This window comes from Pedobacter sp. T50_32, from assembly GCF_057652195.1.
In genome coordinates this window covers 980416-1095758 of sequence record NZ_JBYFBY010000002.1, presented here as the reverse complement: position 1 = coordinate 1095758, position 115343 = coordinate 980416, and the positions used below count along the sequence as shown (strand labels likewise).

The following is a 115343-nucleotide window of genomic DNA, read 5'->3' as shown; positions in this document are numbered from 1 at the left end:
ATATAGGTTTATCTCCCTACCACCGAAAAACATTTAATGTCCGAGATCCGCAACTAATTTTAGAATTTGAAACGTGAGAGTGTTACTGTTAAGCCATAGAGTTCCTTTTCCGCCAAACAGCGGGTATCCCATCGTAGTTTACAATACGATTAAGGGCTTACAGAAACTTGGTGCAGAAATTACGCTCTTTAGCCTCAACAATTCTAAAGAATACGTAGACGTTGATGATATTTACGATCCTGTTTTTGAAAAAATAGATTTCCATTCGTTTACGATAGATATTGAGGTAAATGTTTGGGATGCTTTTGTGAACGTATTCTCTAATCAATCTTACAATGTTTCTCGTTTCTTCGACAGTGATGCTGAAAAGGTGCTCGAAAATGTGCTAAGAGAAAAGGAGTTTGATTTAGTGCAATTTGAAGGGCTTTTTGTAGTGCCTTATTTAGATACGGTAAAACAATACAGCAAAGCAAGGCTGGTTTACAGAGCGCATCATATTGAGCATGATGTTTGGGAACGCTTAGCACAAAGAGAACGTTTTACGCCTCGAAGAACTTACTTAGATTTTCTAGCAAGAAGGTTAAAGGCTTACGAAATGGAGCAGATTAACCGTTTTCATCAGGTTTTTGCCATAAGCAATCCGGATAGGCAGAAATTATTATTAATGGGCTGCGAAACTAGATTGGATGTTTTTCCGGTGGCTTTAGATTTTGAGAAATACAATATCGATACTTCCAAAACCAGTTTTCCAACTTTATTTCACTTGGGTGCTATGGATTGGCGGCCAAATAAAGAAGGTTTGGAGTGGTTTTTAGATGAAATTTGGCCAGACATTGAAGAACTGAGTGGGGAATTGAGGTTCTACATTGCAGGTAAAAATATGCAGCAACAATTCTTCGACTACGATTCGGACAACTTGATTGTAGAAGGGGAGGTTTTTGATGCGGTAGATTTTATCAATAGTAAGGCAATCATGATTGTGCCTTTGCTTTCGGGCAGTGGTATGCGTGTAAAGATTATCGAAGGAATGGTAATGCAGAAGTGTATTATTGCTACCACCATGGCAGCAGATGGGATAGACTGCAAACACGGTAGAGATATCTTAATTGCAGATACTCCCGATGAATTTTACCGTGCCATTTTGAAATGTGTTACCCACCCAAATAAGTGGCAAGAAATAGGGAAGAACGCCCGTAAAACAGCTGAAAAGCATCACGAAGTTAATGCCAACGCAAAGCGGATGTTTGATATTTATGGGGAGTTGGTTGCAGTTAAAGACGATCCATCGGTAAGCTAATTTTCACGGGCGAAGAGAACTTTAGGTCTATCCAATTGTACTTTTTAGAGTGTTATCAATACTATACTTGTAAATCTTTACTGTACTCAATAAAAAGCAAGCTGCGGCTCCTGTCCAAACTGAATAATCAAAAGGTGCTTTAAAGCCAACGCTTATTGACATGGATACAGCAAAAGTTAATAGTAATATCCCTGAAGCAATAGCTGATGTTCTGGTTTTAAAACCAACTAATAACAGTAATGCAAAAATTACTTCTAAAGCTGTTGCTATTATTGCAGCAATTTCTCCTAATTGAGGCGATAAATAAAAATTTAATGAGTTAGAATAACTTACAAAGTTTTGCCAGTTGCCCCAACTTACACCAGCGTTTCCAGGATTGCCCCAAAAACCAAAGCGGTCTGCAACAGCAGATAAAAAGGATAGCGCAATTGCCAAACGCAAAAATAGCTGGGTAATATTTGTAGATTTTGTTTCCATAGCTTAAATTTCAATAACAAGATAAACTTACGAAGTTTCCAAAGCTTCGTAAGTTTTATGACAATATGTATTTCTAGTATTTTTGAAAAACTAAAATGGTTTTAAACTCTTGGAACTTCTAAATTCGTACTAATTGCAATTCTATTCCACCCGTTAATGGCAACACAAGCCATAATAATTTGCGCTACATAATTTTCTCCGAACGCAGTAATTGCTTGTGTATATAAATCATCGCTAACGCCGCCATTGCTAATTAAAGTGATTTGTTCAGTTAAGCCTAAAATGATTTTCTCTTCTGCAGAAAACAAATCTGTTTCACGCCATGCGTTTAATAAGAAAATACGTTGCGGAGTTTCGCCAAGTTTGATGGCATCTTTCGTATGCATATCTAAACAAAACGCACAGCCATTAATCTGTGAAGCTCTAATTTTAATTAACTCTTTATGTGATTTTTTTAAGTCTGTTGTTAGTAGATAGTTTTCAATTCCAAACATTGCTTTGTAGGCATTTGGTTCTAGCTTCGATACATCTATTCTTTTCATCTTTAAATTATTTAATTGTGATTTGATGAAACAAAGTTATGCTGTAGGTTCTTAAGAAAACTTAAACCAGTTTAAGAAAGAGATTTTTCTGAAAATTTAAACACATAGGCACATAGTTGCGATTGTTGTTCTATGTGTCTTTATTGTTTGCCAAGATGTTTCTTTTTGATCTCGCTCAGATATTCAGGTGTGAAACCTAAATAGGAAGCCAACATGTATTGTGGTACACGCTGCAAAAATGCCGGTTGGACTTTTGAGAAATAAAGATACATCTCCTCTCTAGAGTAGTCATTAATGTATTTAATTCTTAATTGAGAAGCAGCAAACGACTTTTCATAAACCTTCCTAAAATACCTTTCCATCTGAGGGAATTGGTTCAGCATCTGTTCCTGTGCTTCGTAGCTGATGGCTAACACTTCAGATTTTTCAATCGCCTGTATCGCGAAAGAGCTAACTCTCTGTTCTAGAAAGGCAAGGTTATCGGTCATCCACCAACTTTCAATAGCAAATTGAGTGGTTTGTTCAACACCTGTTTCTCTCACAAAGAATAAACGTAAACATCCTTTTAGAACAAAAAAATGATTCCTACAATGCTGACCTTCACTTAGCAACATTTGCTTTTTGCTCACAGAAAGCATTTCGAAAAAAGTGAGAATTTCGGCAAATTCAGTTTCGCTAACATTCGCAAACTTTTTAATGTGTTGGAAAAGTAAATCAGACATGGTTGGCTAAAGATAACTTTTTCTAGCTTGGTTTGTGTTTTCGGAACGTTTCGGTGTGTTAAATCTATGTAAAAATGAAGTGGCTAATAGTGCTTTGGGCTAAATTTTTCGCAAATTGCAAACACTTTAACTATGAACGGCTAAGGATATGGGTAAAAAGATTTTAGTTTGGTTTAGAAATGACCTTCGCCTGCATGATAACGAAATGCTGGTTGAAGCTATTGCTAAGGCTGACGAAATTTTGCCTGTTTACGTATTCGATCCTCGCCATTTCGAGAAAACCCAATATCATACTTACAAAACTGGTGCTACAAGAACCAAATTCTTAATAGAAAGTGTGGCTTCTTTGCAGCAATCTTTACAGGCCATGGGTGGTAATTTATTGGTGTTGCAAGGAAATCCAGAGGAAGTGTTGCCAGCTTTAGTGGTTAAACACGATATTGCAGAGGTTTACCATCACAGAGAAGTTGCAAGCGAAGAAACAGCCGTAAGTTTAAAGTTAGAAGATGCCCTTTGGAAACAGAAAATAAATCTGAAACATTTTATTGGGCACACGCTTTACAACAAGGAAGATTTACCTTTTCCAATTAAGGATATTCCTGACGTTTTTACGCAGTTTAAGAAAAAAACAGAGCGTGATGCTGTTGTAAAACCTTGCTTTCCTACACCAACTGCTATAAATTTTGCCAATGTTGACCAGTGGGGTGCAATTCCAGAAATAAGCGAGTTGTTGCAAGATGAAGCTGCTGCAATGCTTAAAATCCAATCTGAGTTTATAGGTGGAGAAAAAGAAGCGTTAGCTCACCTACACGAGTATTTGCACGCTGGCGAAGGAATGGTATTAGCCAATGCCACGTTAAAGAAACACGAAATTGTATCTAAGCTTTCTGCTTGGATGGCATTGGGCTGCTTATCGCCAAGAGAAGTGTATTGGAAAATGAAAGAGGCTGAAGCAACTCACGGTGTTAGACCTTATTTCCATCAAATTGTGTTGGGCTTGCTGTGGAGAGATTATTATCGCTTCATGTTCAAGAAATACGGTAATACTTTCTTTAAGCCTCAAGGATTTAAGAAAGACGGTATGCTTTTGCAATTGGAAAACACATCAGCTTTGCAAAACTGGAAAGACGGACAAACAGGACAGCCGTTGGTTGATGCTTGTATGCAAGAGCTGAATACTACTGGCTACATTAATCAAGCTGCGAGGCAATTGGTTGCTACCTATTTGGTTAAAGAACTTGAAATAAATTGGGTGCTTGGCGCTGCTTATTTCGAAGAGCAATTGTTAGACTATGCACCTGCAAGTAATTGGGGTAATTGGGCAGCAGTTGCAGGTGTTGGTAACGACCAAAAATTGTCAAATAGTTTCGATTTTGTGAAGCTATTGAAAATTTTAGATCCAAAAGGTGCATTCGCACAGGTCGTTCGAGCTTAAAAAAGCGTCTATATTTTAGTTACACTTTTTTAATTTATTTAAATGTGATTTTATTGCCTTTTCTAAAGGTAAAATCCTAATTTTGCAATACTTATCGTAATAGTTATATATATAAATGGATAACCTATCTTACCTTAGCGGCGACAACGCCGAATACGTTGATTCCCTATACCAGAGTTACAAAGAAGACCCTAGTTCTGTAGAGTTTGGATGGCAAAAGTTTTTTGAAGGTTTTGATTTCGGAAGAGGCGCAGATGCTCCTGCTGTAAGCGGTGGCGATGCTCCAGAGCACTTTTTGAAAGAAATTAGTGTACTAAACTTGATTAATGGCTACCGTCAACGTGGACACTTGTTTACCAAAACAAACCCAGTTAGAGAAAGACGTAAGCACTTGCCAACTCTAAATATCGAGAATTTTGGTTTAGCTACAGCTGATTTAGAAACTGTTTTTAATTCTAGTGTTGAGCTGGGTATTGGCGCAGCAAAGCTGAAAGATATTGTTGCCTTTTTAGAACAGACTTATTGTGGTTCTATTGGTGTTGAGTATAAATATTTGCGTACGCCAGAAGTACTTTCTTGGTTAGAAGGTAAAATGGAGGGCGAGCGTAACACACCAAAGTTATCTAACGATGAGAAAATGAGAGTGGTTAAAAAGTTGAACGAAGCTGTTGTTTTCGAGAACTTTTTAGGTACAAAATTCTTAGGCCAGAAGCGTTTCTCTTTAGAAGGTGCTGAGGCTTTAATTCCAGCATTAGATTCTGTAATTGAAAAAGGTGCTGATTTAGGTATTGAAGAATTTGTGGTTGGCATGGCGCACCGCGGTCGTTTGAACGTGTTGGCTAATATCATGCAAAAAAGCTATAAAGATATTTTTACAGAGTTTGAAGGAAGAAGTTACAACGAAGAGACTCCTTTTGGTGGCGATGTGAAATATCACCTAGGTTACTCTACAGATGTAACTACGAACAAAGGCAAAAGCGTTCACTTAAGCTTGTGTCCAAATCCATCGCACTTAGAAACTGTTGATGGTATTGTGGAAGGAATGAGCCGTTCGAAAATCGATTTCAAATATGCTGGAGACGATGGTCGTTTAGCACCGATCTTGATTCACGGTGATGCTTCTGTAGCTGGTCAAGGTATTGTTTACGAGGTAATACAGATGGCTGGTTTAGATGGTTACAAGACTGGTGGCACCATCCACTTGGTAATCAACAACCAAATCGGTTTTACTACCAACTACAAAGATGCTCGTTCTAGTACATACTGTACAGATATCGCTAAAGTAACTTTATCTCCAGTTTTCCACGTAAATGGTGATGATGCTGAGGCTTTAGTATATGCGATTAATTTAGCGATGGAATACCGTCAGAAATACAGAAATGATGTGTTTATCGATATTCTTTGCTACCGCAGATTTGGCCACAACGAATCGGATGAGCCTAAATTTACGCAACCTTTATTGTACAAAGCAATTGAGAAACACGATAATCCTTTAAAGATTTATGTGGCTGAATTGATTAAAGAAGGTAAGCTTGATGCAAATGGAGCTAAGGAAATGGAGAAAGAGTTTAAGGCTCATTTACAAACTTCATTAAACGAGGCAAAAGAATATAATGCAGCATTGGCTGATGTTAAATTTGGTGGTGCTTGGGCTGATATGCGTTTAGCAACTGCTAAAGATTTTGATACTTCTCCAAACACTTCTGTTAAAAAGGAAACTTTATTAGAAGTTGCGAAGAGAATTACAACATTGCCAAAAGAGAAGAAGTTCTTCAAAAAAATTGAGAAATTATTTGATGAGCGCTTGAAAATGGCAACGGATACCCATGTTTTCGATTGGGCTTTGGGCGAGCAATTAGCTTACGGTACTTTATTGGCGGAAGGTAAAAGAGTTCGTTTAAGCGGTCAAGACGTAAAACGTGGTACTTTCTCTCATCGTCATGCGGTATTAACGCTAGAAGACTCGGAAGAAGAATACACACCATTATTGAATATTTCGGAGCAACAAGCAAAATTTGATATCTATAACTCTCACTTGTCTGAGTATGGTGTTTTAGGTTTCGAATATGGTTATGCGATGGCTAACCCTAATGCGTTAACGATTTGGGAAGCACAATTCGGTGATTTCTTTAACGGAGCACAAATTGTAATTGACCAATATATCGCAAGTGCGGAAACTAAATGGCAAAGAGGAAACGGTTTGGTAATGTTATTGCCTCACGGTTACGAAGGTCAAGGTCCAGAACATTCATCTGGTCGTATTGAGCGTTTCCTAGAGTTATGTGCAGAGTACAATATGCAAATCACTAATTGTACTACGCCTGCTAACTTCTTCCACTCGTTACGTCGTCAGTTTAAACGCGATTTCCGTAAACCTTTGGTTAACTTTAGCCCTAAGAGTTTGCTACGTCATCCACTTTGTGTAAGCCCGCTAGCAGATTTTACTACTGGAGGTTTTAAAGAAGTAATTGATGACACTAACGTAAAAGTTGCTGATGTGAAGAGAGTTGTTTTCTGTTCTGGTAAAATCTATTACGATTTATTGGAAGCACAAAAAGAAAACAAAAATGTTGCTGTTGTACGTTTAGAGCAATTGTATCCAACTCCAGTTGATCAAATGGAAGCAATTGTAGCTAAATACAAAAATGCTGAAGATGTACTTTGGGTACAAGAAGAACCAGAAAACCAAGGTGCTTGGCCATATTTGTTGCGTAGATTGAGAAAAACATCTTTAAATACTATTGATGTAATTTCTAGAAAAGAAAGCAGCAGTCCGGCAACTGGTTACATGAAACAACACACTAACCAACAGGCTTACATTGTTGCTAAAACTTTCGAAACTTCGGTTGCAGAAGTAGCTAAAAAGCCACTTAAAGAAACTGCAAAAAACGCGGTTAAAGATAAAGTAGATTAAATAGATTTGAGAAACGAGATGTGAGATTTGAGACTTTGTTCATCTGCAACGTTTCAACTTTACAACATTTCAACCTTATAACATACATAAAAATATGAGTTTAGAAATCAAAGTTCCGCCAGTAGGCGAGTCGATTACCGAGGTAGTATTATCTCGTTGGGTTAAAAACGATGGCGAATTTGTGGAGATGGACGAAATTATTGCGGAGTTAGAATCAGACAAAGCAACTTTCGAACTTACTGCAGAGAAAGCAGGAACTTTAAAAATTGTTGCTAGCGAAGGTGATACGCTAGAAATTGGCGCAGTTGTTTGCTCTATCGAAGAAGGTGGTGCTGCTCCGGCTGCTGCTAAAGAAGAAGCTCCAAAGGCTGATGCGCCTGCGGCAGATAAAGCTGCGGCTCCAGTTGCAGAGAAAGAATCTAAAGATAGCTACGCTTCTGGAACTCCATCTCCGGCTGCTGGTAAAATTTTGGCAGAAAAAGGTATTGATGCAGGTAGTGTAAAAGGTACTGGCGTTGATGGTAGAATTACCAAAGAAGATGCAAACAATGCACAAGCTGGTAAACCTGCTGCTAAGGCAGAAGCTCCTAAAGCTGCTGCTCCAGCTCCAGTTGCTGGTTCAAGAAATGAGCGTGCTGAGAAAATGTCGCCATTACGTAAAACAGTTGCTAAACGTTTAGTGGCGGTTAAAAATGAAACAGCGATGTTAACTACTTTTAACGAGGTTAACATGAAGCCAATTATGGATTTACGTGCTAAATACAAAGATCAATTTAAAGAGAAACACGGTGTTGGCTTAGGCTTCATGAGTTTCTTCACTAAAGCGGTTTGCGAAGCAGCTAAAGATTTCCCTGCAGTAAATGCTCGTATTGATGGTGAGCAAATCATTTATAACGATTTCGTTGATGTATCTATCGCGGTATCTGCTCCTAAAGGTTTGGTTGTGCCAATCATTAGAAACGCAGAGAGTATGAGCTTAGCGCAAATCGAGAAAACTGTAATTGAATTAGCTACTAAAGCTAGAGATAGCAAATTGACTATCGAAGAAATGACAGGTGGAACTTTCACCATCACTAATGGTGGTGTTTTTGGTTCAATGATGTCTACACCGATTATCAATGCTCCTCAATCTGCAATTTTAGGTATGCACAACATTATCGAGCGTCCAATTGCTGAAAACAAAGAAGTGGTAATCCGTCCGATGATGTACATTGCTTTATCTTACGATCACAGAATTATCGATGGACGTGAGTCTGTAGGTTTCTTGGTAAGAGTTAAACAATTATTGGAAGATCCAGCTAGATTGTTGTTAGGAGTTTAATCTTCAACATTAAGAAATGAAATATAAAGCCTTGTTCATGAAAATGAGCAAGGCTTTTTTTGTATTTCAGTAAGCCATTCGTCATTGCGAGGAACGAAGCAATCTTAAAGCGATATATAGTTGTCTAGCGATAGTTGTAAGATTGCTTCGTTCCTCGCAATGACGGCAAGAATAAAGTTCTTTGTCTACTTTCTGTTACGTTTCATGGTTTCTAATCTGATTTTAATATTTTCGCTAAACACACGAGATTAAAACCAGATGAGAAAAATTGTATTAGTCGCTTTTTTAAGCTTATTCGCTTCTTCACTTTATGCACAAACTGTTAATCAAAATACAGGTTGGTTCATGTTTTTGAATAGTACCAAGTTCAACGATAAATGGGGGATGCACTTTGATTTGCAAGTTCGTTCCGATAATAATTGGGATAGAGTGAGAAACCTACTTGTAAGACCAGGAGTGACTTATTACATTAATAAAAACTCAAATGCAACTGTTGGTTACTTATTTACACAGACTTATTTGCCAGATGTTGGAGTTCTCAGTATTAATGGATTTGATGCTTTTTGGCCGAAAACGACACTAACCGAGCATCGCATTTGGCAACAATACATCTACAACCATCAACCTTGGAAAGGAGCTGCGTTGAGTCACAGGTTTAGATTAGAACAACGTTTTATAGAGCGCCAAACAGATGATTTGTTTTCTCAACGTTTACGTTATTTCTTCAGGTTGGTTCAGCCGTTGAAAAAACAAAAGGGTGCATTTACCAAAGGGGTGTTTGCAGCTTTGCAGAACGAACTTTTCTTCAATCTCCAAAATAAAGAGCAATTGAATGGTAGTTTGTTTGACCAAAACCGAGCTTATTTAGCAGTTGGCTATCGAGTTTCTAAAAGCTTCGATATTGAAGCTGGATATTTAAACCAAGCTATTAAAGGAGCTAATGCTAATACAGTAAACAATGTAGCACAGCTAGCTTTGTACACAAGATTTTAATAATTGATTGTCATTGCTGAGAGAAGGACAGCAATTAATACAAAAAAGGTCGCCTCGAAATTCGAAGCGACCTTTTTCAGTTTTTATATGTTAGTCTAACTTTTTAATGCCACCAGAACCCAGAAATTTCTTCTCAGAAACATCTGCGTTGCCAGTGTAATATACTTTTCCAGAACCACTAATTAATGCACTAATCTCGCCATTAGTGTGTACGTACGCACTGCCAGAACCACTAATTTTTGCAGAAAGTGAACCTACTTTCAAAGCACCTTTCTTTGCTAAAATACCAGAACCGCTAATGGTTGCGCTGGCTTCATCTGCTTCGCCAGAAATATTTAATTTGCCAGAACCGCTTACTACGCCTGTTAATTCGCCAACATTTACAGTTGCTGTAATAGAGCCAGAACCGCTTAGTGTGGTTACCAACGAATTTTCCGAAATGGTGCCCTTAACAGTGATGGAGCCGTCGCCGCTCATGGTTAAGCTTTTAATGGTTTTTGCACTTACATGAGCAATAATTTTCTTGTCTTTGTATTTGTGAGCCCAGCTTGTCCAGCTCATTTTTGGTCTAATAATTAAAGCGCTGCCTTTTACTTCCGTAACTAGGGTAGAAATTGCTTCTTCATCACCCTCAAACCTAATGCCTTCGGTATTACCTAACGTAACTATTACTTTTAAAGGTCCTCCAGCAGCAACACTATTGAAATTTTTAACTTCTGTATCTTTAACTTTATTTTTAGCTTTAGAAATACTAATGTTTACAGGTAATTCTGATTGTGCAGGGGTTGCTACAGCTACCGTAACAGCTAGCATTAAACCAATAGAAATATATTTTTTATTCATTTTAGGTTAGTTTTATAATCTAATAGACGTAGTCTGTTTTAAAAACGTTGCATCAATTAAAAACTTATTCTGCTTTTTTAGTATTTACATAGAAATTTCGTTCTACAGAAAAATTTCCATCATTAACAGATGCATCAATTTTTATAGTTTGCCATTCGTTAGTGGGCTTAATTAACGCATATTCACCAGTTTTTAAAGAAACTTTTACAGGCATATCGAAGCCAACAACGTCCGTTAGCCATCTGTATTTTAGTTCTCCTTTTTCAATTTTGTATGCTAAAGTTGGAATTTTAGCATAGCGTAAATATTGGTCGAAAACCTTGTCTAGCTTCAGCCCACTTTGTTTAGCAATGTAAGCTTCTACTTCGGCTGATGTAGTAGTAGAATGGTAAAAAGTTTTGTTCAAACCCCTTAAAATCTGTCTAAACTTTTCATCATCATTTATTAACTGGCGGATGGTGTGAATCAAGTTAGCTCCTTTGTAGTACATATCGCCATCGCCTTCTGTATTGGTATTGTAAACTCCAATGATAGGACCTTTGTTCCCTATGTTTTGTCTAATGCCAATAACATAGTCTTCGCCAGCAGTTTTGCCTTGAGTACTCTCTGTAAATAGCGCTTCCGAATAAGAGGTGAAACCTTCATGCACCCACATATCGGCAATGTCTTTGGTGGTAATATTGTTGCCGAACCATTCGTGCCCAGTTTCGTGAATGGTAATGAAATCCCATTTTAAACCATGGCCTGTGCTAGATAGGTCTTTACCCAAATATCCTTTTAGGAACTGATTGCCATAAGCCACGGCACTTTGATGCTCCATACCCAAATGTGGTGCTTGTACCAGTTTATAACCGTCTTTATACCAAGGGTAGGGCCCAAACCAATACTCAAAAGATTTTAACATGGGTTTTACATCAGCATCCCAATGCGGACGAGCTTTGGCACTGTCTTCTTTCAAAGCGTAAAAATCTAAGCTCAATTTACCGTCTTCGCCATCGTAGGTGTCTGTCCAATGCGCATATTTGCCAATGTAGAACGCGATGCTGTAATTGTTGATAGGATTTGCCACAAACCAGTTGTGTTTGGTATAGCCATCTTTTCCATCGATTTTACTGCGAAAACGACCGTTGGCAATGCAATCTAAATCTTTCGGTGCGCTGATGCTAACTAACATACTGTCAACTTCATCACTTTGGTGATCTTTATTAGGCCACCAAACACTTGCGCCCAAACCCTGGCAGGCAACAGAAACAAATGGATTGCCAGATTTGTCCTTTTTGAAAATGAAGCCACCATCCCAAGGAGCATTTTTTGCAACTCTCGGATTGCCACTATAAAAAACGGTAAAACGATCTTTACTACCTTTTTTAATCTTTGGGAATTTTACAAAAACTGCAGCAAATTCTCTCGTAAATGGTAACTCTTTTCCTTTGTAGATTACTTTTTCAACCTTTAGGTTTTCAAATAGATCGAACTGCAAATTTTCAAAATCTTTAGTTGCTGTAAAAGCGAATTCGTTACTGCCGCTTACAGATCTATTATCGATATCAATCTTCACATCTAAGTGGTAATAATTGATATCGTAGCAGGTTCTCAAATCTGTTAAAGCTCCACGTAACGATTTGGCTCGCTCGTTATTTTCATTGCTACCGAGCATATTTTGAGCAAAAGTTGTTGCTGAAGATACTAGAAAGGCAAGGGCAATTATTAATTTTTTCATATTTTGATTTTTACCACATAGACACATAGTTTTTATGTCGTTACTATGTGTCTATTCCGATAAATCGGAGCAAGTAATGTTTTTTATGGTTTAAGTACTGGTAAAGATAAGAAAGAACCATCAGCATTGCCATGGTAAATTCTGTGTGTAGCTTTTTGGAAATCGCTTGGTTCTGCTTCGTAAATGTTCATAAATTTCTGAGGATTTCTATCTGCCAATGGAAACCAAGAATGTTGGATTTGCACCATAATTCTGTGTCCTTTTTTAAAGGTGTGGCCAACATCTGGCAACGCATATTTAACTTTAGTTGCTTCGTTCGGCACAAAAGCTTCTGGTTTTTCGAAGCTGTTTCTGTATTTGCCTCTTAAAATTTCGCCACGCACCAACATTTGGTAGCCCGCCATCATTTTATTTTTATCTGCAGGAGAAATCTCTTGCGTATCTTCTGGGTAAACGTCGATTAGTTTTACCACATAATCTGCATCGGTGCCCGAAGTACTTACCAATAAATTAGCTAAAACAGGTCCTGTAAGGGTAATATCTTCTGTTAAAACATCGGTTTGATAAGTTTTTACATCTGGTCTTCTAGCTGCAAAACGCTGGTCGTCTACCATGTATTCTCTGGTACGATTAGCTTGCACACCATCTTGGTAAGGAACTGGCGCATTCGGGTCGCTCACATATTCATCGAAACTATTGTTGGTACTTGGTTTTGTGAAGGATAATTTCCCATTAGAGTGGAAGTACAAAGCTTTCAACTCTACATCTTGCGGAGGCCAAGTATCAAACTTTTTCCATTGGTTGCTTCCTGTTAAAAAGATGTTTGCTTCAGCAGCGTCGAAATTGCCCTCGCCTTTCAGATAATATTTGAAGAAAGGAAGTTCTAAGTTTTCTTGGTAGTAAGTACTGGTCGGAGTTCCGAAGTTGATGTCGCCAAAGCTATCGCCTTTGCCACGTACCCAACCGCCGTGGTACCAAGGGCCAGCTACTAAAATATTGTTTGCTTTAGGGTTTTGTTTCTCGATGGCTTTGTAAGTTTCGAAAGCACCATAAGCATCTTCTGCATCGAAGAAACCGCCGACAGTCATTACCGCAGGTTTTACGTCTTTTAAGTGTTTCACAATTTGGCGGGCTTGCCAGAAAGTATCTAGATTTGGATGTTTAAACAGGTTATTCCAAAACTTGATGCTATCGCCCATGTATTTTTCTTTCAGGTTTTTCACTGAACCAGCTTCCAAATAGAAACGATAATTGTCTTTTATTGGGAATTGAAAAGGTTTAGGCCCTTTGTCTGGCGTAATTGGCTGTGGACGAGGAACGCCGAAAGAAGTCATAAATTTAAAGGCATCCATTAAAAATAAAGCACCGCCATGATGAAAATCATCGCCAATAAACCAATCGGTTACTGGTGCTTGCGGCGAAACTGCTTTTAATGCCGTGTGAGATTTAACCAACGAAGCGGTAGAGTAGAAACCTGGATAGGAAATGCCATACAAGCCTGCTTTTCCGTTATTGTTCTTGATGTTTTTGAGCAACCAATCGATGGTGTCGTAAGTGTCTGTACTTTCATCAATGTCTTTTTTGCCTTTGCCAAGGTTGGTAGGTCTAATGTCTTCAAAGTTTCCTTCACTCATCCAACGGCCACGCACATCTTGATAAACGAAGATAAAGCCATCACGCATTACCGCTGGATAGCCACCTAAACTGGTTTTATATTCTTTTTCGCCGTAAGGTCTTACTGTATATGGAGTTCTGTTAATTAGAAATGGATATTTTTTGCTCGCAGCGATATCTTTAGGAATATAAATAGCAGTGAAAAGCTTGGTGCCGTCACGCATTGGAATTAGGCGTTCTATTTTAGTGTAGTGGCTACGGACATAAGCAGAGTCTGTTTCTTGTGCAAAAGCAAATTCTGCAAAAAAGCACGAAACTAATAGCAAGGTTAGTAAAATACGTTTCATTGTGGTTAGGTTGGTTAGTTAAGGATAGTAGGAAAAAGAAAAGCTTCCTTTTGAGAAGCTTTCTTAAATCTTAGTGGCCACCGTCGGCAGTGTCAATCGGTTTACGAAATGCAAAACCTAAAACGAAATAAATTAGGGCGATAATATACCATACTGTAGGACAATCGTTTTTAAAAACTAATAATCCGAAAAGTAATGCAGATACGCCAACTGCAAAAAATGGAATGTTTCTTAAGCTTATCATATTCAAATATAGGAATAGGGTTTTTATAGATGAAAATTAAATGAAAGTTTTGACGGCTTTATTTTCTCTCAAATAGTAGCTCTGGTAAAATAATTTTTATTTCCTGTTCCGTATCTTCTTTTTTCCAGTAAACTATAAAGTTTACTTTGGCACTTTTCAATTCATATTTTTTTGCCTTCATTCTCTCAATTTGTTCAATAAACAGCCTAGAAAATTTTAAAACGGATTTTCCATTACTGTCCAAACATTCGTCAGCATCTATAGTTAACGGTTGTCCGCTGGTAAGTTGATTAATTGGATTTTGTCTGTTTATGAAATAGTCTAACCAGACATCTTTTAAAGATAAATGCATTGCCAATTCATTAGGCTGTGAGTGAATTTCTTTATTTTCTATCTGCTCTAAATTATCTGCTGTTATGTTGTCAAGTAAGTTTGAGTTAAGGTGAATTGTTAGATTTCTTTTTGCTCTTGTCATTGCAACATATAATTGCCGTTTAGCTTCATCTATTGTAGCATTAAAGTTTTCTAACATTAGAAACACATTGTCGAACTCTCTTCCTTTAGCTTTATGAATGGTTGAAATAAAAATAGTTTCTCCATTGTCGTTGTAGAAATCTTCAAGTTTTGATTCTCTTATAAAAACTTCTAAATCAGACTTGTATTTCCGTTTTGGGTTTGATGATTCAAATTCTTTAATGATGTTTCCTAAAATCTCCAATTTCGTGCTTTGGCGATATCTGCGGAACACTTCTCGTTTTGCATTTATCCAAGCTTCATCTGTGATGAGATAAATGTCGTTGCGTAAATTTAAATGATGTAGAAAATCCCTTACCTCCGCCAGATTATACAAGTTGAAACCATCATTGCTTTGTATTAGTTTTGCTTGAACGTTGTTTTTTAAAAGTAGTCCGGCAATTTGTAGGGCATCTTCATTTACTTTTGTCAACACACAAGTAGTTCCGGATAGGCCTGTCTCCAGAATGTCTTGTACCAATGGATTAATAAGGTTTTCACTTTTGTAGAGTACAATCTTGAGTTTTCCATTATCGTTTTGATTTGCGATAATTGGTGTGTGTTTTAGTCTGTGAGAAATTCTCTTTACAAATTGGTTTGTAAAATCTACCAAATTGTTCTTGCTTCTGTAGTTCTCTATTAACTCATGTTTAACTGCATTATTTACATTAATGAATTGTTCAAGGTATTTTGAGCTAGCACCTCTAAACTCATAAATGTTTTGATCGTCATCACCTACGGCAATAACTCTCATCTCCTCATTCTGTTCCATCAAGATACTTATTAACTCAAACTCGTCCTTGTCCATATCTTGAGCTTCGTCAATGACCAAAACAGTTTTTGTTATTCTACTTGCTTCAACTTCATTGTTTTTGATTTTCTGAATAGTGTTTTTTACGATTTCACTAGATTTCTCTAAGCTCCCAACTTTGCCAAGCAAATCAAAGCAATATGAGTGGAAAGTTTTTATCTCAATATAGTTTGCAGCATTTCCAATTAATTTAAGCAGACGTTTTTTAAACTCTGTTGCAGCTGCTCTAGAAAATGTAATCATTAACAATTGCTCGTGTTTCACATCTTCCATTAAAAGTAATGAAGCCAATTTGTGAACTAAAACTCGTGTTTTTCCACTACCTGGGCCAGCAGCAACAGCAACATGTTTGGTCTCGTTATCGTTAATGATTTTTAATTGCGTAGGCGAGAGTTCTCCAAAAAGTTGTTTAAATTTTGAAGGTGTGATATTTCGTTTAATTTCATTTTGGCGGCTACCTTTGAAATACTTGTTGAGGAATGAAGAGTAGTTGAGTTGAAAGTAATCTTCTACAAATTGCAAAGCATTTTTGTAATCATCAATCATTTTAGTGGCATACTCGCCAACGATATGAATTTGTTGAATTTTGCTTTCGTAAAACTGATGCAATTTTTGGTAATCGTCTTTGGTATAGCGCTTTTTGTTATCTTGTTCTGTACGCTCAATAGTTAAGCGATTATACACAACTAAAAAGCCACCTTCAATTTTTATGGCTTCAATTCGAGATAAATAAAATAGCGTGTCTTCAATATCATCAAGATTTATATCTACTTTAAATAAGGTAGAAGTATTATCGTAAGCATTTTTTATTTCTTGAACTGAGAATTCAACTAACACCTCATCTTTGCCTAAGTCATCTTTAGATGCGTTGATGTTACTTTTTTCATAAAGTAGCTCAACAATAAATTTAGCCAAGGTATGTCGCTTTTCTAATTTAGCCTTTAAAATATTGTTTGGGTGTAACGCAGCAGCAGCAATGTGATTTTTCGAATCTAAGTTTTTCCGCTTAAGCCAATTTTTAATCGCCCAGAAGTTAATAATGGTTTTAATTTTATTGGTACTGATATCATTTAAGCCTTTTTCTTCTGCTTTTTCGTTCAGTTCTTTAATATGGAATACTTTTTCTTCCTCTCCGAAAAAAGGAAGCAAAAAGGTTTCAATTTTACTAAAAGTCTCAACAATGTTTAAGGAACGATTCTTGTTTTCTCCCTTTTTAATGAATGCTGTTAAGTCTTTAGCATCTGCCAAAATCTTTTCTTCACGCAAGAGATTGATGATGGTAATGACTTCTTCTTTGACAATGCCTAAGTGATCACTGATATAATCAATTCTTGATTCTGCACTTTCATCATTTGAATGTTTTCTGCTTTTACTCGAAAAAAGTTTCTTAATAATTCTAATAGCTTTTGCTTTTTGGCTCTCTAGCAGTTTTTCCGAAGCGTTAATTTTATCAATTGCTTCTTGAGCATTTTTTGAAAGAATACTATTTGCAAAGACTTTAGGCATATTCTGCCCTCTCTTTAAATACCCTGCATCTTCTAGTGCAGCAATAGCTGTGGTTACACGTGTTTGTATGTCCGCAACACTATCGTCCCATCCTGCCATCCTTGCAATTTCTAGAGCAGAATTTGACACTTGCGTACGGAATTTGGTTATTTCTTTAACGGCTTTCCAAATCTGTTGAATTTCTTTGATGGATAGTTTCGTTTGGTTAAGTAGAATAAAATGCTTGCTTAAATCTTCTTCATTAAAAAGTACGAAACATTCGGCAGTAATATTTTCATCTCGTCCCGCTCTACCTGCTTCTTGAACGTAGTTTTCCAGCGAATCTGAAATTTCAAAATGGATAACCATTCCGACATCTTTCTTATCAACACCCATACCAAAAGCAGATGTTGCCACCATTATTTGGGTTTCCCCACTTATAAAAGAATTTTGATTCTCAGACTTTTCAGCCTTATCCATTTTTCCATGGTAGGCTTTTACACTAAAACCATCTTTGAATAATCTTTCAGCAAGTAGAAATGCTTTTCGGGTTCTTGAAACATAAATGATGGTTGGGCAATTTTTTAGCTCAATCAGATCACGAACGGTTTGATATTTATCTTCTTCGTCTCCCTTAGCATAAACTTTATACTGTAGATTTGTTCGTGCGGCTTTTGACGTGAATAATTCAAGATTTAATGAAAGTTTGTCTTTGAAATAGGCTTGGATATCTTCTATTACCTTTTGTTTTGCAGTGGCTGTAAAACAAGAAACCGGAATACCGTCTTCCAAGTTTTTCTTTTCCTGAATGGATTTGATGAAATCTCCGATGTACAAATAATCAACTCTGAAATCTTGCCCCCATGAAGAAAAACAGTGAGCCTCATCGATGACGAAGCGTGCAATTTTTCTTCCCAAAACTAAACGCTCAATAGTTTTTGAGCGTAATGATTCTGGTGATATGTAAAGAAGGGAAGCTGAACCGTTTTCAACTCTCTCAAAAGATTTTGCTCTTTCAATTGGGTCAAGTAAACCATTTATTGTAACCGCATCTGTAATTCCATTTTTTTCAAGATTGTCAACTTGGTCTTTCATCAACGATTGTAAAGGCGAAATTACAATGGTTAAGGCCTTTGAGTTTTCGCCGCTCATTAATGCAGGAACTTGAAACGTAATCGATTTTCCGCCCCCTGTAGGAAAAATGGTAAGAATAGATTTATTGTCAATGGCAGCTTTAACGGCTTTCTCTTGCAATGGTTCATCACCGTATTTTCGGTAAGTGTCAAAACCAAAAAATCTTTTAAGCCCTTTGCTTGCATCTAAAACCTCATTGCAATAATCGCAGCCACTTACACACGGTTTGCTTCGTAAACGAAACATTATTCTTTCAACTTCAGGGTAATTTTTAAAACCCAAGGAGGTGTTATGGAATGTGTTTTTTTATATTTAATGAAAGAGTTTATTAATGATAAACAGTAAGCAAGTTCAATTGGATTTTCTGAAATTTCTTTATCTAAAGAAACCTGCTCGCAAATCTCATTTTTGAATTTTTGATGAATTAGTTTTTCAAGTTCTGCAGTAAAAGTTGTGTATTTAATATAGTTAAAAAACGCACGAAATTCCCTTTGAGTGTTTAAAAGCAGATAAAAAATCTGTTTGAGCGCATGGTCAGTTTGCTCGAAAGTTGCTACTTCATCATAAAATAAATCCTTTGCTTTTATTGAATCATTTAGCGGGTTGTTGGTGTCTTCCGATTGTAATTTGTCGTCTTTGAGCAGTGAGTGATACGGATTTGTAGGGAAAAGCAGGGGCGAAAGAAACAACGTGTCGATAATGTTTGCAGACTGTATTTGTGCATCTTGAAGTGCTTTTCCAATGTACTTGATGTCGTGCCTGAAAATGTTGTGTCCACAGATGAAATGTGCTCCATCTAGAAACTTTATAAATTCAACTAGCGAAGTTTGGTGGAAACGAGCTCCATTATCCCTGATACTTCCAATATCAAGAATTTTACCACTTTTGGCGTCAATCTCCGTATCAATAAATGCAATTGTCTTCAATCAAATATCAATATGTAATTGTTAAATATACTTTTTTTATGATTGTTGTCGTTGATTTTCAATTAAAATGAAATTGTTATTTAGTTAGGGTAGGCCAGTTTTTTCTCTTTGCACACATTTCGTTAACTAAACGGGATTGCAGCGGAAATACTTTTTGTTCTTGTTGGAAGAATCTGTCACGTATTGCAAATCAGAAATAGATTCCTCGTTCCTCGGAATGACAGGGAGGCTAAAAACAAAAAGATTGTAGCGGAAAGCCCGACTTTCCGGAGCGATGAAATACAGGTGCTGCTTTTCAAAGAAACATAAAGGATATTGTCAAAATTTGGATGAATTGCAACATTTAAACAATTAACATTCAATTTTTAAGGTAGTAATTGTACATTTGCCAGAACAAAAATTCTTAAAAGATCATGCAATACGATGTAGTTGTTATTGGCTCGGGTCCGGGCGGTTATGTAGGTGCCATCCGTTGTGCACAATTAGGTTTAAAAACGGCGGTAGTAGAAAAATATAAAACTTATGGCGGTACTTGCTTAAATGTAGGTTGTATCCCGTCTAAGGCATTGTTAGATTCTTCGGAGCACTTCCACAACGCGGCTCATACTTTCACTACTCACGGTATCAATATCAAAGATTTGAAGGTTGATATGAAGCAAATGATTGCTCGTAAGGATGATGTAGTGGCGCAAAACACTGCTGGTATTACTTATCTTTTCAAGAAAAATAAAATCGATGCTTTTGAAGGTGTGGCTTCTTTTGAAGATAAAAACACCATTTTGGTAACTAAGGCTGATGGTAGCACTGAAAAATTAACGGCTAAAAACGTAATCATTGCTACAGGTTCTAAACCTACGGCTTTGCCTTTCTTACCAATCGATAAAAAACGTATCATCACTTCTACTGAGGCTTTAACTTTGAAAGAAGTACCTAAAACCATGGTAGTAATTGGTGGTGGAGTAATTGGTTTAGAGTTAGGTTCGGTTTATGCTCGTTTGGGTACTAAAGTGACTGTAGTTGAGTTTGCTCCATCTATCATAGGTACCATGGATGCTGGTTTAGGTAAAGAATTGCAACGTGTGTTAAAGAAATCTTTAGGCATGGAATTCTTAACTAGCCACAAGGTAACTGGTGCATCGGTTAAAGGTAAAGTGGTTACGGTTACTGCCGATAACGCTAAAGGCGAAGCGGTTTCTGTGGAAGCTGATTACTGTATCGTTGCGGTAGGCAGAACGGCTTACACTGCTGGTTTAGGTTTAGAGAAAATTGGTATCACTACAGAAGAAAGAGGTAACAAAATTCCGGTTAACGATCACTTAGAAACTGCTGTAAAAGGCGTGTATGCTATCGGTGATGTAGTTAAAGGTGCCATGTTGGCTCACAAAGCTGAAGATGAAGGTATCTACGTTGCCGAAACTATTGCTGGTCAAAAACCACATATCAATTATAACTTAATCCCTGGTGTGGTTTACACTTGGCCAGAGGTTGCTTCTGTTGGTCAAACAGAAGAGCAATTGAAAGCTGCTGGAGTGAAATACAAAGCTGGTTCTTTCCCTTTCAAAGCGAGTGGACGTGCGAAGGCTAGTATGGATACGGATGGTTTCGTGAAAGTATTGGCTGATGAAAAAACTGATGAGATTTTAGGTGTTCACATGATTGGTCCACGTGCTGCTGATATGATTGCAGAGGCTGTGGTAGCTATGGAATTCCGTGCTTCGGCAGAGGATATTGCTAGAATTTGCCATGCACACCCAACTTATACTGAAGCGTTAAAAGAGGCTGCTTTGGCTGCTACTGAAAATAGAGCGATACATATTTAATTTAAGTGGTCAGGTATCAGTTAACAGTGGTCAGTTGATTACGACTTTATAGAAATCCTGCGGTTATTGCCGTGGGATTTTTTGTTTTGTAGGTTTTTCTTCTGCAGATTTACGCTGATTTGTTCCGCAGATTTTTGGAGATTTGGTTTTTGCGCTGTCGTTTAATTTTTTCTTAAATCTGCGGTTTCGTCTGTGTAAATCAGCGGGATATTTAATTTATTGTTAAGTTTTTCTCATTTCAACCTTAATTTTCTTCATTCCTTAATGGTTTCAATTTTTTAAAGGCGACAAATATCTTTCTGACTATACCGCAGATATACGCTGATTTGTTACGCAGATTTTGGAGATTTAGTATTTGCGCTGTGATTTAATTTCTTCTTAAATCTGCGGTTTAATCTGTGAATATCAGTGGGACATCTTTTTAACGTAAATATTTTACCACAAAACACATCCTTAACATCACTTTTGTATTTTAGCAATGATGAAAAACACCTTTTTATTAATTGCTATTTTACTTTTCCTTGCTGCTTGTGCGCCATTTAGAGCAGTTAGGTATTTAATTCCTGATTTGGGTGATAGTGCTAAGTTTGAAAACGTAACTATCCAGAAATCTGCAACGCCATTTCATTTCAAAAACAACTTGGCGAATAAAGCATACGATTCTCTGAAAGTACGTTTGGATACTTCGTTAGTAGGCTCGAAAACTAATGTCTTTTTAGTGATTAAGAACGATAGTATCATTTATCAGTATTTATCTGAAGGAAATAGTTTAGCGGCAAGGCAGCCAAGTTTTTCGATGGCTAAATCTTTTGTAGGTACTTTGATTGGAATGTCTGTAGATAGAGGTGAAATTAAATCGACAAATGAATTGGTGATTAGCTATTTACCAGAATTAACCAAAAACGATGAAAGGTTTAAGCGACTGACCATTCAACAAGTGTTGGATATGCGAAGTGGATTTGATTTTAAGGAAAGATCTTTTAGCCCATTTTCGCAGATAACCAGAAGTTATTACGGTGCTAATTTGAAAAGGATAGTTGGCAAACTGAAGATGAAGAACGAACCTGGAAAAGTGTTCGAATATCAGAGTATCAATACCCAGGTGCTAGCTTTTATTTTGGAGAAAGCAACAGGAAAAGGTTTGCAAGAACTAATGCAAGAGCGTTTGTGGAAACCATTAGGTGCTGAGAGTGATGCCTTGTGGAGTACCGACAATGCTGAAAACATCAAGGCTTTTTGTTGTATCAGCGCTACGGCTTTAGATTTTGCTAAAATTGGCCGACTGTACTTAAATGGTGGTAATTGGGAAGGCAAACAATTGATTTCTAAAAAGTGGGTAGACATCACAACAAATCCTGATACTTTAACCAAATTGAGATATAAAAACCAGTTTTGGGCCACTAGAGATTTCTCATTCTTTAAGGACTCTGTAACTGCTGTGAGTTCTCTTGGAAAAGAAGGGTTAGATTATCCAGTAGAGAGAAATCCCGATGGTAGATATTTTTATGCAAAGAAAGTTTACGATTATAAAGCACAGGGTATGTTCGGACAATCGGTTTATGCTAATCCGAGAAATAATGTAATTGTTGTGCGTTTAGGAGATAGGCAGAAGAAATTGAACTTTCATAGGTTTGTGCAAGAAGTTGGACGTAGTGTTAGGTAATTCCTACTTTCAGCTTTATGCTTTTCGCTTTGAGCTTTATACAAAGTAATCTCAATGTTAAAAATAGAAAGAGTAGGAGTGGTATAACTACATTGTCTAGGCTTTTGCAGACCTTTGCAGAAATTTTAATCCCCGCCGTTCTTTCATGTCAACAATTGCAGATAGTACCGATTTATCCGTTAAAGAAACTTCTAAATATAGTAGAAAAACCATCCGTTTAGCGGTATCGCTTTTTTACTTTGGTCAAGGGTTGGTGTTTGCCAGTTGGGCAAGCCGTATTCCAGATTTAAAGGCTGCTTTAAGTCTTTCGGATGCTGCTTTAGGTAGTATTTTATTAGCCTTGCCAATTGGTCAGCTAATTACCATGCCTCTTTCTGGGCGTTTGGTAGCTATTTATGGCAGCAAGAGAATTCTTACTTTGGCAACGCCACTATATGCACTTTGCTTAACTAACTTAGCTTTAGCCACACATGGTTGGCATTTAGCATTCTTTTTATTGTTGTTTGGTATTTCGGGAAACCTTTGTAACATCGCTTTAAATACGCAGGCTGTTACTGCCGAAGGTCATTACGGGAAACCAATCATGTCTTCGTTTCACGGCTCGTGGAGTTTAGGACTTTTTACGGGTGCTTTAGTTGGTTTGTTGATGATGAATTTACATTTGACTACCAGCACTCACTTTTGGATTATCGCTCCTATAGCTTGGGTTCATATTTTTATTAACCACCGTTTCTTGTTGATTGGCAAAGCTGCACAAAAAGCGAAACCTAAGTTTTTACAAAAGCCACAAGGTGTTTTGGTACAATTGGGCATCATCGCTTTTTGTAGTATGGCTGCCGAAGGTGCAATGATGGATTGGAGTGGAGTTTACTTTAAAGAAATTGTGCATGCTCCAGCTAAATGGGTGATTTTAGGTTATGCTTCCTATTCGGCAATGATGACCATTGGTCGTTTTATTGGTGATAAATTTATTGCTACTTATGGAAGAAAAACAATGCTGCAATTTTGCGGTGTGTTGGTTTCCGTAGGGATGTTCCTTTCCGTTGCATTTCCACATTTGGCCGTTGCTACTATTGGCTTTATGATGGTGGGTATTGGCGTTTCTGTAATTATCCCGATGATTTACACCATTGCTGGTAATAACGATAAAATGCCTTCTAGTCTGGCTATCGCGATGGTTTCTAGTATCGGTTATTTTGGTTTCTTGATGGGGCCACCGTTAATTGGTTACATTTCTGAATTGTTTAATCTGCGTTATTCTTTTGCGGTAGTAGGTTGCTTTGGTATTTTGATTAGCTTGTTGGTGCGGAAGATTAGTGTGATTAAATGAGGGATAGGTATCAGGGATTAGGTTTTAAGAATTAGTTTGGATGCTTAGCTTTCTATGCTCCACGTCATTGCCAGCTCGACTGGCAATCGTAATGCGATAAAAGGTTAAAGTATATATCTATCGCTTTAAGTTTCCCGCCTTCACGGGGATGACGAAGTGTAACCATTGCGATTAAATTTCTAAGCTATGTTATAACACGTTGGCGGGGACGCCAACCTATGAGTTCTTTTGTTGGCGTCCTCGGCAACAATTATTTTCGCTTATTAAGCAAGACTTAATGAAAAGCACTCTTAAACTCTGTTAATACCAATTCCAACCTGTTTATCCTTTTAGTCCAAATGCGATAAAGAAACCCTAGTTGTACACTAAAAATCATCAAAATAGCGGCTAAAGCCCAAAATTTGCTTATCGAAAAATTAATGTCGTAGGTAAAGAAAGCTACAAGTCCAATAGCAAAAAGCGTTCTTGCCAACATCACTTCCATTCTGTAAGATTTTAACTTGATGGCGAAACTTTCTAAATCGTTGTTAAGGTTTGTGCTGCTTCTAAAACTGCTTTGCATTAAATAACCTTTATAACCGTAAAACAGTTGAAGTAGGATTGCGGTAACAATAATTAAATTAGCTGCCAAAGGTTTGTCTGAACCATCGAACATGGTGAAATAGCAAAATAGGAACGCTGTAAAACCTATTGCTTCGATAATAATCTGTTTTTTAATTGCTACTAAAATAGGATGGCTATTTTTCTTCAACATCAAGTTTAATTCTTCTTCGTTTTTTTGAGGAGTTGATATTTCCTGCCAAACTGATTTAAAATTATCTATTTCCATGGCTTAAAATTTTATGGAGTTTAGTTTTAATACGGTTAATTTTTACGCCCACGTTGTTTTCGCTGATACCAATAATGTCTGCAATTTCTTGATAGCTTAATTCTTCTAAATACAGAGCGATAATTGCTCGTTCGCCTTCGTTTAGTTGTTTAATAGCCCAAAGCAATTGCTGCTGTTGCTCATTTTGTTCCGCAGGTTGATGGGTGTTGTTATCTGGTAGTATGGGTACTAAATCAATTTGTGGGCGTTTTTTCCTAAAGGAACTGATGGCTGTGTTTAAAGCAATGCGATACAGCCAAGTACTAAATTTTGCGTCGCCTCTAAAAGACTGATAACCTTTCCAGGCATGATAAGTGATTTCTTGAAACAAATCTTCATAGTCTTCCCGTTGGTTGCAATAGATGCTGCAAACCTTGCCAATAATGCCCTGATTTTGGGAAAGAAGTTGAAGGAATTCTATTTCGCTCATTATTTAGATTGGCCCGAGTTTATCGCTTTCACTTTTTCGTTCAACAATTGTAAGCTATCTAAAATAACTATTTGCTTTTGCTCTAGTGCATCTATTCTTTGAGAAAGTTCTTTGTCTCTTAATTGTGCTCTGCCATCGGGCGATGAGTTTTTTCTGCAACCTGCTAGGGCAATGATAGCGATTAATAATAGTGCTGTTCTTTTCATATTTAATGTTCTTTTTTATATAAGTAGCGAGTTTGCATAAATACTTACACTTGCTAGGAAGAAAACTTTGATATAGAAAATAGGTTTGGGTTAACTAAACCTGATAGGAGTGGATCCCGATTTTTTATCGGGAGCAACGAATAGCAGGACTGAAATATCCGAAGAACTGCTATTTTTGCTTTTCGAAAATATGATACTAAATCTCTGAAAATCTACCGATTTAAGGCATTTGAAAAAATATTTTAAAAGGCTTGCAACCTTTGGGTACGATTGCGCATCTACCCTAATACAAGCAAACAAATGAAGGTGGCAAAAACATATACGTTAGATGAGCTGATGGATGGCTGTAAGGCCGGCAACAGGCAGATGCAAGAATTGCTGTATAGGCAAACGGCATCGAAAATGTTGGCGGTTTGTATGCGATATGCCAAAGATAGGATGGAGGCCGAAGATGTATTGCAGATGGGTTATGTGAAGATTTTTCAGAAGGTGAAGGAGTTTAAGGGCGAGGGTTCTTTTGAAGGTTGGATGAGACGCATTATGGTAAATACTGCTATTGAAAGCTATAGGAAAAATCTGCGTACTTTAAATGTGGTGCCAATTGAGGATGCTTACGAGCAACCATCGACAGGTTTTGATTTTAGCAGTTTGGGTATGCAGGATTTGATGAGGGTGATACAGAAATTGGCCGACGGCTATAGAATGGTGTTCAATATGTACGCCATTGAGGGATATTCGCACAAGGAAATTGCGGAGACATTGGGTATTTCGGAAGGGGCGAGCAAATCGCAACTTTCTAGAGCGAGAGCTATTTTACAACAAGAAATTTTAAAATTGGAGGGCTTTGGTTATGCAACACATGCCGGATAAAGATTTTGATAAGCTGTTTAAAGACAGTTTTATGGATGCAGAAATTGAACCGTCTGCAAATTTATGGGGAAACATTGCCGAGCAATTGGAACCGAAGAAAAAACGTTCGTTCCCTATTTTATGGGTGGCGGCTGCTAGTGTAGCGGTGGTGGCATCGGTATTACTTTTTACGCAGGGTGGAGATAAGGTTTACTTGCAAGGTACTGCGGTAGAAACTGCTGCGGTTAAACCTGTGGAAGAAATGCAAGTTGTACCTGCTGCGGCAACAGAAGAAGTCACCGCTGGTGTTTTGCCAGAGCGTGAGGTTCCTATGTCTACTCGTAGCTTCTTGAAGAAAGAGGTGGTTAAGTCGGCTATAGCGCCAATTGAGGAGGCGCAAAAAAATAATTTCGTAGCGATGCAACCGACTGAAAACAATGAGCGTCTAGATGTTAAGAGAGCAGCAGCGAAGCCTTTGGATGTGACCCCAGTTGAAGAAATATTTGCTGATAACAACAATACAGAAACGGTTTATGCCAACAATGGTACTAAACAAGCTTTTGATTACGGTGACGATGACGACGAGAACACCAACAAAAAAGGCATACGTAATGTAGGAGATTTGGTTAACTACGTGGTTGATAAAGTGGATAAAAGAGATAAAAAGTTAATTAAGTTCAATACAGATGATGACGATAATTCATCGATAATAGGATTGAACATTGGGTTCTTGAAATTGAATAAGAAAAATAAATAGGAGCAGGATTTTAGGATTTGCAGGATTGACGAGATAACATTCCAACTTTCTAGCCTTGCGACAATAGAACAGAATTTTAGGATAGGTGGGATAACTTTCCAACATTTCAACCTTCCAGCTTTACAACAATATTAAACACACACACAAATGAAACATCTAATTTTAAAAGCAGTATTGGTAAGTGGACTTACTTTTCTGGCAGCAGGAAGCTTAAAAGCGCAAAGTGATAGCGTTAAAGTGAAAATTGATTATGGAAAAGGTATTAGCATTGATAGCAATAAGAAAGCAAGAAAGGTTACTATTTCTATTGGTGGAGGAAATTTAGTACAAATAAATGGAGACAGCAGTGCTAATAAGAAAGGTCGTTTTATAGGAGGCGTTACTTTTACCCGTTTAGATATTGGTTTCACCAAATTGGTAGATAACGGTAGCTTTTCATTATCCCCAGTTAACGATTTCTTAGACTACAAACCTTGGAAAACTAGTACTGTATCTTTTGATGTTTTGCAAATTGGCTATAGATTTAACAACAACTTTAAGGTTTATTTAGCTGGTGGTTTCGATTGGACTTTGATACGTTTAGATAGAAATATCACTATTAAAAAAGATGCACCAATTTTAGATTATGATGTAACTACAGATGCTACTTTCAGTAAAAACCGTTTCTCGGCTAGTTATGTTCACTTCCCTTTAAACTTCGAGTTTAGAACTAAAGAGAACGATAAAGGCAAACGTTTCAGATTTATCATTGGTCCAGAAGTAGCTTTCTTATTGGATGGAAAAGTGAAACAAATCAGTCCAGAAAAGGGCAAAGTTAAAGTTAACGATGATTACCACTTTACTCCATTCCGTTACGGAGCTACAGCTAGAATTGGCTACGGAGGTTTAGGTTTATTCGCTAAGTACAGTGCTAGCGATTTGTTCGACACTGATGCTCAAAAAGGATTAAAAACAATGTCGTTTGGATTAACATTCGGTCTTAATTAAACATTAAGAAGTTAAGTTATTTAAGAACTTAATTATTCTTAATTCCTTAATGGTAAAATATTGCACACACAAATAAAACCAATCCTGTTTCTGTAAAAAGAGGCAGGATTTTTTTTTGCCCCTCTCTGCCTTCGGCATCTTTCCCCAAAAGGAAGAGAATAGCGATTTGTAAGTGTTGTGATTGAGGTATTGTTTTTTTGCAATTGCAACAGAACCTTTTACCTTACACCTTCACACCCTAAGCCTTTTTCCCTATCTTTACATCCGTGAGTGAACAAATCTTAAGTATCCAGAATTTAACCAAGCAGCACGTAGCTGAGCAATTATCAGGTATTTCTAATATTAATTTCAATATCAATAAAGGTGAAATTGTAGCCATTATTGGCGAAAGCGGTAGCGGAAAATCAACCCTGTTAAAATCTATTTACGGATTGTTAAAGGTTGATGAAGGTGAAATCATTTTTAACGGCAAGCGAGTAAAAGGACCGGATGAACAACTCATTCCTGGTCATGCCGAGATGAAGATGGTAACGCAAGATTTTTCACTGAACATCTATGCAAAGGTTTACGATAACATCGCTTCGCAGCTTTCTAATACCAATGTGGCTTTAAAACAGCAGAAAACCATGGAAGTGATGGAACACCTGCGAATTACGCCATTAAAAGATAAAAAAATCATTGCTTTGAGTGGTGGTGAACAACAACGTGTGGCTATTGCAAAAGCCTTGGTCAGTGATACTAAAGTGTTGTTGTTAGATGAACCTTTTTCTCAAGTAGATGCCATTTTAAAAAACCAACTGCGTGCAGACATTAAACGATTAGCAAAGGAAACTGGCTTAACCATCATCATGGTTTCTCACGATGCCACAGATGGTTTGTTTATGGCAGATCGTTTAGTGATCTTGAAGGAAGGTCAATTGCTGCAAGAAGGTAAACCTAGAGAAGTTTACAATTATCCAAGTAGTACCTACACGGCTAAAATGTTGGGTAATGCCGTGGTGCTTTCTAAAAAAGAAGCACAGCAATTAGAGCTAAAAGTGAGTGGAGAGCAAGTTTGTTTTTATCCAGAATGGGTAGAATTGAAAGCAAGCTGGTCGGCAAAGAAATTTAACGTACGTGATATTTACTACAAAGGTTTTTACGATGAACTACTGTTAGAAAGAAATGGTGTACACATCAGGGCTTTGCAATTAAACAGCGGAGAGCACAAAAAAAACGACCAAGTGTATGTAAACATTAGTCGTTTTTTGGAGTTTTGAGGTTTTTTACGTTACGTTTTCTGCAGCTATCAAAACGACCTTAACACGAATTGTCGTAGTCGGACGGTAAGGACAACTAATTGAAATTCCACCAATGTGAGCTTCGTAATCAAAATCTCCGTATGGCAATTGATAGTACCTTGTGAAATTTGGAGTAGCCGTGTATACTAACACACCTTCGTCGTAAAAATTGATATCGTCAAGTTCTGGAATATTTAAATCTAAGAAGTACTCACCATTACTTAACACCCATTGGTTTGGCGCCATATCAAATACGATTGTTCTATTGGGTGTTGTTTGATTAATAATAGTGTCTTTCTGGCATGATACCAAACCTAGTGTGGTAATGCAAAGTAGGAGTAGGGTTAGTCTTTTCATCTTGTGTGTTTGTTAAATGGTTTGCGAAACTCCTTTTGTGTGCTTAAGGATATTTCAAATTCAGGTTTCATTTGTGTGTTGTTAAGCATATATCAAAACCGTTGCCAAAAACACATAAAAGTTATTCGATGAATGAAAAAATGTTAAACAAAATTTGAAATGCTTTGTTGTTAGCTTTTTAAGGCTGTTTTTTAACCGTTTGTAACAAAAATATACATCAATATTTTTTTTGATGTTAGCACTTTTAGGTTTGAAAATGAATAGTTTTTTGGAGAACTCATTTGCTGCAAAATAAAATAGGAGACAATTTCTTGCCTCCTATCTACATAGTATATAATTATGGAAAAGTTTCCTTTTGTCTGCCACAGATGCACAGATATTTTTCTATCTAAACTTCTGTTAGTCTGAGCTTGTCGAAGACTATTTGTAAAGATGTTTCGACAAGCTCAACATGACAGACTAAAGTTAAATCTGTGCATCTGTGGCTAATTTTTAAACCAAATACTCAAACAAAGTTGCGTCTTGGTTCAGTTCAATCACATCAAACTTGAAATCTTTCATGCGCTGTAAAATACCAGCGTAATCTTCTTTCTTCATCAACTCAATACCCACCAAAGCAGGACCGTTTTCTTTATTGGTTTTCTTGATAAACTCAAAACGGGTAATATCATCATGTGGACCTAAAACTTCGTTCACAAAAAGTTTCAAAGCTCCTGGTCGCTGCGGGAAACGCACAATAAAATAATGCTTCAATCCTTCGAAAAGCAGGGACTTTTCTTTGATTTCCTGCATACGTTCGATGTCGTTGTTGCCACCGCTAACCACACAAACCACGGTTTTACCCACAATTTGGTCTTTCACTTGCTCCAGCGCCGCTACCGATAAAGCGCCCGCAGGCTCTACTACAATAGCATCTTCGTTGTACAATTTTAAGATAGTTGTACAAATCTGTCCCTCCGGAATTAAATACGTAGAACTCAATAAATCGCTGCAATATTTGTAGGTAATCCAACCCATTCTTTTCACAGCTGCGCCATCTACAAAACGCTCAATATTTTCAACCGTTACCGGACTGCCATGTTTTAACGCCTCCGTTAAAGATGGCGCTCCCATAGGTTCAACACCAAAAACTTTAACATCAGGTTTTACCGTTTGCAAGTAAGCAGTAACACCAGATGCCAAACCACCGCCGCCAATAGGCACCACAATGGCATCTAAATCAGGTAAATCCTGATAAATCTCCATCATTACCGTAGCTTGGCCTTCAATTACTTTTTCATCATCAAAAGGAGGGATGAAAGTAGCCGACTTCTCTTCGCTGTAGGCCAATGCTTCTTTCAAACAATCGTCGAAAGTATCGCCCACTAAAATCACCTCTACGTTATCGCCACCAAACATATTTACCTGTTTGATTTTTTGCTTAGGTGTAATTTCAGGCATGAAAATCACACCTTTAATGTCTAATTTCTTACACGAAAAAGCAACACCTTGCGCATGGTTTCCCGCACTTGCGCAAACCACACCATTTTTAAGTTGGTCAGCACTTAAACCGCTAATTTTGTTATAAGCACCACGCAATTTATAAGAACGTACAATTTGTAAATCCTCTCTCTTCAAATAAATATTGGCATTGTATTTCAAAGAAAGTCCTGCATTAAACTCCAGTGGAGTTCTTTTTACCACCCCTTGCAAGGTCGCAAATGCCTGTTCAAAATCAAATGTGTAATCTGTTGTTGTTTCCATACCCCTAATCCCATACGTACTGGGACTTTTTTATCTTTTATAATTTATTTTTTGAAAAGCAATTTCAGCTTTTCATTGGTTGCGGTAGTCCTGCTATTCGTTACAAGTTTTTTTCAACTCTGTCATCCTGAGCCTGTCGAAGGATTTTTATAGCTTACAGATGCTTCGATAAACTCAGCATGACACTAAACGGTTGGTTCTGCTCACAAAAAACTTTCCACTGCTATCAGGTTTAGTTAACTTAATGCAGTGCAGTAAATCCTCCCCCTTCAATTCCCCCTCCAAAGGGGGACACATGGCGTTTAAGCAATTCGCATATCCCCCTCTTTGAGGGGGCAGGGGGAGGAATAAATTCCGTTACCTTTCTGCAGTTTTTGCTTTTTGCCGATTTAAGTTTCTCGCCTAAGTGGGAATGACGAAGAAAAAAAACTAACTTAACTTCGGTGCTAAATGAACTACTACTAATTCATTCAAATCATCATCGTTGATACCTTGTTTCTTATCTGCTAAATCTAAAAATGCAGTGTAAACCACAGCCAATTGTTCCTTATCCACATTGTGCCCTAATCTATCTAAGTGATGCTTCAAAGCATGTCTTCCGCTTCTTGCAGTTAAAACAATCGTTGCATCAGGGAAACCAACATCAGAAGGTTTAATGATTTCATAATTCTCACGGTTTTTTAAGAAACCATCTTGATGAATACCCGAACTGTGTGCAAATGCGTTAGCGCCAACAATCGCTTTGTTTGGCTGCACTGGCATGTTCATTTGGTTACGCACCTGGTGACTGATTTCGTAAATACCCTGCGTGTTGATGTTGGTGTGGAGACCCAATATTTTGTGCGTTTTCAAAATCATCACTACTTCTTCCATCGAAGTATTACCAGCGCGTTCGCCAATACCGTTAATGGTACATTCTACCTGACGGGCACCATTCTGTAAGCCAGCGATAGAGTTAGCCGTAGCCAAGCCTAAATCGTTATGGCAATGGCAAGAGATAATCGCTTTATCAATGTTTTTTACGTTCTCTTTTAGGTAAAGAATTTTCGAACCGTATTGGTCTGGTAGGCAGTAACCGTTGGTATCTGGAATGTTTACCACGGTAGCACCAGCCGCAATTACAGCCTCAATCATTTTTGCCAAATATTCGATATCAGCTCTGCCGGCATCTTCTGCGTAAAACTCAACATCCTCTACATATTTCTTAGCATATTTTACCGCTTCAACTGCACGCTCTAAGATTTCTTCTCTCGTACTGTTAAATTTAGTTTTGATGTGCATATCCGAAGCACCGATACCCGTGTGGATGCGAGGTCTTTTCGCATAGCGCAAAGCATCAGCAGCTACATCAATATCGTTTTTATTTGCTCTGGTTAGTGCACAAATAATTGGGTCATTAACTGCTTTAGAAAGCTCAATTACGCTATTAAAATCGCCAGGGCTAGAAACAGGGAAACCTGCCTCAATAACATCTACACCTAGTAGTTCCAACGATTTTGCAATTTCAATTTTTTGAGGTGTGCTCAATTGGCACCCTGGCACCTGCTCGCCATCACGCAAAGTGGTGTCAAAAATGTGTACTCTATTTGGGTCGTGTAACATAAGTTTGGGTTAGGTTATTGTGCTAAATAGGTTAATACTAATTGTCCCATTTCTTGGGTGCCCAATACTTTAGCGGTATCGGTATTTTGGTCGGCGATATCGCCAGTTCTGTAGCCGTCTTTTAATGCTTTGTCAACTGCATTAACTAACACTTTTGCTTCTTCTGTAAGTCCGAAACTGATTTCTAACATTAGCGCAGCCGATAGAATAGAAGCCAGTGGATTTGCCAAGTTCTTACCAGCAATGTCGTGTGCCGAACCGTGGATAGGTTCGTAGAAACCTACGCCATCACCAACAGAGGCCGAAGCTAACATGCCCATAGAACCTGCAATTTGCGAAGCTTCGTCAGTAAGGATATCTCCAAAAAGGTTAGCGGTTAATACCACATCAAATTTCTTCGGATTTTTAATCAACTGCATTGCTGCATTGTCGATAAACATGTGTTCTGTTTCTACATCAGGATATTGTTTAGCGATTTCTTGAACGGTTTCACGCCATAAACGTGAGCTTTCCAATACGTTCGCTTTATCTACTGAACATAGTCTTTTGCTACGTTGTTGTGCTGCTTGGTAAGCTTTATGTGCAATTCGTTCTACTTCGTATCTGTGGTAAATCATCAAATCTGAAGCAGTATTTCTGTCCTCAGAACGAGATTTTTCTCCGAAGTAAACATCGCCTGTTAATTCTCTGAAGAACAAAATATCAGTCCCTTGTAAGATGTGCGCTTTGATACTTGAAGCTTCTAACAATTCATCGAATAACAAAATAGGACGTAGGTTAGCATACAGACCTAGTTCCTTTCTAATTTTTAATAAACCTTGCTCTGGTCTAACTTTTAACGAAGGGTCATTATCGTACATGGCATGACCAATTGCGCCGAATAAAATCGCATCGCTTTGACGTGCTTTTTCTAGCGTTTCATCGGGTAGTGGATTGCCAGTAACTTCAATGGCAGCGTGGCCCATTAAAGCTTCATCAAAAGTAAATTCGTGACCAAAGTTTTTCGCGATTTGTTCTAAAGCAGCTTTTCCCCACTGGGTAACTTCTTGTCCAATGCCATCGCCAGGTATTACTAAAATGTGTTTTTTCATTATTCTTATATTTTTTTAACGGCATTCAAGAGGGCTGCGCCGTTTTTCATTATTTGTATGTTTTTGAGCGTATTGTTATTACTATTTCGTCATTTCGACCTTAGGGAGAAATCTAGCATCAAGAAATTAGCCGTGAGATTTCTCCTCGTTCCTCGTTCGAAATGACGGTTTATTTACGGACTGTGCTATACGCTTTCTAATTCTTCTTTGTACGTTCTCTGTTTATAAATATCATTATATATTACCTCGCCTTTGCTTAGTAATAATTGATGCGTTAAATTTTTTGGTAATTGGTCATCGCTGTGCGATACATAAATTAAAGTTCTGTTGGTGCTACATAAACCATCAATTAAGGTGTTAAATTGAAGGGTTTGGAGCGCATCTAGACCTTGGCAAGGTTCATCTAACACTAACAACTCTGGATTTTTAATCACTGTTCTTGCCAGTAAAACCAAACGTTGTTTACCTAATGGCAAGTGCGCTAACAAATCGTTTTTATTGGCGGTTAAGCCGAAGTACTCAATCAATTCGTCAACCTGCGTACGCTTGTGCCAGCCAATTTCTTTGTACAAACCAATGCTGTCAAAAAAGCCAGAGGCGATACTTTGCCAAACTGTAGCATTGAAATCGAAGTACCAATGTAATTCAGGTGAAATTAAACCGATGTGTTGTTTGATATCCCAAATGCTTTCGCCTGAACCACGTTTGTTGCCAAAAAGGTAAATCTCATTTGCATAAGCCTGTGGATGGTCGCCGTTAACCAGACTTAACAAAGTTGATTTTCCTGAACCATTATGACCTTGCAATAGCCATTTTTCGCCTGCCTTAATTTCCCAGTTTACGTTCTTAAGTACTTGCTTTTCGCCATAACTGATGTTCACATCAACCATTTTAATCAGCACTTCGCTACTTGATGGTGGTGCTTCGTGCAAAAACTCAGGAATACTTCTTTCTTCAATGACGATTGCATTTCTAGTGCAGAAAGTAAAATGCTCTACTAACTGTCCATCTACGATTTCTCCAAACCTGTTGATACAAGCCGGAATTTCAGTTTCGTTGCTAACCAAGATGATTTGTGTACCATCGTTGGTGACTTCATCCAATAAGTTATTAAGATTTTGACGGGATTGAATATCTAAACCAGTATAAGGTTGGTCTAGCAATAACAGTTGTGGTTTCGACCATAATGCCTTAACCAATTGCAACTTTTTATGTTCGCCGCTTGATAGCTCTATCAATTGAGCATTTTTAAGAGAGGCAAAGCCTAATGCCTGTAAAATCGGCTCTGCTTTGACTAAATCTAGATTATTTTCTTTGGCGTAATGCGCTAATTCGGCATTAACAGTTAAAGTGTCTTGTACTTGTTGTACGTTGTAGCGCTGTTGGTAATAGAAATTTGCTACGCCTTCTTTGTTTTTAAATTGATACCATTGAGCAATATATTGGCAGACGGGTTTGGTATCGCTCTGCTTATTAAAGCTGACGACAATTTCATCCGTACTTTTTTCTATACCAGCGATAGCTTTCAATAAAGTAGTTTTTCCACTTCCACTAGCGCCAGATAAAAGCCAATTTTCTCCGTCTTGGATAGTCCATTCCAAATCCGTTAACACGGTTTTATTGCCGTATTTTAAATTGAAGTTGGTTATTTGGACTATTGGGTTGTTCATTGTTTTCTTGTGTTCATCGCAATGATGAAATGCCTATTAATAAAATTTAATGACCTTATTTTTCTCAAACTCTTCAATCTCGGCTGTATGGCTGCGAACGAAATCGATATCATCGAAACCGTTAATCAAACAAGACTTCTTGTAAGGGTTGATTTCAAATGTCTCTTTAGCACCAGTCGCATCAATAGTAACTGTTTGTGCTTCTAAATCTACCGTCAGTGTAGAATTAGCATCTTTTGCAACTTGCGCAAAAATTGCCGCTAAAAACTCTTCACTTGCTTGGATAGGTAGTAAACCATTGTTTAAAGCATTTCCTTTAAAGATATCTGCAAAGAAACTGCTGATTACCACATCAAAACCTGCATCTTGAATAGCCCAAGCAGCGTGTTCACGGCTACTGCCACAACCAAAATTTTTACCTGCAACCAATATCTTGCCGCTATAAGTCGGGTCGTTCAGCACGAAATCTGCTTTAGGCGTATTATCACCATTGTAACGCCAATCGCGGAACAAGTTTTCACCAAAGCCTTCACGGGTAGTGGCTTTTAAAAACCTCGCTGGAATGATTTGGTCAGTATCTATATTCTCAATCGATAATGGCACGACCGATGAGCTTAATGTTTCAAATTTTTTCATTTACTTACTAGTAATTAGTATTAAGTAGTTAGTATTTAGACTTGTTGAAAGTCCTTATTCTATTGTCTTTAGTCTTTCAGCGTTCCACCTTTTACCTTTTTAAGGCTTTTATCCTCAATCTTCTGTAATCTGCAGTCCATTCGCCATTTTTATAATGAGTTGGCTTTAGGATACTTACAGCTAGTTCTGTTACTGCTTTAGCTTCTTTTTCGTTTAAGTTTACGAAAGCATGTTGTGCAAATTGATTAATCCAGTTCAACATACCATCGTCACCAATTAACTTGGTTGGTCTGTCGAAAAGCCAAAGTTGCTCTGCTTCGAAACCACTTGCTTCTAAAAGGTTCGAATAATGTGCAATTGAAGGAAAGAACCAAAAGTTAGAAATCACTCTGTGTTCAAATCCTAATTCTTTTGCAGCTTGGTCAATCGCATCAACAATCGACTTTACATCTCCCTTACCACCAAATTCAGCTACCAGACGACCACCATGTTTCAAACTTTTGTAGATGCCACGCAACAATCCTCTTTGGTTTTCAATCCAATGAAAAGTAGCGTTGCTAAATACAGCATCAAACTCACGATTGTAATCTAAGGCAGCTGCATCTTTTTGTTCAAATTGGATAGTAGGGTAGGTCTGTTTCGCCAATTCAATCATATCAGCCGAAGCATCTACACCTGAAACTGTTGCACCACTTTCCTGTATTTTAGCAGCTAAATCGCCGGTTCCGCAACCTACATCTAAAATGTTTTCGCCCGCTTTGGCATCAAGCCATTGCAAAACATCAGCTCCGTAATCAGATACGAAACGATGTTGTTCGTTGTAAAGCTTACTGTCCCACTGTATTTCTGGCATAATGCTAGTTTTTTAGTTGTTTTGTTGGTTAGTTTTTTGGAACTAATCCTTAATCTTTGCTCCTTATTCCTTTATCTTTTTACCTTAGCAAATTGTTCTACTATCGGAAATGGGTCATAGAAATGATGCAATAATGCTTTCCATTCCTGATATTCCGCAGAACCTCTGAAACCTACTGTGTGTGCTTCTAAATCTGTCCAATTCACCAGTAAGATGTACTTGGCAGGTTCTTCAATACATTTTTGAAGCTGATGCGAAATGTTACCTTCCATGCTTGCAATAATTTTTTCAGCTTTCGCAAAAGCAGTTTCAAACTCTGCAGTTAGTTTCGGGATTACATTTAATATGGCAACTTCTAAAATCATATTTGTTTTGCTTGTCATTCTGAGGAACGAAGAAGCTGTTTCATAGGTTGCAGATGCATCCTTCGTCAGCATGACAGCGTATAATTAAGCTTCCAACAACTCCCTCACATCCGTAATTTTACCAGTTACAGCAGCAGCAGCAGCAGTTAGCGGACTTGCCAGCATTGTTCTAGCATTTGGTCCTTGGCGGCCTTCAAAGTTTCTGTTCGAGGTTGAAACGCAATATTTTCCTGCTGGAATTTTATCTTCGTTCATTCCCAAACAAGCCGAGCAACCTGGTTCACGTAATTGAAAACCTGAAGCTTCAAATACTTTGTCCAAACCTTCTGCGATAGCTTGTGCTTCTACTTGTTTAGACCCTGGAACAATCCAAACTTCTACATTATCAGCTTTCTGTTTGCCTTTTACAAACTCCGCAACAGCACGTAAGTCCTCGATACGAGAGTTGGTACAGCTGCCAATGAAAACATAATCTACAGGTTTGCCCAATAAACTTTCGTCATCAGCAAAGCCCATGTAATCCAAAGCTTTTTTGTAAGATGTTTGCTCGGTTTCTGGTTGCGCAGCAGTCGCTGGAATATGGTCGGCAATACCGATACCCATTCCAGGGTTGGTGCCATAAGTAATCATTGGTGCAATATCAGCTGCATCGTAAGTTAATACTGCATCAAATTTCGCATCATGATCACTATATAATGTTTTCCAATAAGCTAAAGCAGTATCCCACTCTTCACCTTGTGGAGCAAATTTTCTACCTTTTACGTATTCGAAAGTAGTTTCATCTGGCGCAATTAATCCACCACGAGCACCCATTTCGATACTCATGTTGCAAACCGTCATACGGGCTTCCATACTTAAAGAACGGATTGCCGAACCAGCAAATTCGACGAAATAACCAGTACCACCAGCAGCAGAAATTTTAGCGATGATGTAAAGAATGATATCCTTTGCACCAACACCTTTTCTCAACTCGCCGTTAACCTCAATTTTCATGGTTTTAGGTTGAGATTGCTGCAAACATTGCGTCGCAAAAACCTGCTCCACTTGCGAGGTGCCAATACCAAAAGCAATAGCACCAAAAGCACCATGCGTAGAAGTATGGCTATCGCCACAAACCATTGTTTTTCCTGGCAAGGTAATTCCCAATTCTGGACCAATTACGTGTACAATCCCTTGAAAAGGATGACCTAAACCGTAAAGCTCTACGCCAAATTCAGCACAGTTTTTGGTCAACATATCTACCTGATATCTCGAAAGCTCTTCCTTGATTGGTAAATGTTGGTCTAAAGTAGGCACGTTATGGTCGGCAGTAGCTACCGTTTGTTTCGGACGGAAAAGTCCGATGCCACGTTTTCTCAAACCATCAAAAGCCTGAGGCGAAGTAACCTCGTGAATTAAATGCGTATCAATGTATAAAATATCAGGAAAACCTTCTTCACGTTTCACTACGTGAGCATCCCATATTTTTTCTACTAATGTTTTCGCCATCTTTTTATAAGTTATTTATAGTTAGTTTGTCAGTCTGAGCTTGTCGAAGACTTCTCTGTAAAATTAGAAAAGAATTCCTTCGACAAGCTCAGGATGACATTCTTTTTTAATTTTTATGCTGTCTTAATCGACTTCATTGCAGTCATTGCTTTACGCAATTTTCTACCGATAACCTCAACTTCGTGGTCACGTAAAATCTCATTGATAGCTACTAATTCAGCATTATCAACCGAACCATCTTTGCCTTCGTTAAAGTTTTTACCAACTAAATCAGTATCAACCATTTTCATGAAATCAGTTAGTAAAGGCTTACAAGCTTGGTCAAATAAATAACAGCCGTACTCAGCAGTATCAGAAATTACACGGTTCATTTCGAACAATTTCTTACGAGCAATAGTGTTGGCAATTAGCGGAGTTTCGTGTAAGCTTTCGTAGTAAGCACTTTCTGGTTTAATACCAGCTTCAACCATGGTTTCGAAAGCTAATTCAACACCAGCTCTAACGAAAGCAACCATTAAAGTATAGTTGTCAAAGTATTCTTGCTCGCCAATTTTAACATCACCAGCAGGTGTTTTTTCGAAAGCCGTTTCACCAGTTTCAGCTCTCCATTTCAATAGGTTAGCATCACCGTTAGCCCAGTCAGCCATCATAGTGCTAGAGAACTCGCCACTCATGATATCGTCTTGGTGTTTTTGGAACAACGGACGCATGATGTTTTTCAATTCCTCAGAAATATGGAAAGCTTTAACTTTAGCCACATTGCTCAAACGGTCCATCATACCGCTTACACCACCATGTTTCAAAGCCTCGGTAATTACCTCAACGCCATATTGAACCAATTTAGAAGCATAACCTGCGTCAATTCCTTTTTCAACCATTTTATCGAAAGATAAGATAGAGCCAGTTTGCAACAAACCGCAAAGGATAGTTTGCTCACCCATTAAATCAGATTTAACCTCAGCCACGAAAGAAGATTTTAAAACACCAGCTCTGTGACCACCGGTACCCACACAGTAAGCCTTAGCTTGTGCCAAACCTTTGCCTTCAGGATCATTTTCTGGGTGAACAGCAATTAAAGTAGGTACTCCAAAACCTCTTAAATACTCAGCTCTAACTTCAGAACCTGGGCATTTAGGTGCCACCATAATTACAGTAATATCTTTACGGATTTGCATACCTTCTTCCACAATGTTGAAACCGTGAGAGTAAAGTAGGGTAGAACCTTGTTTCATTAACGGCATAACCGCATTTACCACCGAAGTATGTTGTTTGTCTGGAGTAAGGTTAATTACCACGTCAGCACTTGGAATTAACTCTTCGTAAGTACCAACCGTAAAATTGTTGTCGCTAGCATTTTTCCAGCTATCTCTTTTTTGCTCGATAGCCTCTTTACGCAATGCGTACGATACGTCCAAACCGCTGTCTCTCAAATTTAAACCTTGGTTTAAGCCCTGAGCACCACAACCTACAATTACCAGTTTTTTACCTTTTAAAGCATTTACGCCATCCAAAAACTCATCGTTAGCCATGAAATCGCATACGCCTAATTGGTTCAATCTTTCTCTAAGTGGTAATGTGTTAAAATAATTTGCCATTTTTCTATTTAGTTTTTGTGATACACATTTTGCGTATCCATTGATTTATTGTTTATGTTTTTAATTCATTTATTTGAAAAGCATGGTTCTTTGCTCTTCGGTTATTGTAGCCCCGCTTTTTGCTCTAATCTTTTTGTTGGCACTGCCGTTAATAGTTGTCATGCTGAGTTTATCGAAGCATCTATTAACAACCAATCCTTCGACAAGCTCAGGATGACACAACAAAAAGTATTTCCGCTTCAATCGGGTTTAGTTATGTACAGTTAGCAGCTCCTTTGTTACTTCCGTCATTTCGAACGAGGAACGAGGAGAAATCTAGCAATTTGCTTTTGGGAATTAGATTTAGCTTCGCTTTCTTCCAGTTCTCTCTGCGTTCGAAATGACGAACTAACAATGGTCTTCCCGACTTCCCCTTTCAAAGTTTCAAAGCAATGTCCAGAACCTTCGCTTTCAGCTTTGAGCTTTTGCCTTTCAGCTCTCTTACATCGTAAAAATCTTATCGCCTTTATCCAAGAACTCATTTTCTACACGCTCTTCACCAGGTTCCTCCGCTTCAAATTCTTTCAGCTTCTCGTGGAAACCAGCACTGTCTTTAATAATCGCTACCCTTGCACTTCTCACAAATTCAATCAGTTCGTAAGGCTCAAGTGCTTTTACCAAAGCATCAGTTTCTTCTTTGTGACCTGTTACTGAAAAAACTGTATAATCCTTGCGAATTACAACCGCTGTTGCACCATATTGTCTCAATAGACGCTCTACAGTAACTTTTTCGGTAATCTCTTCTGTAGATACTTTGTAAAGCGCCAATTCTTGCCAAATCACTTCGCTATCTGTATTGAAGTACACTTTCAAGACTTCAACTTGTTTCTCAATCTGGCGTGCCAATTTCCTCACCACTTCATGACTTTCGTTAATTAAAATCGTGAAGCGGTGGATGCCCGCAATCTCCGAAGGAGAAGTGTTTAAACTATCGATGTTGATTTTTCTTTTCGAAAATATAATCGAAATACGGTTCAATAAACCAACCCTGTCTTCCGCGTAAACTGTAATAGTAAAGTCCTGCTTACCTTCGTAGTCGGCGTCGCTAGGTATATATTTTATCGTGTCGTTACTCATTGTTTTTTGGATTAAGGAACAAGGAATAAAGATGAAGGACTTTAGGTCTTTGCTCTTTTATCCTTGTTCTTTGCTCTAATTATTTTAATCTAATTTCACTTACGCTGCAACCTTGTGGTACCATTGGGAAAACGTTATTTTCCTTGCCAACCATTACCTCTAAAAGGTAAGAGCCATCGTGGTTAATCATCGTTTCCAAAGCCTTTTTAAGTTCAGCTCTTTGGTCTACTTTACTAGCTTCGATGTAGTACGATTTAGCCAAAGCCACAAAATCAGGGCTGGTGATATTCACAAAAGAATAACGTTTATCGTGGAACAACTGTTGCCACTGACGTACCATTCCTAAAAATTGGTTGTTTAAAATCAAGATTTTTACTGCTGCACCAAACTGCATAATGGTGCCTAACTCTTGTGGTGTCATTTGGAAACCACCATCACCAATAATAGCAACTACTGTACGTTCTGGGGCACCATATTTAGCACCAATAGCCGCAGGTAAGCCGAAGCCCATTGTACCTAAACCACCAGAAGTAACGTTGCTACGGGTTTTGTTAAATTTCGCATAACGACAAGCTACCATTTGGTGTTGACCAACATCCGTAACAATTACTGCATCACCGCCAGTAAGCTCGTTTAAAGTACGTAATACTTCACCCATCGTCATTTCTTCTCCGCTAGGGTATAACTCAGGAGTAATGACTTGGTCGATTTCTTGTTGGTTGTAGTCTCTAAAAAGTGCCACCCAAGCTTCGTGTTTATTCTCTTTTACTAGGTTGGTTAAAATTGGAAGTGTCTCTTTACAGTCACCCCAAACACCAACTTCAGCTTTTACGTTTTTATCAATTTCAGCTGGGTCAATATCTAAATGAACAATTTTAGCTTGTTTCGCATATTTGTCCAAACGACCAGTTACACGGTCATCGAAACGCATACCGATGGCAATAATTACATCCGCTTCGTTAGTTAAAACATTTGGCCCGTAATTGCCGTGCATCCCTAACATTCCTACATTTAGAGGATGGTCTGTTGGAATAGCACCTTCGCCCATGATAGTCCAAGCCGCAGGAATACCAGTTTTTTCAATAAACGCTTTGAATTCTTTCTCCGCGTTTCCTAAAATCACCCCTTGACCAAACAACACAAAAGGTTTTAGAGCACTGTTGATCAACTTTGCAGCCTCTTCAATAAACTCAACCCTCACTTTTGGTTTAGGTCTGTAACTACGGATATGGTTACATTTTACGTAAGCTTCAAACTCTTCGATCTGTAATTGTGCATTTTTGGTAATGTCAATCAAAACAGGGCCTGGTCTGCCACTTTTAGCAATATAGAAAGCTTTTGCTAATACCTCAGGGATTTCCTTCGCATCAGTAATTTGGTAGTTCCATTTTGTTACTGGGGTAGTAATGTTAATTACATCAGTTTCTTGGAAAGCATCTGTACCCAAAAGGTGTGCAAATACTTGTCCTGTGATACAAACTAGAGGCGTGCTGTCAATTTGAGCATCAGCTAAGCCAGTTACCAAGTTGGTTGCACCTGGTCCGCTAGTAGCAAAAGCGACACCCACTTTTCCGCTGGTGCGGGCATAACCCTGAGCAGCATGAATACCACCTTGCTCATGGCGTACCAAAATATGCTCTAGTTTGTCTGCATAATCGTAAAGCGCATCGTAAATAGGCATAATTGCACCACCTGGGTAGCCAAAAATAGTGCTTACGCCCTCCTCAATAAGTGCATTTAACAACATTTGTGAGCCCGAACCTTTAAAAGTAGGGGAGCTTGTTGTCGCCTTTTTCGTCTCTGTATCTTGTAAGGTTTCCATAGTTCTATATTTTATGAATGGAAGTTTTGGTTTAGGTTAATTGTATCTAAGCTTCGTCGGTTACACAACCACCAGCCGCATCTGTTACTGTTTTGGCATATTTGAATAACACGCCTTTAGTGATTTTCAGTTTCGGTTGTTGCCATTTAGCTTTACGTTCAGCAATAATTTCATCGCTCACTTTTAGCGTAATTTTATTATTTACGGCGTCAATTTCAATGATGTCATCATCTTCTACCAATCCAATTAAGCCACCTTTATAGGCTTCTGGAGTGATGTGCCCCACCACGAAACCGTGAGTACCGCCAGAAAAACGGCCATCAGTAATTAAAGCGATAGATTTTCCAAGACCAGCACCAATAATTAATGAAGTTGGTTTTAACATTTCTGGCATTCCTGGCGCACCAACTGGACCTTCATTTTTAATTACTACGACATCACCCGGTTTAATTCTTCCAGTGGAGATGCCAGCTACTAAATCTTTTTCTCCGTCAAAAACACGAGCTGGACCTTCAAATCTTTCACCTTCTTTACCAGAGATTTTAGCTACCGAGCCTTTCTCTGCCAAGTTGCCGTACAAAATTTGTAAGTGACCAGTTGCTTTAACCGGACTGTCTAGTTTTTGAATAATAGGTTGGTTGTAGTCCATGATAGATTTTACATCTTTCAAGTTTTCTGCTACAGTTTTTCCAGTAACCGTTAAACAATCACCATGCAACATACCTTCATCTAGCATATATTTCATCACTGCCGGTGTACCACCAAACTGATGTAAATCTTGCATTAAGAATTTACCACTTGGTTTAAAATCTGCTAAAACTGGAGTAATATCACTCATGCGTTGGAAGTCGTCTTGTGAAACCTCTACGCCAATAGCTTTACCAATAGCAATGAAGTGTAACACCGCATTGGTACTTCCACCCAAAACGATAATAGAACGAATGGCATTTTCAAATGCTTTTTTCGTCATAATATCAGATGGTTTGATATCTTTTTCTAAAAGGATACGGATATATTTTCCAGCATCTAAACACTCATTTTTCTTTTCATCGCTCACTGCTGGGTTCGAAGAAGAATAAGGTAAACTCATACCTAAAACCTCTATAGCCGACGCCATCGTGTTTGCAGTGTACATACCGCCACAAGCACCAGCGCCAGGGCAAGTATGTTTAATGATACCTTGGTAATCTTCATCAGATAAATTACCACAGATTTTTTGACCTAAGGCTTCGAAAGCAGAAACAATGTTCAATTCTTCGCCTTTGTAATGTCCCGGTGCAATAGTGCCACCGTAAACCATAATCGAAGGACGGTCTAAACGAGCCATAGCCATAATCGCCCCTGGCATATTTTTATCACAACCTGGAATAGCAATTACACCATCGTAATACTGACCACCACAAATGGTTTCGATACTGTCGGCAATTACATCACGGCTAACTAAAGAATAACGCATGCCTTCAGTTCCGTTGCTCATGCCATCACTTACACCAATGGTATTAAAAGTAAGACCGACTAAATCGTTGTTCCACACACCTTTTTTAACCACTGCGGCTAAATCATTCAGGTGCATGTTACAAGTGTTGCCATCATAACCCATACTAGCAATACCCACTTGCGCTTTTGCCATATCAGCATCGGTTAAACCAATTCCGTAAAGCATAGCTTGTGCTGCGGGTTGTGTTGGGTCTTGTGTAAAAGTCTTACTGTATTTGTTTAATTCCATTTATATTGTTGTTTGTTCTGTTCAATTCAAAAAAAAAACCGCCTCTTTTTGGGAGGCGGTTTCGCTATAGTGTCTTTTTCATTATATACAACGATTGCCTTCCCTCGGTTGAGGAATAATGATAATGTTGTTAATAATGACTGTGTTTAAACGCATGTGTGGTTTTTCTTGCAGCCAAACATACTAACAAATTATCGAGAAGAGAAATTAAATAATCACTTCATAGTTCACTTTTTCTAATACAAGGTTTTTGTATGCTCTTTGTAAGGTAGCACCAATGCTATCTCTCCATCTCTGCCTGTAAACGGTTTCGTCTATAGTATGGATACCCACCACTTCAACTGCTGTTCCGCAGAAGAAAGCCCCATCTGCATCTTTCATAAAATCTACAGTAATCTCTTTTTCAATTACTTCGATATCTAACACTTTGCATAGCTCTATAATAGTGGCTCTAGTAATGCCTGGGAGGATGTTTCCTTTTGCAGGCGTATAAAGCTTGCCACCTTTTTCAAAAAATACATTTGCTCCAGGAGCTTCAGCTACAAATCCATTAGCATCTAATAATAATGCCTCATCAAAACCTTTGTTTTTAGCATCCGATGTAGCTAAAATAGAGTTCACATAGTTGCCGCTAATTTTAGCTTCGATTTTTATTGATTTAGGATTTGGACGCTCAAACGGAGAAACGCAAACTTTCAACTGTCTGTCGCCTAGGTACGCACCCCATTCCCATGCACAAATCATGATAGAAGTTTGCTCAGGTGCAACTAAAGTCATCTGTGGTTCGCTAAAAACCAACGGACGGATGTAAGCATCTTTGAAATTATTCAGTTCGAGTAGTTTGTAAGTTTGTCTAATCAAGTCATCGATATTCCAAGTAAATGGAATGCCTGTTAATTCGCATGAGCGTTTTAACCTCTCGAAATGCTCTCTGGCCTTAAAAATACGAGTAGCATTATGGGTTTTGTAAGCCCTAATGCCTTCGAAAGCTGCAAAGCCATAATGCAATGACTGACCGTATAGATCAGTCTTCGCCTCATTTGCTTTTACAAACTGGCCATTTAGATAAATTACTGTGTTCGAATTATAATAATTCATATTGTCTTGTTTAAAAAAAGCGTCCCAATTTTTGAAGAAGGGGACGCTTTTTAGATGTTTACATCAATATCGTTATAAGGAACCCTTGGATTGTTTTGAAATGACCACATTAAGCAGCAGCAGCTCGTTGTTAACGAAGAGGCTAATGTTGCTATTTAGGGTTCTTAATTTCATTTCTTTTGAGTTCTTTGTTTTTCTATTGTTTTATAAATACCAATTTAGTATTTGGTTCAAAAAATAGCAATAGGCAAAACGAAATAATTTTATTTAGAATATAATTCTGATTTTAGTTTATTTATTGAATTATAATTTTGTTTTAGATGGGTTTTTTCTATCAAAACAATGTGAAGCGTAGACCAAAAATGAAATCGGTATTCGGTATAAATGTTATGCTTGCATTGTAATTTGAGCAAAATTCTGCGTAAAAGTGAGAAATGTCAGAAAAAGATGAGAAAGACACATCACATTTTGGATAACTATATGTGGTCTATTTATCAAATAACCTCAGATATTTACTCGGTACTAATCTCTTCCATTCTGGATGTCTTTTCACATAAGCAAAAACCAATGGGCACAAGGGAATGAGTTGATAAGTGCTCTCTTCGAGATAGACAAGTGTTTTTTCAATCAATGCGGTAGCAGCACCTCTGCCAGCCAATGCTTCTGGGCTTTCGGTATGAATTAGCTTGATGATTTTCTCATCTTCTTCGTACTCGATGAATGCAGTATGACCATCTACTGTTAATTCGAAACGCTTGGTTTCTTCGTTTTTGAAAAGTGGCAGGTTAAGGAATTCTTCTTTCATTGTCTTAGTTCTTAATTGATATTAACTAAGTTAAAGAGAAAGTTGTTGGTTAGGGTTGATGTATGGTAATAAAGAAGCTTGATAGACTTCTCGTCATTGCGAGGTAGGAAGCAATCTTACAAAATTAGAAAGACAATTCACTTTAAGATTTTTCATTAGTTCTTATTATTCCTTTTCAATTGTATTCAAAATTGCTTCGTAGGTGCTTCGTACCTCGCAATGACGGCAGCAGATGCATATAAATACAAAAGCCCCGAACTTTCGTTCAGGGCTTTCGATAATTTGTAAGCTTAACTTAAGCTACAACAGCTTCAGCTAAAACTATAATTTTATTGTCCAGTACTTCAACTACACCACCTTTAATGTTGTAGATGTTTTCGTTGTTTGCTTCCTTTACAATCACCTGTCCGTCTTCTAAAGTAGAGATGATAGGAGCGTGGTCTCTCAAAATTTGAAAAGAACCAGAAGTTCCAGGAACAGTAACCGCAGTTACTTCGCCTTCAAAAACTTTTTTATCTGGAGTTAATATTTCTAAATTCATTTCTTTAGTCTAGCGCTAAGCGTTAAGCGTTAAGCGTTGGAAAACGCCAAACGCCTAACGCGAAACATATTTTTTAGTTAGCTTCTGCCAATAATTTTTTACCTTTTTCGATAGCATCTTCGATGTTACCTACTAAGTTAAATGCAGCTTCTGGATACTCATCAACTTCTCCATCCATAATCATGTTGAAACCTTTGATAGTATCTTTAATGTCTACCAATACACCTTTTAAGCCTGTAAATTGCTCAGCTACGTGGAAAGGTTGAGACAAGAAACGTTGAACACGACGAGCTCTGTGTACAGTTAATTTATCTTCTTCAGATAACTCATCCATACCTAAGATTGCGATGATATCTTGTAATTCTTTATAACGTTGTAAGATCTCTTTTACACGTTGAGCTGTGTTATAGTGCTCATCTCCTAAAACTGCAGGAGAAAGAATGCGTGAAGTAGAATCTAGAGGGTCTACCGCTGGATAGATACCAAGCTCAGAGATTTTACGAGATAATACTGTCGTAGCATCTAAGTGGGCAAAAGTTGTAGCCGGAGCCGGGTCAGTTAAATCATCCGCAGGTACGTAAACCGCTTGTACAGATGTAATTGAACCACGTTTAGTTGAAGTAATACGCTCTTGCATTAAACCCATCTCAGTTGCCAATGTTGGTTGGTAACCTACCGCAGATGGCATACGACCTAATAGAGCCGATACCTCAGAACCTGCTTGAGTGAAACGGAAGATGTTGTCAACGAAGAAAAGGATATCTTTTCCAGCGCCTTCACCATCACCATCACGGAAATATTCTGCAACAGTTAATCCTGATAATGCTACACGAGCACGTGCACCAGGAGGCTCGTTCATTTGACCGAATACCAACGTTGCTTTAGAGTCTTTTAATTTTTCAGTATCAACAGCGTTCAAATCCCATCCACCTTTTTCCATTGAGTGTAAGAAATCATCACCATAGTTAATTACACCAGATTCGATAAACTCACGTAGTAAGTCGTTACCCTCACGAGTACGCTCACCCACACCAGCAAACACTGATAAACCAGCGTGAGCTTTAGCGATGTTGTTTACCAACTCCATGATTAATACAGTTTTACCTACACCAGCACCACCAAATAATCCGATTTTACCACCTTTTGCATAAGGCTCTAATAAATCGATAACTTTAATACCTGTAAAAAGTACCTCAGTCTCTGTTGATAAATCTTCGAATTTAGGAGGAGCACTGTGAATAGGACGACCATCAGTTTTATCAACATTGTTGATGCCGTCAATGGCTTCACCAACTACGTTGAATAAACGACCTTTGATTTGATCGCCAACAGGCATTTTAATCGCGGCACCCGTATCAACTACGTCCATTCCACGAACTAAACCATCGGTAGAGTCCATTGAAATTGCACGTACACGGTCTTCACCTAAGTGTTGTTGCACCTCAAGAACGATTTTTTGACCATTTTCTTTAGTAATCTCTAAAGCAGAGAAAATTTTAGGTAAAGTGGCATCGTTAACAAAGCTTACATCGACTACCGGTCCTATAATTTGCGCTATCTTTCCAATATTAGGCATATTCTGTATTTGGTAAAATTATAAAAATCAAAATGTTAAAGGCGGTTTTGTGCGCCTGCTTTTCGGTTTGCAAAGTTATAATATTTTCATATAATTTTTACATATAAATAAAATGTTTTTCAACAGTTTATTAAATGCTAATTTAGCTTTGATGAAAACAATATTGGTTACAGGAAGTAATGGGCTTTTAGGGCAGAAAATCATAGAAAAAATCGTTGCCGAAAAACGCTTTAATTTAATTGCTACAAATAGAGGAGCAAACAAGTTTCCTATAACTGAGGGCTATATTTACGAAACGATGGATATTTTAGACAGAAGCCAAGTGAAGAAGGTACTGCAAAAATATCTACCCCATGCCATCATTCATACGGCTGCGATGACTAACGTAGATACTTGCCACGAACAAAATGATGCTTGTTGGCAGCTAAATGTAGAAGCGACACAGAGTTTAGCATCGCTCTGCGAAGAAATGGGTATACACTTTATATATGTATCTACAGATTTTGTTTTCGATGGCGTCGATGGCCCGTATAAGGAAGACGACGAACCGAAGCCAGTAAGTTTTTACGGCAAAAGCAAATTGACCGCCGAACGTATCACCCAAAAGATAATAGGCGATTGGGCGATAGTTCGCACTATTTTGGTTTACGGAATCTTGAAAGATATGAGTCGTAGCAATATAGTACTTTGGGCTAAGGGAGCTTTAGAAAAAGGAAACCCAATTAACGTAGTAAACGACCAGTGGCGGATGCCTACTTTGGCAGAAGATTTAGCGGAAGCATGTTTGTTGGCGGTAGAACATAAAGCTAAAGGCATTTACCATATTTCTGGAAAGGATATGATGACGATTGCTGATTTGGTACGCAAAGTCGCCGATTTTTGGGGTCTGGATAGAAGCCTGATCACAGAAATTAGTTCGGACAGTTTAGGACAGGAAGCTAAGCGACCAAAAAAGACAGGTTTTATTTTAGACAAAGCAATGACCGATTTGAATTATCAACCTCATAGCTTTGATGAAGGATTGGCTTTAGTAAGTATGCAGTTAACAGAGATCAGTGGTCAGTAAGCAATTTTCACTTAGCGATTGGCAGTTCTCAGTTAGCCGATTAAACAATTTAAACAATTAACCATTATCATATGTCATTACAAGTAGGAGATCAGGCTCCAGATTTTAAATTAAAAAATACAGAGCTCAAGGAAGTTTCATTAAGCGACTTTAAAGGTAAAAAAGTGGTGTTGCATTTCTTCCCTTTAGCTTTTACGGGTGTTTGCACTACACAACTTTGCGCCATGAGAGATAACTTCGGTTACTATGATGGTTTAAATGCGCAAGTTTTGGGCGTTTCTGTAGACTCTCCTTTTACCTTAGCGAAATTTAAGGAGGAACAGGCCTATCAATTCCCGTTGCTCTCTGATTTCAATAAAGAAACGGCTGGGGCCTATGGTGCGTTGTATCAAGATTTTCTAGGTTTAAAGGGTATCGCTAAACGTTCTGCGTTCGTAATCGATGAAGAAGGTAAGGTGATTTATGCCGAGGTATTAGAAGATGCTGGCAATTTACCAGATTTCGCAACAATTAATAAAGTAGTTGCAGGGTAGATCTTTTATAATCTGATCAATATAAAAACGGGATTGCTGTGATGGCACAATCCCGTTTTTTGTTTACAACGATATCAGGATAATTCTTCAATATGTTTAATTGTGCTTTACGCTGAAATAAATATTAAAAATATTTTCAAGTTTCTTTTTCTGCACAGTGGTATTGTATGCAATGTTATTGAACTATTTACCAATTCGTTCTACTAAAAAAGCGGATAAAAGACTTTGAAAGTGTTATTTAATTTGCTTAACATTGTCGTTAACCAAATATAAATCTTACTAAACTGTTTAAATGCAAAAAGCTAAAAGCAAAAGTATTTAAGCAGTTTTTTTGTTTTAAAGCTATCTATATATGCACACAGGAATTAGTTTTAACGAAACTGAAAACAGTATCATGATCAAAAACATGCTACGCGACTTCGCCGAGAAAAATATCCGTAAAAATGTAATGGAATGGGACGAAGCACAACATTTTCCAATCGAATTATTTAAAGAGCTTGGTCAAATAGGCTTAATGGGAGTTTTAGTGCCCGAAGAGTACGGTGGCTCAGGATTTGGCTACCAAGAATATGTAGACGTAATTGTGGAAGTGGCGAAAGTTTGCGGCTCTATTGGCTTATCGTTAGCAGCCCATAACTCTTTATGTACCGGACATATTCTTGCTTTTGGCAATGAAGCGCAAAAAATGAAATGGTTGCCAAAACTTGCGACAGCAGAATGGATTGGCGCTTGGGGTTTAACCGAAGCCAATACAGGATCTGACGCTTTACGCATGCAAACTACCGCAGTTTTGGATGGTGATGATTATGTAATTAATGGTGCTAAGAACTGGATTACCCATGGTAAATCTGGAGATATTGCAGTGGTAATGGTTCGCACCGGCGAAGCAGGAAGCTCTAAAGGAATTTCAGCCATTGTAGTGGAAAGGGGCACACCAGGTTTCACTGCAGGAAAAAAGGAAAACAAATTGGGGATGCGGGCTTCGGAAACTACCGAGATGATTTTTGACAACTGTCGCGTGCCAAAGGAAAACCTACTTGGCGTAGAAGGTGAAGGTTTTAAGCAGGCCATGAAAGTGTTGGACGGAGGCCGTATTTCTATTGCAGCACTTGGTTTAGGTATTGCAAAAGGAGCGTACGAGGCTGCATTAGCCTATTCAAAAGAAAGACAACAATTCGGACAAAGCATTTCAAGTTTTCAAGGCATTAGTTTTAAACTGGCCGATATGGCAACAGAGATAGAAGCGGCAGAATTGCTGATCCGTCAGGCAGCAGATTTAAAAAACAGACACCAGCCGGTAAGTAAAGAATCGGCAATGGCAAAATATTATTCTTCGGAAGTAGCTGTAAGGTGTTCAACCGAGGCGGTGCAAATTTTTGGAGGCTACGGCTATACCAAAGATTTTCCAGTAGAGAAGTTCTACAGAGATTCTAAGCTATGTACCATAGGTGAAGGAACTTCCGAAATTCAAAAAATTGTGATTGCCAGAGAAATTATGAAATAGTTTTTTCTCTTTATTGAGATTTAGCCATAGATATACAGATGTTATTAAAGAAATCTGTATATCTGTGGCTTTTATATTAAGTACTGGTTACTGCAACGGTTGGCGCATAGATATAACACTATCAACTACATATTTACTAAAGCCACGCCAAGGCAAAGTGCCTTTGTATTCACGATAGTGCAATTCGAAGGTTTTGCCACTGTTCATCATCATCTTTTCAGCAATAGCTTTATTTGCTACAGAGAATTCAAACTCATTTGATTGAATGGTTCCCGTTTGCCTAGATCTTATACCAGTTTGTATCAACTTTCCCTCGTAAGTTTTAAAAACGTAACCCTTCTTCACTATGTAGTTGAGTTCTCCCGCTTTAACGCCTTCGCCAAATACAAAGTAAAAGCGATAGTAAACAATAGAGATTAAAATTAATATGATAATTGCTATAGTGATAGCACCGATTTTTTTTCCTGTTGTCATGGGTTGAAATTTTAGGTGAATTTATGTTTTTTTCATTACTGTAAAAATATTTAATTATTAGGGTAACAAATTTTTAATAGGCTTGATATACTGACAAACAGGGCAGATGTCCTACAGGTAGTCAAAGTATATTAAAAACAACGTCATGAAAAATTTAACCTTTATCGCACTAATCGTAATCAGCACATTGTTGGCTTGCAAAAAAGATAAGTCAAACGCTGATTCTAAATTATCACTAACAGAGTTTAACAACAAATTCTCTGTTCCTGTACAAAAATTTAACGGCACAGCTACCGCGGCATTTAGTATTACTGGCAGCAAAGGGATGAAATTTGATTTTCCTGCCAATGCTTTCTTAGATGCTTCTGGAAATCCAGTTGCTGGTAACGTAGTAATTAGCTTAAAAGAAGTGTTGAGCAAAAGAGATATTCTGCTTTCTGGAAAAGTTACTCAATCTAATGGACAGCTTTTAATTACTGGCGGAGAGTTTCAAATTCTGGCCAGTCAGAACGGGCAGGCACTTAAGTTAAATCCAGCAGTTGCCGTTGCCGTAAATGTGCCTACCACACTTAATACAGATCCAATGAATTTGTTTGTATGGGCACCAACGGCTGCATCAGACAGTACATGGGTGTTGGATCAAAAATCGCGAGTAGCAACCACCACGAATTTCTATCAGTTTAATTTGCCGAACTTTGGATGGATCAACTGCGATTATTTCTACAACAACCCAAATCCTAAGACAACTATCACTGCAAGTCCAGTTTATGTCGGAACAGCCCCTAGCATCAAAGATCAACGAGCGTATATGGTATTCGATGATATTAAATCTGTAGCTGGTTTACCATTTGTGTTGGCCATCAACAAACATCAATCTTATCTAAATTCAATGCCAATAGGTCTAAAGGGTAAGGTGGTTATTCTCTCCACAGATGTTAATGATATCATTTATTTTGGTCATTCTAATTTTACGGTAAGTGCCGACCTGCATTTAAGTGTTCCAGTTGCAAAAGCCACAGCATCAGAAATTGATGCGGTTTTAAATACGCTGAATTAGCGCTGTCTATGTTTTTATGGTTTCTGTTTTGAAAATGGATGTCGCGAGATGTCCATTTTCTATTTTGTAGTCGAAAGGCTCATTAAGTTTCTACTAGAATAGCAGATGTGTTTTTGTCCCAGTTGTCAACCAGTTCCAAAAAAACAAGTATGATATTGAATTTTAATATAATTGATTAAAAACTTTCTAGTATTCAATAAATTATCTACATTTGCATCCCCAAGCACAAAAGCAGGGATTAAAAAAACACGAGAGGAGGTATTTTCAGCGTTATGATTATGATCAATATTAAAGATGGCGAGTCGTTAGACAAGGCGTTAAAGCGTTTCAAGAAGAAATTCGAGAAAACGGGTGTATTAAGAGAACTACGTAGCCGTCAAGCATACGAGAAAAAATCTGTAGCTCGTCGTACTGAAGTGAAGAAAGCGATTTACATCCAAGGATTAAACCAAGAAGGACAAGCATAGTCTTTCTGACTTAACATATAAAAGAGCCCCGAATTTTCGAGGCTCTTTTTTTTATGCGCTAAAATTGACGTTACTCACTTTAATAAAGGATTTTCCTCAAATTTTATAAAAAAGCTTTGGCAATGTAGTTTTGTTTTGTAAATTCACTTATCAACCTAACCGCAAGATATAAATGCCAATTAACGACTTTCTGACATATCTACAATACGAAAAGCGTTACTCGCCTCACACCTTACAATCGTATCGTGCGGATTTGCATCAGTTTGAGCAATTCTTGGTAAAAGATAATATCCAGCTTCGAGAGGTAAAGGCGTTACATATTAAAAATTTCATGGTAGATCTATTGCATCAAGGTTTGTTAGAAACTGCGGTGAATAGAAAACTGTCATCATTAAAAAGCCTTTACAAGTTTCTGCATAGGGAAGGTGAAATTGAAAATAATCCAACTGCACTGGTGAAAACCTTAAAAACACCAAAAAAATTACCGGTTTTTGTGGAAGAGTTAAAGATGGATGCGCTATTAGATGATGAGCACAGCTTCGATGACTCTTTCTCAGGAAGGAGAGATAGGCTTGTGATAGAGTTGCTCTTTGGAACTGGTATGCGTTTGGCAGAGCTTATCAATCTTAAAGAAACAGATGTTAATATCTATGATTCAAGTATCAAGGTGTTAGGTAAAAGAAATAAGGAGCGAGTTATTCCGGTACATAAAGTTTTGTTAAACGAAGTAAAAGATTTTGTAGTGTTGAAAACATTGCAAAATTTCGACAACAAAACACCTTATCTAGTCGTTACCAATAAAGGAGATCAGGCATATCCAAACCTAATTTACCGCATAGTAAATAGTTGTTTAGCATTAATATCTACGCAAGATAAAAAAAGCCCGCATGTGCTGAGGCATTCATTTGCTACCAGTTTGTTAAACCGAGGTGCAGATTTAAATGCAATTAAAGAGCTTTTGGGGCATGCTAGTTTGGCTGCTACACAGGTTTATACGCATAATTCAGTCGAAAGATTAAAGTCCATTTATAAACAAGCCCATCCGAGGGCGTAAAAAAGGAGGAAAAATGAAAATTAGAGTGCAATCTATCCATTTCAATGCGGACCAGAAATTACTGGAGTTTATTCAAAAGAAAGTTGACAAGTTAGATCAGTTTTTTGATCAGATTATAAGTGGCGAAGTATATTTAAAATTAGAGAATGTAGAAGACGAAGCCAATAAGATTAGCGAAATTAAACTTATTGTACCAGGCGGAACCATGTTTGCCAAAGAGCAATGTAAGTCTTTTGAGGAGGCTACAGATCTTGCAATAGAATCATTAAGGAAACAAATTACTAAACATAAAGATAAAACAAGAGCAAAACTTAGTGAGCATAAAACTATATTGGCAAACGGTGAAGTAGCTGATTATTAGATTGATGTTTTACAATAAATGATGAACAAAAAATTGGCGAGCATAAACTCGCCAATTTTTTTTGAAAAAATATTTGCAGCTACCAATAATGCGTGTATATTTGCATTCCATTTCGGAAACGGGGTTAGTACCCAACTCAAAAATGGTCGTTCTGTGAAGAGATAAAAAAAATAAAAAAATGCAGGTGCTGTATGTTAAAAAGATAAATTTTTATATATTTGCGCCACATTTGTTAAAAAGATAAAAGCCTCCTTAGCTCAGCTGGTAGAGCAACTGACTTGTAATCAGTAGGTCATTGGTTCGATTCCGATAGGAGGCTCTTTTTATTTTAGAACTCTGCGTTTTAGAGTAAAAGGGGGGAGATACCAGAGTGGCCAAATGGGACAGACTGTAACTCTGTTGTCGCAAGACTTCGAAGGTTCGAATCCTTCTCTCCCCACCATCAGTTAACAGTAATCAGTTTTTAGTTTGCAGTTTTACAATTGCTAACCAAAAATTGAAAACTGAGAATTGAAAAGCGGAAGTAGCTCAGTTGGTAGAGCGATAGCCTTCCAAGCTATAGGTCGCGAGTTCGAACCTCGTCTTCCGCTCTTGGAAGTTCATTGGGAAATTGTTTAATGGTTCACTAGTGGCCTAATGAACAAAAGAACATTGAACTATGAGCTAAGGGTAAAAGCCGAAGTAGCTCAGCGGTAGAGCACTTCCTTGGTAAGGAAGAGGTCGTGGGTTCAAGTCCCATCTTTGGCTCAAAAATGAATGACTTTGTTGTTCTGTTAAATAAAGCAGAAAGAACAAGGTTTTTTGTATTGAAATTATATCAAAACAATAATTAAATAAAAAATTTTAACCTACTAATAAGTATAAAAAATGGCAAAAGAAAAGTTTGACCGCAGTAAGCCGCACTTAAACATCGGTACAATCGGTCACGTTGACCACGGTAAAACAACCTTAACAGCAGCTATCACTAAATGTTTAGCTGATGCAGGTTTATCTGAGGCACGTTCATTCGAATCTATTGACTCTGCTCCAGAGGAAAAAGAAAGAGGTATCACTATCAATACTGCTCACGTTGAGTATTCAACTGCTAACCGTCACTATGCACACGTTGACTGTCCAGGTCACGCGGATTACGTGAAAAACATGGTTACTGGTGCTGCTCAAATGGACGGAGCTATTATCGTGGTAGCTGCTACAGATGGTCCAATGCCACAAACTCGTGAGCACATTCTATTGGCTCGTCAGGTAGGTGTACCTTCATTAGTTGTATTCATGAACAAAGTGGATATGGTTGATGATCCTGAGTTATTAGAACTAGTAGAAATGGAAATTCGTGAATTATTATCATTCTATGAATTCCCTGGTGATGATATCCCTGTAATTCAAGGTTCAGCTCTTGGTGGTTTGAACGGAGATGCAAAATGGGTTGCTAAAATCATGGAATTAATGGAAGCTGTAGATAACTATATTCCAATTCCTCCACGTTTGACAGATCTTCCTTTCTTGATGCCTGTTGAAGACGTATTCTCAATCACTGGTCGTGGTACTGTTGCTACAGGTCGTATTGAGCGTGGTGTAATCAACTCTGGTGATCCAGTTGAAATCTTAGGTATGGGTGCTGAGAACTTAAAATCTACAGTAACTGGTGTTGAGATGTTCCGTAAAATCTTAGATTACGGTGAGGCTGGTGATAACGTAGGTTTATTGTTACGTGGTATTGAGAAAACTGATATCCGTCGTGGTATGGTAATCTGTAAACCAGGTTCAGTAACTCCTCACACAGATTTCAAAGCTGAGATCTATGTATTATCAAAAGCAGAAGGTGGTCGTCACACTCCATTCTTCAACAAATACCGTCCTCAATTCTATTTCCGTACTACAGACGTAACTGGTGAAATTTCATTAGCTGAAGGTACTGAGATGGTAATGCCAGGTGATAACGTTACAATCACTGTAAAGTTGATCAACGCTATCGCAATGGAAAAAGGTCTACGTTTCGCTATCCGTGAAGGTGGTAGAACAGTAGGTGCTGGTCAGGTAACTGAAATCTTAGCTTAATTTTTTAAGCACACAATATAAAAAGGGTTAGCTTTTAGCTAGCTCTTTTTTATCCACGGGAATAGTTCAATGGTAGAATAGAGGTCTCCAAAACCTTTGATCAGGGTTCGAATCCTTGTTCCCGTGCAAATAAAATGATTGAATTTGAAATGATGAAATAAGTTTCAACCATTCAAAATTTTCTCATTCAAAATTCTCAAATATGGCTAAGGTAGTTCAATTTATAAAAGAATCGTACGAAGAAATGACCCAAAAGGTAACTTGGCCTACATGGGGTGATTTACAAAATTCGGCAGTGTTGGTTTTAGTGGCATCTGCAATCATTTCGTTGGTGATATTAGCTATGGATAAAGGAGCTAATTTCATTCTTGAAACGTTTTACAATTCACTTTAAAAAAGATTTATTAGATGAACGATCAGCTAAAATGGTACGTTGTTAGAGCGGTAAGTGGCAAAGAGAAAAAAGTAAAACAATACCTTGATTCAGAAATTAGCCGTTTAGGTATCTCTCATCTAGTTCCTCAAGTATTGATCCCTACGGAAAAATACTATCAGATGAAGGATGGTAAGAAAATTGCCAAAGAGCGTAACTATTACCCAGGATATGTAATGATTGAAGCCGCACTTGATGGCGAGTTAGAACACGTAATCAAAGGCATCAATAGCGTTATCGGTTTCTTAGGAGATAAAGCAGGTAATGCAATCCCTATGAGACAGGCAGAGGTTAACCGTATTTTAGGTAAGGTTGACGAAATGAGCCAACAAAGTGAAACAATGAGTGTTGCTTACTTTGTGGGAGAAAACGTTAAAGTAATGGATGGCCCTTTCAATGGTTTCTCTGGTATCATTGAAGAGGTGAACGAAGAGAAGAAGAAATTGAAAGTAATGGTTAAGATTTTCGGTCGTAAAACGCCACTGGAACTTAACTATATGCAAGTAGAAAAAGAATAAGAAATTATAAAAGCATTTGAAGGCTACTCAATTGAGTAGCCTTTTTTGTTACCTAAGCATTATTATATTTTCTTATGGATTTTATATAGAAATAACATCTTTAAAAATAATCCCATTATTTTGCTTATGATTCATAGAGGTGTAAATTTAAAATATATTAAAATAATATTATTGTTCTTTCTGTGTGGGGGAATATCATTTTATTCTTCTGGACAGGTTTTATTACCAGAGCTTATACCTTATAAGGTAAAAAATAAATTTGGATATGTAAATTCTGGTGGAGATTTAGTTATTAAGGCTAAGTATGATTTTGCGGAGCCATTTGGGGCTAACTGTCCTATTTTGAACAATGGCGATTCTACCATAAGAAAATTTGGAACAAAGGATTATGGAACAGTTAAGATTAGAAACAAATTGTATAGGATAGATAAAAATGGTAAAATAGTTTGCACATATAGTTCCGAGCTAGTAAATGAATGCATTAAAGAAGGCATGGATTATAAAGCTAGTTCGTTTTTTCGCTTTTACGGGAATGGAAAGGTGGGGCTGAAAACTGTAAATGGATTTTATAATGGCAAATTCATAGGTGCTGAAGAAACTATTTTGGAGGCAAATTATGAAATAATATATTTATCAAATGAGACCTATACAGGACCATTTATAGTTAAGAAAAGTGATAAATGGGGACTTGTTGAAAAGGATGATAAGATTTTGGTAGATTTCAAATATGACTCTATTACATTTTACGGGTCTTTTTATCTGTTATTAGTATCCGAGAGAAATAGACAATATTATGTAGATTATTTAGGAAAGGAATATAAAGAGAATTAATTTTCATAAAAGTATTGGAGGACTGCAAGATAATTTATATCTTTGCAGTCCTTTTTGCATTCAATGCATCCTAAAGGAAATCTAAATGTTACATTGCTTCCAAAATTTAACATTGAGTTTTAATTAAACAAAAACAAAAAATGGCAAAAGAAGTCAGTGCGATGATCAAATTACAGATCAAAGGCGGAGCTGCAAACCCATCGCCACCAGTAGGACCTGCATTAGGTGCTAAAGGTGTGAATATCATGGAGTTTTGTAAACAATTCAATGCTCGTACCCAAGATAAGCCAGGTAAAGTTTTACCAGTTGTAATTACTGTATATGCTGACAAGTCTTTCGATTTCATCATCAAAACCCCTCCGGTTGCTATCCAATTATTGGATGCTACTAAATTACAGAGTGGTTCTGCTGAGCCTAACCGTAAAAAAGTTGGATCGGTGACTTGGGATCAAGTTAAGGCAATTGCTGAAGATAAAATGCCTGATTTAAATGCATTTACTATCGAATCAGCAATGAGTATGGTTGCTGGTACAGCACGTAGTATGGGTATCACTGTTTCAGGTGATGCGCCTTTTAACTAATTATTTAACATTAACAGTTTACACTAGTGGCTAAGTTAACAAAAAATCAAAAAATAGCACACGCTAAACTAGAAGCCGGTAAATCGTATTCTTTAAAAGATGCAGCTGCATTGGTAAAAGAAATCACGTTAACTAAATTCGATGCATCAGTAGATATTGATGTGAGTTTAGGGGTAGACCCACGTAAAGCCAATCAAATGGTTCGTGGTATTGCTACCTTACCACACGGTACCGGTAAAACTGTTCGCGTTTTAGTTCTTTGTACTCCTGATAAGGAAGAAGAGGCTAAAGCTGCAGGAGCAGATTTTGTAGGTTTAGACGAGTATGTAGCTAAAATTGAAGGTGGTTGGACAGATGTAGACATTATTATCACTACTCCTTCGTGTATGGCAAAGGTAGGTAAGTTGGGCCGTGTTTTAGGTCCAAGAAACTTAATGCCAAACCCGAAATCAGGTACAGTAACTAACGAAGTTGGTAAAGCTGTAACTGATGTAAAAGGCGGTAAGATCGATTTTAAAGTTGACAAAACTGGTATCATTCACGCGTCAATCGGAAAAGTATCATTCCCGGCAGAGAAAATTTATGAAAATGCTTTAGAAGTTCTACAAGTAATTTCAAGATTAAAACCATCTGCTGCAAAAGGAACTTATTTTAAGAGCATTCATGTTTCTTCAACAATGAGTCCTGGAATTGCAATTGAAACTAAATCAGTAGCGGGGATCTAATTATGAACAGAGAAGAAAAACAAGAAGTAGTTTTAGCTCTACAAGAGAAAATGCAAGAGTACGGTAATTTCTATATTACTGATACATCAGGCTTATCTGTTGAAAAAGTAAATAATATCCGTCGCAAATGTTTCGAAAGCGGTATCGAAATGAAAGTTGCAAAAAATACTTTGATCAAAAAAGCGATCGAAGGATTAGAAGGTGACTCATCAGAGATATTCACAGCATTAAAAGGTCAGTCGGCTTTATTGTTTTCTAAAGTAGGTAATGGTCCTGCAAAGTTGATCAAATCACTTAGAAAAGGTAAAGGCGAAGATAAACCTCAACTGAAAGGTGCATACGTAGACACGGCAATCTTTGTTGGCGATAACCAATTAGATGCATTAGTAAGCCTTAAATCAAGAGAAGAGCTTATTGGCGAAATCATTGGATTATTACAATCACCAGCTAAAAATGTTGTATCTGCATTGCAATCAAGCGGAGGTAAGATCGCAGGTATTGTTAAAACACTACAAGAAAGAGGTTAACGAACACCTTAAGTTCGTAAGTTAAACAAACAACAATCACGTAAAATTTTAAAATCTTAATAAAATGGCAGATTTAAAAGCGTTTGCTGAGCAATTAGTAAACTTAACAGTTAAAGAAGTTAATGAATTAGCTCAAATCTTAAAAGACGAGTATGGTATCGAGCCTGCTGCTGCTGCGGTAGCTGTAGCTGCTCCTGCTGCTGGTGGCGAAGCTGCTGCAGCTGAAGAGAAAACATCTTTTGATGTAATCTTGAAAGATGCTGGTGGTCAAAAATTAGCTGTAGTTAAATTAGTTAAAGACTTAACTGGTTTAGGTTTGAAAGAAGCTAAAGACTTAGTTGATGGTGCACCTAAAGAATTAAAAGCTGGTGTTGCTAAAGACGAAGCAGAAGCTCTTAAAAAACAATTAGAAGAAGCTGGAGCTGTAGTTGAGATTAAGTAATCACTTAATATAACGAAACTCAAAGAAAAGACTCCGACTGCAAAGTCGGAGTCTATTCCCGTTTATAAACATTTCATTTTGTTTGGTGGATGAAAATGTTTCCCTTAAAACCAAAAAATAGTTTATTCTTAAACTAAATTAAATTTAGTCCCTTGGCAAATAAAGTCGACCAAAGAGTAAATTTTGCACGTAGTAAGCACATTATCGATTATCCAGATTTTCTGGATGTGCAGTTGCAATCATTTAGAGAATTTTTCCAGATCGAAACTACTTCAGACAACCGTCATACAGAAGGTTTGTTTAAAGTGTTCGCAGAAAACTTCCCAATCACTGATTCTAGAAACATTTTTGTTTTAGAATTTTTAGATTATTTTATTGATCCACCTCGTTATGACATTCCTGAATGTATTGACCGTGGACTAACTTACAGCGTTCCGTTGAAAGCTAAATTGAAGCTTTCTTGTAACGATGCTGAGCATGAAGATTTTGAAACCATTATTCAAGATGTATACTTAGGAACCATTCCTTATATGACTCCTAAAGGTACATTCGTAATTAACGGTGCAGAACGTGTAATTGTATCTCAATTACATAGATCTCCAGGTGTGTTCTTCGGCCAAAGCCGTCACACAAATGGTACTAAGTTATATTCTGCCCGTGTAATTCCGTTTAAAGGTTCTTGGATCGAGTTTGCTACAGACGTTAATAACGTAATGTATGCTTATATCGATCGTAAGAAAAAATTCCCAGTAACTACGTTGTTGCGTGCTATTGGTTACGATTCTGATAAAGATATCTTAGAGCTTTTTGATTTAGCTGATGAAGTAAAAGTTAGCAAATCTGGTTTGAAGAAATATATCGGACGTAAACTAGCTGCAAGGGTTCTTAGAAAATGGGTAGAAGATTTTGTGGATGAGGATACCGGTGAGGTAGTTTCTATTGACCGTAATGAAGTTATTTTAGACAGGGATACTGTTTTAGAAGACGACCATATTGATTTAATCATCGATGCAGGTGTTAAAACTATCATTTTATCTAAAGATGATGGTGCATCTCAAGCTGATTATACCATTATATATAATACTTTACAAAAAGATACTTCTAACTCTGAAAAAGAGGCTGTGGAGAACATCTATCGTGCTTTGCGTAACGCAGAACCACCTGATGAGGAAACTGCAAGAGGTATCATTGATCGTTTATTCTTCTCAGATAAGCGTTATGACTTAGGTGATGTGGGTAGATACCGTATCAACCGTAAGTTAAAAATGGATACTCCTGACGAGGTTAAAGTTTTAACGAAAGCAGATATTATAGCAATTGTTAAATATTTGATCAAGTTAATTAACTCTAAAGAAGAGGTGGATGATATCGATCACTTATCAAACCGTCGTGTACGTACGGTAGGTGAGCAATTGTACGCACAATTTGGTGTAGGTTTAGCTCGTATGGCTAGAACTATCCGTGAGCGTATGAACATTCGCGATAACGAGGTGTTTACACCAACAGATTTGATCAATGCTCGTACATTGTCTTCTGTAATCAACTCTTTCTTTGGTACCAACCAACTTTCACAGTTCATGGATCAAACCAATCCTTTGGCAGAGATTACGCACAAGCGTCGTCTTTCCGCTTTAGGTCCAGGTGGTCTATCTCGTGAGCGTGCAGGTTTCGAGGTTCGTGACGTTCACTATACGCACTACGGTCGTTTGTGTACTATCGAAACTCCAGAGGGTCCAAACATTGGTTTGATTTCATCTCTTTGCGTTCACGCTAAGATCAATAGCTTAGGTTTTATCGAAACTCCTTACAAAAAGGTTGTAGACGGTAAAGTTGCTATGAATGAAGATGTGATTTACTTATCTGCAGAAGATGAAGATGGTAAAACTATCGCTCAAGCTAATGCGCAGTACGATGATAAAGGTAATTTCTCTACGCCACGTGTTAAAGCACGTTACGAGGGTGACTTCCCGATTATCGAGCCTGAGAAATTAGACTTGATGGATATTGCACCTAACCAGATTACTTCAATTGCTGCTTCGTTAATTCCGTTCTTAGAACATGATGATGCGAACAGGGCGTTGATGGGATCGAACATGCAACGTCAGGCCGTACCATTGTTACGTCCTGAGGCTCCAATTGTAGGTACAGGTTTAGAAGGTCGCGTTGCTCGTGACTCAAGAACTTTGATCAATGCAGAAGGAAACGGTGTTGTTGAGTATGTAGATGCAAATCAAATTGTAATCAAATATGAAAGAAATGACGATGATCGTTTAGTTTCTTTTGAAGGAGATAGCAAAGCTTATAGATTAACTAAATTCAAAAAAACCAACCAAAATACTTGTATCAACTTGAAACCAATCGTTAAGAAAGGTCAAAAAGTTACTAAAGGACAAGTGCTTTGCGAAGGTTATGCAACTGAAGATGGTGAATTGGCATTAGGAAGAAACTTAAAAGTAGCTTTCATGCCTTGGCAAGGATATAACTTTGAGGATGCGATTGTAATTAACGAGCGTATTGTTAGAGAAGATATCTTTACTTCACTACACATCGAAGAGTTTGAATTAGAAGTACGTGATACAAAACGTGGTGAAGAGGAGTTAACTCCAGATATCCCTAACGTTTCTGAAGAAGCTACTAAAGATTTAGATGAGAACGGTATTATCCGCGTTGGTGCTGAAGTTAAAGAAGGCGACATCTTAATTGGTAAAATTACACCAAAAGGTGAGTCTGATCCTTCACCAGAAGAGAAATTACTTCGTGCAATCTTTGGTGACAAAGCTGGCGATGTGAAAGATGCTTCATTGAAAACTCCACCATCAATTAAAGGTGTGGTTATCGATACTAAATTATTCTCTAGAGCTAAGAAAACTACAAAAGCTGAAGAAAAATCAGCAATTGAGAAATTAGACAAGAAATATAATAGCGTAACTGAGGCTCTTAAAAACGAATTAGTAGAGAAATTGTTCCAAGTTGTAAATGGTAAAACATCTCAAGGTGTATTCAACGTTTACAAAGAACTTTTAATTGCTAAAGGTGCTAAGTTCACTCAGAAAATATTAGCTGATTTAGAATACGCTCACATTAATCCATACAAATGGACTACTGACGAAGACAAAAATGAGCAAATTAAAATGTTGTTGCACAACTACGGTATCCGTGTAAACGAAGAACTAGGTGCTTACAAACGTGATAAATTTGCAATTAGTGTTGGAGATGAGCTTCCATCAGGAATTGTTCAGATGGCTAAAGTTTATGTAGCTAAAAAACGTAAATTAAAAGTAGGTGATAAGATGGCTGGTCGTCACGGTAATAAGGGTATTGTTGCTCGTATTGTACGTGATGAAGATATGCCTTTCTTAGATGACGGAACACCTGTTGATATCGTGTTGAACCCACTAGGTGTACCTTCACGTATGAACTTGGGTCAGATCTACGAAACCGTATTGGCTTGGGCTGGTCAAAAATTAGGCGTGAAATTCGCTACTCCAATTTTTGATGGTGCTAAGAGCGATGAGGTAGAAGAATGGATTGCTAAAGCAGATTTGCCAGCTTCTGGTAGAACTTACTTAAATAATGGTTTAACAGGCGAGAAATTTGATCAGCCGACTACAGTAGGTATTATTTACATGCTGAAATTAGGTCACATGGTTGATGATAAGATGCACGCCCGTTCTATCGGACCATACTCATTAATTACACAACAACCATTGGGTGGTAAAGCTCAATTTGGTGGTCAGCGTTTTGGTGAGATGGAGGTTTGGGCATTAGAAGCATTCGGTGCTGCTAATATCCTTCAAGAGATCTTGACTGTGAAGTCTGATGATGTTATTGGAAGAGCCAAAACTTACGAAGCCATTGTTAAAGGCGAGAACCTACCAACTCCAGGCGTACCAGAATCGTTCAACGTATTGGTACACGAGTTACGCGGTTTAGGTTTAGATATTACGTTAGACTAAAAGTTTTAAGTTATAAGTGGTACGTTGTATTAAGCAACGTATCACCTAAAACTTACTACTTAAAACTCAAAAAAGAAATATGTCTTACAAAAAGGATAATAAATTAAAAAGCAATTTCACCTCGATAACCATTAGCTTATCGTCTCCAGAGATTATTCTAGAGCGTTCAAGTGGTGAGGTGTTAAAACCTGAGACGATCAATTATCGTACTTACAAACCTGAACGTGATGGTTTGTTTTGCGAGCGTATTTTTGGTCCGGTAAAAGATTACGAATGTCATTGCGGTAAATACAAGCGTATCCGTTATAAGGGTATTGTTTGCGACCGTTGTGGTGTTGAGGTAACTGAGAAAAAAGTACGTAGAGAGCGTATGGGACACATCAACTTGGTGGTTCCTGTTGCGCATATCTGGTATTTCCGTTCTTTACCTAACAAAATCGGTTATCTTTTAGGTTTGCCTACAAAAAAATTAGACTTGATTATTTACTACGAGCGTTATGTAGTAATTCAAGCTGGTTTAATGGGCGAGCAAGGTATCCAATTCATGGATTTCTTAACTGAAGAAGAATACCTTGATATTTTAGATAAATTACCTAAAGAAAATCAATACTTAGACGATAAAGATCCTAATAAATTTGTTGCCAAAATGGGAGCAGAGGCTTTAGAAGATTTGTTGAAACGTATCGATTTAGATAGTTTATCATATAATTTACGTCACCAAGCGGCTAACGAAACTTCTCAACAACGTAAAAACGAAGCGTTAAAACGTCTTCAAGTTGTAGAAGCTTTCCGTGGCTCTAGAGCAAACATCGAGAATAACCCAGAGTGGATGATCATCAAGATTGTTCCTGTTATTCCGCCAGAATTGCGTCCTTTGGTTCCATTGGAAGGTGGTCGTTTTGCAACTTCAGATTTGAACGATTTATATCGTCGTGTAATTATCCGTAACAACCGTTTAAAACGTTTGATCGAGATTAAAGCACCAGAAGTTATTTTACGTAACGAGAAACGTATGTTGCAGGAAGCTGTAGATTCGTTATTCGATAACTCACGTAAAGTAAATGCTGTTAAAACTGAAGGTAACCGTGCCTTGAAATCACTTTCAGATATCTTGAAAGGTAAACAAGGTCGTTTCCGTCAAAACTTATTAGGTAAACGTGTGGATTATTCTGCTCGTTCGGTAATTGTTGTAGGTCCAAACCTTAAATTACACGAATGTGGTTTACCAAAAGATATGGCTGCTGAGCTTTACAAACCATTCATTATTCGTAAGATGATTGAGCGTGGTGTTGTAAAAACAGTAAAATCAGCTAAGAAAATTGTTGATAGAAAAGATCCACTAGTTTGGGATATCCTTGAAAACGTATTGAAAGGACACCCAGTGTTGTTAAACCGTGCACCTACGCTACACAGATTAGGTATTCAGTCTTTCCAACCTAAATTAGTAGAAGGTAAAGCTATCCAATTACACCCATTAGTGTGTACAGCATTCAACGCCGATTTTGACGGTGACCAGATGGCAGTTCACTTACCGTTAGGTAATGCTGCAATTTTGGAAGCCCAAGTATTGATGTTGGCTGCTCACAATATCCTTAACCCTGCTAACGGTACGCCAATTACAGTACCTTCTCAGGATATGGTTTTGGGTCTTTATTATATTACTAAAGGCCGTAGAACTGACGATAAGAGAGTAGTAAGAGGTCAGGATATGAATTTTTACTCTGCGGAAGAAGTAATTATTGCTTACAACGAGAAGAGAGTAGATCTACACGCTTGGATTAAAGTAAAAGCTAACGTTAAAGAATCAGACGGTACAATTGTAAATAAGTTAATCGAAACTACAGTTGGTCGTGTGTTATTTAACCAAATGGTACCAGAAGAAGTTGGTTATATCAACGAGCTATTAACTAAGAAATCTTTAAGAGATATTATTGGTGAAGTAGTGAAAATGACTGGTATGGCTCGTTCTGCTAAGTTCTTAGATGATATCAAAGAATTAGGTTTCCAAAGTGCGTTCCGTGGAGGTTTATCGTTCAACTTACAAGACGTAAACATTCCAGTTGAGAAACATACTTTATTAGAGCAAGCTGCTAACGAAGTTGAAGAAGTAAGAAACAACTATAACATGGGTTTCATTACCAACAACGAACGTTACAACCAAATTATCGATATCTGGACACGTATCAACAATCGTTTAACTACGTTTGTGATGAACCAATTATCATCAGATAACCAAGGTTTCAACTCTGTTTACATGATGCTTGACTCTGGAGCCCGTGGTTCTAAGGAGCAAATTCGTCAGTTGGCAGGTATGAGGGGCTTAATGGCAAAACCTCAAAAATCAGGTTCTGGTGGTGAGATTATCGAAAACCCAATCTTATCAAACTTTAAAGAAGGTTTATCTGTATTAGAGTACTTTATCTCTACCCACGGTGCCCGTAAAGGTTTGGCGGATACGGCGTTAAAAACTGCGGATGCGGGTTACTTAACTCGTCGTTTGCATGACGTAGCGCAAGATATGATTGTAAACGATGTAGACTGTGGTACTTTAAGAGGTATGTACACTACAGCGTTGAAAGATAACGAAGATATTGTTGAGCCTTTATACGAACGTATTTTGGGACGTACCTCATTACATGATGTGTACAATCCATTAAACGGTGAGTTATTGGTTGGTGCTGGTGAAGATATTAACGAAGATGTTGCTAAAGCAATTGAAGAGTCTCCGTTAGAAGGTGTAGAAATTCGTTCGGTATTAACTTGCGAAAACAAGCGTGGAGTTTGTGCTTTATGTTACGGTCGTAACTTGGCATCAGGTAAGCGTGTTCAACGTGGTGAGGCTGTAGGTGTAATTGCAGCACAGTCAATCGGTGAGCCGGGTACACAGTTAACACTTCGTACTTTCCACGTGGGTGGTACGGCGTCTAACATTGCCAACGAATCACAAATCAACGCTAAGTTTGACGGTATAATCGAGTTTGAAAACTTACGTACAGTTCAAACTACTACTGAAGAAGGCGTAATCGACATCGTTTTAGGTCGTTCAGGTGAGTTCAGAATTGTTGAGCCAGGAACAAACAAAGTTATCGTTAACAACAACATCCCTTACGGTGCATTCTTATATGTAAAAGAAGGCGATAAAGTTGCTAAAGGCGATAAAATTGTTTCTTGGGATCCGTACAACGCGGTTATTATCTCAGAATTTGGAGGTAAAATCGAATTTGATGCGATTATCGAAGGTGTAACTTTCCGTGAAGAATCTGATGAACAAACTGGTCACCGTGAGAAAGTAATTATTGATACTCGTGACAAAACCAAAAACCCTTCTATTAAGGTATTGGATAAAAAAGGCGAGTTAATTAGAACTTATAACATTCCTGTTGGTGCTCACATTGCTGTTGATGATGGTGATGCAGTACAAACTGGACAAGTGTTAGTGAAAATTCCTCGTGCTACTGGTAAAACCCGAGATATTACAGGTGGTTTACCTCGTGTAACTGAGTTATTCGAGGCTCGTAATCCTTCTAATCCAGCAGTTGTAACAGAAATTGATGGCGTAGTAACATTGGGCGGTATCAAACGTGGTAACCGTGAAATGACTATTGAGTCTAGAGATGGTGAGGTTAAAAAATACCTTGTTCCATTGTCTAAACACATCTTGGTACAAGATAATGACTTTGTGAAAGCGGGTATGCCATTGTCAGATGGTTCTATCTCTCCAGCAGATATCTTGGCAATCAAAGGTCCAGCGGCAGTACAAGAGTACTTAGTAAATGGTATCCAAGAGGTTTATCGTTTGCAAGGTGTGAAAATCAATGATAAGCACTTTGAAGTAATTGTACACCAAATGATGCAGAAAGTACATATCGAAGATCCGGGAGATACTCGTTTCTTAGAAAATGACTCTGTTGACCGTTGGGATTTCATGGTGGAAAACGACGAAATTTTCGACAAGAAAGTTGTTGTTGAAGCGGGTGATTCAACTACGGTAAAACCAGGTCAGATCTTATCTTTACGTAAATTAAGAGACGAAAATTCTCAATTGAAACGTCAAGATTTAGCTCAGATCGAAGTAAGAGATGCTAAACCAGCTACTGCAAGTTCAGTACTACAAGGTATCACGCGTGCTTCATTAGGTACTAAGTCGTTTATCTCTGCTGCTTCATTCCAAGAGACTACTAAAGTGTTAAACGAAGCTGCAATTGCAGGTAAGAAAGACAGAATGTTAGGCTTGAAAGAAAACGTAATTGTTGGTCACTTGATTCCTTCAGGTACCGGTGTACGTGGCTACGAGCGTATCATTGTAGGTTCTCAAGAAGAGTACGATAAATTATTAGCTTCGAAACAAGAAGAAGTAGAAGCTTAGTAATAAGTCACATAAATTTTAAAGCTCCGGAGTTTACTTCGGAGCTTTTTTATTTTTTGAATGTTTCCTTTAAAAAGTTAGTTTTGTTATTATGGAAGAACAACAGAACGAAAATCAATTAAATATAGAGTTAGCGGAAGAAATTGCAGAAGGTATTTTTTCTAATTTGGCGATCATTACCCACTCTAATACAGAGTTTGTTTTAGATTTTATTAGGGTGATGCCGGGTATTCCCAAAGCAAAAGTAAAATCGAGGATTATCTTAACTCCTGAGCACGCTAAGCGCTTAATGCAAGCAATGCAAGACAATATTGAGAAGTTTGAGGCCATACACGGCCGTATCAAAACACAAGATGAAACGCCATTTCCTATGGGTTTTGGTGGGCCAACAGCTCAAGCATAAAATTTAGCCATTTACTTACTGTAGATGGCTTTTTCATTTAATTCCGCTCATTATGCCTAAAACTCAACAAACAATTGAAAAAGGATATTTAGCATTGCTATCTGTTATTGCTTGGTTCACAATAATATTTCAATTTTATTTACATATTACCAGTGATGTAGCGCCAAAAGGGGAGCTGATCACCAGGTTCTTCAGTTACTTTACCATTGATAGTAATATACTTGTAGCCATTTGCAGTACATGTATTTTACTGTTCCCTAAAACAAGGGTAGGTAGTTTCTTCGCTAAAACATCAGTTAAAACAGCCATAACCATATACATTTTAGTGGTTGCATTAATCTATAACACCGTTTTGAGGTTTTTATGGGAATTACAAGGCTGGTCTATTTTACTTAATGAACTGCTTCATGTTGTTGTCCCATTCATGTTCTTGCTTTATTGGATCTATTTTGTTCCTAAATATGAACTCAAATGGAACAATATCTGGGCGTGGTTAATCTTCCCTTTAACCTATACCGTTTTTGTTTTGGTTAGAGGCAGTCAAGTTGAGTTTTATCCATATCCATTTCTTAATATTACAAAGTTGGGATTAGAAAGGGTGCTGATTAACTGCGTGGCAATTACCTTATTATTTCTATTGCTTTTTGCAGTATTTATATTTTTAGGAAAGCGGTTTTCTAAGAAATCAGATCATTAAACTTGATTTTAAGCACATTTTTGAAAAACCACAAATTAAAAGCGTTGTTTTTAATTTGTAAGCAGTATTTTTGGTAGATAATGGAAACTCATAAAAAGGACATTTTTGATAATGTTGCACAACGTTTAAAATTAGAAGGTTTTAACGTTATAACTAGAGACGAGACTAGGCCTTGGGGCGGCTTTTTTGTAATAGACGAAGCGCAGGCGCAACAGTTTGCAGATACTTATTTCGATGGACTAGACGTAGACACCTTGAAAATTGGAGGGAAATTAAGTCCGAAAATTTTGATTGTAGCTCCAGATGCACGTTTATCTTGGCAATACCATCACCGCAGAGCGGAAATTTGGCAAGTTGTAACTGGTACCGTTGGAATTGTTACAAGCCAAACAGACCAAGAAGGTGAATTGAAACGTTATCATCCTAACGACCAAATCAAATTAAATCAAGGTGAGCGTCATCGCTTAATAGGTTTAGAAGATTGGGGTATTGTTGCTGAAATTTGGCAGCATACAGATACTGAAAATCCATCTGACGAAGACGATATTGTTCGCGTTCAAGACGATTTTGGTAGATAAACATTAATAATAAATAGTAAAGCAGGCTTTAATAGCCTATAGGGGCAATTGTGAAATTCCTCCGCAATTTTTTTGTATGACCATATTAATTTTTTTCTTGGCACATTGGTTTTTATCATTGTTTAGCCAAACGTTTTTCCTACACCGCTATTCATCGCATAAAATGTTTAAAATGAATACTTTTTGGGAAAAGTTTTTCTACATTTTACTACTTGTTTCTCAAGGTTCATCATTTCTAAATCCAAGAGCATATGCAATTCTTCATCGCATGCATCATGCTTACAGCGATACTGTAAAAGATCCGCACTCTCCACATTTTTTTAAGGATGTTTTTGGAATGATGATCGCTACGAAGAATATGTATTTGGCTTATCTTTTACATAAAATTGAGCCGGAGCCGGCATTTAGAGGGAATTATCCAGAATGGCCTTTAATAGACAGAATTGGTGACTCTTGGTTTTGGAGATTAGCTTGTGCTGCATTCTACATTTGGTTTTACGTAACTTTTGCTACCTACTGGTGGATGTTTTTATTATTGCCTATCCATTTCTTAATGGGGCCAATTCATGGCGCTATTGTGAACTGGTGTGGACATAAGTACGGCTACTCTAACCACGATAATGATGATCACAGTAAGAATTCATTGCCTTGGGATTTTCTTTTAATGGGAGAATTATTCCAAAACAATCACCATAAAAAGCCTAACTCACCAAACTTTGCTACTAAATGGTGGGAGTTTGATCCAACTTACCCTGTGATGAAGGTAATGCATTGGCTAAGGATCATTAAGATCAGAAAAGTTTAAATAAAAAAGGCAAGAATGTATCATTCTTGCCTTTTTTATTTAACAAATTGAACTGCTATTTTGATAGTTTCTAAAACTATTAGTTGTGTAAAATAACTATAACTAGGTATTCTTTTCCTTATTTATTATGAATATCTTGTGGTCTATGAAATTATTTGGTGCACCACAAATTCCTTTGTCAGACATCGTAAGTCTTGAAAAGGAAACTCCTAACTTAATTGTTTACGCTATACCGGTGATGGCCTTTTTTACCTTGTTAGAGGTTGGTCATTCTTGGTACGAAAAGCGTAACCTTTACAGAACTAAGGAAAGCATTGGAAGTACATTAGTTGGCCTTGGAAACGTATTAATTAATTTTTTAATTAAAGGCTTACTCATTTACGGTTCTGTTTGGATTTATAATTTGCTGCCTTGGCGCATGGAGTTAAATTGGTGGATGCTCATTCCTTGTTACATCTTGTTCGATTTATGCAGTTATTGGTCGCACAGAATTTCGCATGAGAACAGGTTTTTTTGGGCCTCCCACATCGTTCATCACTCTGCGGAAACTTACAATTTAACCGTTTCTTTCAGGTTAAGTTGGATACAAAATATTAAGATTGTTTTCTTCATTCCGTTAGCTCTAATTGGTTTTCACCCTGTGGTATTCTTTGTGGTAAGCCAAATTAGTGTGCTTTTTCAGTTTTGGGTACACACAGAATACATTAGAAAAATGCACCCAATAATGGAGTATATTTTTGCTACGCCATCTAACCACCGAGTGCACCATGGTTGCAACGAGAAATATTTAGATAAGAACTATGCAGCAACTTTCATCTTTTGGGATAGAATGTTTGGCACTTATCAGGTAGAAGAAGAGAAACCTGACTACGGTATTACAACGAAAATTGGCAATAGGCTTAATCCTTGGTTTTTGAATTTCCACGAGCTAAAAGACATTGCGGTAGATGTAAAAAATGCGAAAGGAGTAAAGGATAAACTTTTTTACGCCTTTGCTAGTCCAACTGCCGTTTATAACAGGAAGAAAAGTTTGAACTTAATACCCGCCGTTGTAGAAAACGAACAGAAAGTTGTTGCAGAGGAAGTTGCCTTGGTTAAATAGCCCGGATTGTAGCGTAAATACTTTTTGTTGCACAATAAAAAACTCCGTAAGTGGTAAACTTACGGAGTTTTCTTTTGCAGCTACGTTGCCAAAAAGATTGGAGCGTAAAGCCGGACTATCTTTTTATTTTAGCAACCAAATTGCGCTTCAATAATTATCTATTTCTGCTCTTATGAAATTTTTTCTTTTTATTACTTGCAGTTCCCGCATTCGCTTTCGAGTCTTTTTGAGGCTTGCGAACCACTTCCTTACTAGCCAACATACTTTTCCAGGTTAAAGGGTAGGGGTGGTCTTCTATAATTGGAATTACCTTCTTAATCAGCTTGTGGATAGCAATGAGGTATTCGTTCTCCTCTGCATCTACAAAAGAAAGAGCGTTTCCGTTGGCACCAGCTCTACCAGTTCTACCAATTCTGTGTACATAAGTTTCGGGTACGTTAGGTAAATCGTAGTTGAAAACATAGGTCAAATCGTCGATATCGATACCACGAGCAGCAATATCTGTAGCTACTAACACTCTTAATTTGCGCTCTTTAAATTCGGTTAAGGCACGTTGTCTAGCTCCTTGAGATTTATCGCCGTGAATAGCGGCAGCCTTAATCCCATCTTTCGCTAAATCTCTAGCAATGCGGTCTGCACCGTGCTTGGTACGCGTAAAAATTAAGGTATGGTCAATTTTCAGTTCGTCTAGCAAATGTTTTAACAACTTGCGTTTATCTGGTTTATCCACAAAATAAACCGATTGGTTAATGGTTTCGGCAGTTGAAGATACCGGCGTAACCTCTACCATTACTGGCTCTTTCAAGATGGTATTAGCTAATTTTTGAATTTCTGCGGGCATTGTTGCCGAGAAAAACAAGGTTTGGCGTTTCGCAGGAAGTTTGCTAACCACCTTTTTCACATCATTAATGAAACCCATGTCCAACATTCTATCGGCTTCATCCAGCACAAAAATCTCGATTTCGCTCAAACTTACATGTCCTTGGTTCATCAAGTCAAGTAATCTACCGGGAGTAGCCACCAAAACATCAACACCTTTTCTTAGTGCATCTACCTGTGGTTGCTGACCAACGCCACCAAAAATTACGGTGTTTTTTACCGGTAAATTTTTACCATAAGCGTTAAAACTTTCTTGTATCTGAATAGCTAGCTCTCTAGTTGGCGTTAAAACCAATGCTTTAATTGCTTTTTTATTGGTTTTTAGATGCCTCATGTGCAAAATTTGCAACATGGGGATGGCAAATGCAGCGGTTTTTCCCGTTCCGGTTTGTGCGCAGCCCAATAAGTCTTTCAACTTTAATATGCTCGGGATGGCTTTTTCCTGTATAGGCGTGGGTTGGGTATATCCTTCAGATTCTACCGCTTTTAATATAGGCTCAATAAGCCTCAATTGTGAGAATAACATTTATCTTTTAAATTAAAATTAAGATGCACTTAATGCGCATTTACATCGAAGAAGCTAGAACAATCATTCGTGAGGGACTAACTTGCGAGTTGCTTTAAATGATTAAAGAAATTCAGCTTCGAGCTGCAAAGATAGGCAAAATTTATTTAGAGCAGTTTTGTTGAGTTTTTTGAAAATGTATAGCAGTGTTTCATGGCTAGTTTAGCCCCGCTTTTCGTTACAATCTTTTGCTTTTTTCGTCAGTGCGAGGAACGAAGCAATCTCAAGCAAAAGTATTTCCACTTCAATCGGGTTTGAAAACAAAGGAATAGCAGAAAACATTCAACTTTGACAAACTTTTCTATCTATAATATTTCGACGTTTAATTAAACAGTTATTATTGAAAGGTGAACACTCAGGATTAACGGTTTGCAGGTTTAAATTGAGCCTAATTATTTACTCAATAGAGCCAGTTACACTAATCTAAATAAATCGCTTCAAAATCTTGTGTTCTTACTTCGTCCGAGGCTTAACTTAAACTTAATTGTTATGTGATGTTTAATTTATGTGTAGAAATATTTTAAAAGCTCTGACTTATTTGTACTGTCAACTACATATCCTTGAGCAATATCTACTAAAAACAAGTCAAATTTTTTAGAAAGTTTTGCTATTAGTTCTGCAAATATTTCTACGTTTTTTTTGCCCCCTTGTTTAATTAACAACCATACGGAATTATGGTCGACAATAATTGCTAAGTCTTCGAAACCAAAAGCTTTGTTATCTTTTTTTTGGCCTTCAACTGTTACGTCAAAACTATTTAACGTTAGGTCAGAATTTAGAGAATCAAAGATTTTCGTGACTTCTAAAACTGTATCTTTTTCTGTCATGGCCGCCTCAATCTCTAAAAGTGTCGGATTTGAATTCGTCTGATTGTCGAAACCAAACACTTTGTCAGCTTGAATTAACTCATAATTCAGATTGTCTAATGTAGTTAAGTAAATTTGAGCTCGGTCGTCTAAAAAATAATCGATAGTTCGTTTCATTTAAATATCACATAACGGTTTGCAGGTTTAAGTTGAGCCTAATTAATTGCACCAGCTACCCACAGCACTAATCTAAATAAATGGCTTCAATTTTTTGTGTTCGCACTTCGCCCGAGTCTTAACTTAAACCTGCTGTTATGTGTAGTATTATTGTCTCTCATAATTAAAAGAAAATTCAGTCTTTGGATAACTTGAACCCAAAATAATTAAAATTGCACCTTCTCCTTTTTCAACACCATTTATAATTAAATTTCTATTTAAGTCTAGTCCAAGTCTTAATTTTTTAATGTCGTAATAGCCTAAAATAAATGGAATTCCAGTCAATCTAAAGTTTCTATTTTTTAAAAGGATGAAATCATCGTCTTCGACTTTAAACTTAACTATTTTTGATATGGCTCTACCAGATGTATTTTGAAATGTGAAATTCAATTTATTGTCGTTAAGAACCTTAATACTAAATCTAGAAAAATAAGTGGTGTCAGGAGTAGAATTTTCATTCGCTTTCCAATTGATTAATTTATAAGCATTTCTATACTTAACATTCTTATTATTAAAGTTAGAATATGTTCCCTCTAGTGAATTAACGTTTTGAAGAGGTGTAACTCCAGATTTGTCATATTTCGAAATTGTTAGGCAACTTTGCATAAACAGCAATGATGTCGAAAATAGTATTGCCTTAAGTTGTCGGTTAATATTACACATAACTAATTTATATGTCTAATAAAACTACACAAATCCACCCAATTTTGGATGGCTTTGCGCAACTAAAGGTTAGACTTTCCCCAGCGCCCCTTCCAAATCCCTAATCAAATACTCTGGCTCCTCTAAACCAACATAAATTCTAATTAATACGTGTCGTGGGTTATTGTTGTCGAAATCAGCTTTGCTCACACCAACGCAGGCAGGAATAATTAAACTTTCGTAGCCACCCCAAGAAACCGCCATTAATATATGCTTTAGGTTATTACAAAAGGTTTCTATCTTCTCTAGACTTGCATCTTTAAGTACGATGCTGAATAAGCCACCACAAGCTTTCATCTGCTTTTTAGCTAAATCTAATTGCTTGCTGTTTTTACTAAATGGATGAAGCACCTTTTCAACTTTTGGATGCTGTTCTAAAAACTCAATCACTTTATTCGCATTTGCGGTAATCTTTTCCAAGCGAATAGGCAAGGTGCGTAAACTTCTTAACAATAACCAAGCATTTTGTGGTGCTACAGCAGCACCAATATTCATGTATTCTTTCTCGAAGATTTGCTTAATTAGTTCTTTTTTGCCTGTAACTACACCAGCTACTACATCGCTATGTCCAGCCAAATATTTAGTAGCGGATTGTGTTACCAAATCAATTCCGTAGGCAATTGGTTGCTGGTAAAGCGGTGAGCAGTAGCTATTATCAATCATGGTAATGATATTTTTAGCTTTTGCTATTTTGGCAATGGCTTCTAAATCTTGTACTTCGAAACCAAAAGTGTTTGGCGATTCTAGGTAAATCAACTTTGTTTTTGATGTAATTGCAGCTTCTATGGCAGCTGTATTACTTCCATCCACAAAAGTGGTTTTTACCCCAAACTTCGGTAGCAAATCGTTGAATAGTTTTATTGTCCAGCTGTAGGGATTTTCTACGCAAATCACTTCATCGCCTTGCCGCAATAACGCCAACACTGGAATGGTTACCGCTGCAATTCCACTTCCAAAAACTAAGGCATCTTCGGCACCATCAAGTGCAGCCAGTTTCTTCCTTAGAATATCAACAGTTGGGTTAAAGCCACGAGAATATAAATTACCTTGGTATTCATCGGCCAAAGCACTGCGGAAATCATCAACTGTGTTGAACTTAAAATTACTTGTTTGGATAATTGGCGGTGCAATGGCGTTGAAATAATTTTCTCGCTCTTCGCCAAGTTCGTTCAATATGTAGGAAATATCCACTTTGTTAAGTTAAAAGTCTAAAGTAAAAAGTTAAAATGCCAAAGCAACAATGCTTATTGCGCTACTTTTTTCTTGTTAAAAAATCTTTGGATGAAGTAAATGGCTACAAAACCTAAGAAAATGTAAATTCCGTTGATTGCTGCTTCAGAATCATCATTGTAAATACTGATGGCTACAAATAAATATGCCGCAATAAAAATGATTGGCATTAGCGGGTATAGTTTCATCGTGTAGATGGTACTTTTATCTAAATGTGCAGTCTTCTTACGCAGGTAAAATATAGTTGCCGCAGAGAAAATCATACCTGCGCCATCCATAAAAATGGTGTAGTTTAAAATCTTATCGAAGGTTTGTGCGTAAAACAACGTGATAATAGCCAGTATGGTAAATAAGGTTAAACTCACAACCATCACATCATTTTTCTTCGTTTTTTTAGTGAAGATTTTTGGCAATGCGCCTTCTTCGCCCATGGCAAACATTGCTCTAGGATTACTTAGCAAATTAACATTCACGTAACCCAAAACAGAAAGGAAAATTAATACAGAAAGTATGGTGAAACCTGTTGGTCCGAATATTTGACCTGCTAAAATTGCTGCAATACTTTGTGCCGATTTTAGTTGCTCGAAGCCGATTACTTTTACATAAGCGTAGTTAATTGCCATGTACAAAGTGATGATAATTCCTAGGCCAACCAAGATAGAACGGGGTATAACGGATTTGGCATCTTTTGCTTCGCCACCAAAATTGATGGTTTGTTGGTAACCACCGAAACTAAAGGAAACCGCAATTAAACAAATACCAAGTGCTTTCCCGTAATCGCTCCAAGTGGCAGGTAAACCATTGGCAGTGCTAAAAACTGATGGAAGTTGGGTGGTTTGTCCGCCAAAAAATATAGCGCAAATTAAAGTGACTACCATTACTAATTTAATGATGGTAAGTACGTTTTGCGTTCTGGCGCTGGTTCTTAATCCCAGTAGATTTATGGTGTAAAAAATGATGATACTGACCAGCCCAATGAGAATTCGATGGTCGTTGGTTTGCATTTCTACAGGAAAAAGTGCTTTGTTGAGGTATTCGGCGCCTATTAACGAAACTCCAGCTACCGAAGCGGCATTGCTCACCACAATAATGCAGTTTATAGCAAAAGCGATAGAAGGGTGGTAGCAAACCGAGAAGATCTTGTAATATCCGCCAGTTACAGGAAAACGCGATCCGATTTCGGCGTAAGTTAAAGCACCACAAAGGGCAACAAAACCACCAACTATCCAGGCTAGGAAAAACAATTCGGGAATTTGGGCTTTGGCGGCTACATTAACAGGGGTACGGAAAATTCCCATGCCTATGACAAGGCTTACTACAATCATGGAAAGATCGAAGAGGGATAGTTGCTTTTTCTCGGGGTTCATTGAGTTTTAGTTTGTTGGTTTGGGTACTGAGCCTTTGTTACTTCGTCATCCTGAACTCGTTTCAGGATCTGTTTAACTGATGTTGAGATAAACTCAGCATGACGAAGCAGCGATAAGGTTGGTTATTACAATGCCCAATTTAACAATAAAAAGCCGCCCAACAATTTCATCCTTAAAAAAATAAAGAAGAAGCAAGTTGGAATTGTTTAAATGTGGAAATCTAGCCAATAAAAGCGCCTAAATTTGATTAAATTTGTAATGCTGATTGCTCTTTAATCAGTATCCACCCTAATTAGAGGAACACCATGGCAGAACCTATTTACAACGAAGACAGTATTAAATCCTTAGATTGGCAAGAACACATTCGCCGTCGTCCGGGTATGTATATTGGTAAGTTGGGCGATGGTTCGGCACAAGATGATGGTATTTATGTGCTTCTGAAAGAAATCATGGATAACTCTATTGATGAGTTTATGATGGGAGCAGGTAAAACGATCGATATCAGTTTGCACGAACACAAAGTGATCATTAGAGATTACGGTCGTGGTATTCCTTTGGGTAAAGTGATCGACTGTGTTTCTAAAATGAATACTGGTGGTAAATATGATAGCAATGCTTTCCAGAAATCGGTAGGGATGAATGGCGTGGGTACGAAAGCTGTAAATGCACTTTCTACCATTTTTGTGGTGCAAAGTTACCGTGATGGGAAGACCAAAAAGGTAGAGTTTAGCAAGGGTTTGGTGACTTTGGAGCATCCGGAAATTGAAACTACACAACGCAACGGTACTTCAATTACTTTCCATCCAGACGAAACTATTTTTAGGAACTACCACTACATCGCAGATTTCGTAGAAAGTATGATCTGGAACTACGTGTTCTTGAACACAGGCTTAACCATCAACTTCAATAACCAAAAGTTTTTCTCAGAACGAGGTTTGTTCGATTTGCTTTCGAGACAAAACAAGCCAGAAGAAATCAGGTATCCTATTATCCATTTAAAAGGACATGATATTGAAGTAGCGATGACCCACGGGCAGCAGTACGGCGAAGATTATCACTCTTTTGTTAACGGTCAGTACACAACGCAAGGAGGTACGCACCAAGCGGCTTTCCGTGAAGCGGTGGTGAAAACCATCAGAGAGTACTACAATAAAGATTACGATGCATCTGATGTGAGAGCATCAATTATTGCCGCAATTGCGATAAGGGTACAGGAGCCAGTTTTCGAATCGCAAACTAAAACCAAGTTAGGTTCTGAAAGGGTAGCACCAGATGGGCAAACGGTACGTACTTTTGTGAACGATTTCTTGAAGAAGGAACTGGACGATTACTTACACAAACACAAAGATGTAGCTGATGCGATAGAAACCAGAATTAAGCAATCGGAACGTGAGCGCAAAGACATTGCAGGTATTAAAAAACTTGCGAATGATAGGGCTAAAAAGGCATCCTTACACAATAAAAAACTGAGAGATTGCAAGGTTCATTTTAATACGTCGCACGAACGTAGATACGAAACTACGCTATTTATTACCGAAGGAGATTCGGCTTCTGGATCTATCACTAAATCTAGAGATGTAGAAACACAAGCTGTATTTTCGTTAAAAGGTAAGCCGTTAAACTGCTACGAGCTGACCAAAAAGGTGGTTTACGAGAACGAAGAATTTAACCTTTTGCAACATGCGTTGAATATTGAAGATGGTTTGGAAGGTTTGCACTATAACAATATCGTAATTGCTACCGATGCCGATGTAGACGGTATGCACATTCGTTTGTTGATGATGACTTTCTTCTTGCAGTTTTTCCCAGATTTGGTAAAAGCTGGTCACGTTTATATTTTGCAAACGCCATTGTTTAGGGTTAGAAACAAAAAGGAAACTATTTATTGCTATAGCGATGAAGAGCGCCGTAACGCAATTTCTAAATTAGGTGGAAAGCCAGAAATTACCCGTTTTAAAGGTTTGGGAGAGATTTCGCCAGACGAATTCGGGTTGTTTATTGGTAAGGATATCCGTTTAGATCCTGTAATTCTAAAAGAGCAAACCATTAAGAGCTTATTGGAATATTATATGGGTAAAAATACCCCCGATAGGCAACAACATATCATCAGAAATCTACGCATAGAGAAAGACGAAGTAGATAAGGAATTGGCTGAGGCAGAGGAGTTAGAAGCTGCTTTAGAGGTGTAAGTTGTAGGTTTTCAGTATTTTGTGTTTTGTGTTTCTCGGGATTGAGTTATATTTGTTCGAAAAACAAATTCTACCTATTCTGAAGGTATAATTTTTGCAAGTTGCCTAAACTTTGTGTGAATTATATTAACGCATGACCATTAATACCAAAAAGAATTCGGCTCGTTATGGCCTTATCGTTGTTCTTATTTTAGCGCTGTTTATTTCAGCAATCTTTTTCTATACCCGAAATAATCGGTTAAGCATTCTCTCGGCAAATGTTAATCAGCTCACTTACCTAGAAAGTGATTATAGCTCATTAGATACCTGTATACTTTTGCTTTATAGAGCTGACAATAATTGCAGACTTTTCGAAGTTACAGGCAACACCAGCTACATGAAGCAATTCAATAAGGGGATTGCCAGAGTTTCAGGGATATTAGACACCTTAAAGATCCATGAGAGTAATGCTCAAAAATCTCAAGACATCAAAGGTCTCGTAGAACAAAAGAAAGTTAAAATACAGACTTATCTGATGCTTAAACAGCTTACAGATAGCTTGTTTCATATTAATGCAGGAATTGATACGGCAAAAGATCGCGACTTGGTTGCGGGTGCCGGGTACATAAAGCAAAAGCGTAAAAGTACCGTTGTGATCGATACGATAAAATCTAAAGATCAGACAAAGGAAAAAAATCTGCTTGGTCGTATTGCTGATGCATTTGCAAAAAGGAAGAAGAAGGAGCAAGCTTCTACGCTAGTAAAAAAGGAAATTACGCAAGATAGTTCCTCAACCAAAACCGATTTCACCAAAGAACAAATTAGAGATATTAGTAACTATTACCGTAACCTTTACGCTGCTAATAAGAGACTAAAGGACAATGAAATTGAGATCTTAAGGATCAATTCTCGAATTATTAACGAGATCGTTTTTTTGCTGCAAAACTATAAGAAGAAGGATGCAGCATTTCTCGCCGAAACGAAAAAGAACATCCATTTTGACCTAGACGATACTTTCAAGAGCATTAATAACATTTACATCGTCATCTTTATTTTGTTGATGATTTTGGTAGCGGTTATCTTGTTTAACCTATGGAAAATCTATAGCAATGAGGGTAGGCTGATAGATTACGGACACAAGGCTTCCCAGTATGCACAATCTAAAAGTAGATTTTTGGCTAATATGAGCCATGAAATCCGTACACCTTTAAATTCGGTAATTGGTTTTTCAGAGCAGCTTAGTCAAGACAATCTTTCGGTACAACAGAAAGAACAAGTAGATGCGATTAAAACATCATCCGAGCTATTGCTAGATTTGGTAAATGATATTTTGGATTTTTCTAAATATGAAGATGGAAAAATTACTTTCGATAAAATTTCTTTTGCCCCTGCCGAAGCCATTAATGAGGTTGTAAATAGTGTAGCTGTTTTGGCTTCTAAAAAAGGTTTAGTGCTCGATAAACAGCTGTCGTTTAATTCAAATTTATTCTTGTTAGGCGATTCGCTTAGACTGAAACAGGTGATTATGAACTTGTTGAGCAATGCAATTAAATTTACAAATACCGGATCGGTGACACTAAAGGCAGACATCGTTTCATCTTCTAAGAAAAAAGTAAGCTTAAAAGTTCAAGTTATAGATACAGGAATTGGCATCGAAGAAAAAGATGCAGCTGTAATTTTCGACGAATTTTCTCAGGTTAACTATTCTACAGCTAAAAACACGCAAAAAGGTACTGGATTAGGCCTAGCTATTTGTAAGAAGATTGTGGAGTTGCAAAACGGAAAAATTGACTTAGTTAGTAAGATTGATGAAGGCTCTACCTTTAGTTTTGAAGTACCTTACGAGCTTAGCGAAAGTCAAAATAACAAACAGAAAAGTCTAGCAACTTCTAATGTTTCTCATCTTGAAGGAAAAAGAATTTTATTGGTAGACGATAATAAAATGAACGTTTTATTAGCACAAACTGTACTCAAAAAGTACAATATCATAACAGATAGTACCTACGATGGTGCAGCTGCTTACCAACTGTTTGAAAATAGTGTCTATGATTTGGTATTAACCGATGTGCAAATGCCAGTGATGGGCGGTGTAGAACTTACTCGCTTAATTAGGGCCGACAAAAATAAAAAGAAGGCCACCATTCCAATTTTGGGCGTAACAGCTAATGTAATTGAAGAAGATAGAGATAGATACTTGGCAGCAGGCATGGACGGATTGGTTTTAAAACCATATTCAGAAAAAGAACTGATAGATAAGATAGCAACGTACTTAGATAAGTAAATAATGCTTAGCTAAACTCAAGCTGGTATTATAGACACAAAGCGTACTTTATAAACAAAAAACAAAGGTCAGCAATTATAATGCTGACCTTTGTTTTTTATTCTTTTACCGGGGGAGCAATAGTATCTTCCGGATGCTGCGGTGGTAATTCTTTCACCTCTTTTTCTACCACAATAGTTTTCAAGTGTACTGCATATTTCGATGGACTAATTCCCGTATCGAACTTTTCGGCATAAGCTTGGGTAAATTCTGCGCCAAAGTATAGAATTACGGCAGTGTAGTAAATCCATACCAATATGACTATTACTGAGCTAGCAGCTCCAAAAGCAGAACCTGGATTACCTTTTTCGATGTAAATTCCAATTAAATATTTGCCTAAACTGAAAAGTAAAGCAGTAAATAAAGCACCAACTAAAGCTGGCTTCCATTTCAAATTTACATCTGGTAGTACCTTGAAAATAATGGCAAAAATGGTGGTTACTACAGCGATAGTTAATGCGTTGGTTACGATGAGCATGAGCCATTCAGATACTTCTTCAATACCAATTCTGGCAGCATAAGTGTCAAGTTTTCCACCGATACCAACTACAATACTATTTACAACTAACGAAACTAACAGTAGGAAACCCAATGAAGCAATTAGCGAAAACGACAATAACCGATTAGTGATTAATTTTTTCCATCCTTTTTTAGGAACAGCCTTTACTTTCCAAATTAAATTGATGCTATCTTGTATCTCAATAAAAATCGCAGTAGAAGCTATTGCAAGCGTAGCAATACCAATAATTAACCCCATGGTACTACGTCCGGTAAGGTTGGCATTGTTTACGAAAGTTCGTAATTGGTTGGCGGCATCAGCACCTATCATCTCACTTATTTCTCCAAAAAGTTTAGTATTTGGATCCATGTTATCGCCCAAAATAAGCGTCGCAGAAGATATAATAATAATGATTAGTGGTGTTAAGGCGAAAATAGTATAATAGGCAAGCGCAGCGCTCAACTTCATTACACGGTCTTCAACAAAACCTTTTCCAGCTGCAATAAATAAGTGGTAAGTATGAATGAAGAATGCTTTTATTTTACTAGGTATTTTTTTCATGCGTAGAATTATTATTTGAATGTTTCGACGATATTTCGCTAATCAATCATTTTCAAATTAGAACGGATAACCGATACCGATATTCAATACTAAATTATCTCTTCTCCAGCTTTTACTTCCAAAGTCTATATCGTTTAGTACCCATCGTTGCCCACTTGGTAAGAAAGGCTTACGGATAGGGAAGGCGCCATCTAGGCGGATTACGAAAATGGTTGCATCTACCCTTAAACCAAGGCCAGTTCCCACTGCTAATTCATCTAATGAATTTTTCAATTTAAACTCTGAGCCCGGTCTATTTGGATCCTCTTTGCGTAACCAAATATTTCCGGCATCCACAAAAGCAGCGCCGTGTAAGATACTCACCAATTTGAATCGCAATTCTGAGTTAATCATCATTTTAATATCACCACCTTGGTCGGCAAGAAACGCATTTGCAGCTACTTGATGTGTACCCGGGCCAAGTGATCTAGCTCTAAATGCCCTGATGTCGTTTGTACCACCGGCAAAAAACTGACGAACGAATGGAAGCGAAGGGCTTCCGCCGTAAGCATAACCATAACCTAAATTTAAGCGATTAGCCCAAATTACCGTTGGGGTTATTTTGTAGTAGTTCCGCAAATCGGTTTCTACCCTAACAAATTGAGTTAATGCCGTTCCGAATATTTCACGTTTTCCTTCTCCATTTTTTGGTACGAATAAACCCCAAACATTTCCGCTGGTTTCTAAACCTCCGAAGAAATATAAGTTGTTACGACGTTTTTCTTGCATTTGGTTGGTATAGGTGAAATTATAATTACTCCCTATAATAAACTGATCTTGCAAGGTATACTCTAAGCCAGGGTTTTGTCTGTAAAGCTCTTCTAGGGCACGCTGATCTTTGTTTTTTACAGCTGTTACTAGATTAATAGACGCTGGGTTGAAGTTGTGCTCCTTAAACTGGTTTTCTTTCCAGTTGTAGCCATATTGAGCCCTAAATGAGTTGAGTTTGTAAATGGTATCTCTGCTCAATAACTGATAACCTAAAGAAATAATAGTTTTAGGTGTAAAGGCATTTGTGCTTTTAGGCTTGTAAAACGGAACGATAAATCTAGGCAACGTCAATTTTGCTTCTCCTGATAGCGAATAAGAATTGATACCCTTAGATTGTCCGCTATATTGTGTTTCGAAACCACCACTTGCACTGACATCCAACTGTTCAGCACCTTTGAAAAGATTGCGAGTAGTTTGGGTGATTTTCAGTTCAGAACCCACAAAGTTGTTTGATTTGTTAGTTCCTGTAATCGAAAACGTTAATGAGTTCTTCTTCAACGGTGTAAGGTAGATGTTCAAATCCAACTGATTGTTTTTGAAACTATCTATCGGTAAAAATTCTGCCCTTACATCTTGGAAAGCACCCAGGTTAACCATCCTGTTTAGCGATTGATTATGGTCTTTTCTGTTATATCTTTCCCCCTTTTTGAAGAAAACCAATCTGTCAAAAACCCTCGATCTAAAGGTGTTTCTGTTATCGTAAATATTAAAGTCGTTATACTCAATAGGATCTAATTTCCTTAACATACTATCTCTTCGAAGTGTGTAGTTTGGATAAATATTGATGTTTCTAATGGTATAAGGCTTCATTGAAGCTTCTGGCGCAATATTCTTTATACGCACATTTACGTTCACCAAGTTTCTTCCAATAGTACTGTCTACTTGTAAAATCAAATGCTCTGGACTGAAATAGAAGTACCCGCTTTCCTTTAAGTCGTTATCAATTCTGATACGTTCGTTTTTATAGGTTTCTAAATCATAAAAATCACCAGCTTTCAAAAGCGTTTTGTCTTTATTTTGGTTGATGATATGTGTTAAATCGCCAGTATCTGGCGGAAAAGTTACCTTATTGATTTTGTAACGAATACCGGTGTTAGCGGTATAAATTGCTTTTCCACGTTTTCTTTTGATCACGGTATCTCCAGTAACTTCCGCTTGCAAATAGCCTTGGCTAATCAAATAACTTTTCAATACATCATTATTAAATTTGATTTTCACCTCGCTCATTAGTACAGGTGGTTCCCCAACCTTATTTCGCAACCAGTTCCTAATTCCTTTTGGCTTTTTAGGTTCGCCAGCTAAATTATAAATCAACAGTTTTGGTCTCAAGCCCAAAATAGATTTGTTGGGGCGAGGTCTGGTTTTGCTTTCCAGTTCTTTCCTTACCTGCTTAGAATTGTCAATTTTAGACGAAGAATCTGGATTGATTTTAACTTCCGAACCGATATATAAGTTCTGTCCAGGTTTTAGGTAACGAGTGTTACTACAATTGGCAAATATTGAACATGCCAATGCGAAAGCTCCTATTTTAATTAGTTTCCTCATTTTTCGGTCTTTGTTCAACATTGTTTCTATTTCTACGTTTTTGGAATATTTCTTTAAATCTATTATAATCTACAACTAAGGTGAATCCTAAGCCGGTTTCAACAATTTGCCCCTCAACAACACTTTCGGTTTGGTTACGTCTGTAGGCACGTAAACGGTAACGACCATCTCTAGAAAGGGCATATTCTACGTTTACGTTATCAGCTATGCTAGTAGCATTTTGATTTGCCTGTTGCGGACCTTCCAAGGCAAAAGAGCTACCAACGGTTACCGTTAACCTGTCGTTTAGCAATTTCTTCGATAAGCCCACTTCCAGATCAGTTTTTTGCTCTAAGCTTCCTGTAGAGTAATCCTCAGATGAGTTAACACCAAAATTTAAATCAACGCCTTGAATTAAATCTGAAGCCAAATTATTTAACTGTTCGGTTAGCAATTTGCTCACGCTAGAACGAGCCAAAGTAGACACGCCGCCACCGCCGCCAGCCAAACTTTGGAATGGATTATTAGCGATAAATCTATTCAACGCCAACAAAGCAAAAACCTGTTTGTTCAACTCGTTTTCATCTCTATTTACGGTTTGTAACTTGGTGTAGGCTAAACTTCCAATTTCCGTACCTCTTTCGTTTTCAGGTAAATCTATTTTAAATGAAATGATTGGCTTTAACAGCTCGCCTTTCATATATAAATAAACTTGGAAAGGTAGTTTCGTTTTAGCCTGCACCAAATCTGGTTGGTTTAGCAAATCTATTGGTGCTGCATTTACTTCGTACAAAGCGGTCAAATTTACGTTGGCTTCCGTAGGTTCGCCCGTCCAAACCAAAGTACTTCCTTTAACCAATCTGAACGGTTTTTTACCTAGTGGACCAACCGATAAACTGTAAGAACCGTCTACCACTTCGTAACGACCAGTCATACTGATCTTACCACTTGGATCCATGGTTGCATTCAAATCAGCTTCACCTTTAATGGTCAGCATATCACCATTTGATGGATCTACCACTACGTTCAATTCAGCTTCTGGATCTACATTGATATCAGCCACCAAATTAATTCCCTTAATGGCAGATCTGTTCAAGCTATCCACTTTTAAATCTCGTTCGCCATTGAACGGTGGTGCATCTTCGTCAATGAACTGCACAATTCCTTCCTGATCAATTACCGAAGGATCATTAATCGGCATTGCATAAAAGAACTTGGTGCCTTTTTCTACGGTGACGTTCATATTTACGTCGGGCTTGTTCATGTCACCTCTAACGCGGATGTTACTGCTCAAGTAAACCGTTCCGTAAATCATTTCGTTGTCTTCGGCGGTAGAGTTCATTGCTCTGAAATTATCAGTTTTGATATCTAGCGCAAAACCCACATTGCTAAAGTTGCTGGTATTAATTGAACCGTTGATGGTTGCTTTTTTACCCAAAGAATCCACCAATGTGAAGTTATTAAAACGAACGCCTTGGTTGTTAAAGGCAATTTCTTGGGTTGGAATGGTAAAATAAGAGTTGATGTAGGCAATTCGCATGCCCGCATCGTTAAATTTCAACGCACCTAGAATTTGAGGTTTGCTAGGCTCGCCCTTAACGGTAAATGCTCCAGAAATTGTGCCTTTACCTTCCTTAATTTGCCCAGCACTTACACTTTCAATTTGTTGTAAATCAATTTTATTGATGTTAACGTTGAGATCTAAGCCACTTTGAGGTGCGGTGTAATAGAAACCCGTTGCAGATAGTTCGTGCACGCCTCGTAAACTTACATCTACCTCAAAAGCATTTTCAGTATTGTTATTCACCACAGCTTTTAAATCACCCAACTCGTCTTTTTGGTAACGTAGTTTATTGATGGTTAAATCGGCCTCGAATTTAGGGTTAGATACCAGGTCTTTCACATCGACAGTACCGTTTATTGCACCGCCAACTAAAGCCGTGTCAGTTTCTGCAAACTTCATTAAGGTTTCGATTTGGAAATCTTTAAACTCTACTTTAAGTGGTGCGTTTGGTTCTTCTGATGTGCTGTTGATGCTCAATAACTGGGAGCCTTGACTGATATTAAATTCATGTGCTAATATTCCTGATTCGCCAAATTGAATATAATTTTCTGGAGCCACAGTCCACTTTTCGTAATCTAATAACAGTTTTGCAGGATCTAGGTTGAAACGGAAATCTTTATTGATCGATTGGAAAATACCAGCAATTACGTATTTGTCTTTGCGTTGTCTATCGCGTAAAAAAACATTCAAATCCAGTTTGTTATCTGCCGCAGCACCAGAAACTTCAGTGTTAAATAGTGCGATAGATGTATTTTGAATACTGTTAACGAATAGTCTGTAATTCAGCTTTTCAGTATCGTTGTTCACATTCAATTTAATGCTATCTAAGTTGATGCCGTTGTAAGTTACTTTCGGAAAAACTGCGTTCATCAGAAGACTATCTTTTTCTGTGTCGATTAATCCGTTAATTCTCGATGGTGCAAACGTAGTTAGGGCAGGCACAAAATCTTGTAAAAACTTGGGGTTGTAAATGTTTGCCGTAAAACGGATGCGTTGCGGTGGAATATCGGTTACCTCTCCAAATTGGTAATATTTATTAATTTGGTTGATAACTGCATTGCCTATCTTGCTTAACTGATATTTTCCATCTACGTTCGCACTAATTAGCTCAGATTTTAGTACTAATTTATTCTCGGTAGCTGTAGAAACTGCGTTTAGTTGGATGGTGTCAATATTAAATTTCTTTCCTTCTTTTACCAATTGTAAACCAGTAGCAAATACATCTCCGTTCAGGTAATCTACATCGGCGGTTTTAATGTCTGCTTTGATATTTCCTGCAAATTTAAATTCTGTAGTGCTAAAGTTTAATTTCTGCAAATCAATCTGCTTCAATGCTAAATTTGCTTTTACAGCCGGATATTTGCCTGCTAAATCTGCGTTCGCTGTTAAATTGAAATTGGCATTGCTATCTGGCATATTACCTTTTATCGCCACTTTTTGATTGGCATAGTTGCCCGATAATTGCAGGTTACGATAATTGTATTTGTTATAGTATGCACTTAAAACAGTTGCGTTAAATTTCGCATTTATTTTCTTCGCATCCAGACCGGTTCCAACCACATCTGCCCTTGCAGAAACTCTTCCTAGTGTAGGTTGCTGTTTCAGCAATCGGCCTACATTGAAGTTGTTTAAGCTAACATCAGCTTTGTACTTTTCTCTACCTTTTGGCCCATTCATAGTTGCCGCTAAAACTGCACCTCCCATATCAGAATTTACATTCATATTAGTAGAGAAATCAGTCATAGAGCCTCTGAATTTACCATTTGCATTAATCACATTGGGTAACTCTATACTCGCAGGCAGAGATTTTTTAGGAACCAAAGCCAAGATATCACCTTTGGTAATATGAACTTTTTTGATGTTTAAATCTAAGAAAGCCTTATTTACATCGGTTACATTATTGGCTTTACCATTTATATCTATTTGGATATTTCGCAAACCGCTAATCTGCAATTGTGGAATATTTAATTTGTTCAAATAACCATTTACTTTAGCGTTTACTTTAATTTTCTGGTTGCTGTATTGCGCAGGTAGTGCATCAGTAAAAAAGGTAGCATCTTTTAAACCGATGGTCGTGTTTTTTAAATCGATAGCTAATTTTACACGTTCCGGATTTTTGGTTAGATCGTCCAAAGAACTAAATGTTAAATCGGTCTCGTTTTCGATGTTGGTGTTGGGCGTTTTCAGTACGAAATTGCTCAACTTAATTTGCTTGTCATTATAAACGGCATCACCTCGTAAGGTGTTTAGCACAAAGCCGCTCTTATCGCTTAACGAACCGTTTTTAACTTTTACCGTAATTCCAGCAGCGCTATAGTTTACATCTTCGGCACCTAAGTTTAGTCCTTTAATGTCTAAGTGGTTAAAGTCAATTCCTTTTTTTAAAGGTTTGGCTCCCAAATTATCAAATTGTAGAAGGTTGTTATTCAGGTTAATTTTCTTGATCACCAAGGCTAAAGATGATTGGTCTGCAATAACCGTATCTTTCACTTGATCCAAATCGTTGCTTGGCGCAGGTTTAAAGGCGAATTTTACAAACGAATTCGAAAGCTCGGCATCGTCTGTCGTATATTTCCCGTTAGTTAAATCTACTATTAGGTTAGCAAAGGCTAATTTATTTACGTTCGCTACGGCGTTAGTAGTGGTTAACTGGTCGTCGTAGTTTACCTTCACATTATTGAACTCGAATTTCTGTACTTCAATGGTTGGTAATTTGCCAGTTTCTTTTTCTACGCTATCTACACTGTTCGTAATATGTTGAACTAACTGTGTTAATGGCTTTTGCTGTAAATAAAACAAAGAAGTGTTGTTCACAGCAAAGTTCTTGATTACGTATTTCTGGTTTTCCAGGTCGAAATCTTTGATTTTGGTTTCTAACTTGCCTAAGTAAAATTTCACATTATTGCCCGCTACGTCGTCTCGGTAGGTAAGGCCAATGTCCTCAAATAATACTTTGTCTACAGAAAATTTTAAGGCAGATGTAGTGTCTTTTTCTACTTGTTCTTCAGGTTTTTTCTGATCGCTGGCAAAAGCATCTACTAAGAAAGAAAAATTGAAAGTTGTATCTGGGTTTACACGTTTTACATTAGCTCTGATGTTCTTGAGCTCGATATAATTCACTTCGACCGTGTTCTTCAACAATTTAAACAAGCTAATGTCTACTTGTAGCTTTTCGGCATACAATAGTGTATCTTTATTTAAGTCTTCAATATAGAATTTGTTGAGGACAACGTCTTTTGGCAGTGCAATTTTAATGCTCTCTAATCTTACTTCGGTTTTGGTTTTGTTTTTAAGATAGGTGATGGCTTTGTCCTTTACAAAATTTTGTACAGCAGGGATATTTAGAGAGAACGCTATAAGCACCACCAGCAAAATCACGCTGGCGATTATCCATAAAACTACTTTAAGACCTTTTCTAAAATACTTGTTCAAGCGAGATAATTATTTGATGGTTCAAGATATATTATTTAATCAAAATTTGGTTGATCACCGTTAAATCAAACAAAAAAAAAATCAGAAAGTTTTAAAACAAACATTAAGTTTTTAGATGTAAACGCTCTAATTTTTAATTAAACAGCATTATTGTAGCTAGTGGACTGTTCATCTTTCGCCAACATAATTATGTGCGACTAGATGTATTTTTAATTCTAATTTGTATGTTTAGGTTTATGAATGTACTCGATTTTAAAATCACTTACGAAACATACGAAAATATAAATGAGCTATCTTTGGAAGATAAGTTGTTGTGTATAAGGGCTGAAGAAGCTTTACAGAGCTCGTACTCACCATATTCTAAATTTAAGGTTGGTACAGCTATTCAGCTTGCCGATGGAGAAATCGTTTTAGGGAGCAATCAGGAAAATGTGGCTTATCCATCTGGTTTATGTGCCGAAAGAGTAGCCTTATTCGCTATCGGCTCCGCTAAACCTAAAGCCCTGGTAAAAACAATGGCTATCACTGCTTACACTGAAAACTTCACGATTAAGAATCCAGTTACTTCTTGTGGTGCTTGCCTACAGGTGATGGCAGAATTTGAGCAGAAACAAAAATCACCAATTGAAGTGATCTTCTATTGCCTAAACGGACAGGTAATTAAGGTAAAAGGTATCAAAAGTTTATTGCCGTTTGTATTTGTAGAAGATAGGTTGGCAAATGCTACCTAACGTTTAGTGCCTGTTTTGCGTAAATATTGTCGGTCTGCACAAAATCAGGGTTCATGGCAAAGGCTTTTCTAAGTTCATCTCTGTAGTAGGGTGTCCAAAGTTGTACCTTTAAACCCGCCCTTTGTGCTGCGGCTACCGTTTCTTTGGTTACGGAAGGATCTGTATAGTTGCAACTTAAACCCTCATATCCCAGTCGAACGGCATTAGCTATTTTTTGTGGCATGGGCTCGTACCTCATAAAACAAGTGGTGATGTTTCTGGTTGATGGAAATGATTTTAATCTAGTGCAAAATAACTGGCTATCAACTTCTACTAAAGTTTTGTCTGTATGTCTGTAATTTTCGAAAATGCTAGCCAAGCTTGCTGCTAATTGGGTTAAATAACCGTTTCTATCTCCGTGAAGTCTGAATGTGGCGGCGCTAAAAGAAACTTTAATATCTAACGAAATGTAAACTCCTGGACCATTATTGTTCCAACTCAAAATTTCTGCTAGTTTATAAATGTGATCTTGTTTTGTTTGATGGCAAATTCTCACTTGTTCAATTTCAATATCTCGCATTTTAGGAATGGTGTCTTGGGAGTTGCTGTTACAAACATACCCTTTCAAACTAGCGTTATGCCATATCCAGGGTGTACCATCTAGGCTCATCTGAATATCTAATTCTGCACCATCTAACCTATTTACGGCACTTTTAATAGACGGAAGTGTGTTTTCGATCAGTAGGTCATTGTAATTGTTGTTACCACTCCCTTTGTGCCCTAAAAAATTAGTGGCGGTTTCAATTGGTTCTGGTTTACCGCAAGAATTCGTAAGTGTAACTAAGCCTGCTAAAACAAAAAGAATGGAAATTATACGACTAAAACCAATGAGCATTGCAGGAACTAAACGATTAAACCTTATAGTTGTAAAGTTATGTATTTTGAATACAAGTTTTTACAATCTGAATATTAAGTTTTTCACAGGTAGATGCGAGTGTTAACCAAGGATGTCGTTTTTACATAGGTAGATACGGTCGCTAACATAAGCAGGTGAGAATGCTATTGCATAGCTTTAGGTTACTCCTTTTATCTCTAAAAGCGTGCCGATTATTGAATAATTGAGTTTTTTAATTAAAAGTTGGATTTAATTTTACTAAGTGTATTTTTTCCGTGGTAATTTTTCCCCGAAGGCACAAAAAAGGGGTTTTCTTTTCCTAAACTTTATATCTTTAAAACCTGAAGATCTAAACTGAATATAAAATGATAAAACTTAGAGCCTTAATGCTGGCAACCTTGTGTGCATTATTTTTAGCGTGCAACAACAACAAAGCTGATCTAGTGGTTTTCAATGCAAAAATTTATACGGTTAATGATGGATTTGAGGTGGTAGAGGCGATGGCTATCAAAGATGGGAAGATTGTAGCATTGGGTAGTTCGCAAGATATCAAGGTAACATATCCTGCCAAGGAAGAAATTGATGCACAGGGTAAACCGATTTATCCAGGTTTTATCGATTCGCATGCGCATTTCTTTAATTATGCTGAGAGTTTAAATAACGCTAACTTAACAGAAGCAAAATCATGGAACGAAGTATTATCTCGATTAGTTGACTTTGCTAAAACCCAGCCAGAAGGTTGGTTAACTGGTAGGGGTTGGGACCAAAATGATTGGCCTGATAAAAAATTCCCGACGAAGGAAAAGCTAGATGAATTATTTCCAGACAGACCTGTATTGCTCACTCGTATCGACGGCCACGCTGCTATTGCTAATCAGAAAGCATTGGACGAAGCTGGAGTAACCAAGGCTTATGAGCTAACCGGTGGCGAATTTATTGCCGAAAATGGAAAACTTACGGGCGTTTTAATAGATAATGCTGTGGATGTAGTTGGCAAAAAAAGTACGGCTATTACGAAGGAAAAGATGCTGAAGTTACTTAAACAGGCGCAAGAGAATTGTTTTGCCGTTGGTTTAACTACAATTGTTGATTGTGGTTTAGATTATGACGATGTTGAAGGTATCGAAAAACTTCAATCTAAAGATGACTTAAAGATGCGCTTTTACGTAATGTTGTCTGATAATGAAGAAAACTTCGATTATTTAGTGAAACGCGGTGCGATAAAGACTGATAGGTTAAATGTACGTTCATTTAAGGTTTATGCAGATGGCGCTTTAGGCTCAAGAGGTGCTTGCTTGTTACATCCTTATAGTGATATGCCTAACAAGAAGGGCTTTTTGTTGAGCGATTTGTCTCATTTCGAAAAGGTAGCAAAAAAATTAAACGAACACAATTTTCAAATGTGCACACATGCCATTGGCGACTCTGCAAATCGTGCCATTTTGAAAATTTATAATCAGGTTCTAGGTGCTGATAACGATAAACGTTGGCGCATAGAACATGCCCAGGTTGTTAATCAGAGCGATTTCAATTTGTTCGGAAGTGCAAAGATAATTCCTTCTGTGCAACCAACGCATGCAACTTCAGATATGTATTGGGCTGGATATAGGTTAGGTAAAGAGCGAGTAAAAGGCGCTTATGCCTACAAACAATTATTGCAACAAAATGGTTGGATAGCCTTAGGAACTGATTTTCCTGTAGAACAGATTAGTCCAATGCTAACATTTTATGCGGCTACAATGAGAAAAGATGCGAATGATTTTCCAAAAAATGGTTATCAAATGGAAAATGCACTTACCGCACAAGAAACCTTAAGAGGGATGACTATTTGGGGAGCAAAAGCAAATTTTGAGGAAAAGGAGAAAGGCAGTTTGGAAGTGGGCAAGTTTGCAGATTTCGTAGTCATGGAAAACGATTTAATGAATGCCAACGCTAAGCAAATTTTACAGAATAAAGTAATTAAAACATACGTTAATGGAGAGAAAGTTTATGAGGGAATGGTGATTTCTAAAAATAAAAAATAATAATCCAGCCGATTGCCATAACTTTATCAAAGAACCAAAATCAATTTAGAATAATGAGAAAAAATAGTTTGATGGGCATTTTTGCCATTTGTCTAACTGCTGTGCTAACCGTAACTGCTTGCGCACAAGATCACAAGCACAACCAAAGTCGCTTAAACAAAATTAATGATGCCGTAAATGGTACAGTGTTGCTCAACAATTATCAAAAATTTATTCCAATTGTAGGTTTGGCCGAGAAGCGAATTGTTTCTATTAATCTAGGTTATAAAAATCAAATTGGTTTTGATAGTTTGTTGAATAAATACGCAGCGGTAACTTCGCTAAACGCTGCTAAATATGCCGATTCGGCAACTTTAAATGACTTAGAAGACGATATCAAATTCTACAATACCATAATTGTAGCTGTAAATCAGGAGATGGCGAAAAATGGTAAGTATATGAACTTTATCACCAGTATAGCTAGAACTAAGGATGTAGTGATTTCGCTTTTTGGCAACGGTAATGCTTTGGCTTCTTTTGATCAGATCAACGCACCATTAGTTTGGAGCCCAGAAGACAATGAAGAAGCGGCGTTGGTAGCCCCTCAGTTTATTTTTGGAGGTATTGCCGCTAAACATTTGCTTACAAAAACTTATTCTACAAAATATACAAAAGGCACTGGTTACATTACAGAAGCAACCCGCTTGAAGTATACTGTACCGGAAGACGCAGGGGTGAATAGTGACGATTTAAGAGAAATAGCAACCATTGTTAACGAAGGTATCGCTAAGAAAGCTGCACCAGGTATGGTTATTTTGGTGGCAAAAGATGGCAAGGTAATCTACAATAAGGCTTTTGGTTATCATACTTATGATAATTTACAAGCAGATAACGTGACTGATATTTTTGATTTGGCATCAGTTACAAAAACTACTGCAACAACACCAAGTGTAATGCGTTTGGTAGAGCAGCAAAAGTTAAAATTAGATACTACCGTTGGTTCGTACATAGCAAAAGCTCGTAATACGCCAATGAACGGTACTTCTGTAAGAGATGTAATGCTGCATCAAGCAGGATTTATTTCTTATATTCCATTCCATAATTATGTGAAGGAAGGGGATTACAGTAGAGATTCATCTGCTGCTTACCCAACCAAAGTGGCTGACAATTACTACATCAAAAAGGGGTTTTTTAATGATTTTATGTGGCCTAAGATGTTGAACTCGCCTATTAAAACTAAGGGAAGTTATGTGTATAGCGATATCAGTATGTATGTGATGCAAGACATTGTAGAACATATTTCTGAAATGCCTGAAGATGAATATGTGCAAAAGAATTTTTATATCCCATTGGGGATGCAGACCACAGGATACTTGCCAAGAAATAGATTCCCGAAAAATAGAATTGTACCAACGGAAGATGATAAAGTATTTAGAAAAACATTATTAGAAGGTTATGTGCACGATCAGGGAGCTGCGTTAAAGGGTGGTGTTGCAGGTCACGCCGGTTTGTTCGGTACGGCTAATGACATGGCTATCTACAATCAGATGTTGTTAAATAAAGGAACTTATGGAGGCGAGCAATATTTTACGCCGCAAACTGTAGAAATGTTTACCAGCAAACAATCTAACATTAGTAGAAGAGGTTTGGGGTTTGATAGACACGATCCCGATTTGACGAAGAAATATCCATCAGAACTCGCATCTTCACAAACTTTTGGGCATACTGGTTACACGGGCATTGGTGTTTGGACAGATCCTTCGCGTAATATGATTTATGTGATTTTATCGAACAGGGTACATCCAACCGTAAGTGAAATGTTAGGCAGGTTAAACATCCGTCCGCGTATACAAGATGTTGTTAACAGAGCGATAGATAAAGGGAAGAAATAGAAGCAGTTATTTTTAGAAGAATTCAGACTTCCGGAGTTTTTTTAACTTCGGAAGTCTTTTTTTTAAGCAGAATTTTGTTGCCTTCGTAGCAGTAGCCTTTGTTAAATAAACCCTATTGTAGCGAACACGAAGCCAAGCGCAGTGCAGGCGAAGTAAAGCGAAAAGAGGGGCTGAAGTAGCCAAGATTTACTGGCTCACATTTCCTATTTCTTTAAAAAATCAATCAATTTCTGCATGGCCAAAGCCCTGTGGCTAATTTTGTTCTTTTCGCTCATATCCATCTCCGCAAACGTGATATCGTAGCCATTTGGCTGAAAAATAGGATCGTAGCCAAAGCCGTTGGTGCCGCTCGGAGCTATTGTGATAGTGCCTTCAATTATTCCCTCAAATAAATGATTTTCGCCGTTTTGGAGCAGCGAAATCACAGTCTTAAATCTTGCTTTTCGATTAGTTTGCCCTTCCATGTTTTTTAGCAGCAGCTGAAGGTTGGTTGTGTCATTTTTAACGCCACTGTATCTGGCCGAATAAATACCTGGTTCGTTATTCAGTGCTTCAACCTCCAAACCGCTATCATCTGCAAAGCAATCTAAACCGAAGTTTTCGAATACGTAGGTGCTTTTTAAAGTTGCGTTTTCTGCAAAGGTGTCGCCTGTCTCGGGAATATCTACCAAACAATTGATGTCTTTAAGGTTTAAAACCTCGTAATTGGGTGCTAAAATTTTAGCTACTTCTTCTGTTTTGTGTTGGTTGTTGGTGGCAAATACCAATTGGTTGATCATATAGTCAGTTGTTTTAAAGTGCCCCAAAGTGATTTCTTGGCATTTAAGTCAGTATCAAGATCGTGCAAGTTGTGGGTAAAGATCATTCTTACCTCATTGAGTTCATTTAGCTGATGTAGTAATTGCTGTCCCAATCCCAAAGTTGGGGCCGAAACGCCAAAAGAGATGACCAACTTACAAGCAAAGAACGAATGAAGGTGCTCAAATCTTGCAGTATCGTAGGCTGAATAGTTTAACAAAGCAAAATCTGCGTTTTTTAGGTTGATAGACAAAACTAATTTACGAAGCAATTCCGTTCCTTGCGGTGTGCTTACGGGGTTTTGCGCATCATTTACCAAGATTAAGATGCTTTTTTCGTTTTTACCAAGATATTTAAAATCGAAATTAGATTGATAGGTTACTGCAGGTTCTTCAATTTTTGGCAGGCTAACGGCTGTTTCTTTAATTGTGCTTGTTAGTTGTTCGGTAGTAGCTTTTGGTACTTCTGAAATTGGTTTAACTGTCTCTGTGATTGGTTTTTCCATAGAAGAAATATCACCAGCTAAATAAACATCGTCGTTAAAAAATAATCGTAAAGCTTCGGCGTTATCTATAAGTTGGTTGCTATTCATATTTTATGGAAAAATTTCTGTTAAAATTAGTTAAATATCTTATTATAGCACCTTAAATTGTTACTTTTATCCATTAATTAATAAACGCATCTTTTGTGAAAAAAGCCTGTTTAGTTCTATTTTTTGCTGTTGCCGGAAATCTATTATTTGCACAAAATGTGGCTACCATAAACGGAAAACCAATTAGTAGCAAAGAATTTTTGTGGGTTTATCAAAAAAATCATGCTGGGCAAAATAGCTACAACTATAAAGATTTGACAGCCTATTTGGATCTGTATGTAAACTTTAAGCTAAAGGTTGCCGAGGCACGATTGCTAGGATTAGATACAGTTGAAGATTATAAGCAAGAAATTGCAGGTTACGAAGAAGCTTTAAAGGCTCAGAAGAAAGTTGCTGTTGATTCTCCAGAGTACGCTTTTATTATGAACGAATACCGAGAAGGCGTATTGATGTTTAATGTTTGTGAGCAGAAAATTTGGGGAAAAGCCCAAGAAGATACTGAACAACTGAAAACTTACTTTGCCAGCAACGAAAAAAAATATGAGGGCAAAGCTTTTGATGAGGTGAGGGGACAGGTGGTAGGAGATTATCAGCAACAGCTGGAAACCAATTGGATTAACAGTTTAAGGTCTAAATACAAGATAAAAATTAACCAAGCAGAGCTGAAGAAATTAGTGAAGCAATAGGCTATGATATTAGCTACTACGCTTAATAATTTTAACTTTGCGAATTATACAATAGAATTAGCATACTAATGAAGAAAATTTTATCAATAGCAAGTGCCTTAATGTGCTTGTTTTTGAATGTAGAGAGTGTTAAAGCGCAACCAAAACCAAATTTGGATAAGGTAGTGGCGGTAGTAGGAAGCAATATTATCTTGTTGTCTGATTTGAACCAACAATATGCTATTTATCTAAATCAGGGTAACCCGACAGATCCAAGAGCTAAATGTTATTTTTTGCAGCAAATGTTGGTGCAAAAGCTTCTAAAACAACAAGCAGAAATTGACTCTATCGTTGTAGAAGAAAGTCAAGTTGATGATGAGTTGGATAAACGTATGCGTTATCAGGTTCAGCGTATGGGTGGACAGGAAAGATTAGAACAGTTCTTGCAAAAGTCTTTATTGCAATATAAAGATGAGATGCGGCCAGATATTAAGGAAGGTTTGATTGCACAAAAAATGCAAGCAAAAATTACAGAAAACACCACTGTTACACCTTTAGAAGTAAAAAAATATTTTGACACTTATCCTAAAGATAGTTTGCCAGATATTGGTGCAGAGGTTGAAGTTGGTGAAATTGTGCTACAGCCTAAATTAACCAAAGCCGAAAAACAAAAATACTACGATAAGCTAGATGCTATTCGCTTGCGTATAAAGAGTGGTGAAGATTTCGCTTTCTTAGCTAAAACTTATTCTGAAGATCCGGGTTCTGCTTCGGAAGGTGGAGATTATGGTTTTATCGACAGACAAACGATGGTGAAGGAATTTACCGCTTGGGCATTTAAGCTAAAAGCTGGAGAAATGTCACCAGTGTTTGAAACTGAATATGGTTATCATATTTTGCAAGTAATTGAGCGTAGAGGTGAGCAATCGCACGTGAGACACATTTTGGTTCGTCCTCAAAATACCCCTCAAAGTTTAGAGCGTACCAAATTAAAAGCAGATAGTATTTATCAAGATTTGGCTGATAAAAAGTATCCATTTGCAACTGGAGCTTCTTTATATTCAGACAATAAGGAAACGCAATACAATGGTGGTATGATGCTTTACGCCGATAACCAAACTGCAAGAACTACCTTAATGCCAGTAGAAAAATTAGATCCATCGGTGTTTGTGGTTATTGACACTATGAAAGTTGGAAGTATTTCGCAACCAGTAAAATTTAATGATCAGCAAAGTGGCAAAGAAGGCTATAAAATATTTTTCTTGAAATCTAAAATTGCACCACATAAAGCTAGTTTAGAACAAGATTATCCGAAATTTAAAGACCAAGCGCAGAAGGAAAAGGAATCTAAGGTGATGAGCGAATGGTTTGAAAAACGCAAAGAAACAACTTATATTAGAGTTGACGATGAGTTTGAAACTTGCGACGAATTGAAACTTTGGGTAAAAAAGGATAAAGAAAGCAAATAGCCAATGCAGTTTAAAAATGAGGTTGAAGCTGTTGATGCCCTGCATCAATCATTTAAAAATATACAAGCCGAAATAGGTAAGGTTGTAATTGGACAAGACGAAATTGTAAAATCAGTGCTCATTGCTATTTTTAGTAATGGGCACTGCTTGTTAGTAGGCGTTCCGGGCTTGGCTAAAACTTTATTGGTGCAAACAGTGGCGAATGTTTTAGACCTCGATTTTAACCGTATCCAGTTTACACCAGATTTAATGCCTAGCGATATTATAGGTGCCGAAATTTTAGGAGAAGACAGGCACTTCAAGTTTATCAAAGGCCCAATATTTTCTAATATTATTCTGGCGGATGAAATTAACCGTACCCCGCCTAAAACGCAAGCTGCATTATTAGAAGCGATGCAGGAAAAAGCAGTGACCGCTGCAGGTGTTACTCATGGTTTGCCTCAACCGTTTTTTGTACTGGCTACTCAAAATCCAATTGAGCAGGAGGGAACTTATCCTTTGCCAGAAGCACAATTAGATCGTTTTATGTTTAACATTTCGTTAGATTATCCAGCATTTGCTGATGAATTGACAATTGTAAAAAACACCACAAGCAATCAGAAAGTAGAGCTGCAGAAAATTATTACTGCAAGCGAAATTCAATATTTTCAGAAATTGATACGCAATATTCCTGTAACTGATAATGTGTTAGAGTACGCAGTAAAATTGGTAGCGAAAACGCGTCCGAATAGTGAGTTTGCAACTGCGGAAATTAACAATTTCATTTCTTGGGGTGCAGGTCCGAGGGCATCGCAGTTTTTAGTTTTGGGAGCTAAATGTCATGCTGCTATTTCTGGTAAGTACTCGCCAGACATTGAAGATGTACAAGCCGTAGCTGAGGCAATTTTGCGCCATAGAATTGTGCGTAACTATAGAGCAGAGGCCGAAGGCTTAACGACAGAACAAATCATCAGAAACCTTTTCTAATTATTATCATCTCGATGTATGCTTTTAGGTGTCAAAATTTTTGATGCTAGAGATTTCGTATATTTGCATTGGTATGAAAATTACGAGAAATACAGTCGCTAAAACGGAAATCAAAAAGCTTATTCATAGTTCGGAAGTAGCTTTGTCGCATACAGAAATACAAGCTGCTTTAAACGATTTGTGTGATAGGGTTACTATTTATCGGGTGCTGGATAGACTGGTGGAAGAGGGTGACATACATAGGATTGTAAATGTAGATGGTGTGATTAAGTATGCCGAATGCCACGACTGTGAAAAGCAACACCATCATAATCATGTTCATTTTAGTTGCGAAAAATGTAAGTCGGTAACTTGTTTGGATGATGTAGAACCAACTTTTAAGTTACCGAAGCAGTACCAAGTGAAGGAAGTAAACTTCACACTGTCGGGACTGTGCCCGAAGTGTTCTGGTTTATAAAATCAAAATTGTTGTAGTCTTCTTCGTGGATTTGCGACGATAAGATTATAGCTTAATCGCCAACTTTCCAATCGTAGTTCCAGATTCTAATTGTTCATGAGCTTGCTTCAAGGTTTCTGCCGAAAGTCCAGTTAGGGTTTGGGTTAACGTATGAACTAAAACTCCTTCGTCTATCAAATCAGCTACTTTATTTAAAATATGATGCTGCTCAATCATATCTTCGGTTTGGAAGGTAGAGCGGGTGTACATAAATTCCCAAGAGAAGCCAGCACTTTTAGTTTTCAGTTTGTTTAAAGCAATTGGCGTTGCGCTACCAGTAATAGAGGCAATATGGCCTTGAGGTTTGATTAACTCTACCATTTCGTCCCAATAAGCATTGGCATCTACAAAGTCTACTATAAAGTCTACGTATTGGAAACCTGCATTTCTTACTTCTTCTTGCAAGTTTTTATGGTTCACGACAACATCAGCTCCCATGCGTTTGCACCATTCAATACTTTCTGGTCTAGATGCAGTGGCGATAACGTTTAAGCCGGCAATCTTTTTTGCTAACTGAATAGCTATAGAACCTACGCCACCTGCCCCTGCAATAATCAGTAAGGTTTTACCTTTATCTTTTTCTGTACTGATACGAATTCTATCGAAAAGGATTTCCCAAGCGGTAAGTGTTGTAAGCGGCATTGCAGCGGCTTCTTCAATGCTTAAGCTTTTTGGTTTCTTGCCAACAATTCTTTCATCAATGAGTTGATATTCTGCGTTGCAGCCAGGTTTAGTAATATCGCCAGCGTAGTAAACCTCATCGCCAACTTTAAATAGAGATGCTTCACTGCCAATGGCTTCAACTACTCCGCAAGCATCCCAGCCAATAATTTTAGGTTCAGCAAGTTCAGTGTCTTTTAAAGCGTTTTGTCTAATTTTATAATCTACTGGATTTACTGCAATAGCATTTATTTTTACTAAAAGCTCGTGTCCTTGAGGGTTCGGTTTTTCGGTTTCAAAATCAATGAAACTGTTTGCTGCTGCTATGGGAAGGGAAGTTTTAAATCCTACTGCTTTCATGATGTTAAAGGTTTAAAACAAATTTAGTATCGGAAGTTAAATACCTTGTCATCATAAAGTTGTTTTATGCTAATTTTTAAGACACCCCGGTCTTCGACCACTCCTCTGGAAGAAGGGGATTGATTTGCATTTTCCTCCCGGCATGTCGTGAGGTGTCCATTGAGTGGGGTTTCGTTATAGCAGTACTTTTGTGTCATAAACCTGATTGCAATGGAAATCTTTTTTGTTGTGTCATCCGTTAGTTAACTAATTCTAATTAACAGACTTCTCCCTGCGTTCGAAATGACGATTGGACGAGCACAAAAAAAATTGAAATGTAAAGCAGGACTATCCGTAAATAGCAGTAAAATTTCTGCTTTTCAAATTTTATTTTTCGAAGTCTAGTCTTATAGAAAAAACGTTGCTGTAAAGGGCATCAGAACTATTGCCAACGTTTGTTAGGGCATAGTCTAGCGAGAAATTTTTGATTTTGATCCCTACGCCCATATTAGGTTGGTAGGTGTGTATCTGCTTTCCAGTAAAGTCAGTTGATTTTTGGATATTGCCTAGACCACCACGTAAAAAAATAGTTTTCTTAAAATCCACAGATAATCCGATAGTTGGGTCTGCACTGACAGGGTCCGCACTTACTAAAACATTTCTTTGCCCATCGGTAGTGAGATTAACATTAGTTTCGGCCATAATGTTAAATTTCTCGTTAATTGGTGTAGCATAGGCAGCACCTAAAACAATACGCGGATTGGTTGTTTCTGTTGAACTTTTGGGGATATCGTTGCCTGTTTGAGCGTAAACGGTAGAAAGTTTATCTGCGTTGTAGCTCCAAGAGTTGAAAGTTGAAGTAATGTCTTTACCAACGGCGGCTAAAATCCATTTGCCTTTTTTGTATTGAACGCCGGCATCTAAGCCGAAGCCCCAAGATTTGCCATACTCGCCAACCAAACGGTGTATCACTTTTACGTTGGCGCCGTAACTTAGCCCGTCGGTATTGCCAATACCATTTTTACCTTTCTTACGAGCGTAAGAGAAGATGAAAGCATAATCTGCCGCCGAAAATTTCTTTACCCTATCGTAATTGATATTCCCATCTGCATCAATTAATTCAGAAGTATCTGGAATATCATCTACTCCAAAACGCAATACTGATGCGCCAATTACAGCAGTATTATCTTGTACAGATGTTGCAAAAGCGCCATAATCGTATTTAGCGATACCCGCAAAATATTCTGAGTGCATAAAACTTGCTTGTCGCGGAGTTTCCATACGAGCTAAACCGGCAGGGTTCCAGTAGCCAGCTGTTACATCGTTAACATTTGCCACTACCGAGCCCGACATGCCAAATGCTGTAGAGCCAACGCCAATATTAAGGAACTCGTTGCTGTATTTTCTTTGGGCATTTGCCGAAGCCGCGAAAAAAGATAAGATAATAAGTAGCTGATACTTGCGCATGGTTTATGTTAAGCGACTCTCAATTTCATCAAATATAACCATAAAATCTACTTCTAGTTGGATTTTATAAAATTCGAGCACAGAAGTTAAATCGTAAGTGTTTTTTTCGGTAAAAGGATGCTCCCATAAGCGCATGCAAATGCGTTGTAAAGCATAGCTGATATTTTCTAATTTCTGATAACTGAGCAAATATCTACTGGATTTAAAGCTGTTGAAAAACTTGAAAAAATGCTCAGTATTTTCGATTTCGCACTTAGTTAAGAAGTTCGTTAAATCTTTGTCGTTAACTTTTTCGAGGTTATCGTAAAAAGCATTGATATTAATTTTTTGGTGTTCGATAAGAAGATGGTCTAACAAAAGTTCAACCCCGATATGTGCTAAAAAAGAAGGTCGCACAACGCTATCTTTTAAAATTGGAATTAGGAGTTGTTTGAGTTCCTGCATCTTTTCATTAAAAAATGTTGAGGAGTGAAAAATCAAATCTACCTCCAGATGTCTTTTCCAACCTTCGAGCAACGTATCTAAACCATCTTTTTCAAAAAGTTCAGCGTGTTTTTCTGGATGGGCATTCCAAGTTTTGTTTGCATTTTTCAAAAGATCGGGCAAAATAGTACCTAACACAATATTTGCGTTTGGTGTGTTTCTGTCGAAATAAAAATGCGAAAGGAAGTTCATATTGTAAATATAGCCATCTTAATTTAGTAGTTCATTAATTCATTGGTTCAATTGTTCATAGTTGATAGTTAATAGAGGGAAGTTAGATAGTTCATTGGCTGAATTTTGGCAGATGACTTTAAGAAATTCGATCTCTTTTAGCTTTCGCCTTTAAAAACTATCTTTGTGCCCTAAAATCGTTTAAAAAATGACAAATTTTGTAGAAGAGTTACGTTGGAGAGGCATGTTGCACGACATTATGCCTAATACTGAAGAGAAACTAAATGAAGGTATGACTTCTGGTTATATTGGTTTTGATCCGACAGCTGATTCGCTACATGTTGGTCATTTAACGCAAATCATGACTTTAATCCATTTTCAAAGAGCTGGGCACAAGCCTTTTGCTTTAGTTGGTGGCGCTACGGGTATGGTTGGCGATCCATCTGGTAAATCTGATGAGCGTAACTTACAAACGCCAGAAATGATTGAGCATAACCTCAAGGGAATGAAAACTCAGTTGGCCAAATTCTTAAAATTTGAGGATGCTGGCAATGGTGCGGTTATGGTAAACAACGCCGATTGGTTTAAGGATATGAACCTTTTTACGTTTATCAGAGATGTAGGTAAACACATTACCGTAAACTACATGATGGCGAAAGATAGTGTAAAAAGACGTTTGGAAGGCGATTCTGGTTTGTCTTTTACCGAGTTTTGCTACCAATTGATACAAGGTTATGATTTCTATTATTTATGGAAAAATAACAACTGTTTGGTGCAAATGGGTGGTTCGGATCAATGGGGAAATATTGTTACGGGAACTGAGTTGATCAGAAGAAAGGATCAAGGAACAGCTTACGCAATTACTACGCAGTTAATTAAAAAAGCGGATGGTACTAAATTTGGTAAGACTGAAAGTGGTGCAGTTTGGTTAGATCCTGCAAAAACTTCTCCATACAAATACTACCAATTTTGGTTAAATGCGTCTGATGATGATGTTAAAAAATGGATCAGGATTTTTACGCTAAAAACGCAAGTAGAAATTGAAGCTTTAGAAGTTGAACATGACGCAGCACCACATTTGCGGATTTTACAAAAAGCATTAGCTGAAGATATTACTGTAAAAACTCACTCGGAAGAGGCTTTGGAAACAGCTATCAAAACCTCAGAGTTTTTGTTCGGTAACGGCTCATTGGAGTTTTTAAATGGACTTAGCGCTGCAGAAGTATTAGATATTTTTGATGGTATTCCACAGTTTAAAATTTCAAAAGCTGATTTAGCTGCCGGAATAGATACGCCTTCTTTATTGGCAGAAAAAACAACCGTTTTCCCATCAAAAGGAGAAGTGAAAAAAACTCTACAAGGTGGTGGTTTAAGCATCAATAAAAATAAAGTAGCTGATTTAAATACAACTTTCTCTACCGAGAATTTGATAAATGATGAATTTTTGGTAGTTCAAAAAGGAAAGAAAAATTACTTTTTGATTATAGCAGAGTAATTTCTAATGATAAAAAGAGAGCCATATCTATTCTGATACGGCTTTTTTGTTTTATTGTACTAGCAGGTTGCAGCCTCTAATATCGGCATTGTCAAACCTGCCCATTATTTCAAATTGATTTTCTCCGTGTATTTTACCTAAATCTTGCGTAGCGATAAATGAACAAGAGTTGATGTTTGCTAAATCAATGACGTTGATGCCGCCAGTGATGTGCGTTGACGATAAGATACTCAAAGGATCGGAAGTGTCTCTTAATAAAATTTTCATCCAAGGTGGACATTCAAAAATGCCGTTGCCTTTTGAGTAACCCTGAGACAGCAATTCTGTCATTCCGTATTCGCTATGAATATGCTTTACACCAAAAGATGCACAAAGCAGTTGATGAAGCTCGGCACGTACCATTTCTTTTCTTTTGCCTTTCATACCACCGGTTTCCATTACAATAAGTTCGGGGAAATTAATTTGATATTGCTCTGTAAAATCTAGCAAGGCATAAGTAACCCCAATTAGCAAAGTTTTTTGTTTTGCCGATTTCAGCTTCTCCAAAACTTGATGAAGTTCTTCGTGATTATGAAGGAAATATCCGCTTTTAGGATGCGTGCTTTGCTTTAGCAAGTCATCAACCATATAGATTAAAGAAGAACCATCTCGCTCTAAATAGGACGGAAGCAGGGCTAAGATGCAATAATCATCGGCTTTGCCATAAAATGATTCGAATGCCTTGTTGTAGCTCTGCTCATAGATAGACAAATCTTGAACCAAGTGTTTGCTGGTAATCTGTCCAGTAGTTCCAGAACTGCTGAAAGTGATTTCTACTGGTTTATTTGAAGAAGTAACCGAGTGGGACTTGAAAAAACTGATTGGTAAAAATGGAATTTCGGTATAACTATCAATTTTTTTGGGATCGATTTTTAGATGTGAAATGTACTGTCTGTAGATGTCACAATTTTCCGCTTGATGTTGGAAAACACTTAATGCAACATCGTTAAATTTGCGGTCGTTGCTAATAGAAAAAATTTGCCCAGTACTGATATTCACTGGGCAAAAATACAATTTTTATTGATTAAGCTTTGGCTTTAGATTTAATGGTTGACTTTCTAAAATGGTAGCCGCATAAACCACTAATTCCAGCTGCCAGTCCGCCAATAATTGCTGTTACAGCCAAAATTGCTGGCCAAACCTTTAAACCGAACATTTCAGAAACACGCCCAGCTAAAATGTGATTATTAGGAAAACTTTTGTACAAAGCCATCGCTGTCCATAATACTAAGATTGCAAAAAATGGCTGCCAAAATGAAATTTTGCTAGTTTTTCCTATAATGCCACAGGTTGCAAATGATACTACAATAATTGTCCACCAAGGAAAAAAGCTTTGTAGCACAAAAGATAGAATAAGTATAACTATAAAAACCATTGTCTATTTTTTTGAAATTTTATAACGAGAAATTATTTTTCCTCCCTTATCGTCAGGAGATTGCATGAAGAAAAGGTCATATAATTTACCTTCTGCCCAAGTGTCAATCATATTATCATAGAACGGACTGCCAGGATTTCCAGATTGCCCGCCTGGATAAACGCCATGACCTTTCGGGGTTTTACCTAATTCAATCACCATTCGCCACGAAGGGCCATTAGTTTCTGATAAAGCATTTACGGTACTTTTTGAACCTCCGGTAACTAATTTTTTTGAACCAAAGCCTGGTATTTTAGCGAGGTGAGGCACATTTGAGTTTTTAAAATTTCCCCATTGCCATTCTTCGCCAATTGGACCGTATTTACGCTCTAAGCTATCGCAAGCATATTTGAAAGAAGAATTAACTAAGTCTGCTAAGGTTTCTTTTTTAGAAGTTTTAACATTATCGAACCATCGCGATTTGGGATTTTTCTGGATAAGTTCAACGGTACGGTCTCTAGATGGGTAACGCATAGGTACATTTTTGTCTCCAAAATCGTCTTCCCAAATTTCGGTAGCTAAACGTTTCGTCCAAAGATCGAAAACACTTGCAGCAATTGATTTGGCATCGAAATATTTATTCCACTTTGTGACTAAATTATATGACTCTTTTTGTGTTGCATTTAGCGCAGTATTTTCTACCAGAGGTAAAATATGAGGTATTAGATTTTCGGCCATGATACTGTACGAATCCATTTGCAAGTTGCGCATACTGTCTGCAGTAATGTTTTTCATCGCCGTCAGTTTGTCGTTAATTCGCTTTCCTCGCTCGTAAGGAGAAAACTCCCAGTTAATGTAATAAGGATAAGTTGGATCTGTAGAAGACTGATTTGCCGAACTCACAAAGTTACGTGGCGGATTTTTAACCGTTGGATTTTGCGATGCAGGGATCCATCCTTGCCAGTCGTTACTTGGGTCGCTACCATCTAAAATAAATTTGCCCTGATTTTTCCATTTTAGTGGAAACCTTCCATTTGGCGTAATAGCAATATCATTATCTACACTTGCGAAAATGAAGTTTTGCGCAGGCGCAGTAAAATGAGGTAAGGCATTGCGATAGTCATTATAATTTTTTCCACGGTTCATCAAATAAAATGTTTTTAGTTCATTTGATTTTTCATGAGCTATCCAACGTAATGCACTACCTGTAGGAACATTGTTTGCTCGGCCATAATTAGGCTTCTGGAAGTATACTATTGGTCCGTGGTGCGTATACAATACAGTATCAACAATATCTTTTGCGCCCTTTATTTTTATGGTTTCGTAGCGAGGTTTGGTTGCATTCCACTTGTTGTTGTACCAATATTCTTGATGTTTGTTATCCTTAAATTTAATCTGATAAAAATCTAAAACATCTGCAGCCACATTGGTTACGCCCCAAGCTATATTTTGGTTAAACCCAATAATGACCCCTGGTGCACCTGGAAGCGAAACACCATAAGTATTGATGCCTGGTGCATGTAGTTGAATTTGGTACCAAATAGAAGGTAAAGTGAGGTCTAGGTGCGGGTCGTTAGCTAAAACCGGAAATCCAGAAGCTGTTTTAATGCCCGAAACTGCCCAATTATTACTACCAATGCCCTCAACTTTTTGTTTGGTGGCAATATTGGTACTCATCATTTCTGTAAAAGATTTAGGCGTAGATGGTATTGGAAGTGGTTTGAAATCCCACTTTGTGCCAACAGGAATAATTGGATCTTCTTTAAAAGGATAATCTGGAAATAGGTCTTTAGTAATTTCTGGTCCGTATTTGTTGAGGATGTTAGTCATGTAGAACTCGTCGGAACCCATTGCCAATACAGCCGACATTTGCTTAAGCAGTAATGCACATTTTACTGGTGACCACGGTTCGGGTTTAAAATTGAGCAGTTTATATTCTACTGGAAGTTTACGTCTATCTAAAGATTTGATATAGTCATTGATACCCGCTGTATAAGCTAATAACATTTCTCTAGATTCTGGGTCGGCCATCATTCCTTCAAGTGAATTTTCTGCACCATACATCATTCCCATTCTACGCTGGTATTTATCTACTTCGATGGCTTTAGCACCAATTACTTCAGAAATTCTTCCGGCAGCAAAGCGGGTTTGGAAATCCATTTGCCAAAGGCGATGCATAGCAGTAACATAACCTTGCGCATAATAAAGATCGTGGTCGTTTTGCGCAAATACGTGAGGTATCATCCGGTCATCAAAAGCAATCTCGATTTTATCTTTAGCATTTTTAAGTACTAGTTTTTTATTCTTCTTGGGCGACATACTTTCCGCGTTCTGCCAAAATCCAGTAAAAGGATTTAAAAATTTTAGCAGCGGCGGAAGGTCACCGAACTTAGTATTTAATGCGTATCCTAAAAGTATGGGTATGATGATGCAAATCAATGCTTTAACTCTGTTCATTTGGTAAAGGTTATTTTGGTTCTGTTCTCTATGTCAAATCAAAAGTCAGCAGCCAATTTAATTATAAATAACTATTAGCTAAAACTAATTTATATTTTCATTAAATGCTATGCTTGCATAAAATTTTATTTGTAAGTTTTAAAAAATGTATTAAGTTTATGTTATAAACAAATATAAACTACTGAACGTATGAACAAAATCTTTACTAAAGTCATTCTTGTGCTTGGTGTTTTGCTGTGGACTGGGTTCGCAGCAATTGCGCAAAGCATTGTGGTTAGTGGTACAGTTACCGACAAGCTAACCAAAGAACCTATTCCGGGGGTAAGTGTCACGGTGAAAGGGAAGACGATAGGTTCTTCTACCGACCAAAATGGTAGATTCTCATTTACAACAACCGAAAAACCTCCATTTACATTAGCCGTAACGTTTGTAGGTTTTAATACGGTAGAACAACAAGTTACTGGCACAGCAACAGGTTTAACATTCGAGTTGGAGTCTGGAGCAATACTTGGTCAGGAAGTAGTAGTATCTGCGTCTAGAACACCGGAGCGTATCTTAGAATCTCCTGTAACCATTGAGCGTATGGGACAAGCTCAAATTAAAGAAGCTGCCGCTCCATCATTCTATGATGCCATCCAAAATATCAAAGGGGTGGAGATGAGTACACAAAGTTTAACTTTTAGATCTTACAATACACGTGGTTTCAACGCCAATGGTAACACTCGTTTCAATCAATTGATTGATGGAATGGACAACCAGGCGCCTGGCTTAAACTTCTCGGTTGGTAATATTGTAGGTATCACAGAATTAGATGTTGATAATGTAGAGTTATTGCCTGGAGCCTCTTCAGCATTATATGGTGCTGGTGGTATTAGCGGTACTTTATTAATGACTTCTAAAGATCCATTTAAATATCAAGGTGTAAGCTTCCAAATGAAAACGGGTTTAAACCACGTTAATGATAAAACAATGCTTTCAAATGGTAAAACCATGGATCCGCAAGAGTTTAGGCAATTCGATATGCGTATGGCGAAATCTTGGAATAACAAGTTTGGTGCTAAGTTTGCATTCTCATTTTTACAAGCGAAAGATTGGTTTGGTACAAACTATTCTAATTTCGACAGAACTGGTAACACACCCAAAGATGGTACTCGTCAATCTGATCCAAATTATGATGGTGTAAATGTGTATGGTGACGAAGTAAACCAAAACATGAGGGGGGTAGCAAATGCAGTTATTGGTGCAGGTACATCAGGTTTTGTGCAGGCTGCACTCGGATTGCCACAGGCTCCAACCCAAGCTCAAATAGATGCATTTAGAGCAGGCCCTGGTTTGGCAGCACTGAATAATTTCTTAGCAACAAATGCAACAACAAGACCATTTTTTGCTGGAATAAATACTCCCGGTCTTCTTCCTAATCAAAACGTGTCTAGAACGGGTTATAATGAAATTGATTTAGTTGACTACGATACCAAATCGTTAAAAATGTCTGGTGGTCTTTACTACAATTTAACGAATACAATTCAGCTATCTGCTCAAGCAAATTGGGGGACTGGTACTTCTGTTTACACTGGTTCTGACAGGTATTCTTTACGCAACTTCAATATCGGATTGTATAAGTTAGAGCTAAAAGGCGAAGATTTTTATATTAGAGGATACACCACGCAAGAGCGTTCAGGCGATTCTTACATTTCGTCAATTTTGGGAAGCTATATTAATGAAAAATCTAAACCATCACAAACATGGTTCCCTCAGTATGTCGGTAATTATATAGGAGCTAGGTTGCCTGTTGCCCAAGGAGGTGCAGGATTGACAGATGCTCAAGCACATGCAGCTGCACGTAGGGCAGCAGATCAAGGAAGGTTTGAAGTTGGTTCTGCTCAATTTAATAGTGCTGCAGAACAGATACGTAATACTTATATCAGCCAAACAAATATGGGTGCAGGGGTATATGGCGCTAAGTTTAATGATAAATCTAACTTGTACCATTACGAAGGTATGTACAACCTGTCGAGAATGTTTAATAATGCGGTCGAATTTCAGGTTGGAGCCTCTGCACGTAGGTTCGACTTAAACTCTGGAGGTACTATTTTCGATGATTTAAATAGAGAAATCGATATTGACGAGTATGCAGCCTTCGGTCAGTTAGGTAGAAAATTTGGCGAAGTGTTCAAGTTAACTGTTGCTGGTCGTTATGATAAAAGCCAAAACTTCGATGGTCGCTTTACTCCGCGTGTAACAGGCGTTTGGACTGTAGCTAAAAACTCAAACATTCGTGCATCTTTTCAAACTGGTTTCCGCAACCCTACAACACAAAACCAATACATTGATTTATCAGTTGGAGGTGGTACACAACGTTTAATTGGTGGTATACCAGAGTTTTTGAACAAATATAATTTACAAACCAATAAAGGCTATACTGAAGCGAGTTATAGGGCTTATGCTGCTTCTAGAGTAGCTTCGCCAACAGGTGCTGGAGATCGCAATCTGTTGGTGCCCTACACATTTGATCCTAGGGGAGTAAGACCAGAAAGTGTTACTGCATACGAACTAGGTTATAAAGGTTTGTTAGGATCTAATTTCTTAATAGATGTCTATGGTTTCTATAATGAATTTAAAGATTTTATCACTGGTATCAACATTCAGCAAGAAACTGTTGCTAACAGTAATAATTTTGTAAGATTTGGTGTGCCAGTAAACGCAACGGGCAAGGTTACTGCCTACGGTGGTGCATTTGGATTGGATTACGTTAGAGGTAAGTATACATTATCGGGCAACGTTGCTTATAACAAGCTGAACGATTTACCAACGGATTACAACAACGACTTCAATACACCAGAAATTCGTTATAACTTAGGTTTAAGCAACCGTGAAGTTTTCAAAAACGTAGGTTTCAATGTTAACTATCGTTGGCAAGATAGGTTTACTTGGTTCTCTTCATTTGCAGGTGGCGAAGTGCCAGCATTTGGAACTGTAGATGCTCAAGTGAATTTGAAAATGCCTTCAGTTAATTCAGTGATTAAAATTGGTGGTTCAAATATCTTAAACAAATATTACATTACTTCTTATGGTAACCCAGAAGTAGGTGCAATGTACTATGTTTCATTAGCGTTTAATCCATAGGTCTAAGCTATTCCTCCAAAGGAGGAACTATTCTAAAACAAAAAATCCCGGAGAATTTTCTCTGGGATTTTTTGTTTGGAAACTAGAAATCTAACATCGTACTTCTAAAATCGTAAATTATTTATACATCTCTTCTCTCAACTTTGCTACTTCGCTATTGTTGATGTACTCATCGTAAGTCATTAATTTATCTATAATTCCTTTTGGAGTGATCTCGATGATACGATTAGCAACAGATTCCGTCAAAGCATGATCTCGTGAGGTGAATAAAATAGTACCTTTAAAATCCTTCATGCCATTGTTTAATGCGGTAATCGATTCCAGATCCAAGTGGTTGGTTGGTTCATCAAATAATAGAAGGTTAGCTTGTTGTAGCATCATTCTAGAAAACATACAGCGCATTTTCTCACCTCCAGAAAGCACTTTCACGTTTTTCAATACTTCCTCGCCAGAAAACAACATTCTACCCAAGAAACTAC

94 protein-coding genes and 5 tRNA genes (2 of these 99 only partly in view) are annotated in these 115343 nt (G+C 37.6%); 51 read left to right on the top strand and 48 right to left on the bottom strand.

The features are described from left to right. Together rnhB and AC23ME_RS10060 are read left to right on the top strand one after the other, a co-directional pair. A protein-coding gene (gene rnhB, locus AC23ME_RS10065; protein ID WP_487727624.1) for a ribonuclease HII crosses the window boundary here: on the top strand, positions 1–77 show its 3' end. 529 nt of this gene lie to the left of the window's left edge; only the last 77 of its 606 coding nucleotides appear in the window; the start codon falls outside the window, past its left edge; it ends in the stop codon at positions 75–77. Further along, positions 74–1297, top strand: coding sequence for a glycosyltransferase family 4 protein (locus tag AC23ME_RS10060; RefSeq protein WP_487727623.1), 1224 nt, complete (start codon positions 74–76; stop codon positions 1295–1297). Before rnhB ends, AC23ME_RS10060 begins: the two co-directional genes overlap by 4 nt. 27 nt (positions 1298–1324) lie before the next feature. On the opposite strand, the gene AC23ME_RS10055 is transcribed toward AC23ME_RS10060, so the two are convergent. The 3 genes from AC23ME_RS10055 to AC23ME_RS10045 all read right to left on the bottom strand — a co-directional run bounded on the left by AC23ME_RS10055 (position 1325) and on the right by AC23ME_RS10045 (position 3038). Next, positions 1325–1774: a DoxX family protein gene (locus tag AC23ME_RS10055; protein ID WP_487727622.1), complete on the bottom strand. Its 450-nt coding sequence runs from the start codon at positions 1772–1774 to the stop codon at positions 1325–1327. A gap of 101 nt (positions 1775–1875) precedes the next feature. Further along, positions 1876–2316, bottom strand: coding sequence for a carboxymuconolactone decarboxylase family protein (locus AC23ME_RS10050; protein ID WP_487727621.1), 441 nt, complete (start codon positions 2314–2316; stop codon positions 1876–1878). 140 nt (positions 2317–2456) lie between these two features. Then, a complete protein-coding gene (locus AC23ME_RS10045) occupies positions 2457–3038 on the bottom strand; it encodes a Crp/Fnr family transcriptional regulator (protein ID WP_487727620.1) in 582 nt (193 codons plus the stop codon). A gap of 148 nt (positions 3039–3186) precedes the next feature. On the opposite strand from AC23ME_RS10045, the gene AC23ME_RS10040 reads away from it, so the two are divergent. The 4 genes from AC23ME_RS10040 to AC23ME_RS10025 all read left to right on the top strand — a co-directional run bounded on the left by AC23ME_RS10040 (position 3187) and on the right by AC23ME_RS10025 (position 9701). Further along, the gene (locus AC23ME_RS10040) at positions 3187–4473 is read left to right on the top strand and encodes a DASH family cryptochrome (protein WP_487727619.1); all 1287 of its coding nucleotides are present in this window, start codon (positions 3187–3189) and stop codon (positions 4471–4473) included. A gap of 115 nt (positions 4474–4588) precedes the next feature. After that, positions 4589–7387, top strand: coding sequence for a 2-oxoglutarate dehydrogenase E1 component (locus AC23ME_RS10035; RefSeq protein ID WP_487727618.1), 2799 nt, complete (start codon positions 4589–4591; stop codon positions 7385–7387). Between the two features lie 94 nt (positions 7388–7481). Beyond that, positions 7482–8708, top strand: coding sequence for a 2-oxoglutarate dehydrogenase complex dihydrolipoyllysine-residue succinyltransferase (odhB, locus tag AC23ME_RS10030; RefSeq protein ID WP_487727617.1), 1227 nt, complete (start codon positions 7482–7484; stop codon positions 8706–8708). 258 nt (positions 8709–8966) lie between these two features. After that, positions 8967–9701: a DUF2490 domain-containing protein gene (locus AC23ME_RS10025; RefSeq protein WP_487727616.1), complete on the top strand. Its 735-nt coding sequence runs from the start codon at positions 8967–8969 to the stop codon at positions 9699–9701. 90 nt (positions 9702–9791) lie between these two features. Here the strand turns inward: AC23ME_RS10025 and AC23ME_RS10020 are convergent, their stop codons facing one another. The 6 genes from AC23ME_RS10020 to AC23ME_RS09995 form a co-directional block, all read right to left on the bottom strand. Beyond that, on the bottom strand, positions 9792–10544 hold the full coding sequence (locus AC23ME_RS10020; protein ID WP_487727615.1) for a head GIN domain-containing protein: 753 nt from the start codon (positions 10542–10544) through the stop codon (positions 9792–9794). A gap of 64 nt (positions 10545–10608) precedes the next feature. Beyond that, positions 10609–12264 carry a M1 family metallopeptidase gene (locus AC23ME_RS10015; RefSeq protein WP_487727614.1) on the bottom strand — a complete coding sequence of 552 codons (1656 nt, stop codon included), beginning with the start codon at positions 12262–12264 and terminating at the stop codon, positions 10609–10611. Positions 12265–12347: 83 nt separating this feature from the next. Next, positions 12348–14225, bottom strand: coding sequence for a CocE/NonD family hydrolase (locus AC23ME_RS10010; protein WP_487727613.1), 1878 nt, complete (start codon positions 14223–14225; stop codon positions 12348–12350). A 70-nt stretch (positions 14226–14295) separates the two neighbouring features. Further along, positions 14296–14469, bottom strand: a complete 174-nt coding sequence (locus tag AC23ME_RS10005; RefSeq protein ID WP_487727612.1) for a hypothetical protein — start codon at positions 14467–14469, stop codon at positions 14296–14298. Between the two features lie 58 nt (positions 14470–14527). Next, positions 14528–18694, bottom strand: a complete 4167-nt coding sequence (locus tag AC23ME_RS10000) for a RecQ family ATP-dependent DNA helicase (protein ID WP_487727611.1) — start codon at positions 18692–18694, stop codon at positions 14528–14530. Then, on the bottom strand, positions 18658–19338 hold the full coding sequence (locus AC23ME_RS09995; protein ID WP_487727610.1) for a hypothetical protein: 681 nt from the start codon (positions 19336–19338) through the stop codon (positions 18658–18660). The genes AC23ME_RS10000 and AC23ME_RS09995 overlap by 37 nt, the downstream gene beginning before the upstream one ends. A gap of 413 nt (positions 19339–19751) precedes the next feature. On the opposite strand from AC23ME_RS09995, the gene lpdA reads away from it, so the two are divergent. The 3 genes from lpdA to AC23ME_RS09980 all read left to right on the top strand — a co-directional run bounded on the left by lpdA (position 19752) and on the right by AC23ME_RS09980 (position 24151). Next, positions 19752–21158, top strand: a complete 1407-nt coding sequence (gene lpdA / locus AC23ME_RS09990) for a dihydrolipoyl dehydrogenase (RefSeq protein ID WP_487727609.1) — start codon at positions 19752–19754, stop codon at positions 21156–21158. A 478-nt stretch (positions 21159–21636) separates the two neighbouring features. Next, the gene (locus AC23ME_RS09985) at positions 21637–22821 is read left to right on the top strand and encodes a serine hydrolase domain-containing protein (RefSeq protein ID WP_487727608.1); all 1185 of its coding nucleotides are present in this window, start codon (positions 21637–21639) and stop codon (positions 22819–22821) included. Positions 22822–22966: 145 nt separating this feature from the next. Beyond that, positions 22967–24151 carry an MFS transporter gene (locus AC23ME_RS09980; protein WP_487727607.1) on the top strand — a complete coding sequence of 395 codons (1185 nt, stop codon included), beginning with the start codon at positions 22967–22969 and terminating at the stop codon, positions 24149–24151. A gap of 274 nt (positions 24152–24425) precedes the next feature. Here AC23ME_RS09980 and AC23ME_RS09975 read toward each other — a convergent pair whose 3' ends face one another. From AC23ME_RS09975 to AC23ME_RS09965, 3 genes are read right to left on the bottom strand one after another with little or no spacing between them, the layout of a single operon-like run. Further along, positions 24426–24980, bottom strand: a complete 555-nt coding sequence (locus AC23ME_RS09975) for a hypothetical protein (RefSeq protein WP_487727606.1) — start codon at positions 24978–24980, stop codon at positions 24426–24428. Then, entirely contained in the window at positions 24967–25449 is a 483-nt protein-coding gene (locus tag AC23ME_RS09970; protein ID WP_487727605.1) for an RNA polymerase sigma factor, read from the bottom strand. The genes AC23ME_RS09975 and AC23ME_RS09970 overlap by 14 nt, the downstream gene beginning before the upstream one ends. Next, on the bottom strand, positions 25449–25655 hold the full coding sequence (locus AC23ME_RS09965; RefSeq protein ID WP_487727604.1) for a hypothetical protein: 207 nt from the start codon (positions 25653–25655) through the stop codon (positions 25449–25451). The genes AC23ME_RS09970 and AC23ME_RS09965 overlap by 1 nt, the downstream gene beginning before the upstream one ends. 300 nt (positions 25656–25955) lie before the next feature. Between AC23ME_RS09965 and AC23ME_RS09960 the strand changes: the two genes are divergently transcribed. The 4 genes from AC23ME_RS09960 to AC23ME_RS09945 all read left to right on the top strand — a co-directional run bounded on the left by AC23ME_RS09960 (position 25956) and on the right by AC23ME_RS09945 (position 29507). Continuing rightward, positions 25956–26525, top strand: coding sequence for an RNA polymerase sigma factor (locus AC23ME_RS09960; RefSeq protein ID WP_487727603.1), 570 nt, complete (start codon positions 25956–25958; stop codon positions 26523–26525). Then, positions 26515–27261, top strand: coding sequence for a hypothetical protein (locus AC23ME_RS09955; RefSeq protein WP_487727602.1), 747 nt, complete (start codon positions 26515–26517; stop codon positions 27259–27261). The genes AC23ME_RS09960 and AC23ME_RS09955 overlap by 11 nt, the downstream gene beginning before the upstream one ends. Positions 27262–27408: 147 nt before the next feature. Beyond that, positions 27409–28248, top strand: coding sequence for an outer membrane beta-barrel protein (locus tag AC23ME_RS09950; RefSeq protein ID WP_487727601.1), 840 nt, complete (start codon positions 27409–27411; stop codon positions 28246–28248). A gap of 266 nt (positions 28249–28514) precedes the next feature. After that, complete coding sequence (locus AC23ME_RS09945; protein WP_487727600.1) at positions 28515–29507, top strand: ABC transporter ATP-binding protein; 993 nt, start codon at positions 28515–28517, stop codon at positions 29505–29507. A gap of 6 nt (positions 29508–29513) precedes the next feature. Here AC23ME_RS09945 and AC23ME_RS09940 read toward each other — a convergent pair whose 3' ends face one another. The 17 genes from AC23ME_RS09940 to atpD form a co-directional block, all read right to left on the bottom strand. Then, positions 29514–29885 (bottom strand): hypothetical protein, encoded by a 372-nt coding sequence (locus AC23ME_RS09940; RefSeq protein ID WP_487727599.1) that lies wholly within the window; start codon positions 29883–29885, stop codon positions 29514–29516. 492 nt (positions 29886–30377) lie between these two features. Next, a complete protein-coding gene (gene ilvA, locus AC23ME_RS09935; protein WP_487727598.1) occupies positions 30378–31628 on the bottom strand; it encodes a threonine ammonia-lyase IlvA in 1251 nt (416 codons plus the stop codon). Between the two features lie 429 nt (positions 31629–32057). Continuing rightward, on the bottom strand, positions 32058–33230 hold the full coding sequence (locus tag AC23ME_RS09930) for a 2-isopropylmalate synthase (RefSeq protein WP_487727597.1): 1173 nt from the start codon (positions 33228–33230) through the stop codon (positions 32058–32060). Between the two features lie 14 nt (positions 33231–33244). Next, the gene (leuB, locus tag AC23ME_RS09925; protein ID WP_487727596.1) at positions 33245–34321 is read right to left on the bottom strand and encodes a 3-isopropylmalate dehydrogenase; all 1077 of its coding nucleotides are present in this window, start codon (positions 34319–34321) and stop codon (positions 33245–33247) included. Positions 34322–34506: 185 nt separating this feature from the next. After that, a complete protein-coding gene (locus tag AC23ME_RS09920; protein ID WP_487727595.1) occupies positions 34507–35991 on the bottom strand; it encodes an ATP-binding cassette domain-containing protein in 1485 nt (494 codons plus the stop codon). Positions 35992–36027: 36 nt separating this feature from the next. Continuing rightward, positions 36028–36627 (bottom strand): 3-isopropylmalate dehydratase small subunit, encoded by a 600-nt coding sequence (gene leuD / locus AC23ME_RS09915; RefSeq protein WP_487727594.1) that lies wholly within the window; start codon positions 36625–36627, stop codon positions 36028–36030. A gap of 91 nt (positions 36628–36718) precedes the next feature. After that, a complete protein-coding gene (locus AC23ME_RS09910; protein ID WP_487727593.1) occupies positions 36719–37480 on the bottom strand; it encodes a class I SAM-dependent methyltransferase in 762 nt (253 codons plus the stop codon). A 71-nt stretch (positions 37481–37551) separates the two neighbouring features. Then, a complete protein-coding gene (locus tag AC23ME_RS09905; RefSeq protein ID WP_487727592.1) occupies positions 37552–37917 on the bottom strand; it encodes an antibiotic biosynthesis monooxygenase family protein in 366 nt (121 codons plus the stop codon). 12 nt (positions 37918–37929) lie between these two features. Continuing rightward, positions 37930–39333: a 3-isopropylmalate dehydratase large subunit gene (leuC, locus tag AC23ME_RS09900; protein ID WP_487727591.1), complete on the bottom strand. Its 1404-nt coding sequence runs from the start codon at positions 39331–39333 to the stop codon at positions 37930–37932. 113 nt (positions 39334–39446) lie between these two features. After that, positions 39447–40928: a ketol-acid reductoisomerase gene (gene ilvC / locus AC23ME_RS09895; RefSeq protein WP_487727590.1), complete on the bottom strand. Its 1482-nt coding sequence runs from the start codon at positions 40926–40928 to the stop codon at positions 39447–39449. 480 nt (positions 40929–41408) lie between these two features. Beyond that, positions 41409–42044, bottom strand: a complete 636-nt coding sequence (gene ilvN / locus AC23ME_RS09890; RefSeq protein WP_487727589.1) for an acetolactate synthase small subunit — start codon at positions 42042–42044, stop codon at positions 41409–41411. 79 nt (positions 42045–42123) lie between these two features. Beyond that, a complete protein-coding gene (gene ilvB / locus AC23ME_RS09885; RefSeq protein WP_487727588.1) occupies positions 42124–43866 on the bottom strand; it encodes a biosynthetic-type acetolactate synthase large subunit in 1743 nt (580 codons plus the stop codon). Between the two features lie 46 nt (positions 43867–43912). Next, entirely contained in the window at positions 43913–45592 is a 1680-nt protein-coding gene (ilvD, locus tag AC23ME_RS09880; RefSeq protein WP_487727587.1) for a dihydroxy-acid dehydratase, read from the bottom strand. Between the two features lie 207 nt (positions 45593–45799). Further along, positions 45800–46690, bottom strand: a complete 891-nt coding sequence (locus AC23ME_RS09875; protein WP_487727586.1) for a branched-chain amino acid transaminase — start codon at positions 46688–46690, stop codon at positions 45800–45802. Positions 46691–47177: 487 nt separating this feature from the next. Beyond that, positions 47178–47495: a GNAT family N-acetyltransferase gene (locus tag AC23ME_RS09870; RefSeq protein ID WP_487727585.1), complete on the bottom strand. Its 318-nt coding sequence runs from the start codon at positions 47493–47495 to the stop codon at positions 47178–47180. A gap of 295 nt (positions 47496–47790) precedes the next feature. Next, complete coding sequence (atpC, locus tag AC23ME_RS09865; RefSeq protein ID WP_487727584.1) at positions 47791–48036, bottom strand: ATP synthase F1 subunit epsilon; 246 nt, start codon at positions 48034–48036, stop codon at positions 47791–47793. Between the two features lie 73 nt (positions 48037–48109). Next, positions 48110–49612 carry a F0F1 ATP synthase subunit beta gene (gene atpD, locus AC23ME_RS09860; protein ID WP_487727583.1) on the bottom strand — a complete coding sequence of 501 codons (1503 nt, stop codon included), beginning with the start codon at positions 49610–49612 and terminating at the stop codon, positions 48110–48112. 151 nt (positions 49613–49763) lie between these two features. Here atpD and AC23ME_RS09855 point away from each other — a divergent pair, with 151 nt between their 5' ends. The 3 genes from AC23ME_RS09855 (at position 49764) to AC23ME_RS09845 (ending at position 52715) form a co-directional block, all read left to right on the top strand. Then, on the top strand, positions 49764–50678 hold the full coding sequence (locus tag AC23ME_RS09855) for an SDR family oxidoreductase (protein WP_487727582.1): 915 nt from the start codon (positions 49764–49766) through the stop codon (positions 50676–50678). A 71-nt stretch (positions 50679–50749) separates the two neighbouring features. Continuing rightward, a complete protein-coding gene (locus AC23ME_RS09850) occupies positions 50750–51211 on the top strand; it encodes a redoxin domain-containing protein (protein ID WP_487727581.1) in 462 nt (153 codons plus the stop codon). Between the two features lie 352 nt (positions 51212–51563). Next, positions 51564–52715, top strand: coding sequence for an acyl-CoA dehydrogenase family protein (locus tag AC23ME_RS09845; RefSeq protein ID WP_487727580.1), 1152 nt, complete (start codon positions 51564–51566; stop codon positions 52713–52715). An 87-nt stretch (positions 52716–52802) separates the two neighbouring features. Here AC23ME_RS09845 and AC23ME_RS09840 read toward each other — a convergent pair whose 3' ends face one another. Continuing rightward, positions 52803–53189, bottom strand: coding sequence for a hypothetical protein (locus tag AC23ME_RS09840; protein WP_487727579.1), 387 nt, complete (start codon positions 53187–53189; stop codon positions 52803–52805). 145 nt (positions 53190–53334) lie between these two features. Between AC23ME_RS09840 and AC23ME_RS09835 the strand changes: the two genes are divergently transcribed. From AC23ME_RS09835 to AC23ME_RS09720, 24 genes are all read left to right on the top strand, one after another. Beyond that, positions 53335–54246, top strand: coding sequence for a hypothetical protein (locus tag AC23ME_RS09835; RefSeq protein WP_487727578.1), 912 nt, complete (start codon positions 53335–53337; stop codon positions 54244–54246). Between the two features lie 272 nt (positions 54247–54518). Next, positions 54519–54713 (top strand): 30S ribosomal protein S21, encoded by a 195-nt coding sequence (gene rpsU, locus AC23ME_RS09830; RefSeq protein WP_487727577.1) that lies wholly within the window; start codon positions 54519–54521, stop codon positions 54711–54713. Between the two features lie 172 nt (positions 54714–54885). Further along, complete coding sequence (locus tag AC23ME_RS09825; RefSeq protein ID WP_487727576.1) at positions 54886–55767, top strand: tyrosine-type recombinase/integrase; 882 nt, start codon at positions 54886–54888, stop codon at positions 55765–55767. Positions 55768–55780: 13 nt separating this feature from the next. Continuing rightward, on the top strand, positions 55781–56128 hold the full coding sequence (gene hpf / locus AC23ME_RS09820; protein ID WP_308850822.1) for a ribosome hibernation-promoting factor, HPF/YfiA family: 348 nt from the start codon (positions 55781–55783) through the stop codon (positions 56126–56128). 246 nt (positions 56129–56374) lie between these two features. Further along, positions 56375–56447: transfer RNA gene (locus AC23ME_RS09815), tRNA-Thr, on the top strand. Positions 56448–56484: 37 nt separating this feature from the next. After that, a tRNA-Tyr gene (locus AC23ME_RS09810) sits at positions 56485–56570 on the top strand. Between the two features lie 75 nt (positions 56571–56645). After that, a tRNA-Gly gene (locus AC23ME_RS09805) sits at positions 56646–56718 on the top strand. Positions 56719–56803: 85 nt separating this feature from the next. Next, positions 56804–56875, top strand: a tRNA-Thr gene (locus AC23ME_RS09800). 120 nt (positions 56876–56995) lie between these two features. Next, positions 56996–58183 (top strand): elongation factor Tu, encoded by a 1188-nt coding sequence (gene tuf / locus AC23ME_RS09795; protein ID WP_487727575.1) that lies wholly within the window; start codon positions 56996–56998, stop codon positions 58181–58183. Between the two features lie 55 nt (positions 58184–58238). Next, positions 58239–58309 (top strand) — tRNA-Trp (locus AC23ME_RS09790). A gap of 76 nt (positions 58310–58385) precedes the next feature. Then, positions 58386–58577 carry a preprotein translocase subunit SecE gene (gene secE, locus AC23ME_RS09785; RefSeq protein ID WP_487727574.1) on the top strand — a complete coding sequence of 64 codons (192 nt, stop codon included), beginning with the start codon at positions 58386–58388 and terminating at the stop codon, positions 58575–58577. A gap of 14 nt (positions 58578–58591) precedes the next feature. Next, positions 58592–59134, top strand: a complete 543-nt coding sequence (gene nusG / locus AC23ME_RS09780; protein WP_487727573.1) for a transcription termination/antitermination protein NusG — start codon at positions 58592–58594, stop codon at positions 59132–59134. 126 nt (positions 59135–59260) lie between these two features. Then, positions 59261–59965 (top strand): WG repeat-containing protein, encoded by a 705-nt coding sequence (locus tag AC23ME_RS09775; protein ID WP_487727572.1) that lies wholly within the window; start codon positions 59261–59263, stop codon positions 59963–59965. Between the two features lie 140 nt (positions 59966–60105). Continuing rightward, entirely contained in the window at positions 60106–60546 is a 441-nt protein-coding gene (gene rplK, locus AC23ME_RS09770; RefSeq protein ID WP_097131876.1) for a 50S ribosomal protein L11, read from the top strand. A gap of 26 nt (positions 60547–60572) precedes the next feature. Beyond that, positions 60573–61271 carry a 50S ribosomal protein L1 gene (gene rplA / locus AC23ME_RS09765; protein ID WP_487727571.1) on the top strand — a complete coding sequence of 233 codons (699 nt, stop codon included), beginning with the start codon at positions 60573–60575 and terminating at the stop codon, positions 61269–61271. A gap of 2 nt (positions 61272–61273) precedes the next feature. Further along, positions 61274–61798 carry a 50S ribosomal protein L10 gene (rplJ, locus tag AC23ME_RS09760; protein ID WP_487727570.1) on the top strand — a complete coding sequence of 175 codons (525 nt, stop codon included), beginning with the start codon at positions 61274–61276 and terminating at the stop codon, positions 61796–61798. 64 nt (positions 61799–61862) lie between these two features. Further along, positions 61863–62240 carry a 50S ribosomal protein L7/L12 gene (rplL, locus tag AC23ME_RS09755; RefSeq protein WP_097131870.1) on the top strand — a complete coding sequence of 126 codons (378 nt, stop codon included), beginning with the start codon at positions 61863–61865 and terminating at the stop codon, positions 62238–62240. A gap of 152 nt (positions 62241–62392) precedes the next feature. Continuing rightward, positions 62393–66196, top strand: a complete 3804-nt coding sequence (rpoB, locus tag AC23ME_RS09750) for a DNA-directed RNA polymerase subunit beta (RefSeq protein WP_487727569.1) — start codon at positions 62393–62395, stop codon at positions 66194–66196. 79 nt (positions 66197–66275) lie between these two features. Further along, entirely contained in the window at positions 66276–70562 is a 4287-nt protein-coding gene (gene rpoC / locus AC23ME_RS09745; protein ID WP_487727568.1) for a DNA-directed RNA polymerase subunit beta', read from the top strand. Between the two features lie 91 nt (positions 70563–70653). Next, positions 70654–70965, top strand: a complete 312-nt coding sequence (locus AC23ME_RS09740) for a DUF3467 domain-containing protein (protein ID WP_097131864.1) — start codon at positions 70654–70656, stop codon at positions 70963–70965. A 52-nt stretch (positions 70966–71017) separates the two neighbouring features. Continuing rightward, positions 71018–71662: a Pr6Pr family membrane protein gene (locus AC23ME_RS09735; protein ID WP_487727567.1), complete on the top strand. Its 645-nt coding sequence runs from the start codon at positions 71018–71020 to the stop codon at positions 71660–71662. An 80-nt stretch (positions 71663–71742) separates the two neighbouring features. Beyond that, on the top strand, positions 71743–72240 hold the full coding sequence (locus tag AC23ME_RS09730) for a cupin domain-containing protein (protein ID WP_487727566.1): 498 nt from the start codon (positions 71743–71745) through the stop codon (positions 72238–72240). Positions 72241–72316: 76 nt separating this feature from the next. Continuing rightward, the gene (locus tag AC23ME_RS09725; protein ID WP_487727565.1) at positions 72317–73045 is read left to right on the top strand and encodes an acyl-CoA desaturase; all 729 of its coding nucleotides are present in this window, start codon (positions 72317–72319) and stop codon (positions 73043–73045) included. Positions 73046–73190: 145 nt separating this feature from the next. Then, entirely contained in the window at positions 73191–74147 is a 957-nt protein-coding gene (locus tag AC23ME_RS09720) for a sterol desaturase family protein (protein WP_487727564.1), read from the top strand. Positions 74148–74301: 154 nt separating this feature from the next. On the opposite strand, the gene AC23ME_RS09715 is transcribed toward AC23ME_RS09720, so the two are convergent. The 5 genes from AC23ME_RS09715 to AC23ME_RS09695 form a co-directional block, all read right to left on the bottom strand. Then, complete coding sequence (locus AC23ME_RS09715; RefSeq protein ID WP_487727563.1) at positions 74302–75552, bottom strand: DEAD/DEAH box helicase; 1251 nt, start codon at positions 75550–75552, stop codon at positions 74302–74304. A gap of 542 nt (positions 75553–76094) precedes the next feature. Beyond that, the gene (locus tag AC23ME_RS09710) at positions 76095–76574 is read right to left on the bottom strand and encodes a hypothetical protein (protein ID WP_487727562.1); all 480 of its coding nucleotides are present in this window, start codon (positions 76572–76574) and stop codon (positions 76095–76097) included. A 147-nt stretch (positions 76575–76721) separates the two neighbouring features. Beyond that, a complete protein-coding gene (locus AC23ME_RS09705) occupies positions 76722–77276 on the bottom strand; it encodes a hypothetical protein (RefSeq protein ID WP_487727561.1) in 555 nt (184 codons plus the stop codon). Between the two features lie 69 nt (positions 77277–77345). Continuing rightward, positions 77346–78506, bottom strand: a complete 1161-nt coding sequence (locus AC23ME_RS09700) for a trans-sulfuration enzyme family protein (RefSeq protein WP_487727560.1) — start codon at positions 78504–78506, stop codon at positions 77346–77348. A gap of 53 nt (positions 78507–78559) precedes the next feature. Then, positions 78560–79912, bottom strand: coding sequence for an APC family permease (locus tag AC23ME_RS09695; RefSeq protein ID WP_487727559.1), 1353 nt, complete (start codon positions 79910–79912; stop codon positions 78560–78562). Positions 79913–80217: 305 nt separating this feature from the next. On the opposite strand from AC23ME_RS09695, the gene AC23ME_RS09690 reads away from it, so the two are divergent. Further along, complete coding sequence (locus AC23ME_RS09690) at positions 80218–82101, top strand: DNA topoisomerase IV subunit B (protein WP_487727558.1); 1884 nt, start codon at positions 80218–80220, stop codon at positions 82099–82101. Between the two features lie 133 nt (positions 82102–82234). Continuing rightward, entirely contained in the window at positions 82235–84361 is a 2127-nt protein-coding gene (locus AC23ME_RS09685) for an ATP-binding protein (RefSeq protein ID WP_487727557.1), read from the top strand. 97 nt (positions 84362–84458) lie between these two features. Here the strand turns inward: AC23ME_RS09685 and AC23ME_RS09680 are convergent, their stop codons facing one another. Genes AC23ME_RS09680 through AC23ME_RS09670 form a run of 3 tightly spaced genes read right to left on the bottom strand, consistent with a single transcriptional unit; the run spans position 84459 to position 92790 of the window. After that, the gene (locus tag AC23ME_RS09680; RefSeq protein ID WP_487727556.1) at positions 84459–85460 is read right to left on the bottom strand and encodes a YihY/virulence factor BrkB family protein; all 1002 of its coding nucleotides are present in this window, start codon (positions 85458–85460) and stop codon (positions 84459–84461) included. Between the two features lie 57 nt (positions 85461–85517). After that, positions 85518–87815: a translocation and assembly module lipoprotein TamL gene (gene tamL, locus AC23ME_RS09675; RefSeq protein ID WP_487727555.1), complete on the bottom strand. Its 2298-nt coding sequence runs from the start codon at positions 87813–87815 to the stop codon at positions 85518–85520. Then, positions 87799–92790 (bottom strand): translocation/assembly module TamB domain-containing protein, encoded by a 4992-nt coding sequence (locus tag AC23ME_RS09670; protein WP_487727554.1) that lies wholly within the window; start codon positions 92788–92790, stop codon positions 87799–87801. Before AC23ME_RS09670 ends, tamL begins: the two co-directional genes overlap by 17 nt. A gap of 224 nt (positions 92791–93014) precedes the next feature. On the opposite strand from AC23ME_RS09670, the gene AC23ME_RS09665 reads away from it, so the two are divergent. Beyond that, complete coding sequence (locus tag AC23ME_RS09665) at positions 93015–93521, top strand: cytidine deaminase (RefSeq protein WP_487727553.1); 507 nt, start codon at positions 93015–93017, stop codon at positions 93519–93521. Here AC23ME_RS09665 and AC23ME_RS09660 read toward each other — a convergent pair. After that, positions 93514–94395, bottom strand: coding sequence for a glycerophosphodiester phosphodiesterase (locus tag AC23ME_RS09660; RefSeq protein ID WP_487727552.1), 882 nt, complete (start codon positions 94393–94395; stop codon positions 93514–93516). The genes AC23ME_RS09665 and AC23ME_RS09660 overlap by 8 nt on opposite strands. Positions 94396–94760: 365 nt before the next feature. On the opposite strand from AC23ME_RS09660, the gene AC23ME_RS09655 reads away from it, so the two are divergent. Both AC23ME_RS09655 and AC23ME_RS09650 read left to right on the top strand, forming a co-directional pair. Then, positions 94761–96419 carry an amidohydrolase gene (locus tag AC23ME_RS09655; protein ID WP_487727551.1) on the top strand — a complete coding sequence of 553 codons (1659 nt, stop codon included), beginning with the start codon at positions 94761–94763 and terminating at the stop codon, positions 96417–96419. 53 nt (positions 96420–96472) lie between these two features. Continuing rightward, entirely contained in the window at positions 96473–98290 is a 1818-nt protein-coding gene (locus tag AC23ME_RS09650; protein ID WP_487727550.1) for a serine hydrolase domain-containing protein, read from the top strand. 203 nt (positions 98291–98493) lie between these two features. On the opposite strand, the gene AC23ME_RS09645 is transcribed toward AC23ME_RS09650, so the two are convergent. Together AC23ME_RS09645 and AC23ME_RS09640 are read right to left on the bottom strand one after the other, a co-directional pair. Then, entirely contained in the window at positions 98494–99066 is a 573-nt protein-coding gene (locus AC23ME_RS09645) for a non-canonical purine NTP diphosphatase (protein WP_487727748.1), read from the bottom strand. Next, a complete protein-coding gene (locus AC23ME_RS09640; RefSeq protein WP_487727549.1) occupies positions 99066–99680 on the bottom strand; it encodes a hypothetical protein in 615 nt (204 codons plus the stop codon). The genes AC23ME_RS09645 and AC23ME_RS09640 overlap by 1 nt, the downstream gene beginning before the upstream one ends. Before the next feature lie 95 nt (positions 99681–99775). Here AC23ME_RS09640 and AC23ME_RS09635 point away from each other — a divergent pair, with 95 nt between their 5' ends. From AC23ME_RS09635 to AC23ME_RS09620, 4 genes are all read left to right on the top strand, one after another. After that, on the top strand, positions 99776–100366 hold the full coding sequence (locus AC23ME_RS09635; RefSeq protein WP_487727548.1) for a hypothetical protein: 591 nt from the start codon (positions 99776–99778) through the stop codon (positions 100364–100366). A gap of 68 nt (positions 100367–100434) precedes the next feature. Next, complete coding sequence (locus AC23ME_RS09630; RefSeq protein WP_487727547.1) at positions 100435–101814, top strand: peptidylprolyl isomerase; 1380 nt, start codon at positions 100435–100437, stop codon at positions 101812–101814. A 3-nt stretch (positions 101815–101817) separates the two neighbouring features. After that, positions 101818–102780, top strand: a complete 963-nt coding sequence (locus tag AC23ME_RS09625; RefSeq protein WP_487727546.1) for an AAA family ATPase — start codon at positions 101818–101820, stop codon at positions 102778–102780. A 73-nt stretch (positions 102781–102853) separates the two neighbouring features. Beyond that, positions 102854–103237: a Fur family transcriptional regulator gene (locus AC23ME_RS09620; RefSeq protein WP_487727545.1), complete on the top strand. Its 384-nt coding sequence runs from the start codon at positions 102854–102856 to the stop codon at positions 103235–103237. Positions 103238–103282: 45 nt separating this feature from the next. Here AC23ME_RS09620 and AC23ME_RS09615 read toward each other — a convergent pair whose 3' ends face one another. The 3 genes from AC23ME_RS09615 to AC23ME_RS09605 all read right to left on the bottom strand — a co-directional run bounded on the left by AC23ME_RS09615 (position 103283) and on the right by AC23ME_RS09605 (position 106417). Then, positions 103283–104296, bottom strand: coding sequence for a zinc-binding alcohol dehydrogenase family protein (locus tag AC23ME_RS09615; protein ID WP_487727544.1), 1014 nt, complete (start codon positions 104294–104296; stop codon positions 103283–103285). Positions 104297–104662: 366 nt separating this feature from the next. Then, positions 104663–105742: a putative type IX sorting system protein PorV2 gene (locus tag AC23ME_RS09610; RefSeq protein ID WP_487727543.1), complete on the bottom strand. Its 1080-nt coding sequence runs from the start codon at positions 105740–105742 to the stop codon at positions 104663–104665. Between the two features lie 3 nt (positions 105743–105745). Further along, the gene (locus AC23ME_RS09605; protein ID WP_487727542.1) at positions 105746–106417 is read right to left on the bottom strand and encodes an ACP phosphodiesterase; all 672 of its coding nucleotides are present in this window, start codon (positions 106415–106417) and stop codon (positions 105746–105748) included. A 187-nt stretch (positions 106418–106604) separates the two neighbouring features. Between AC23ME_RS09605 and tyrS the strand changes: the two genes are divergently transcribed. Beyond that, positions 106605–107891, top strand: coding sequence for a tyrosine--tRNA ligase (gene tyrS, locus AC23ME_RS09600; protein WP_487727541.1), 1287 nt, complete (start codon positions 106605–106607; stop codon positions 107889–107891). Positions 107892–107942: 51 nt separating this feature from the next. Here the strand turns inward: tyrS and AC23ME_RS09595 are convergent, their stop codons facing one another. Genes AC23ME_RS09595 through AC23ME_RS09585 form a run of 3 tightly spaced genes read right to left on the bottom strand, consistent with a single transcriptional unit; the run spans position 107943 to position 111741 of the window. Then, on the bottom strand, positions 107943–108929 hold the full coding sequence (locus tag AC23ME_RS09595) for a LuxE/PaaK family acyltransferase (protein WP_487727540.1): 987 nt from the start codon (positions 108927–108929) through the stop codon (positions 107943–107945). A gap of 25 nt (positions 108930–108954) precedes the next feature. Then, on the bottom strand, positions 108955–109305 hold the full coding sequence (locus AC23ME_RS09590) for a hypothetical protein (RefSeq protein WP_487727539.1): 351 nt from the start codon (positions 109303–109305) through the stop codon (positions 108955–108957). 3 nt (positions 109306–109308) lie between these two features. After that, positions 109309–111741: a penicillin acylase family protein gene (locus AC23ME_RS09585; protein ID WP_487727538.1), complete on the bottom strand. Its 2433-nt coding sequence runs from the start codon at positions 111739–111741 to the stop codon at positions 109309–109311. A 189-nt stretch (positions 111742–111930) separates the two neighbouring features. Between AC23ME_RS09585 and AC23ME_RS09580 the strand changes: the two genes are divergently transcribed. Further along, the gene (locus tag AC23ME_RS09580; protein WP_487727537.1) at positions 111931–114864 is read left to right on the top strand and encodes a TonB-dependent receptor domain-containing protein; all 2934 of its coding nucleotides are present in this window, start codon (positions 111931–111933) and stop codon (positions 114862–114864) included. A 117-nt stretch (positions 114865–114981) separates the two neighbouring features. On the opposite strand, the gene AC23ME_RS09575 is transcribed toward AC23ME_RS09580, so the two are convergent. Then, positions 114982–115343, bottom strand: partial view of an ABC-F family ATP-binding cassette domain-containing protein gene (locus tag AC23ME_RS09575; RefSeq protein WP_487727536.1) — the 3' portion only. 1264 nt of this gene lie beyond the right edge of the window; the window shows 362 of its 1626 coding nt (coding positions 1265–1626); its start codon lies off the right edge, out of view — the gene reads right to left on this strand; the stop codon is at positions 114982–114984.

Excerpts from the sequence above, each read along its gene's own strand:
- AC23ME_RS09985 (WP_487727608.1), top strand. The coding sequence starts at position 21,637 with ATGATGAAAAACACCTTTTTATTAATTGCTATTTTACTTTTCCTTGCT.
- atpC (WP_487727584.1), bottom strand. The coding sequence starts at position 48,036 with ATGAATTTAGAAATATTAACTCCAGATAAAAAAGTTTTTGAAGGCGAA.
- nusG (WP_487727573.1), top strand. The coding sequence starts at position 58,592 with ATGAACGATCAGCTAAAATGGTACGTTGTTAGAGCGGTAAGTGGCAAA.
- AC23ME_RS09905 (WP_487727592.1), bottom strand. The coding sequence starts at position 37,917 with ATGCTGACGAAGGATGCATCTGCAACCTATGAAACAGCTTCTTCGTTC.
- odhB (WP_487727617.1), top strand. The coding sequence starts at position 7,482 with ATGAGTTTAGAAATCAAAGTTCCGCCAGTAGGCGAGTCGATTACCGAG.
- hpf (WP_308850822.1), top strand. The coding sequence starts at position 55,781 with ATGAAAATTAGAGTGCAATCTATCCATTTCAATGCGGACCAGAAATTA.
- AC23ME_RS09580 (WP_487727537.1), top strand. The coding sequence starts at position 111,931 with ATGAACAAAATCTTTACTAAAGTCATTCTTGTGCTTGGTGTTTTGCTG.
- leuC (WP_487727591.1), bottom strand. The coding sequence starts at position 39,333 with ATGGCGAAAACATTAGTAGAAAAAATATGGGATGCTCACGTAGTGAAA.
- AC23ME_RS10025 (WP_487727616.1), top strand. The coding sequence starts at position 8,967 with ATGAGAAAAATTGTATTAGTCGCTTTTTTAAGCTTATTCGCTTCTTCA.
- AC23ME_RS10035 (WP_487727618.1), top strand. The coding sequence starts at position 4,589 with ATGGATAACCTATCTTACCTTAGCGGCGACAACGCCGAATACGTTGAT.
- AC23ME_RS09850 (WP_487727581.1), top strand. The coding sequence starts at position 50,750 with ATGTCATTACAAGTAGGAGATCAGGCTCCAGATTTTAAATTAAAAAAT.
- AC23ME_RS10005 (WP_487727612.1), bottom strand. The coding sequence starts at position 14,469 with ATGATAAGCTTAAGAAACATTCCATTTTTTGCAGTTGGCGTATCTGCA.
- AC23ME_RS09625 (WP_487727546.1), top strand. The coding sequence starts at position 101,818 with ATGCAGTTTAAAAATGAGGTTGAAGCTGTTGATGCCCTGCATCAATCA.
- AC23ME_RS10015 (WP_487727614.1), bottom strand. The coding sequence starts at position 12,264 with ATGAAAAAATTAATAATTGCCCTTGCCTTTCTAGTATCTTCAGCAACA.
- leuB (WP_487727596.1), bottom strand. The coding sequence starts at position 34,321 with ATGAAAAAACACATTTTAGTAATACCTGGCGATGGCATTGGACAAGAA.
- AC23ME_RS09715 (WP_487727563.1), bottom strand. The coding sequence starts at position 75,552 with ATGTTATTCTCACAATTGAGGCTTATTGAGCCTATATTAAAAGCGGTA.
- AC23ME_RS09840 (WP_487727579.1), bottom strand. The coding sequence starts at position 53,189 with ATGACAACAGGAAAAAAAATCGGTGCTATCACTATAGCAATTATCATA.
- AC23ME_RS09965 (WP_487727604.1), bottom strand. The coding sequence starts at position 25,655 with ATGAAAAGAACAGCACTATTATTAATCGCTATCATTGCCCTAGCAGGT.
- AC23ME_RS09660 (WP_487727552.1), bottom strand. The coding sequence starts at position 94,395 with ATGCTCATTGGTTTTAGTCGTATAATTTCCATTCTTTTTGTTTTAGCA.
- AC23ME_RS09705 (WP_487727561.1), bottom strand. The coding sequence starts at position 77,276 with ATGTGTAATATTAACCGACAACTTAAGGCAATACTATTTTCGACATCA.
- AC23ME_RS09610 (WP_487727543.1), bottom strand. The coding sequence starts at position 105,742 with ATGCGCAAGTATCAGCTACTTATTATCTTATCTTTTTTCGCGGCTTCG.
- AC23ME_RS09980 (WP_487727607.1), top strand. The coding sequence starts at position 22,967 with ATGTCAACAATTGCAGATAGTACCGATTTATCCGTTAAAGAAACTTCT.
- AC23ME_RS09655 (WP_487727551.1), top strand. The coding sequence starts at position 94,761 with ATGATAAAACTTAGAGCCTTAATGCTGGCAACCTTGTGTGCATTATTT.
- ilvC (WP_487727590.1), bottom strand. The coding sequence starts at position 40,928 with ATGGCAAATTATTTTAACACATTACCACTTAGAGAAAGATTGAACCAA.
- AC23ME_RS09650 (WP_487727550.1), top strand. The coding sequence starts at position 96,473 with ATGAGAAAAAATAGTTTGATGGGCATTTTTGCCATTTGTCTAACTGCT.
- tuf (WP_487727575.1), top strand. The coding sequence starts at position 56,996 with ATGGCAAAAGAAAAGTTTGACCGCAGTAAGCCGCACTTAAACATCGGT.
- AC23ME_RS09910 (WP_487727593.1), bottom strand. The coding sequence starts at position 37,480 with ATGCCAGAAATACAGTGGGACAGTAAGCTTTACAACGAACAACATCGT.
- AC23ME_RS09620 (WP_487727545.1), top strand. The coding sequence starts at position 102,854 with ATGAAAATTACGAGAAATACAGTCGCTAAAACGGAAATCAAAAAGCTT.
- AC23ME_RS09665 (WP_487727553.1), top strand. The coding sequence starts at position 93,015 with ATGTTTAGGTTTATGAATGTACTCGATTTTAAAATCACTTACGAAACA.
- AC23ME_RS09695 (WP_487727559.1), bottom strand. The coding sequence starts at position 79,912 with ATGAACCCCGAGAAAAAGCAACTATCCCTCTTCGATCTTTCCATGATT.
- AC23ME_RS09870 (WP_487727585.1), bottom strand. The coding sequence starts at position 47,495 with ATGAAAGAAGAATTCCTTAACCTGCCACTTTTCAAAAACGAAGAAACC.
- lpdA (WP_487727609.1), top strand. The coding sequence starts at position 19,752 with ATGCAATACGATGTAGTTGTTATTGGCTCGGGTCCGGGCGGTTATGTA.
- AC23ME_RS09920 (WP_487727595.1), bottom strand. The coding sequence starts at position 35,991 with ATGAACAACCCAATAGTCCAAATAACCAACTTCAATTTAAAATACGGC.
- AC23ME_RS09590 (WP_487727539.1), bottom strand. The coding sequence starts at position 109,305 with ATGGTTTTTATAGTTATACTTATTCTATCTTTTGTGCTACAAAGCTTT.
- AC23ME_RS09970 (WP_487727605.1), bottom strand. The coding sequence starts at position 25,449 with ATGAGCGAAATAGAATTCCTTCAACTTCTTTCCCAAAATCAGGGCATT.
- ilvB (WP_487727588.1), bottom strand. The coding sequence starts at position 43,866 with ATGGAAACCTTACAAGATACAGAGACGAAAAAGGCGACAACAAGCTCC.
- AC23ME_RS09975 (WP_487727606.1), bottom strand. The coding sequence starts at position 24,980 with ATGGAAATAGATAATTTTAAATCAGTTTGGCAGGAAATATCAACTCCT.
- AC23ME_RS10055 (WP_487727622.1), bottom strand. The coding sequence starts at position 1,774 with ATGGAAACAAAATCTACAAATATTACCCAGCTATTTTTGCGTTTGGCA.
- AC23ME_RS09725 (WP_487727565.1), top strand. The coding sequence starts at position 72,317 with ATGACCATATTAATTTTTTTCTTGGCACATTGGTTTTTATCATTGTTT.
- AC23ME_RS09630 (WP_487727547.1), top strand. The coding sequence starts at position 100,435 with ATGAAGAAAATTTTATCAATAGCAAGTGCCTTAATGTGCTTGTTTTTG.
- AC23ME_RS09955 (WP_487727602.1), top strand. The coding sequence starts at position 26,515 with ATGCCGGATAAAGATTTTGATAAGCTGTTTAAAGACAGTTTTATGGAT.
- AC23ME_RS09710 (WP_487727562.1), bottom strand. The coding sequence starts at position 76,574 with ATGAAACGAACTATCGATTATTTTTTAGACGACCGAGCTCAAATTTAC.
- AC23ME_RS09735 (WP_487727567.1), top strand. The coding sequence starts at position 71,018 with ATGCCTAAAACTCAACAAACAATTGAAAAAGGATATTTAGCATTGCTA.
- AC23ME_RS09845 (WP_487727580.1), top strand. The coding sequence starts at position 51,564 with ATGCACACAGGAATTAGTTTTAACGAAACTGAAAACAGTATCATGATC.
- AC23ME_RS09875 (WP_487727586.1), bottom strand. The coding sequence starts at position 46,690 with ATGAATTATTATAATTCGAACACAGTAATTTATCTAAATGGCCAGTTT.
- atpD (WP_487727583.1), bottom strand. The coding sequence starts at position 49,612 with ATGCCTAATATTGGAAAGATAGCGCAAATTATAGGACCGGTAGTCGAT.
- AC23ME_RS09940 (WP_487727599.1), bottom strand. The coding sequence starts at position 29,885 with ATGAAAAGACTAACCCTACTCCTACTTTGCATTACCACACTAGGTTTG.
- AC23ME_RS09680 (WP_487727556.1), bottom strand. The coding sequence starts at position 85,460 with ATGAAAAAAATACCTAGTAAAATAAAAGCATTCTTCATTCATACTTAC.
- AC23ME_RS10020 (WP_487727615.1), bottom strand. The coding sequence starts at position 10,544 with ATGAATAAAAAATATATTTCTATTGGTTTAATGCTAGCTGTTACGGTA.
- AC23ME_RS09585 (WP_487727538.1), bottom strand. The coding sequence starts at position 111,741 with ATGAACAGAGTTAAAGCATTGATTTGCATCATCATACCCATACTTTTA.
- tamL (WP_487727555.1), bottom strand. The coding sequence starts at position 87,815 with ATGAGGAAACTAATTAAAATAGGAGCTTTCGCATTGGCATGTTCAATA.
- tyrS (WP_487727541.1), top strand. The coding sequence starts at position 106,605 with ATGACAAATTTTGTAGAAGAGTTACGTTGGAGAGGCATGTTGCACGAC.
- AC23ME_RS09835 (WP_487727578.1), top strand. The coding sequence starts at position 53,335 with ATGAAAAATTTAACCTTTATCGCACTAATCGTAATCAGCACATTGTTG.
- rplJ (WP_487727570.1), top strand. The coding sequence starts at position 61,274 with ATGAACAGAGAAGAAAAACAAGAAGTAGTTTTAGCTCTACAAGAGAAA.
- rplL (WP_097131870.1), top strand. The coding sequence starts at position 61,863 with ATGGCAGATTTAAAAGCGTTTGCTGAGCAATTAGTAAACTTAACAGTT.
- AC23ME_RS09960 (WP_487727603.1), top strand. The coding sequence starts at position 25,956 with ATGAAGGTGGCAAAAACATATACGTTAGATGAGCTGATGGATGGCTGT.
- ilvD (WP_487727587.1), bottom strand. The coding sequence starts at position 45,592 with ATGGAATTAAACAAATACAGTAAGACTTTTACACAAGACCCAACACAA.
- AC23ME_RS09775 (WP_487727572.1), top strand. The coding sequence starts at position 59,261 with ATGATTCATAGAGGTGTAAATTTAAAATATATTAAAATAATATTATTG.
- AC23ME_RS09690 (WP_487727558.1), top strand. The coding sequence starts at position 80,218 with ATGGCAGAACCTATTTACAACGAAGACAGTATTAAATCCTTAGATTGG.
- AC23ME_RS09605 (WP_487727542.1), bottom strand. The coding sequence starts at position 106,417 with ATGAACTTCCTTTCGCATTTTTATTTCGACAGAAACACACCAAACGCA.
- rpsU (WP_487727577.1), top strand. The coding sequence starts at position 54,519 with ATGATTATGATCAATATTAAAGATGGCGAGTCGTTAGACAAGGCGTTA.
- AC23ME_RS10040 (WP_487727619.1), top strand. The coding sequence starts at position 3,187 with ATGGGTAAAAAGATTTTAGTTTGGTTTAGAAATGACCTTCGCCTGCAT.
- AC23ME_RS09640 (WP_487727549.1), bottom strand. The coding sequence starts at position 99,680 with ATGAATAGCAACCAACTTATAGATAACGCCGAAGCTTTACGATTATTT.
- ilvN (WP_487727589.1), bottom strand. The coding sequence starts at position 42,044 with ATGAGTAACGACACGATAAAATATATACCTAGCGACGCCGACTACGAA.
- AC23ME_RS09855 (WP_487727582.1), top strand. The coding sequence starts at position 49,764 with ATGAAAACAATATTGGTTACAGGAAGTAATGGGCTTTTAGGGCAGAAA.
- AC23ME_RS09825 (WP_487727576.1), top strand. The coding sequence starts at position 54,886 with ATGCCAATTAACGACTTTCTGACATATCTACAATACGAAAAGCGTTAC.
- ilvA (WP_487727598.1), bottom strand. The coding sequence starts at position 31,628 with ATGGAAACAACAACAGATTACACATTTGATTTTGAACAGGCATTTGCG.
- AC23ME_RS09950 (WP_487727601.1), top strand. The coding sequence starts at position 27,409 with ATGAAACATCTAATTTTAAAAGCAGTATTGGTAAGTGGACTTACTTTT.
- leuD (WP_487727594.1), bottom strand. The coding sequence starts at position 36,627 with ATGAAAAAATTTGAAACATTAAGCTCATCGGTCGTGCCATTATCGATT.
- AC23ME_RS10010 (WP_487727613.1), bottom strand. The coding sequence starts at position 14,225 with ATGAAACGTATTTTACTAACCTTGCTATTAGTTTCGTGCTTTTTTGCA.
- AC23ME_RS10050 (WP_487727621.1), bottom strand. The coding sequence starts at position 2,316 with ATGAAAAGAATAGATGTATCGAAGCTAGAACCAAATGCCTACAAAGCA.
- rplK (WP_097131876.1), top strand. The coding sequence starts at position 60,106 with ATGGCAAAAGAAGTCAGTGCGATGATCAAATTACAGATCAAAGGCGGA.
- AC23ME_RS09740 (WP_097131864.1), top strand. The coding sequence starts at position 70,654 with ATGGAAGAACAACAGAACGAAAATCAATTAAATATAGAGTTAGCGGAA.
- AC23ME_RS10045 (WP_487727620.1), bottom strand. The coding sequence starts at position 3,038 with ATGTCTGATTTACTTTTCCAACACATTAAAAAGTTTGCGAATGTTAGC.
- AC23ME_RS09930 (WP_487727597.1), bottom strand. The coding sequence starts at position 33,230 with ATGTTACACGACCCAAATAGAGTACACATTTTTGACACCACTTTGCGT.
- AC23ME_RS09720 (WP_487727564.1), top strand. The coding sequence starts at position 73,191 with ATGAAATTATTTGGTGCACCACAAATTCCTTTGTCAGACATCGTAAGT.
- AC23ME_RS09685 (WP_487727557.1), top strand. The coding sequence starts at position 82,235 with ATGACCATTAATACCAAAAAGAATTCGGCTCGTTATGGCCTTATCGTT.
- rpoC (WP_487727568.1), top strand. The coding sequence starts at position 66,276 with ATGTCTTACAAAAAGGATAATAAATTAAAAAGCAATTTCACCTCGATA.
- secE (WP_487727574.1), top strand. The coding sequence starts at position 58,386 with ATGGCTAAGGTAGTTCAATTTATAAAAGAATCGTACGAAGAAATGACC.
- AC23ME_RS09615 (WP_487727544.1), bottom strand. The coding sequence starts at position 104,296 with ATGAAAGCAGTAGGATTTAAAACTTCCCTTCCCATAGCAGCAGCAAAC.
- AC23ME_RS09730 (WP_487727566.1), top strand. The coding sequence starts at position 71,743 with ATGGAAACTCATAAAAAGGACATTTTTGATAATGTTGCACAACGTTTA.